Annotated in this window: 105 protein-coding genes, 2 tRNA genes and 1 riboswitch (2 of these 108 running past the window's edge); of the genes, 41 read left to right on the top strand and 66 right to left on the bottom strand. The window is 67.9% G+C overall.

What is annotated here, in order from left to right:
* On the bottom strand, positions 1–397 hold the 5' portion of the coding sequence (locus ACSQ9A_RS05200; RefSeq protein WP_436302909.1) for a c-type cytochrome. The gene continues 287 nt to the left of window position 1, outside the view; 397 of the gene's 684 nt are visible here — the first part of the coding sequence; the start codon lies at positions 395–397; its stop codon lies off the left edge, out of view.
* A 149-nt stretch (positions 398–546) separates the two neighbouring features.
* Between ACSQ9A_RS05200 and ACSQ9A_RS05195 the strand changes: the two genes are divergently transcribed.
* From ACSQ9A_RS05195 to ACSQ9A_RS05160, 8 genes are all read left to right on the top strand, one after another.
* Positions 547–1,389 carry an AAA family ATPase gene (locus ACSQ9A_RS05195; RefSeq protein ID WP_093109583.1) on the top strand — a complete coding sequence of 281 codons (843 nt, stop codon included), beginning with the start codon at positions 547–549 and terminating at the stop codon, positions 1,387–1,389.
* A complete protein-coding gene (locus ACSQ9A_RS05190; protein WP_436302908.1) occupies positions 1,386–1,631 on the top strand; it encodes a hypothetical protein in 246 nt (81 codons plus the stop codon). Before ACSQ9A_RS05195 ends, ACSQ9A_RS05190 begins: the two co-directional genes overlap by 4 nt.
* A 2-nt stretch (positions 1,632–1,633) precedes the next feature.
* On the top strand, positions 1,634–2,242 hold the full coding sequence (locus ACSQ9A_RS05185) for a GNAT family N-acetyltransferase (protein WP_093109581.1): 609 nt from the start codon (positions 1,634–1,636) through the stop codon (positions 2,240–2,242).
* A gap of 6 nt (positions 2,243–2,248) precedes the next feature.
* Positions 2,249–3,436 (top strand): vWA domain-containing protein, encoded by a 1,188-nt coding sequence (locus ACSQ9A_RS05180; RefSeq protein WP_436302907.1) that lies wholly within the window; start codon positions 2,249–2,251, stop codon positions 3,434–3,436.
* Between the two features lie 155 nt (positions 3,437–3,591).
* Positions 3,592–4,512 (top strand): 2OG-Fe(II) oxygenase, encoded by a 921-nt coding sequence (locus ACSQ9A_RS05175; RefSeq protein WP_436302906.1) that lies wholly within the window; start codon positions 3,592–3,594, stop codon positions 4,510–4,512.
* A gap of 63 nt (positions 4,513–4,575) precedes the next feature.
* Positions 4,576–6,468, top strand: a complete 1,893-nt coding sequence (locus tag ACSQ9A_RS05170) for an autotransporter assembly complex protein TamA (RefSeq protein WP_436302905.1) — start codon at positions 4,576–4,578, stop codon at positions 6,466–6,468.
* Between the two features lies 1 nt (position 6,469).
* Complete coding sequence (locus ACSQ9A_RS05165; RefSeq protein ID WP_436302904.1) at positions 6,470–10,519, top strand: translocation/assembly module TamB domain-containing protein; 4,050 nt, start codon at positions 6,470–6,472, stop codon at positions 10,517–10,519.
* A gap of 24 nt (positions 10,520–10,543) precedes the next feature.
* A tRNA-Arg gene (locus tag ACSQ9A_RS05160) sits at positions 10,544–10,618 on the top strand.
* Between the two features lie 1,026 nt (positions 10,619–11,644).
* On the opposite strand, the gene ACSQ9A_RS05155 is transcribed toward ACSQ9A_RS05160, so the two are convergent.
* Positions 11,645–11,935 (bottom strand): hypothetical protein, encoded by a 291-nt coding sequence (locus ACSQ9A_RS05155; RefSeq protein ID WP_436302903.1) that lies wholly within the window; start codon positions 11,933–11,935, stop codon positions 11,645–11,647.
* 184 nt (positions 11,936–12,119) lie between these two features.
* Between ACSQ9A_RS05155 and ACSQ9A_RS05150 the strand changes: the two genes are divergently transcribed.
* On the top strand, positions 12,120–13,190 hold the full coding sequence (locus ACSQ9A_RS05150; protein WP_436302902.1) for an NUDIX domain-containing protein: 1,071 nt from the start codon (positions 12,120–12,122) through the stop codon (positions 13,188–13,190).
* A gap of 12 nt (positions 13,191–13,202) precedes the next feature.
* Here the strand turns inward: ACSQ9A_RS05150 and ACSQ9A_RS05145 are convergent, their stop codons facing one another.
* Genes ACSQ9A_RS05145 through ACSQ9A_RS05110 form a run of 8 tightly spaced genes read right to left on the bottom strand, consistent with a single transcriptional unit; the run spans position 13,203 to position 20,128 of the window.
* Positions 13,203–14,486, bottom strand: coding sequence for an MSMEG_0569 family flavin-dependent oxidoreductase (locus ACSQ9A_RS05145; protein ID WP_436302901.1), 1,284 nt, complete (start codon positions 14,484–14,486; stop codon positions 13,203–13,205).
* A 32-nt stretch (positions 14,487–14,518) separates the two neighbouring features.
* A complete protein-coding gene (locus ACSQ9A_RS05140; protein WP_436302900.1) occupies positions 14,519–14,803 on the bottom strand; it encodes an MSMEG_0570 family nitrogen starvation response protein in 285 nt (94 codons plus the stop codon).
* Positions 14,804–14,816: 13 nt separating this feature from the next.
* Positions 14,817–15,989 carry an MSMEG_0565 family glycosyltransferase gene (locus ACSQ9A_RS05135; protein ID WP_436302899.1) on the bottom strand — a complete coding sequence of 391 codons (1,173 nt, stop codon included), beginning with the start codon at positions 15,987–15,989 and terminating at the stop codon, positions 14,817–14,819.
* Positions 15,982–16,983 (bottom strand): sll0787 family AIR synthase-like protein, encoded by a 1,002-nt coding sequence (locus ACSQ9A_RS05130; RefSeq protein WP_436302898.1) that lies wholly within the window; start codon positions 16,981–16,983, stop codon positions 15,982–15,984. The genes ACSQ9A_RS05135 and ACSQ9A_RS05130 overlap by 8 nt, the downstream gene beginning before the upstream one ends.
* Positions 16,980–17,540 (bottom strand): MSMEG_0567/Sll0786 family nitrogen starvation N-acetyltransferase, encoded by a 561-nt coding sequence (locus ACSQ9A_RS05125; protein WP_093109569.1) that lies wholly within the window; start codon positions 17,538–17,540, stop codon positions 16,980–16,982. The genes ACSQ9A_RS05130 and ACSQ9A_RS05125 overlap by 4 nt, the downstream gene beginning before the upstream one ends.
* Before the next feature lie 2 nt (positions 17,541–17,542).
* Complete coding sequence (locus ACSQ9A_RS05120; RefSeq protein ID WP_436306256.1) at positions 17,543–18,613, bottom strand: MSMEG_0568 family radical SAM protein; 1,071 nt, start codon at positions 18,611–18,613, stop codon at positions 17,543–17,545.
* On the bottom strand, positions 18,576–19,631 hold the full coding sequence (locus tag ACSQ9A_RS05115) for a Nit6803 family nitrilase (protein ID WP_436302897.1): 1,056 nt from the start codon (positions 19,629–19,631) through the stop codon (positions 18,576–18,578). The genes ACSQ9A_RS05120 and ACSQ9A_RS05115 overlap by 38 nt, the downstream gene beginning before the upstream one ends.
* A 14-nt stretch (positions 19,632–19,645) precedes the next feature.
* A complete protein-coding gene (locus tag ACSQ9A_RS05110) occupies positions 19,646–20,128 on the bottom strand; it encodes an MSMEG_0572/Sll0783 family nitrogen starvation response protein (RefSeq protein ID WP_436293751.1) in 483 nt (160 codons plus the stop codon).
* Between the two features lie 346 nt (positions 20,129–20,474).
* Between ACSQ9A_RS05110 and ACSQ9A_RS05105 the strand changes: the two genes are divergently transcribed.
* Positions 20,475–21,866: a PLP-dependent aminotransferase family protein gene (locus tag ACSQ9A_RS05105; RefSeq protein ID WP_093109565.1), complete on the top strand. Its 1,392-nt coding sequence runs from the start codon at positions 20,475–20,477 to the stop codon at positions 21,864–21,866.
* A 155-nt stretch (positions 21,867–22,021) separates the two neighbouring features.
* Here the strand turns inward: ACSQ9A_RS05105 and ACSQ9A_RS05100 are convergent, their stop codons facing one another.
* From ACSQ9A_RS05100 to ACSQ9A_RS05075, 6 genes are read right to left on the bottom strand one after another with little or no spacing between them, the layout of a single operon-like run.
* A complete protein-coding gene (locus tag ACSQ9A_RS05100) occupies positions 22,022–22,765 on the bottom strand; it encodes a lysophospholipid acyltransferase family protein (RefSeq protein WP_436302896.1) in 744 nt (247 codons plus the stop codon).
* An 18-nt stretch (positions 22,766–22,783) separates the two neighbouring features.
* The gene (locus ACSQ9A_RS05095; protein WP_436302895.1) at positions 22,784–24,055 is read right to left on the bottom strand and encodes a dihydroorotase; all 1,272 of its coding nucleotides are present in this window, start codon (positions 24,053–24,055) and stop codon (positions 22,784–22,786) included.
* Positions 24,052–25,014, bottom strand: a complete 963-nt coding sequence (locus ACSQ9A_RS05090; RefSeq protein WP_093109562.1) for an aspartate carbamoyltransferase catalytic subunit — start codon at positions 25,012–25,014, stop codon at positions 24,052–24,054. Before ACSQ9A_RS05090 ends, ACSQ9A_RS05095 begins: the two co-directional genes overlap by 4 nt.
* Positions 25,014–25,508, bottom strand: a complete 495-nt coding sequence (pyrR, locus tag ACSQ9A_RS05085; RefSeq protein ID WP_093109561.1) for a bifunctional pyr operon transcriptional regulator/uracil phosphoribosyltransferase PyrR — start codon at positions 25,506–25,508, stop codon at positions 25,014–25,016. The genes ACSQ9A_RS05090 and pyrR overlap by 1 nt, the downstream gene beginning before the upstream one ends.
* The gene (gene ruvX / locus ACSQ9A_RS05080; RefSeq protein ID WP_093109607.1) at positions 25,505–25,927 is read right to left on the bottom strand and encodes a Holliday junction resolvase RuvX; all 423 of its coding nucleotides are present in this window, start codon (positions 25,925–25,927) and stop codon (positions 25,505–25,507) included. The genes pyrR and ruvX overlap by 4 nt, the downstream gene beginning before the upstream one ends.
* An 11-nt stretch (positions 25,928–25,938) precedes the next feature.
* Positions 25,939–26,538: a YqgE/AlgH family protein gene (locus tag ACSQ9A_RS05075; RefSeq protein WP_093109560.1), complete on the bottom strand. Its 600-nt coding sequence runs from the start codon at positions 26,536–26,538 to the stop codon at positions 25,939–25,941.
* On the opposite strand from ACSQ9A_RS05075, the gene ACSQ9A_RS05070 reads away from it, so the two are divergent.
* Positions 26,537–28,048 (top strand): cryptochrome/photolyase family protein, encoded by a 1,512-nt coding sequence (locus tag ACSQ9A_RS05070; protein ID WP_436302894.1) that lies wholly within the window; start codon positions 26,537–26,539, stop codon positions 28,046–28,048. The genes ACSQ9A_RS05075 and ACSQ9A_RS05070 overlap by 2 nt on opposite strands.
* A gap of 19 nt (positions 28,049–28,067) precedes the next feature.
* Here the strand turns inward: ACSQ9A_RS05070 and ACSQ9A_RS05065 are convergent, their stop codons facing one another.
* The 6 genes from ACSQ9A_RS05065 to ACSQ9A_RS05040 all read right to left on the bottom strand — a co-directional run bounded on the left by ACSQ9A_RS05065 (position 28,068) and on the right by ACSQ9A_RS05040 (position 37,925).
* Positions 28,068–33,974 carry an Hpt domain-containing protein gene (locus tag ACSQ9A_RS05065; RefSeq protein WP_436302893.1) on the bottom strand — a complete coding sequence of 1,969 codons (5,907 nt, stop codon included), beginning with the start codon at positions 33,972–33,974 and terminating at the stop codon, positions 28,068–28,070.
* A gap of 16 nt (positions 33,975–33,990) precedes the next feature.
* On the bottom strand, positions 33,991–36,138 hold the full coding sequence (locus ACSQ9A_RS05060; protein WP_436306255.1) for a methyl-accepting chemotaxis protein: 2,148 nt from the start codon (positions 36,136–36,138) through the stop codon (positions 33,991–33,993).
* 223 nt (positions 36,139–36,361) lie between these two features.
* Positions 36,362–36,895 (bottom strand): chemotaxis protein CheW, encoded by a 534-nt coding sequence (locus ACSQ9A_RS05055; protein WP_093109557.1) that lies wholly within the window; start codon positions 36,893–36,895, stop codon positions 36,362–36,364.
* Positions 36,896–36,913: 18 nt separating this feature from the next.
* Positions 36,914–37,279, bottom strand: a complete 366-nt coding sequence (locus ACSQ9A_RS05050) for a response regulator (protein ID WP_093109556.1) — start codon at positions 37,277–37,279, stop codon at positions 36,914–36,916.
* Positions 37,279–37,677 (bottom strand): response regulator, encoded by a 399-nt coding sequence (locus ACSQ9A_RS05045; protein ID WP_093109555.1) that lies wholly within the window; start codon positions 37,675–37,677, stop codon positions 37,279–37,281. Before ACSQ9A_RS05045 ends, ACSQ9A_RS05050 begins: the two co-directional genes overlap by 1 nt.
* Positions 37,678–37,754: 77 nt before the next feature.
* Positions 37,755–37,925: a rubredoxin gene (locus tag ACSQ9A_RS05040; protein WP_093109554.1), complete on the bottom strand. Its 171-nt coding sequence runs from the start codon at positions 37,923–37,925 to the stop codon at positions 37,755–37,757.
* A 109-nt stretch (positions 37,926–38,034) separates the two neighbouring features.
* On the opposite strand from ACSQ9A_RS05040, the gene thiD reads away from it, so the two are divergent.
* The 3 genes from thiD (at position 38,035) to ACSQ9A_RS05025 (ending at position 40,746) form a co-directional block, all read left to right on the top strand.
* Positions 38,035–38,994 carry a bifunctional hydroxymethylpyrimidine kinase/phosphomethylpyrimidine kinase gene (thiD, locus tag ACSQ9A_RS05035; protein ID WP_093109553.1) on the top strand — a complete coding sequence of 320 codons (960 nt, stop codon included), beginning with the start codon at positions 38,035–38,037 and terminating at the stop codon, positions 38,992–38,994.
* The gene (gene hemL / locus ACSQ9A_RS05030) at positions 38,994–40,289 is read left to right on the top strand and encodes a glutamate-1-semialdehyde 2,1-aminomutase (protein ID WP_436302892.1); all 1,296 of its coding nucleotides are present in this window, start codon (positions 38,994–38,996) and stop codon (positions 40,287–40,289) included. Before thiD ends, hemL begins: the two co-directional genes overlap by 1 nt.
* Before the next feature lie 241 nt (positions 40,290–40,530).
* Complete coding sequence (locus ACSQ9A_RS05025) at positions 40,531–40,746, top strand: hypothetical protein (protein WP_436302890.1); 216 nt, start codon at positions 40,531–40,533, stop codon at positions 40,744–40,746.
* Between the two features lie 18 nt (positions 40,747–40,764).
* Here the strand turns inward: ACSQ9A_RS05025 and purH are convergent, their stop codons facing one another.
* From purH to dusB, 3 genes are read right to left on the bottom strand one after another with little or no spacing between them, the layout of a single operon-like run.
* Entirely contained in the window at positions 40,765–42,336 is a 1,572-nt protein-coding gene (purH, locus tag ACSQ9A_RS05020; RefSeq protein ID WP_436302889.1) for a bifunctional phosphoribosylaminoimidazolecarboxamide formyltransferase/IMP cyclohydrolase, read from the bottom strand.
* 6 nt (positions 42,337–42,342) lie between these two features.
* Positions 42,343–42,579, bottom strand: coding sequence for a Fis family transcriptional regulator (locus ACSQ9A_RS05015; protein ID WP_028259705.1), 237 nt, complete (start codon positions 42,577–42,579; stop codon positions 42,343–42,345).
* Between the two features lie 29 nt (positions 42,580–42,608).
* Positions 42,609–43,664, bottom strand: a complete 1,056-nt coding sequence (gene dusB, locus ACSQ9A_RS05010; RefSeq protein ID WP_436293759.1) for a tRNA dihydrouridine synthase DusB — start codon at positions 43,662–43,664, stop codon at positions 42,609–42,611.
* Positions 43,665–43,832: 168 nt separating this feature from the next.
* On the opposite strand from dusB, the gene ACSQ9A_RS05005 reads away from it, so the two are divergent.
* On the top strand, positions 43,833–44,303 hold the full coding sequence (locus ACSQ9A_RS05005) for a YqaA family protein (protein WP_093109550.1): 471 nt from the start codon (positions 43,833–43,835) through the stop codon (positions 44,301–44,303).
* Positions 44,304–44,316: 13 nt separating this feature from the next.
* Here ACSQ9A_RS05005 and ACSQ9A_RS05000 read toward each other — a convergent pair whose 3' ends face one another.
* The 3 genes from ACSQ9A_RS05000 to ACSQ9A_RS04990 are packed head-to-tail and all read right to left on the bottom strand — an operon-like array spanning position 44,317 to position 47,043.
* A complete protein-coding gene (locus ACSQ9A_RS05000; RefSeq protein ID WP_436302888.1) occupies positions 44,317–44,991 on the bottom strand; it encodes a glutathione S-transferase in 675 nt (224 codons plus the stop codon).
* Positions 44,992–45,013: 22 nt separating this feature from the next.
* Positions 45,014–46,105 (bottom strand): redox-regulated ATPase YchF, encoded by a 1,092-nt coding sequence (gene ychF, locus ACSQ9A_RS04995; protein WP_093109548.1) that lies wholly within the window; start codon positions 46,103–46,105, stop codon positions 45,014–45,016.
* A 56-nt stretch (positions 46,106–46,161) separates the two neighbouring features.
* The gene (locus tag ACSQ9A_RS04990; protein WP_093109547.1) at positions 46,162–47,043 is read right to left on the bottom strand and encodes an MOSC domain-containing protein; all 882 of its coding nucleotides are present in this window, start codon (positions 47,041–47,043) and stop codon (positions 46,162–46,164) included.
* 77 nt (positions 47,044–47,120) lie between these two features.
* Here ACSQ9A_RS04990 and ACSQ9A_RS04985 point away from each other — a divergent pair, with 77 nt between their 5' ends.
* The 4 genes from ACSQ9A_RS04985 to ACSQ9A_RS04970 are packed head-to-tail and all read left to right on the top strand — an operon-like array spanning position 47,121 to position 51,571.
* Positions 47,121–48,230, top strand: a complete 1,110-nt coding sequence (locus ACSQ9A_RS04985) for an FAD-dependent monooxygenase (RefSeq protein ID WP_436302887.1) — start codon at positions 47,121–47,123, stop codon at positions 48,228–48,230.
* Positions 48,231–48,253: 23 nt separating this feature from the next.
* Positions 48,254–48,964: a DsbC family protein gene (locus tag ACSQ9A_RS04980; RefSeq protein ID WP_436302886.1), complete on the top strand. Its 711-nt coding sequence runs from the start codon at positions 48,254–48,256 to the stop codon at positions 48,962–48,964.
* Positions 48,964–50,757 (top strand): M61 family metallopeptidase, encoded by a 1,794-nt coding sequence (locus ACSQ9A_RS04975; protein ID WP_436302885.1) that lies wholly within the window; start codon positions 48,964–48,966, stop codon positions 50,755–50,757. The genes ACSQ9A_RS04980 and ACSQ9A_RS04975 overlap by 1 nt, the downstream gene beginning before the upstream one ends.
* 34 nt (positions 50,758–50,791) lie before the next feature.
* Positions 50,792–51,571 carry an enoyl-CoA hydratase gene (locus ACSQ9A_RS04970; protein ID WP_436302884.1) on the top strand — a complete coding sequence of 260 codons (780 nt, stop codon included), beginning with the start codon at positions 50,792–50,794 and terminating at the stop codon, positions 51,569–51,571.
* A gap of 7 nt (positions 51,572–51,578) precedes the next feature.
* On the opposite strand, the gene ACSQ9A_RS04965 is transcribed toward ACSQ9A_RS04970, so the two are convergent.
* Both ACSQ9A_RS04965 and ACSQ9A_RS04960 read right to left on the bottom strand, forming a co-directional pair.
* Positions 51,579–52,751, bottom strand: a complete 1,173-nt coding sequence (locus ACSQ9A_RS04965; protein ID WP_436302883.1) for a hypothetical protein — start codon at positions 52,749–52,751, stop codon at positions 51,579–51,581.
* A complete protein-coding gene (locus tag ACSQ9A_RS04960; RefSeq protein WP_436302882.1) occupies positions 52,748–53,416 on the bottom strand; it encodes a sigma-70 family RNA polymerase sigma factor in 669 nt (222 codons plus the stop codon). Before ACSQ9A_RS04960 ends, ACSQ9A_RS04965 begins: the two co-directional genes overlap by 4 nt.
* Positions 53,417–53,552: 136 nt before the next feature.
* Here ACSQ9A_RS04960 and ACSQ9A_RS04955 point away from each other — a divergent pair, with 136 nt between their 5' ends.
* The 3 genes from ACSQ9A_RS04955 (at position 53,553) to ACSQ9A_RS04945 (ending at position 55,499) form a co-directional block, all read left to right on the top strand.
* The gene (locus ACSQ9A_RS04955) at positions 53,553–55,094 is read left to right on the top strand and encodes a VWA domain-containing protein (RefSeq protein ID WP_436302881.1); all 1,542 of its coding nucleotides are present in this window, start codon (positions 53,553–53,555) and stop codon (positions 55,092–55,094) included.
* Between the two features lie 31 nt (positions 55,095–55,125).
* Positions 55,126–55,202, top strand: a tRNA-Met gene (locus tag ACSQ9A_RS04950).
* 114 nt (positions 55,203–55,316) lie between these two features.
* Positions 55,317–55,499, top strand: a complete 183-nt coding sequence (locus ACSQ9A_RS04945; RefSeq protein WP_093109539.1) for a DUF3606 domain-containing protein — start codon at positions 55,317–55,319, stop codon at positions 55,497–55,499.
* A gap of 8 nt (positions 55,500–55,507) precedes the next feature.
* On the opposite strand, the gene ACSQ9A_RS04940 is transcribed toward ACSQ9A_RS04945, so the two are convergent.
* Positions 55,508–55,723: a hypothetical protein gene (locus ACSQ9A_RS04940; RefSeq protein WP_436302880.1), complete on the bottom strand. Its 216-nt coding sequence runs from the start codon at positions 55,721–55,723 to the stop codon at positions 55,508–55,510.
* 162 nt (positions 55,724–55,885) lie between these two features.
* Between ACSQ9A_RS04940 and ACSQ9A_RS04935 the strand changes: the two genes are divergently transcribed.
* Positions 55,886–56,077 (top strand): hypothetical protein, encoded by a 192-nt coding sequence (locus ACSQ9A_RS04935; RefSeq protein WP_436302879.1) that lies wholly within the window; start codon positions 55,886–55,888, stop codon positions 56,075–56,077.
* Here ACSQ9A_RS04935 and ACSQ9A_RS04930 read toward each other — a convergent pair.
* From ACSQ9A_RS04930 to ruvB, 4 genes are all read right to left on the bottom strand, one after another.
* Entirely contained in the window at positions 56,071–57,282 is a 1,212-nt protein-coding gene (locus ACSQ9A_RS04930; RefSeq protein ID WP_436302877.1) for a glycosyltransferase, read from the bottom strand. The two genes, ACSQ9A_RS04935 and ACSQ9A_RS04930, sit on opposite strands and share 7 nt — an antisense overlap.
* The gene (locus tag ACSQ9A_RS04925; RefSeq protein WP_436293769.1) at positions 57,279–58,157 is read right to left on the bottom strand and encodes a UDP-2,3-diacylglucosamine diphosphatase; all 879 of its coding nucleotides are present in this window, start codon (positions 58,155–58,157) and stop codon (positions 57,279–57,281) included. The genes ACSQ9A_RS04930 and ACSQ9A_RS04925 overlap by 4 nt, the downstream gene beginning before the upstream one ends.
* Before the next feature lie 88 nt (positions 58,158–58,245).
* Positions 58,246–59,187 (bottom strand): CDF family Co(II)/Ni(II) efflux transporter DmeF, encoded by a 942-nt coding sequence (dmeF, locus tag ACSQ9A_RS04920; protein ID WP_436302876.1) that lies wholly within the window; start codon positions 59,185–59,187, stop codon positions 58,246–58,248.
* 12 nt (positions 59,188–59,199) lie between these two features.
* Entirely contained in the window at positions 59,200–60,255 is a 1,056-nt protein-coding gene (ruvB, locus tag ACSQ9A_RS04915) for a Holliday junction branch migration DNA helicase RuvB (RefSeq protein ID WP_093109533.1), read from the bottom strand.
* Between the two features lie 115 nt (positions 60,256–60,370).
* Here ruvB and ACSQ9A_RS04910 point away from each other — a divergent pair, with 115 nt between their 5' ends.
* Genes ACSQ9A_RS04910 through ACSQ9A_RS04880 form a run of 7 tightly spaced genes read left to right on the top strand, consistent with a single transcriptional unit; the run spans position 60,371 to position 66,767 of the window.
* Complete coding sequence (locus tag ACSQ9A_RS04910) at positions 60,371–60,988, top strand: CDP-alcohol phosphatidyltransferase family protein (protein ID WP_436302875.1); 618 nt, start codon at positions 60,371–60,373, stop codon at positions 60,986–60,988.
* 14 nt (positions 60,989–61,002) lie between these two features.
* Complete coding sequence (locus tag ACSQ9A_RS04905; protein WP_436302874.1) at positions 61,003–62,763, top strand: bifunctional alpha/beta hydrolase/class I SAM-dependent methyltransferase; 1,761 nt, start codon at positions 61,003–61,005, stop codon at positions 62,761–62,763.
* A complete protein-coding gene (locus tag ACSQ9A_RS04900; RefSeq protein WP_436293772.1) occupies positions 62,760–64,094 on the top strand; it encodes a phosphatase PAP2/dual specificity phosphatase family protein in 1,335 nt (444 codons plus the stop codon). The genes ACSQ9A_RS04905 and ACSQ9A_RS04900 overlap by 4 nt, the downstream gene beginning before the upstream one ends.
* Positions 64,087–64,524 (top strand): hypothetical protein, encoded by a 438-nt coding sequence (locus ACSQ9A_RS04895; protein WP_093109529.1) that lies wholly within the window; start codon positions 64,087–64,089, stop codon positions 64,522–64,524. The genes ACSQ9A_RS04900 and ACSQ9A_RS04895 overlap by 8 nt, the downstream gene beginning before the upstream one ends.
* Positions 64,525–64,552: 28 nt before the next feature.
* The gene (locus ACSQ9A_RS04890; RefSeq protein ID WP_436302873.1) at positions 64,553–65,242 is read left to right on the top strand and encodes a lysophospholipid acyltransferase family protein; all 690 of its coding nucleotides are present in this window, start codon (positions 64,553–64,555) and stop codon (positions 65,240–65,242) included.
* Entirely contained in the window at positions 65,239–66,192 is a 954-nt protein-coding gene (locus ACSQ9A_RS04885) for a phosphatidate cytidylyltransferase (protein WP_436302872.1), read from the top strand. The genes ACSQ9A_RS04890 and ACSQ9A_RS04885 overlap by 4 nt, the downstream gene beginning before the upstream one ends.
* Positions 66,189–66,767, top strand: coding sequence for a YdeI/OmpD-associated family protein (locus tag ACSQ9A_RS04880; protein WP_093109526.1), 579 nt, complete (start codon positions 66,189–66,191; stop codon positions 66,765–66,767). Before ACSQ9A_RS04885 ends, ACSQ9A_RS04880 begins: the two co-directional genes overlap by 4 nt.
* 3 nt (positions 66,768–66,770) lie before the next feature.
* Here the strand turns inward: ACSQ9A_RS04880 and ruvA are convergent, their stop codons facing one another.
* The gene (gene ruvA / locus ACSQ9A_RS04875; RefSeq protein WP_436302871.1) at positions 66,771–67,346 is read right to left on the bottom strand and encodes a Holliday junction branch migration protein RuvA; all 576 of its coding nucleotides are present in this window, start codon (positions 67,344–67,346) and stop codon (positions 66,771–66,773) included.
* Positions 67,347–67,378: 32 nt separating this feature from the next.
* Between ruvA and ACSQ9A_RS04870 the strand changes: the two genes are divergently transcribed.
* Entirely contained in the window at positions 67,379–68,326 is a 948-nt protein-coding gene (locus tag ACSQ9A_RS04870) for a PhoH family protein (RefSeq protein WP_436302870.1), read from the top strand.
* A 1-nt stretch (position 68,327) separates the two neighbouring features.
* Positions 68,328–68,780 (top strand): rRNA maturation RNase YbeY, encoded by a 453-nt coding sequence (ybeY, locus tag ACSQ9A_RS04865; RefSeq protein WP_093109523.1) that lies wholly within the window; start codon positions 68,328–68,330, stop codon positions 68,778–68,780.
* 3 nt (positions 68,781–68,783) lie between these two features.
* Here ybeY and dtd read toward each other — a convergent pair whose 3' ends face one another.
* Both dtd and ACSQ9A_RS04855 read right to left on the bottom strand, forming a co-directional pair.
* Complete coding sequence (gene dtd, locus ACSQ9A_RS04860) at positions 68,784–69,227, bottom strand: D-aminoacyl-tRNA deacylase (protein WP_093109522.1); 444 nt, start codon at positions 69,225–69,227, stop codon at positions 68,784–68,786.
* Positions 69,224–70,180, bottom strand: coding sequence for a cation diffusion facilitator family transporter (locus tag ACSQ9A_RS04855; protein WP_093109521.1), 957 nt, complete (start codon positions 70,178–70,180; stop codon positions 69,224–69,226). The genes dtd and ACSQ9A_RS04855 overlap by 4 nt, the downstream gene beginning before the upstream one ends.
* A 93-nt stretch (positions 70,181–70,273) precedes the next feature.
* Between ACSQ9A_RS04855 and ACSQ9A_RS04850 the strand changes: the two genes are divergently transcribed.
* Positions 70,274–70,738, top strand: a complete 465-nt coding sequence (locus ACSQ9A_RS04850) for a FecR family protein (RefSeq protein WP_436293776.1) — start codon at positions 70,274–70,276, stop codon at positions 70,736–70,738.
* A complete protein-coding gene (locus ACSQ9A_RS04845; RefSeq protein ID WP_212733689.1) occupies positions 70,735–71,043 on the top strand; it encodes a hypothetical protein in 309 nt (102 codons plus the stop codon). The genes ACSQ9A_RS04850 and ACSQ9A_RS04845 overlap by 4 nt, the downstream gene beginning before the upstream one ends.
* 45 nt (positions 71,044–71,088) lie before the next feature.
* Here the strand turns inward: ACSQ9A_RS04845 and tyrS are convergent, their stop codons facing one another.
* Positions 71,089–72,321, bottom strand: a complete 1,233-nt coding sequence (tyrS, locus tag ACSQ9A_RS04840) for a tyrosine--tRNA ligase (protein ID WP_436302869.1) — start codon at positions 72,319–72,321, stop codon at positions 71,089–71,091.
* Between the two features lie 159 nt (positions 72,322–72,480).
* On the opposite strand from tyrS, the gene ACSQ9A_RS04835 reads away from it, so the two are divergent.
* Both ACSQ9A_RS04835 and ACSQ9A_RS04830 read left to right on the top strand, forming a co-directional pair.
* Positions 72,481–73,830 carry a peptidoglycan DD-metalloendopeptidase family protein gene (locus tag ACSQ9A_RS04835; RefSeq protein WP_436302868.1) on the top strand — a complete coding sequence of 450 codons (1,350 nt, stop codon included), beginning with the start codon at positions 72,481–72,483 and terminating at the stop codon, positions 73,828–73,830.
* Between the two features lie 19 nt (positions 73,831–73,849).
* Positions 73,850–74,965, top strand: coding sequence for an anhydro-N-acetylmuramic acid kinase (locus ACSQ9A_RS04830; protein ID WP_436302867.1), 1,116 nt, complete (start codon positions 73,850–73,852; stop codon positions 74,963–74,965).
* Positions 74,966–75,072: 107 nt separating this feature from the next.
* Here the strand turns inward: ACSQ9A_RS04830 and ltrA are convergent, their stop codons facing one another.
* The 6 genes from ltrA to ACSQ9A_RS04800 form a co-directional block, all read right to left on the bottom strand.
* Complete coding sequence (gene ltrA / locus ACSQ9A_RS04825; RefSeq protein WP_436302866.1) at positions 75,073–76,443, bottom strand: group II intron reverse transcriptase/maturase; 1,371 nt, start codon at positions 76,441–76,443, stop codon at positions 75,073–75,075.
* A 426-nt stretch (positions 76,444–76,869) separates the two neighbouring features.
* Positions 76,870–77,235, bottom strand: coding sequence for an iron-sulfur cluster insertion protein ErpA (erpA, locus tag ACSQ9A_RS04820; protein WP_019656358.1), 366 nt, complete (start codon positions 77,233–77,235; stop codon positions 76,870–76,872).
* A 118-nt stretch (positions 77,236–77,353) separates the two neighbouring features.
* Complete coding sequence (gene rpsI / locus ACSQ9A_RS04815) at positions 77,354–77,746, bottom strand: 30S ribosomal protein S9 (RefSeq protein ID WP_093109516.1); 393 nt, start codon at positions 77,744–77,746, stop codon at positions 77,354–77,356.
* Positions 77,747–77,758: 12 nt separating this feature from the next.
* Entirely contained in the window at positions 77,759–78,190 is a 432-nt protein-coding gene (gene rplM / locus ACSQ9A_RS04810; protein WP_028249522.1) for a 50S ribosomal protein L13, read from the bottom strand.
* Positions 78,191–78,362: 172 nt separating this feature from the next.
* A complete protein-coding gene (locus ACSQ9A_RS04805) occupies positions 78,363–79,601 on the bottom strand; it encodes a S1C family serine protease (RefSeq protein WP_436302865.1) in 1,239 nt (412 codons plus the stop codon).
* Between the two features lie 2 nt (positions 79,602–79,603).
* Complete coding sequence (locus tag ACSQ9A_RS04800) at positions 79,604–80,158, bottom strand: hypothetical protein (protein WP_436302864.1); 555 nt, start codon at positions 80,156–80,158, stop codon at positions 79,604–79,606.
* A 180-nt stretch (positions 80,159–80,338) separates the two neighbouring features.
* Between ACSQ9A_RS04800 and ACSQ9A_RS04795 the strand changes: the two genes are divergently transcribed.
* Positions 80,339–81,238, top strand: coding sequence for a 23S rRNA (adenine(2030)-N(6))-methyltransferase RlmJ (locus ACSQ9A_RS04795; RefSeq protein WP_436293781.1), 900 nt, complete (start codon positions 80,339–80,341; stop codon positions 81,236–81,238).
* Positions 81,239–81,258: 20 nt separating this feature from the next.
* On the opposite strand, the gene ACSQ9A_RS04790 is transcribed toward ACSQ9A_RS04795, so the two are convergent.
* From ACSQ9A_RS04790 to ahcY, 4 genes are read right to left on the bottom strand one after another with little or no spacing between them, the layout of a single operon-like run.
* The gene (locus tag ACSQ9A_RS04790) at positions 81,259–81,936 is read right to left on the bottom strand and encodes a septal ring lytic transglycosylase RlpA family protein (RefSeq protein ID WP_436302863.1); all 678 of its coding nucleotides are present in this window, start codon (positions 81,934–81,936) and stop codon (positions 81,259–81,261) included.
* Positions 81,933–82,766, bottom strand: a complete 834-nt coding sequence (gene metF / locus ACSQ9A_RS04785; RefSeq protein WP_093109604.1) for a methylenetetrahydrofolate reductase [NAD(P)H] — start codon at positions 82,764–82,766, stop codon at positions 81,933–81,935. Before metF ends, ACSQ9A_RS04790 begins: the two co-directional genes overlap by 4 nt.
* Positions 82,744–83,541, bottom strand: a complete 798-nt coding sequence (locus tag ACSQ9A_RS04780) for a TlyA family RNA methyltransferase (RefSeq protein WP_436302862.1) — start codon at positions 83,539–83,541, stop codon at positions 82,744–82,746. The genes metF and ACSQ9A_RS04780 overlap by 23 nt, the downstream gene beginning before the upstream one ends.
* A gap of 9 nt (positions 83,542–83,550) precedes the next feature.
* On the bottom strand, positions 83,551–84,978 hold the full coding sequence (gene ahcY / locus ACSQ9A_RS04775) for an adenosylhomocysteinase (RefSeq protein WP_093109511.1): 1,428 nt from the start codon (positions 84,976–84,978) through the stop codon (positions 83,551–83,553).
* 64 nt (positions 84,979–85,042) lie between these two features.
* Positions 85,043–85,110: riboswitch (S-adenosyl-L-homocysteine riboswitch) on the bottom strand.
* 100 nt (positions 85,111–85,210) lie between these two features.
* On the opposite strand from ahcY, the gene ACSQ9A_RS04770 reads away from it, so the two are divergent.
* From ACSQ9A_RS04770 to ACSQ9A_RS04760, 3 genes are all read left to right on the top strand, one after another.
* Positions 85,211–85,828, top strand: a complete 618-nt coding sequence (locus tag ACSQ9A_RS04770; RefSeq protein WP_093109510.1) for a hypothetical protein — start codon at positions 85,211–85,213, stop codon at positions 85,826–85,828.
* Between the two features lie 69 nt (positions 85,829–85,897).
* Entirely contained in the window at positions 85,898–87,526 is a 1,629-nt protein-coding gene (locus ACSQ9A_RS04765) for a peptide chain release factor 3 (protein ID WP_436302861.1), read from the top strand.
* Complete coding sequence (locus tag ACSQ9A_RS04760) at positions 87,526–88,314, top strand: HAD-IIB family hydrolase (RefSeq protein ID WP_436293785.1); 789 nt, start codon at positions 87,526–87,528, stop codon at positions 88,312–88,314. The genes ACSQ9A_RS04765 and ACSQ9A_RS04760 overlap by 1 nt, the downstream gene beginning before the upstream one ends.
* A 6-nt stretch (positions 88,315–88,320) precedes the next feature.
* Here ACSQ9A_RS04760 and trxC read toward each other — a convergent pair whose 3' ends face one another.
* The 4 genes from trxC to uvrA all read right to left on the bottom strand — a co-directional run bounded on the left by trxC (position 88,321) and on the right by uvrA (position 96,779).
* Entirely contained in the window at positions 88,321–88,758 is a 438-nt protein-coding gene (trxC, locus tag ACSQ9A_RS04755; protein ID WP_436302860.1) for a thioredoxin TrxC, read from the bottom strand.
* A 7-nt stretch (positions 88,759–88,765) separates the two neighbouring features.
* Positions 88,766–89,722: a tripartite tricarboxylate transporter substrate binding protein gene (locus ACSQ9A_RS04750; RefSeq protein WP_436302859.1), complete on the bottom strand. Its 957-nt coding sequence runs from the start codon at positions 89,720–89,722 to the stop codon at positions 88,766–88,768.
* A 104-nt stretch (positions 89,723–89,826) separates the two neighbouring features.
* Positions 89,827–90,873, bottom strand: coding sequence for a histone deacetylase family protein (locus tag ACSQ9A_RS04745; RefSeq protein ID WP_436293787.1), 1,047 nt, complete (start codon positions 90,871–90,873; stop codon positions 89,827–89,829).
* Entirely contained in the window at positions 90,873–96,779 is a 5,907-nt protein-coding gene (gene uvrA / locus ACSQ9A_RS04740) for an excinuclease ABC subunit UvrA (RefSeq protein ID WP_436302858.1), read from the bottom strand. The genes ACSQ9A_RS04745 and uvrA overlap by 1 nt, the downstream gene beginning before the upstream one ends.
* Positions 96,780–96,949: 170 nt before the next feature.
* On the opposite strand from uvrA, the gene ACSQ9A_RS04735 reads away from it, so the two are divergent.
* Positions 96,950–98,062: an ABC transporter substrate-binding protein gene (locus ACSQ9A_RS04735; RefSeq protein WP_436302857.1), complete on the top strand. Its 1,113-nt coding sequence runs from the start codon at positions 96,950–96,952 to the stop codon at positions 98,060–98,062.
* A gap of 6 nt (positions 98,063–98,068) precedes the next feature.
* On the opposite strand, the gene ACSQ9A_RS04730 is transcribed toward ACSQ9A_RS04735, so the two are convergent.
* The 13 genes from ACSQ9A_RS04730 to ACSQ9A_RS04670 form a co-directional block, all read right to left on the bottom strand.
* Positions 98,069–98,227 (bottom strand): hypothetical protein, encoded by a 159-nt coding sequence (locus tag ACSQ9A_RS04730; RefSeq protein ID WP_170855687.1) that lies wholly within the window; start codon positions 98,225–98,227, stop codon positions 98,069–98,071.
* Positions 98,228–98,318: 91 nt separating this feature from the next.
* Positions 98,319–100,013, bottom strand: a complete 1,695-nt coding sequence (locus tag ACSQ9A_RS04725; protein ID WP_093109503.1) for an MFS transporter — start codon at positions 100,011–100,013, stop codon at positions 98,319–98,321.
* A gap of 145 nt (positions 100,014–100,158) precedes the next feature.
* Positions 100,159–100,800: a 2-hydroxychromene-2-carboxylate isomerase gene (locus ACSQ9A_RS04720; protein ID WP_436302856.1), complete on the bottom strand. Its 642-nt coding sequence runs from the start codon at positions 100,798–100,800 to the stop codon at positions 100,159–100,161.
* Positions 100,797–100,994, bottom strand: a complete 198-nt coding sequence (locus ACSQ9A_RS04715; RefSeq protein ID WP_436302855.1) for a DUF1289 domain-containing protein — start codon at positions 100,992–100,994, stop codon at positions 100,797–100,799. Before ACSQ9A_RS04715 ends, ACSQ9A_RS04720 begins: the two co-directional genes overlap by 4 nt.
* 5 nt (positions 100,995–100,999) lie before the next feature.
* Positions 101,000–101,488 (bottom strand): YbaK/EbsC family protein, encoded by a 489-nt coding sequence (locus tag ACSQ9A_RS04710; RefSeq protein WP_093109502.1) that lies wholly within the window; start codon positions 101,486–101,488, stop codon positions 101,000–101,002.
* On the bottom strand, positions 101,488–102,408 hold the full coding sequence (locus tag ACSQ9A_RS04705) for a hydroxymethylglutaryl-CoA lyase (RefSeq protein WP_436293793.1): 921 nt from the start codon (positions 102,406–102,408) through the stop codon (positions 101,488–101,490). The genes ACSQ9A_RS04710 and ACSQ9A_RS04705 overlap by 1 nt, the downstream gene beginning before the upstream one ends.
* 21 nt (positions 102,409–102,429) lie before the next feature.
* Complete coding sequence (locus ACSQ9A_RS04700; protein WP_093109500.1) at positions 102,430–103,359, bottom strand: 2-hydroxyacid dehydrogenase; 930 nt, start codon at positions 103,357–103,359, stop codon at positions 102,430–102,432.
* 128 nt (positions 103,360–103,487) lie between these two features.
* A complete protein-coding gene (locus tag ACSQ9A_RS04695; protein WP_436302854.1) occupies positions 103,488–105,482 on the bottom strand; it encodes an acetyl/propionyl/methylcrotonyl-CoA carboxylase subunit alpha in 1,995 nt (664 codons plus the stop codon).
* A gap of 110 nt (positions 105,483–105,592) precedes the next feature.
* On the bottom strand, positions 105,593–106,264 hold the full coding sequence (locus ACSQ9A_RS04690) for a DUF4126 domain-containing protein (RefSeq protein ID WP_093109498.1): 672 nt from the start codon (positions 106,262–106,264) through the stop codon (positions 105,593–105,595).
* Positions 106,265–106,266: 2 nt separating this feature from the next.
* Positions 106,267–107,058, bottom strand: coding sequence for an enoyl-CoA hydratase/isomerase family protein (locus tag ACSQ9A_RS04685; protein WP_436302853.1), 792 nt, complete (start codon positions 107,056–107,058; stop codon positions 106,267–106,269).
* A 140-nt stretch (positions 107,059–107,198) separates the two neighbouring features.
* Positions 107,199–107,708 carry a DinB family protein gene (locus ACSQ9A_RS04680; RefSeq protein WP_436302852.1) on the bottom strand — a complete coding sequence of 170 codons (510 nt, stop codon included), beginning with the start codon at positions 107,706–107,708 and terminating at the stop codon, positions 107,199–107,201.
* Positions 107,709–107,721: 13 nt separating this feature from the next.
* Entirely contained in the window at positions 107,722–109,407 is a 1,686-nt protein-coding gene (locus ACSQ9A_RS04675; RefSeq protein ID WP_436302851.1) for a carboxyl transferase domain-containing protein, read from the bottom strand.
* Positions 109,404–110,567 carry the 3' portion of an AMP-binding protein gene (locus ACSQ9A_RS04670; RefSeq protein WP_436302850.1) on the bottom strand. 504 nt of this gene lie beyond the right edge of the window, so 1,164 of the gene's 1,668 nt are visible here — the last part of the coding sequence; its start codon lies beyond the right edge, outside the window — the gene reads right to left on this strand; it ends in the stop codon at positions 109,404–109,406. Before ACSQ9A_RS04670 ends, ACSQ9A_RS04675 begins: the two co-directional genes overlap by 4 nt.

The raw sequence follows: 110,567 nt of genomic DNA, 5'->3' as shown, positions 1-110,567 counted from the left end.
AGATGAGGGCCTGCACGCGTTCGCTCGGCTGCTTGACGGCGGTGGCCGGCGGCGCGTCGCCTTCCTGCACGCCGAGCTGGCTGTAATAGGCGGCGAGGTCGGCGATGTCCTGCTCGCTCAGCGTGTCGGCGATGGCGCGCATGGTCGGGTGCTTGCGGTCGCCGCCCTTGTAGGCTGTGAGCGCCGAGGCGATGTAGGTGGCGCTCTGGCCCGCGATCATCGGGACCTTGTGGATCTCAGGGAAGCTGGCCTGGTAGCCGATGATGCCGTGGCAGCCCACGCACATCGCCACTTTCTTCGAGCCGTTTTCGGCATTGCCCGTGATCTTCTGAGCTTGGGCCGAGACCGTCACGCAAGCGACAGCGAAGGCAAACATCGTGGTCAACAACTGGTTCATTTTGCGCGCACAATCTCGTGGAGATACAGATTTCAGATCAACTTTTGATTATATGCGGGGGCCCTCTGCGGTCCCATGCGTGAAGCACCGGGCGTTGCGCGTCGCAGTTGAATGATGTGTCATTTCATCCACCCTGCTCCACGCCACTCATGAAATTCAAGGGTTCCGACAACTACGTCGCCACACAGGATCTGATGCTCGCGGTCAACGCCGCCATCACGCTCAAGCGCCCGCTGCTCGTCAAGGGCGAACCCGGCACCGGCAAGACGATGCTCGCGGAAGAAGTGGCGCAGGCACTCGACCTGCCGCTGCTCCAGTGGCACATCAAGTCGACCACCAAGGCCCAGCAGGGCCTCTACGAATACGACGCGGTGAGCCGGCTGCGCGATTCGCAGCTCGGCGACGCACGCGTGAAGGACATCCACAACTACATCGTCAAGGGTGTGCTGTGGCAGGCCTTCACCTCCGACGAGCCAGTGGCGCTGCTGATAGACGAGATCGACAAGGCCGACATCGAATTCCCGAACGACCTGCTGCGCGAGATCGACCGCATGGAGTTCTACTGCTACGAGACGCGCGAGCTGATCCGCGCCAAGCACCGGCCGGTGGTCTTCATCACCTCCAACAACGAGAAGGAGCTGCCCGACGCCTTCCTGCGCCGCTGCTTCTTCCACTACATCAAGTTCCCCGATGCCGACACGATGAAGAGCATCGTCGCGGTGCATTTCCCCGGCCTCAAGCAGGAGTTGCTGGCCTCGGCCATGAAGACCTTCTACGACGTGCGCAACCTGCCGGGCCTGAAGAAGAAGCCTTCGACCTCCGAGCTGCTCGACTGGCTCAAGCTGCTGGTGGCCGAAGACATTCCGCTCGAGGCGCTGCAGAGCAAGGACGACAAGGTCGCGGTGCCGCCGTTGGTGGGCGCGCTGCTCAAGAACGAGCAGGACGTGACGCTGTTCGAGAAGCTCGTCTTCATGCAACGCCACAACCGATGAGCGAAGACCGCCAACCCACCCGCCAGTTGCTGCTGCTTGGCGTGGCACAGGCGGTCATGTTCGTCGTTGGCGCGCTCCTGGGCCGCTGGCTCGGCCTCGCGCTCGGCTTCGACGCCCTGGGCAACGGCGGCTACAGCAACAGCGCCATTGCCGGCATCCTGCTGATCGGCCTCGGCGGCGGTGGCGGCGTGCAGATCGCGCGCGCCTGGTACACGCGCAAATACGGCTCTCCGAGGAGTTGACGATGGGGTTTGTCGAGCCAGTCACGCTCAGCTCGCGCGGCATCGCGCTGGTGCCGCTCGCGCTGGCGCACGAAGAAGGCCTGCGCGCCGCAGCGGCCGACGGCGAGCTGTGGAAGATCCGCGTCACCTCGGTGCCCGAGCCGCAGGACACGCGCGGCTACATCGAGAGCGCACTGCAGATGCGCGAGGCCGGCAACCGCTTCGCCTTCGCGGTGACCGACGAAGCGAGCGGCACCGTGCTCGGCTCGACGAGCTATCACGACATCCTGCCCGCGGTGAAGCGCGTCGAGATCGGGTACACGTGGTACGCCAAGCGCTGCCAGCGCACGCACGTCAACACCACCTGCAAGCTGCTGATGATGACGCACGCCTTCGATACCCTCGGCTGCCACGTTGTCGGCTGGCGCACGGACAATTTCAATCACGCGTCGCAGCGCGCCATCGAACGCCTCGGCGCAAGGAAGGACGGCGTGATCCGCGGCCATGCCCTACGCCGCGACGGCACGATCCGCGATACGGTGATGTACAGCCTGCGATCGGGCGAGTGGCCCGAGGTGCGCGCCCAGTTGCTCTATCTGCTGGACAAGCCGCGTCCCGAACCCAAGGAGTGATGCGCCATGCTGATCGACTTCTTCTACACCCTGCGCTCGGCCAAGCTGCCGGTCTCGGTCAAGGAATACCTGACCCTGCTCGAAGCGCTGCAGGCCGACGTGGTCGGCCCGAACTCCGACGATGCCTTCGGCCTCGACGACTTCTACTACCTCTCGCGCACCGCGCTGGTGAAGGACGAGAAGCACTACGACAAGTTCGACCGCGCCTTCGCCGCCTACTTCAAGGGCGTCGACCTGGTGACCGACTTCACCAAGGAAGTGCCGCTCGACTGGCTGCGCAAGACGCTGGAGCGCGAGTTCACGGCCGAGGAGAAAGCCAAGATCGAGAAGATGGGCTGGGACGAGCTCATGGAAACGCTCAAGAAGCGCTTCGAGGAGCAGAAGGAACGCCACGAAGGCGGCAGCAAGTGGATCGGCACCGGCGGCACCTCGCCCTTCGGCCACGGCGGCTACAACCCGCAGGGCGTCCGCATCGGCGGCGCGGGCAAGAACAAGAGCGCGGTCAAGGTGTGGGACCAGCGCGCCTACAAGGACTACGACGACAGCCAGGAACTCGGCACGCGCAACATCAAGATCGCGCTCAGGCGGCTGCGCAAGTTCGCGCGCGAGGGCCACGAGGACGAACTGGACCTCGACGACACGATCCGCTCGACGGCGGCCAACGCCGGCTATCTCGACATCAAGATGCGGCCCGAGCGCCACAACAACGTCAAGGTGCTGCTCTTGATGGACGTGGGCGGCACGATGGACGAGCACATCCAGCGCGTCGAAGAGCTGTTCTCGGCCGTCAAGACCGAGTTCAAGCACCTTGAGTTCTATTACTTCCACAACTGCGTCTACGACTTCATGTGGAAGAACAACCGGCGCCGCTTCTCCGAGAAGTTCGCGACCTGGGACATCATTCGCAAGTACAACAAGGACTACAAGCTGGTCTTCGTCGGCGACGCCACCATGAGCCCCTACGAGATCCTGCAGCCGGGCGGCAGCGTCGAATACAACAACGAGGAAGCCGGCGCCGAGTGGATCCAGCGCCTGACCCACGCCTTCCCGAAGTTCGCATGGATCAACCCGGAGCCGCAGGGCGTGTGGCAATACCGGCAAAGCATTGCCGTGATGCAACAACTCGTGTCGCATCGCATGTATCCGCTTACTCTCAAGGGCCTCGAAGAGGCCATGCGGCTGCTGTCAAAATAGCCCCTCGCACGCAGCAAGCACGCGGCGGGATAGGCCATCCGCAGGGCCGAAAACGCGTAAAAAAGTTGTCACAACGTTGAGACCTCAGGTTACAGTTAACACCTAAGGATTCAAATATGGCGTTTTGTTGACGCTGCGTCCGCAGGAGGTGTGCCATGTCTGCCGTGCTTTCTTTTCCGCTGGACTCCCCGGTACTCGAGCAGCCTTTGGCCGGCGCATTGCTGGAAGCGCGATTCCAGCCACCGGCCGATTTCATCAGCATCCGCGGCGTGCGCCTGCCGCGTGCCGAGCTCGTCGACCGCTCCCTTTTTGCACCCGAGCAGCGCGAACGCCTGCACCAGAAGTTGCTGGCCGCCTCGCCGTTCCCGCACCTGGTTCTCGAGAACATCTTCCACCCGGCCCTGCTGGAGCTCGTGGCCGAAGAGTTCGACATGCTTCCCGGCGGCGGCTGGGCCGACATCAAGACCCAGTACGAATCGACGCGGCGCTCGGTGCTCGGCGTGGCGCTGGGCCCGGCCTCGCAGCTGTACTTCGACATCATCAATTCGGGCTGGTTCATCGACTGGCTCTCGTCGCTCAGCGGCGTCGACTACCTGCTGCCCGATCCCAAGCTGTTCGGCGGCGGGCTGCACGAAAGCAGGACCGGCGCAACCTTCGCCGTGCACCGCGACTTCAACCGCCACCGGCATCTGGGGCTGAAGAACGAGATGGTCTTCATCACCTACCTCAACAAGGGATGGGACCCGGCCTGGGGTTCCGGGCTCGAACTCTGGGACAAGAAGCAGGACCGCTGCGTGACCACCGTGCAGCCCGAGTTCGGCCGCACCATCGTGCTGCCGCACGGCCCCGCGAGCTACCACGGCCACACCAAGCCGCTGCAGGCGCCGGACGGCCGGCCGCGCCGTTCGGTCGCCGCCTACTACTACACCAGCCCGCTCGCCGGCAAGCAGCACGGGGACGAATCGGCCTCGGTCTTCATGAAGACGCACCGCGTCGACCGCGTCAAGGCGCTGGCCCGCATGCTGACGCCCCCTGTGGTCTGGCTGCTGGCGCGAAAGGTCAGCGGGCGCGCCTGAAAAAGGAGCCCCGCGCTCCCCCGCCCGTCGAGGGCGCCCTGCGCATGCTGTCAAAATGGCCGCATGCTCAGGGTGGTTCGCTCTCTCGCGCCGGCGTGGATGCCGGCGTTCTTTTGTGCAGGCACCCTTCTGTTGCAAGGGTGCAGCCTGCTGCCGAAGAGCGAGCCGGCGGAAACGCAAACTGCCGCGAGCCCGGTAACCAGCAGCGACAGGCCGGCATCGCAGCGCGATGCGTTCGCGGTGGAGGTGAAGGCGCCCGACACCGTGCGCGACTACCTCGTGCGCCACCTCGAAATCCAGCGCTACCGCCAGCTCGACGACCTCGGCGCGGCCGAACTCTCGCGCCTGATGGTGGCCGCCGAAGGGAACGCGCGCGAGCTGCTCGGCACCCTCGGCTACTTCACGCCCACGCTCACGCTGGAACTGCGCGAGACGCCTGAAGCCAAGGCGCCGCGCGAGGTGACGATCACGGTCGAGCCCGGCGAACTTACGCGCGTCGCCAACGTGCAGATCGGCTTCGGCGGGCCGATCGAGAGCGACGCCACGGCCGAGACCCAGCGCGACACGATCCGCACCGACTGGCCGCTGCGCGCCGGCCAACCCTTCACCCAGCTGGCCTGGGACAACGCCAAGGCCGCCACGCTGCGCAGTCTGACGGCCAAGCGTTTCCCCACCGGCAGCATCAGCGCGAGCCGCGCCGAAATCGACGCCGACCGCAGCGAGGCCAAGCTCAGCCTCAACTACCAGTCCGGCCCGGCCTACCGCTTCGGCCCGCTGGACGTGCGCGGCAGCGAGCGCTACGACGCCGACGGCACGCGCCGGATCGCGCGCATACCCACCGGCAGCGACTACGACCAGCAGAAGCTGCTCGATGCGCAGCAGCGCCTCGCGAGCAGCGGCTACTACGACTCCGTCTTCCTGACCCTCGACACCGACGGCACCAACCCGCTGTGGGCGCCGGTCATCGCCCAATTGCGCGAAGCGCCGCTGCAGAAAGTGGTGCTGGGCGTCGGCTTCACCACCGACAGCGGGCCGCGGCTGTCGATCGACCACATCCACAACCGCATGCCGCTGCTCGGCTGGCGCGCCGTCTCCAAGCTCTCGGTGGACCGCGAAACCAAGTCGCTGGGCACCGAGTGGAACGCGATCCCCGACGACAAGGGGTGGCGCTTGTTCGGCTCGGGTCTGCTGAAGAACGAAACCTCCGGCAGCTACAAGGTCGACAGCGGCCGGCTGCGCGGCGGACGCAGCAAAGCCGGCGACCACATCGACTTCAACTACTTCCTGCAGTACGACTACACGCAGAACCGCGGCATCGCCGCACCGCCGTCGGCCTCGGCGCTGAGCGTCAACTGGGGCTGGACCGGCCGCTACTTCGACAACGCGGGCGCACCGACGCGCGGCCACGGCCTGGCGCTGGAGCTCGGCCTCGGCTACACGCTGACCGGCGAGCACCTGCCCTTCACGCGCGTCTACGGGCGCTGGCTCGGCATCGTGCCGCTCGGCACCGTGAAGAGCGACGACGGGACTCAGGCCCGCAGCGGCCGCATCCAGCTGCGCGCCGAGGCCGGCGCCGTGGTGGCCCAGGATCGCGCGCAGATCCCCTCCACGCTGATGTACCTGACCGGCGGCGACACCACGGTGCGCGGCTACAGCTACCGCCAGATCGGCACCGTGCGCAGCGACGGCCAGATCGTCGCCGGCCGCTACCTCGGGGTCGCCAGCGTCGAATGGCAGCGCCCCTTCGTCTATCGCGGAAAGATGACCGAATGGGAGAGCACGGTGTTCGTCGATGCCGGTGCCGTGGCCGACAAGCCCGGCGAACTCAAGGCCAAGGTCGGCGTCGGCGTGGGCGCGCGCTGGCGCAGCCCGGTGGGACCGGTGCAGGCCGACCTGGCCTACGGCGTGGACACGAAGAGATTCAGGCTGCACCTGCGGCTGGGCTTCACCTTCTGAAATGCAGGAACAGACGCAGTCCCCCGCCCCGCCGCCGAAGCGCTCGCTCGGCCGCCGTGCGCTGCGCGCACTGGCCTGGAGCCTCCTCGGCCTGGTCGTGCTGGTGGCGGCGCTCACGGCCGGCGCCTGGTGGTGGCTGGGCTCGAACGAATCGCTGGCCTTCGCGCTCGCGCGCGCCGCGCGCTACCTGCCCGCGGGCCAGACACTGGAAAGCCGCGAAGTCACGGGCTCGCTGCGCGCGGGCGGGCGCATCGGCTGGCTGCGCTGGCAGAGCGAAGCGCTGGCGGTGGAAGTGCACGAGGCGAAGATCGGCTGGCAGTTGGCGCCGCTGCTGAAGCGCAAGGTGCAGCTCGGCGAAGTGCATGCGGCGCAGCTGCTCATCGAGCGTCGCGGCCCGGTCGACGACAAGCCGCTCGAGCCCCTGGAGCAGATCGTGCTGCCGGTCGAGGTCGAGCTGCCCTTCCGCATCGACGAACTGCGCTGGGCCGGCCCGCCCGCGCTGCAGGCCACCCAGCTGGCCGGCAGCTACCGCTATGCCGGCGCCGAGCATCAACTCGAGGTGAGCGGCGTGGACATCGCCGACGGCCACTACAGCGCGCGCGTCAAGCTGCAGGGTCCGGCGCCGATGGCAATCGATGCCGCGCTCGACGGCCGGGTGCGCGCCCCGCTGGCCGAGGACCGCGGCATCGACGTGCTGGCCCAGGCGACGGTGAAAGGCACGCTCGCCGGCGCCGATGCGCGGCTCGCGGTGGCGGCGCAACTGAAGCCGGCCGAAGACAGCACGGCGGCGCCGATGCAGGCGCAGCTCGACGCCCACATCGCGCCCTGGCTGCCGCAGCCCGTGATCGACGCCAAGGCCGATCTGCAGAACGTCGACTTGGCCCGCCTGTGGCCCGAGGCGCCGGCCACGCTGCTGAGCGGCAAGGTCGAGGCCGGCCCCGACGCAGGCAGCACAGGCGCCGCCACGGTCTGGCAGGCCAGCGCCGACATCCGCAACGCCGAGCCCGGCCCCTGGGACACCGGCAAGCTGCCCGTCGAGCGGATCGAGGCGCGCGCCAGCTTCGACGGCACGACCTGGACCCTGCCCCAGGCGACCGTGCGCGCCGGCGGCGGCCGCATCGAGGCCGAGGGCCGCTGGAGCCCCGCACCCGCGCCGTGGCAAGCGCGCGCGAAGGTGCGCAGCGTGCGTCCCGGCGCGCTGCATACCGAGCTTGCCGGCGCACCGGTGAGCGGCAGCATCAATGCCGAGCAGCGCGGCGAAGCGCTGATATTCGACGTGGCGCTGCAGGCCGAGGGCGGCGCCGGCAGCAAGGCGATGGAAGGCCTGCGCCTCGACCGCGCGCTGGCGCGCGGCCAGTGGCAGGCGCAGGTGCTGGAGCTGCGCACGCTGCGCATCGAGGCATCGAACGCCAGCGTCGAAGGCAAGCTGCAGGTGCGCGTCGCAGACCAGGCCGCGAGCGGCGACTTGAAGCTCGCGATGCCGGGCGGCGGCGCCCAGGTGCAAGGCCGCATCGCGCCGGCCAGCGGCGGCGGCGAGATCAAGGCCCAGGTCGACGATGCGGCCGCGCTGCAGGCCTGGGTCGAGCGCCTGCCCGGGCTCTCGGCCGTGTTCGCAGGCATGACGGCGCAAGGCAGCGCGCGGCTCGATGCCAGTTGGCAAGGCGGCTGGCAAGCCGTGCAGCGGCGCCTGCAGAACGCCAGCGAACCGGCGCCGCGCGGCTCGGCCGAGCCCACGCTGAAAGCCAACCTGTCCGTGCCGCGCCTGGACCTGCGTCTGGCGCAGCCCGCCAACGGGCCCGCGACCACCGTGCTGCTGCGCGAGCTGCGCGCCGAACTCGCCGGCAGCCTGGCGCAGGCCACGCTGGACTTGAAGGGCGAGGCCCGCAGCGGCACGCAGAAGTTCACGCTCGACACCCGCGCCAGCGGCGGCCTGGAGCGGGCGAAGCAGTGGCGCGTCGCGGTCGCCAGCTTGCGCGCGCAGATGCAGGACAGCGCCGCCGCCAGCACCGGCCCCTGGACCGTGGAGCTGAGCCGCGCCGTCAGCGCCACCCTGCGCAGCGGCACGGCGGACCGCCTCGACGTGGAGGCCTCCGCCGCGGCCGCCACGCTGCGCGGACCGGCGCCCGGCACCCTGCGCATCGAGTGGGAACCCCTGCGCTACAGCCACAGCGGCGGCGCCTCCAACCGCGCCTTCCGCCTGCAATCGAAGGGCCGCCTGCAGGGCCTGCCGATGGCCTGGGCCGAGGCGCTGGGCGGTGGCGCCGCGCTGGCCGAGGTCGGCATCAGCGGCGACCTGCTGTTCGACGGCGACTGGGACATCGATGCCGGCGATGCGCTGCGCGCGCGCGCCCGGCTCAGGCGCGAAAGCGGCGACATCCGCGTGCAGGCCGGCGAGGCCGCGCTGGTCACGCGCATCACGAGCCGCGGCACCGGCAGCGCGAGCGAACGCAGCATGAACGCGGCGGGCGATGGCCCGAGCACGCCGGCCGGCCTGCGCCAGGCCGAGCTGCGGCTCGATGCCGAGGGCGATACCGTGCGCGCCGGCCTGGCCTGGGACAGCGAGCGCGCCGGCCAGATCAACGCCGAAGCCAGCACGCGCGTGCAGCAGCGCGCGGGCGGCTGGCAATGGGCGGCCGATGCGCCGCTGGCCGGCCGCGTGACGGCGCGCCTGCCCAATCTCGGCGTCTGGTCAATGCTGGCGCCGCCGGGCTGGCGCGTGGCCGGCACGCTGGAGGCCGACGCCGCACTCTCTGGCAATCGCGCGCTGCCGCGCTGGAACGGCACGCTCGGCGCCGACAAGCTCGCGCTGCGCGCGCTGGTCGAGGGGCTGGACCTGCGCGACGGGCGCCTGCGCGCGAAGCTCACCGGCGAGCGCATCGAGATCACCGAGTTCACGCTCAAGGGCGGCACCGGCAGCAGCGCGCGCATCCCGGGCCAGAGCGGCAACCTCAGCACTGCGGCCAGCGAGGCCGCGAGCGATGGCGGCACGCTCTCGGCACGCGGCGAGCTCAGCTGGGGCGCGGCGCCGGCCGCCGGCACCGGCATCCGCATGGCCATGCAAGCCCAGCTGCGCGCGCTGCGCATGCTGGTGCGCAGCGACCGCCAGGTCACGCTCTCGGGCGACCTGCAAGCGCGGCTCGACGGCGGCCAGTTCAGCGTGCGCGGCAACCTCAAGACCGACCGCGCCGTCGTCATCCTGCCCGACGAGACCGCGCCCGGCCTCGGCAGCGACGTGGTGGTGCGCTCGGCCGCCAAGGACCGCGAGGCCGCCGAAGCCGCCCGGCGCCAGGCGGTGCGCGACGATGCGCAGGTGGCCAAGGCGCAGACCGCGAAGCCGCCCGACATCGCGGTCAACTTCGATCTCGGCGACGATTTCGCGGTGCAGGGGCGCGGCCTCACCACGCGGCTGGAGGGCAAGCTCGACATCCGCAGCACCGCGTTGAACGCGCCGCCGCGCATCACGGGCGAAGTCAGGACCGTCAAGGGCCAGTACCGCGCCTACGGCCAGCGGCTGGACGTGGAAACCGGCGTGGCGCGCTTCAACGGCCCCTTCGACAATCCGGCACTCGACATCCTCGCGATCCGGCCCAACATCTCGCAGCGCGCCGGCGTCCAGATCAGAGGCACCGCACAGACGCCACGCGTGCGGCTGTATTCCGAGCCCACGCTGTCGGACGCGGAGACGCTGTCGTGGGTGGTGCTGGGCCGCGCCTCGGCCACCAGCGGCGGCGAATCGGTGCTGCTGCAGCAGGCCGCGCTGGCCTTGCTGGGCGGGCTCGGCAAGGGCGGCACCGGCGGCGGGCTCGCGAGCCGCTTCGGCCTCGACGAAATCGGCTTCAAGGGCCCGGGCAGCGGCGGCGACCTGCGCGAATCGGCCGTCACGGTGGGCAAGCGCATCTCCCAGGATTTCTACGTCACCTACGAGCGCAGCCTCTCGGGCACCCTCGGCTCGCTGTTCGTCTTCTACGACCTGACCCGTCGCCTGACCCTGCGCGGCCAGGCCGGCCAGCAGAGCGGGATCGACCTGATCTACACGGTGAAGTACGACTGAACTGGTAAAGTCGCCATCGCCTTCGTCCTCGTAGTTCAATGGATAGAACGGGGTCCTCCTAAGACTCAGATACAGGTTCGATTCCTGTCGAGGGCACCAGTAAGTTGTTGATTTGATTGATATCGTTTGACGGCCGGGACAAGCGCGGGGCGACGCCCCGCGTGCAAGTGAAGCTGAGTCGCTTGGTCTGATGCCCTCGCAGTTCGGGGCCACGCAAGCCTACGAAGCGTGCGCATTCGGGTGGCCGACAGGCGGGCTTTTTTATGCCCGCGCGTTGGAATTCGCGACAGCCGCCGGCATCGAGGAACCGCCCGTAAAGGGCGGGCGCCGAAGCAACCTCTACCAGCGCCGACTGACTGTCAGTTCCAAGCGTAGGGCGGCAAACTTAAGCCGGGCTTAGGAAGCCGCCTAATTCTCCAAGGGCGCGTCGAGCCACTGGGGAGCACGTGAACTTACTTTTTAAGGTCATTCACCTGTGGAAGCCATCGCGGCTGCGACCTAATATTCGATCATGGAACCAAATCGAGACCCCTCCGAGGTTTTCGAAGAGCTGGCTGTGATGGCTGGCCTCCTGAAGGCTGGTGAACCGGTCCCGCCCGCTGTGCGGACCTTTGCTGAATGTGTAGTCACCGAGTGCGCTGCGCTCGGCGATGGCTATGGCACCGAAGATGGGACCGCAGGGGACCAGATACGGGCCAGCTTTCTTGAGTAGCGACCCTCGTCTGTAAGAGGCTGTGGGGCGCCTTCACCAAGCTTCAGGACGGCCTTGAGCGGTCCTGACGGCCGGGGGGAGACTGGCGCGCCGGATCGGCGAGGCGCTCGCCGCTGAGGTCTACTCAGTGCTGCGCCCACAGGGGCTGGGGGAGATATGCCATGTCCCTTTTCTTTGCAGCCGCCGAAGCCTTGATCGCCGACTATCTGAACGGACGCACCTTGCCGGAGGCCGTGCACAAGGCTGTAGTGCTTGCGGCCCGAACACGACTGCTCCACGGGGAGGAGCCCGTCCTTGACGAGGCGCTTTGCAGTGACATTGACCGCGAGGCGAGTGAACCGATTCCGTCATCGGCTAAGCGAATCCGAGCGGGTCTCTAACCGGCCCGAAGCCTGTCGAGGGGCACTTGCCGACTAGGCAGAGCGGTGGTGGCGAATGTCCAGCCAATCCAGCAGCGTCGTGATGGTCAGGCCGGCGAATGACGCAACTTCCACGACCAGCGCCACAACGACAGCCAGCAGCTGCGGGTCGGGCAGATCGAACTCGAGGAGATCCAAGAGTGAACGCTCTGGCGGAGGGGCTATGGGCGGAGGTGGAAAGACAATCTCAACCCCGACCAAGCTGGACAGCGAGATCGTCGCCAGCAGGAACATCCAGGCAAACAACCGTTGAAGTCTCTTGCACATCTCTGCTGGTGACCCCATGTCGCTTTGTCCTTTCCAACCCCAGTTCGGCCGTATCGCCTCATCCGACAAGGGCGCGCTGGCTATTGCATCTGAGAGTACGCCTTAAGTATTCATGACTCCATAGGCGCTTTGTCATGACACACATGGCTGCAATGCACCGGGGCACCGCGGAGGCGACAGCAGCGGCTGCCAGAATTCGCTCATGACCGCCCACCCCGCAGCACACGACCTCGCCGTCCTCATCGGCCGCTTCCAGCCCTTCCACAACGCCCACCAGGCCCTGCTGAAGAAGGCGCTCGAAGCGGCGCCGCGCGTGGCGGTGGTGATCGGCTCCGCCTTCCAGGCGCGTTCGCCGAAGAACCCCTTCAGCTGGCAGGAGCGCGCGGAGATGCTCCGCCTTGCACTGCCGGGGGCCGACCGCGAGCGCGTGCTCTTCGTGCCGATGCGTGACCACTTCGACGACGAGCGCTGGTTCGCCGAGGTGCGGCAGGAGATCGATGCGGCGCTCTCCGCGCAAGGTGCATCCCTGCCCTCGTCGACCGTGCTGATCGGCCACGTCAAGGACGCCACGCGCGACTACCTCCACGGCTTCGAAGGCTGGACGCTGCAAGCGGTGGAGCGCGTTCACACCGCGAGTGCGAACGCGGTGCGCGCCGCGATCTTCGGCAACGCGAAGGACGCGCCGCAAACGCTGGCCCGCGCCGTGCCGGCGAGCACTCTCGCCTTCCTGCACGCATGGATGGCCGCGCCGCTGTTCGGCCAGCTTGCGCAGGAGTGGGAGATCCTCCGACAGCACGACGAGTCATGGGCCGCATCGCCTTACCCGGTGGTGCTGGTCACGGTCGATTGCGTCGTGAAATGCCGCGACCACGCGCTGCTGATCCGCCGCGGCCATGCGCCGGGCAAGGGCCTGGCCGCGGTGCCGGGCGGCTTTCTCGAACAGCGCGAGACCACGCTGCAGTCCGCGCTGCGCGAACTCGAGGAAGAAACGCACCTCGATCTTCCGGCCGCCACGCTGCTCGCCTGCCTGGCCAGCACCGAGGTCTTCGACCGCCCCGATCGCAGCCAGCGCGGCCGCACCATCACCCACGGGCATTTCTTCGATCTGGGCGATCGCGAGCTGCCGGCGGTGCGCGCGGACGACGACGCCGAGGCCGTCGAGTGGGTGCCGATCGGCGAACTGTGCGCGCGCGAAGAGCAGTTCCTGGACGACCACTTCCAGATGCTCGATCACTTCCTCGGGCTGCTGCCCCGGCCGGCCGCGCTGGCCTGAGCCTTCTTCGCTTCAGGCGAGCGCTTCGGCCGCGAGCGGCGTGCTCGCGCGCCCGCGCTGCAGGGCTTCGATCTGCTCGGCCAGGTAGAGCACATCGCGCGCCACGCCGGAGAAACGACCCGAGCCCCAGGTGTGCAGCCACGGCAGTCCGAGGAAATAGAGCCCGGCCTGCTGCGTCACGCCGCGCAGGTGCATCGGCTCGCCGCGCCCGTTGAACACCGGCGCATCGACCCAGGCGAAGTCGGGCAGGAAGCCGATGCACCACAGCACGCTCGTGATGCCCGACGCGCGCAGACCCAGCGTGGTCCGTTCCTCGGCGGGCTCCCACACCGGCACGTAAGGAACGCCCGGCGGCGCATCGATGCCGTTGCCGGCGATGAACTTGTCGATCGACGCATTGATGCTGTTGAAGACCTGGTCCGCATGATCCAGGTGCTCGCGCAGGTTGGGCTGGAACTGCAGCAGGTCGCCGTCGAGCCCGGTCAACAGGCCGTAGAGCTCCATGCCCTCCAGCGCGAAGCGGCGCAGGTCGATGTCGCGCCCGCCGTCGCGGCCGGTCACGTAGTGGTTGGTGTTGTCGCGCACGCCTTCGCGCAGCGGATGCTCGGTGACCGGCATGTCGTAGTAGTTCATGTCGGCCAGCCAGTCGACCACGTCCTTGCCGCGGTAGAAGCGCGCGCAGCGCGGCGCATTGCCGGTGGCCAGGAACACCTTGCGGCCGGCGAGGTGCAGGTCTTCGGCGATCTGCGCGCCCGACTGCCCGCAACCCACCACCAGCACCGCGCCCTCGGGCAGCTGCGCCGGATTGCGGTACTGCGCCGAGTGGTACTGCACCACCGACGAGGGCACGCGCTCGGCCATGCGCGGCACCACCGGCTTGTGGTAGCCGCCGGAGGCCACCACCACCTGGTCGGCGCTGAAGCGGCCGGCGCTGGTCTCGACCGTGAAGCGATCCGCCTCGCCGGCGCGCGAGACCTTGTCGACGCTCACGCCTTCGAGCGCGGGCGCCTGCACCTGCTCGACGAAGCCGGCCAGCCAGGCATTGAGCTCGTCCTTGACCATGAAGCCGTGCGGATCGCTGCCGGTGTAGGACCAGCCGGGCAGATTGCACTGCCAGTTGGGCGTGACCAGGCAGAAGGAATCCCAGCGCTGCGTGCGCCAGGTGTGGACCAGGCTGCGCTTCTCGATCACCAGGTGTTCGATGGCGCGCTGCTGCAGGCAGTGACTCATCGCGAGGCCGGCCTGGCCGCCGCCGACGATGATGACGCTGTAGTGGGTGCTTGAAGTGGTGGGCATGTGGGGCATCTCGAAAAGGAGGCGAAGAGAAGTCAATCGAAGGCGATCACGGTGACCTGCGCATCGGGCTCGTCGCCGAAGCGCAGGGCGATGGCCTCGATCTCGGCGAGCTGGTCCATCGCCTGCGAACAGGCGAAGCCGTACTTGGCGCGCACCCGCTCGGAAGCGATGACCAGCGCCTCGCGCACGCGGGCCACGAAATCGCCGAGCGCGTAGCGCTGGCCGGGGATCAGGTAGTCCTGCACCACGAGCGAAGGCGAATAGCAGCGCGTCTCGCTCTGGTCGGGCCAGCGCACGTTGAAATGCATGACGGGCATGGTGTTTCTCCCTTCAACGGCGTCGGTAGAGCGCGACATGGCGCTCTGCGCTCGTGGCCCAACTGAAACGGCGGGCAAGACGTTCAGAGGACCGGGCAATCCGATCGGGTGATGCACTGTCCAATGCGGCCGCGATCGCGCGGGCGATGGATTCCGGGTCGAGGGGATCGGCCCAGCTGCAGTCCTCCGCGTCCAGATACTCGGTGAAGGGCGCGATGCGCGAGACCACGACCGGCACGCCGCTGGCCAGCGCCTCGAGCACGACCAGGCCGAAGCCTTCGCGCACCGAGGGCATCGCCACCGCGTCGGCCAGCCGATAGAGGCCGGGCATCCCGGCATCGGCCAGCGGGCCGGTGATCAGGAGCGGCTGAAGAGGGCCGGTCGGCAGCTCGGCGGCCCGCACCAGCGCGGCGAAGTCGTGCGCGTACTTCGCGTGGTCCAGCAGGCTCGCGCCGCCGGCCACCACGAGCTGGAGATCGGGCCGCGTGGCGCGCAGCCGGATGAAGGCCTGCAGCAGGCGCAGCGTGTTCTTGCGTTCCTCGACGCCGCCCACGGCGAGCAGCACCGGCGCATCCGTGCGAATGCCGAGCCTGCGCGCCAGCGCCGCATCGCCCGCTTCGGGCACGGGCGTGAAGCGCCGGGTGTCGATGCCGTTCCATACCTCCGATGCGTCGATGCCGTGCTGCTTCGCCAGCACCTCGTGCCACTGGCGGCTCAGGCAGAACACCTGGCTGGCTTCGGTGACCGAGCGCTGCTGCCAGCGCATCAGCTGCGCGTCAGCGAAATCGTCGAGATGGTGCACGGTGCGCACGAAGCCGTCGATCAGTCCGCGTTCGCGCAGGGTGGCCAGCGCGTTGCCGCCGATGCCGTCGTGGCAGTGCAGCACGTCGAAGCGGGTGTGCTGCAGCAAGGCCGAGAGGTGCGAGACATAGGCCTCGATGCGCTGGCCGACCATCTCCACCATGTTGCGCGACGCGCCGGCGACCGGCACCAGTTCGGTGGCGCAACGCACGGGCCGGAAGAAGTTCTGGCCCGGTGCGGCCGGCGCCATCACCGTGACCTGGTGGCCGGCATCGTGCAGGGCATGGGCGAGCTCGATCGTGTGCACCACGCCGCCGCGCGGGTTGACCGAATGCGTGAGCAGGCCGATCTTCAGCGGCGCCTGCGTGCGGCCTTCGTCACGCATGGAGCACCTGCGCATCGGCAGCCTCGCAGATGAAGGCGTCGCGGTTCAGGTCCCAGAACAGTTCGCGCTCGGCGCCCTGCTTGAGCACCAGCGTGCGCGTGTCGTTGACGTCGCCCACCACGGCACAGGCGAGGTCGCGCGCGGCAAAGCGGGCCAGCACGCCGGCAAGCTTCTCGGGGCGCACGCTGAGGATGAAGCCGTAACTGGGGAAGGAGCTCAGCCAGCGCAGCAGGGGCACGCCGGCGGGACGCGGCATAGCGTCCAGGTCGATCACTGCGCCGGCCTGCGAGCATTCGAGCAGCATCAGCGCCGTGCCCACGGCACCGGCCATGCTGATGTCCTTGGCGGCATCGCAAAGGCCCGCTTCCGCCAGCTGCGGCAGCAGCTCCAGATCGCCGCGCAGCCGCGCGGCCGGAGCGCGGGTCGATGCGTTCCAGTAGGGGAAGGGCTCCTCGTAGGCGCCGCGCAGATCGACGGCCATCACGAGCTGGTCGCCGGGGCGCGCGGAGAAGCTGGTCAGCAGCTTCCGCGCGCGGCCCAGGATCGCCACCGCCAATTGCGGGCGCGTGCTGCGATTGTTGCTGTGGCCGCCGACGATCGGCGCCGCGTATTTCGCCGAGGCCTCGGCCATGCCCTTGAGCATCTGGTCCGCCGGGTCCATGCCGGCGCTCCAAAGCGCATCGACGACAGCCGTCGGCCGGCCGCCCATCGCGTAGATGTCGCTCACGTTGACCATCACCGCGCAGTAGCCCGCGAACCAGGGCATGCGTTCGATGAAGTCCTCGACCAGGCCTTCGATGGCGAAGAGCAGATAGCCGCCCTGGCCGTCGGGAATGGCCGCGCAGTCGTCGCCCAGCGGCACCACCTGCGACAGGTCGGCAGCGCCGCCCGGCAGCGCCTGGCCGAGCGCCGACACGATATCGGAGATATCGCGCTTGTGCGCGAAGCCGCGGCTCGCGCGCAGCTCGGCAACGATCTCGGCCAGGCTTGTCATGCGGTGCCCTTGCGACGCGACACGAAACCGCTCACGGCATCGTGGCAAGGCGGATAGAAATCCAGCTCCGCCTGCATCTCGGTGTGCGGCCGACCGTGGATGGCCAGTTCGCCGAGCGAGCGCCAGTGCAGCTTGTGGAAGAGCGCCACGTTCTGCGACTGCACATGCGCAAGAAAAGTCTCGCAGCCCTGCGCATGCGCGCGCGACACGGCCAGCCGGATCAGCGTCGCGCCCAGGTGCCCCTGGCTGCGGAACGAGGGATGCACCGCCAGCCGCGAGCCCCACCAGAGGCCCGGCGCCGCTTCGTGGATGCGCACCGTGCCCACCACCTGGTCGGGCATGCCGCCGAGGCAGGACATGGCCACCAGCAGCTGGGCCTGCGCATCGATCGCATCGCGGTCGTCGCCGGCGAAGATGCCTTGCTCGATGCAGAAGACGGCGCGGCGCAAGGCATGCGCCTCGTCGCGCTCCCAGGCCTGCGCGGCCTCGCGCACGAGGAACTCGACCGGCGCGTACTGCAAGGCCGGTTCGACGACGTCATCGAGGATGCAGGGCATGTTCAGCTTTCGTAGACCGACAGCGACGAGCAGGCGCCGCACTTGCCGCAGCCGGCCTTGATGTCGCTGGACCGGAGATTGGCTTCGCCCAAGCTGCGGCCGAGCGATTGCAGGATCGATTTCATGAACTCCGGCGAGGGCGCAGGATGGTCTTCCAGCGGCGTCCCGCTGATCGGCACGAAGGGCACCACGAAGGGATAGACGCCGAGCACCAGCAGGCGGTCGCAGATCTCCAGGATCGCTTCGCGCGTGTCGCCCAGCCCGGCCAGGATGTAGGTGCTGACCTGCCCCCGGCCGAACACGCCGACCGCCGCCTCGAAGGCGCTCATGTAGCGCGCGACCGGCACGCTGGCCTTGCCAGGCATCACGCGCTCGCGCACTTCGGGCGTCACCACTTCGAGGTGCATGCCCAGCGAGTCGATGCCCGCGGCCTTCATGCGATGGAACCACTGGTCGTCGTCGGGCGGCTCGCACTGGCCCTGGATCGGAATGTCCACCGCCGCCTTGATCGCGAAGGCGCTCTCGCAGAGGATCTGCGCGCCGCGGTCGGTGGCGTTCGGCGTTCCGGTGGTCAGCACCATGTGCTTGACGCCATCGAGCAGCACCGCGGCGCGCGCGACCTCGGCCAGCTGTTCGGGCGTCTTGCGCGCGATGGTCCGACCCGCCGCGAGCGACTGGCCGATCGCACAGAACTTGCAGCTCTTCTTGCGGCTCTCGTAGCGGATGCAGGTCTGCAGCACGGTGGTGGCCAGCACGTCCGAGCCGTGCAGCGTCGCGATGTGCGAGTACGGCACGCCGTCGAAGGTCTGCATGGCATAGAAGCGCGGCTGCTTCGGAAAGCTGATGCGCGCGATCGGGATGCTGCCGCGCGTGAGGGTGCTGCGGCCTTCCGCATCCGGCGCCTGCGCCGTGAACGGCGAGTTCCACGCGCTCGAGGTGTGGACCGGCACCATGATCGTGTGGCCGTCGACTGTGACGGCCTTGTGGTCCGACGGCCCCGCGCCGCCGCGGCGGCTGGCCGCGCCGGCGCCCGGATCAGCCAGCCGCAAGCCGAAGGACTGCAGCTCGGTCATCAGTTGCCGGCTCGATGGGGTTTCGCTCGTGGTCATGGCGGGTGCTCCCGGTGTCGTTGAATGAAGTGCCCGATGCGGGCGTGCCGTGCATGGGCTGCGTGGTCGTGGCGGGGCGGTCGTTCAGCGCCAGGCTAAGGAGCTCGGGCCGCGCGTAGTGGCCGACCGAATCCATCATTCGCTTGCGCTTGGCAATCAAGGCCATGTCGAGATCGGCGATCACCATGCCCTCGCCCTCGGTGAGCGGCGGCGCCAGGTGCTTGCCTTCGGGCGAGACAATGGCCGTGTGGCAGCCGCCGCGCAGCGCCTTCTGCAGGCCTTCGTCGGGCGTGACGGCGCGGATCTGTTCGTCGGCCAACCAGCCCGTGGCATTGACCACGAAGCAGCCCGACTCCAGGGCGTGATGGCGGATCGTGACCTCCATCTGCTCCGCGAAGATCGGCCCGACCAGCGAGCCGGGGAACTGCGCGCAGTGGATCTCTTCGTGCTGCGCCATCAGGCTGTAGCGCGCCAGCGGGTTGTAGTGCTCCCAGCAGGCCAGCGCGCCGACGCGGCCGACCCGCGTGTCGACCACCTTGAGCCCGGCGCCGTCGCCCTGGCCCCAGATCATGCGTTCGTGGTATGTCGGCGTGATCTTGCGGCGCTTGAGCGCAAGGCGGCCGTCGGCGTCGAAGACGAGCTGCGTGTTGTAGAGGCTGCCGTGGTCGCGCTCGTTCACGCCCAGCACCACGACCACGCCGCGCGCCCTGGCCCGTTCGGCCACCGCGTCCGTCACCGGGCCCGGCACCACGACCGCCCGCTCCATCAGCCGCAGATGGGCCGGGCCCTGCTGTACCGGCGGCTGCACGAAGGAGAAGTACGGGTAGTAGGGCACGAAGGTCTCGGGGAAGACCGCGAGCTGCGCGCCTTTGGCCGCGGCTTCGTCGATGGCCTCGCGGACCTTATTGACTGTGCCGTCGGGGTTCTCGAAATCGGGCGCGATCTGAATCGCAGCGGCCCGGACGATGCGTGGTGTCGACATGGCAGCGCCCCGGTTCACAGCGTCCAGGTGTCCAAAATAAAGGCGTTGGCCTTGCGATGCAGCAGGATGATGTCGAGCACGTCGAGCGGATTGATCGGCGTGATGCCCGGGATCAGCGCGCCTTCGCCATGGCCGTACAGCGCCTGCAGCGCGAAGCGGCAGGCGTAGACCTTGCCGCCCTCTTCCATGAACTTGGTGATCTGCTTGTTGAAGTTCTGGTGGCCCGGAAAAGCTTCGTCGCCGAGCGTCGGAAAGCCGCGCTGCACGCCCAGCGTGACGCCGGGGCCGTACAGCAGGATGGAAGTCTCGAAGCCCTTGCGCTTGAGGCGCGTGGCCTGCAGCAGGTTGACGAAGCCGATCGAGCCTTCGAAGGCGACCGTGTGGAAGGTGACGAGCGCTTTCTCGCCCGCTTCGGCCTTCACGTCTTCGAAGACTTTTTCTTCGTAGTCGACGAGGTGTTCGCCGGCGGCGTTCGCGGGTTTGAGGACTTTGGGCATGAGGTACTCCGGTAGAGGAAAAGACGTTGATCGGTGGGTTGCGCGCCCTTCGATTTCGCACGCTCTGTGCCACTGGCCGGCGGCCTGTTTGCGATCAAGTCGCGATCAACGAGAAGCGGTGCGGCCTGGGGCCCGGCAAAAAAATTCCTAGGCCCGCCAAAGGGCCGCCGGACGAGGTTCAGGTGGCCGCTTTTGCACTCGATTGAGGCACCCGCCATGCAATCAATGCACCCGATCAATGGACCTGCATGCACGCGATCAATGCATCCGGGCCAGAGAAGCCCGGCACGCTTCATGCGTCGAATGTGCTGCGCCCATGCAATCAACCCATGCGATCAACCACCCCATGAGCAAGACCACCCAGCAATGGCAAAAGCGCCTGGAGAGCAGCAACAAGCCGGCCTACCTGCTGCTGGCCGACCTGATCGCCGACGACATCCGCACCGGCCGCCTGATCGCGCGCGACAAGCTGCCCACGCTGCGCGACCTGGCGGCCGATCTGCATCTCAACTACACGACCGTTGCACGCGGCTATGCAGAGGCGCGCAAGCGCGGGCTGATCGATTCGCGCTCGGGCACCGGCACCTTCATCCGCGGCGGCAGCCCGAGCCTTCCACTGCGCGGCGGTGGCGGCGCCGAAATGACGATGAACCTGCCGCCCGAGCCGCAGGATGCGGCGCTGCTGGAACGAATGAGCGAGAGCGCCGGCCGCGTCATGGCCGAAGCCGGCATGTACGAACTGCTGCGCTATCAGGACTTCGGCGGCACGGCGCGCGACCGCGAAGCCGGCATGCAGTGGATCCGGCCCCGCGTTCCCGATTGCCGGCTGGACCAGATCCTCGTGTGCCCCGGCATCCACAGCGTGCTCACCGCGCTGTTCTCGCAGCTCGCGCGACCGGGCGAGCTGATCTGCGTGGAAGCGCTGACCTACCCCGGCGTGAAGGCGATCGCGACCCAGCTCGGCATCCAGCTGCATGCCCTGCCGCTCGACGAGGAGGGGCCGATGGGCGAGTCCTTCGAGCATGCCTGCAAGACGCTGCGACCGAAGGCGCTGTACTGCAACCCCACGCTCAACAACCCGACCACGGCCACCATGTCGCGCGCACGCCGCGAGGCGCTGGCCGACATCGCGCTGCGCTACGCCATTCCGATCATCGAGGACGACGCCTACGCGATGCTGCCGCGGCAGGTGCCGCCCGCCATCGCCACCCTGGCGCCGGAACTGACCTACTACATCACCGGCTTCTCGAAGACCCTGGGCGCGGGCCTGCGCAGCGCCTACGTGCGCTCCCCCGGCGCGCGGCAGTCGCAGCGGCTGGCCGGCGCGATGCGCGCGACCACCGTGATGTCATCGCCCATCACGAACGCGCTGACCACGCTGTGGGTGGAAGACGGCACGGCCGACGCCATGCTGCAGGCCATCCGCGCCGAGTCCACCGTCCGGCAGGCCCTGGCCAGCCGGCACCTGGGCGCGCACGGCATCGCCGCGCAGAGCGAGGGCTTCCATCTGTGGCTGCCGCTTTCCTCCGCCTGGAGCCCTGTCGAGTTCGCTTCCTACCTGCGCACGCAGAACGTCGGCGTGGTCGCCAGCGCGGCCTTCTCCACCGACGGCACCCCGCCGGAGGCGGTGCGCATCTGCCTCGGCGGGCCGATGTCGCGGGAGGCGTGCGACCACGCGCTGCGCCTGATCGCCGACACGCTGGCCCATCCGCTGCATCCGCACGCCACGGTGATGTAGCGCCCTGTAGGCCAACGCCCACGTGCGCGCATTGCCTTCTCCGGCAGGGCGGGAGGGGGGCGACGGCTAACCTGCTTGCACATTTCAGTTCCTCCTCCCGGCGCTACGGCGCCGTTGCACAGCGCCCAACGGGGCGCTGTTTTTTTGCTGGCTGCTCAGTGCGTCTGGCGGCGCAGCGCCTGCACGTCGGCATGCAGCGAAAGCGCCCAGGCGCGGCGATCGCGGCCCCAGGCAGGCTGGGGCTCGCCGAAGCGCACGATCGCCAGCAGCGGCGGCGCCTTCAGCACCTGCCACAGCGAGCTGGCCAGGTTGTCGTCGTCGATGTAGCGCGGCGCCTGGCTGGTTTCGCCGGTGGTGGCATCGGCAAAACGCAGCGCGATGGGCTGCACCGGCGCGCCCGAGGAGATGGCGGCCTGCAGCAGGTTGGCGTGGAAGGGCAGCACGCTGCTGCCGTCGCTGGTGGTGCCCTCGGGGAACACCGCGATCAGGTCGCCGTTCTTCAGCGCCTCGGTCATGTGGTGCACCACGCGCAGCGCATCGCGGCGGCGTTCGCGCTCGATATACAGAGAGCCGGCACCGTTCGACAGCGTGCCGATCAGCGGCCAGTACTGCACGTTCGCCTTGGAGACGAAACGCACGTGGCGCGCCGCGTGGATGGCGAGGATGTCGAGCCACGAGAGGTGGTTGCTCACCATCAGCACCGGCCCGTGGGTCGGCGGCGTGCCCTGCACCACGAGGCGGATGCCCATCAGGGTCAGCATGCGCTCGGCCCACTGCTGCACGCGCTGCTCGCGCTCCGCGGGCGAGAGCTTGTGGAATTGGCTGCGGATGGTCCACCAGCCGACATGCGCGTGAGCCAGGGCGCGCACCAGCTTCAGGAAGGCGGACAGGGCCTGCATCGCGCGGTGTTCCCCCGGTCAGCCGTGGACCAGCCGTCCGCCCACCAGCGTGAAGCGCGCCTGCCCGCGCAGCGCGTAGCCGCCGAAGGGCGTGTGCTTGCCCTGGCTGCGCAGCGCCTCGGGCCGTACCTGCCATTCGAGCGCGGGATCGACGACGCAGAGGTCGGCGGCCAGGCCCGGCGACAGCCGGCCCGCTTCCTCGACGCCGATCAGCTTTGCCGGCGCCGCGCTCACGACCTCGATCGCGCGCGCCAGTCCGGCGCCGCTCTGCTCGCCCCATTGCAAGGCCAGCGGCAGCAGCAGTTCGAGCCCCGTCGCGCCCGGCTCGCTTTCGGCGAAAGGCAGGGTCTTGGCATCGGCCTCCACCGGCGTGTGGTCGGACACCAGCGCGTCGATGGTGCCGTCGGCCAGCCCGGCGGAAAGCGCATCGCGGTCGCGCTGCTGGCGCAGCGGCGGGTTGAGCCGCGCGCGGCTGTCGAAGTAGCCGATGTCGGTGTCGGCCAGGTGCAGCGAGTTGATGCTGACGTCGCAGCTGAGCGGCAGGCCTTCGGCCTTGGCGGTGCGCACCAGGGCCACGCCGGCCGCGCTCGACAGGCGGCACAGGTGCACACGCGCGCCGGTGCTGCGCATGAGTTCGACGATGGTGAAGATCGCGATCGTTTCGGCCGCGACCGGCACGCCGGCCAAGCCGAGCCGCGTGGCGAGCGGGCCGCTGGCGGCCACGCCCTTGCCCAGGTCGCGGTCCTGCGGGCGCAGCCACACGGTGTAGCCGAAGGTGCTGGCGTAGAGCAACGCGCGCTGCAGCACCTGCGTGTTGCCCAGCGGGATGTCGGCCTGGCCGAAGCCGATGCAACCGGCCTCGGTGAGCTCGGCCATTTCGGTGAGCACTTCACCGGCGAGGCCGCGCGTGAGCGCGCCGAGCGGGAACAGGCGCGCGCTCTGCATCTTCTCGGCGCGGAACTTGAGCATCTCGACCAGGCCGGGCTCGTCGAGCACGGGGTCGGTGTCGGGCGGGCAGACCAGGCTGGTGACGCCGCCGGCCACCGCCGCGGCCATCTCGCTTTCGAGCATGCCTTCGTGCTCGTAGCCGGGTTCGCGCAGCCGCGCGGCCAGGTCGACCAGGCCGGGCACGACGAGGCAGCCCTGGGCATCGAGCGTGCGGTCGGCGCGGAAGTCGGCGGGTGTGCTGCCGATGGCGAGCACCTTGCCGTCGGCGATGGCCACGTCGGCCTGGCGGTCGATGCCCGACGCAGGATCGATGACGCGCCCATTGGTGATCAGGATTTTCATGCTTCGTTTCCGGCGACGATGCTCATCACGGCCATGCGCACCGCGATGCCGAATGTGACCTGCGGCAGGATCACGCTCTGCCGGCCGTCGACCACGGCCGAGTCGATCTCGACGCCGCGGTTGATCGGCCCCGGATGCATCACGATCGCATCGGGCTTGGCGAGCTGCAGCTTCTCGGGCGTGAGGCCGTAGGTCTTGAAGAATTCCTGCGACGAAGGCAGCAGCGCGCCGCTCATGCGCTCGTTCTGCAGCCGCAGCATGATGATCACGTCGCAGTCCTTGATGCCTTCCTCGAGCGTGTGGCACACGCGCACGCCCATCTGCGCCATATCGCCCGGCACCAGCGTCTTGGGGCCGACCACGCGCACCTCGGCGCAGCCCAGCGTGGTGAGGCCGTGGATGTCGGAGCGCGCCACGCGCGAGTGCAACACGTCGCCGACGATCGCCACCGTGAGGTTGGAAAAGTCCTTCTTGTAATGGCGGATCGTGTACATGTCGAGCAGCCCCTGCGTCGGGTGCGCGTGGCGGCCGTCGCCGGCATTCACCACGTGCACGTGCGGGGCGACATGTTGCGCGATCAGGTAGGGCGCACCCGATTCGCTGTGGCGCACCACGAACAGGTCGGCCGCCATCGCGCTCAGGTTGGCGATGGTGTCGAGCAGCGATTCGCCCTTGGTCGCCGACGAGCGCGCGATGTCGAGGTTGATGACGTCGGCCGACAGCCGCTTGGCCGCGATCTCGAAGGTAGTGCGGGTGCGCGTCGAGTTCTCGAAGAAGAGGTTGAACACGCTCTTGCCGCGCAGTAGCGGCACCTTCTTCACCTCGCGGTCGCTCACGCTGGTGAAGTTGGCGGCGGTGTCGAGGATGTGGGTGACGATGTCCTTCGGCAGACCCTCGATCGAGAGCAGGTGGATCAGCTCGCCGTTCTTGTTGAGTTGGGGGTTGCGTTTATAGAGCATCAGGCTTTTTCCACTTTGAAGCTGAATACGCCTTTGTCGTCATGCGCGAGGGCGAGCGATTGCTCGGCGGGTAGCTCGAGCTTGGCCGCGGCGAAGTCGGCCGCCACCGGCAGCTCGCGCCCGCCGCGGTCGACCAGCACCGCCAGCCGCACGCAGGCTGGCCGGCCGAAGTCGAACAGCTCGTTGAGCACCGCGCGCAGGGTGCGGCCGGTGTAGAGCACGTCGTCGAGCAGCAGCACGTCGGCGCCATTGACGTCGAAGGGCAGATGTGTCTGCGCGCTCGCGGCCAGGCCCCGGCGCGCGAAGTCGTCGCGGTGCATGGCCGAGGAGATGGTGCCGGGCGCGCCCGGCAGCCCCAAGTCCTTCTGCAGCCGCTCGACCAGCCAGGCACCGCCGGAGGTGATGCCGACCGGTCGGGTGTCGGGCCGCATCAGGGATTTCACGCCGCGCAGCAGCTCGAGGTAGAGCGCTTCGGCGTCGGGAATGGAGTTCACGGAAGGCTCCTCAGGAACTGTTCAAGAATGATGCAGGCCGACGCGGCATCGGCATCGCGCGCACCCGAGGCCAGCGCCTCGGTTGTGCTGTAGCGCTCGTCGACCTCGTAGACGGGCAGCCCGAAGCGGCCTCTCAGCTGGCGGGCGAAGCGCTGGGCGGCCCGGGTGTTGTCGTGCGGCGCGCCGTCGGGGTGGTAGGGAACGCCGACCACCAGAGCGTCGGGCTGCCACTCGCGGATGCGGGCTTCGACCTGGGCAAAGCGTGCGTCGCCCTCGGCCTTGATGGTGGCTTGCGGCGTGGCGCTCTTCAACAGCCGGTTGCCGCTCGCAACACCGGTGCGCTTCTGCCCGAAGTCGAAGGCCAGGAAGCTTTGGAAATGGGAGGGAACGGAAGCAGGAGGGGCAGCGCTGTCAGGCATCGCCAAAACCCTCACGCATGCCCCGCGTCGGGCGACAGCGTCCAGGCCTCGAGGCCCAGCAGCGACAGGGCCCGGTCGTAGCGCTGCTCGATCGGCGTGTCGAAGATCACCGCCGGGTCGGCAACCACCGTGAGCCAGCTGTTCTCGGCCAGTTCGGATTCGAGCTGGCCCTCGCCCCAGGCCGCGTAGCCGAGCGAGACCAGCACCTTGCGCGGGCCGGCGCCGGTGGCCAGGGCCTCCAGCACGTCCTTGGAAGTGGTCATCTCCAGCCCGCCGGGAATGGTCATGGTCGAGGCGTAGACGGATTCGTTGGGCCTCTCGGCATCGGAGAACACCGGCTCATGCAGCACGAAGCCGCGCTCGGTCTGCACCGGGCCGCCCTGGAACACGGGCGCGCTGCCGAGCTCGGGGCGCGAGAGGTGAAGCTCGATCTTCTCGAACAGCACCTTGAGATTGATGTCGCTGGGCTTGTTGATCACCAGGCCGAGCGCGCCGCGCTCGCTGTGTTCGCAGAGGTAGACCACGCTGCGGCTGAAGGCCTTGTCTTCCAGCCCCGGCATCGCAATCAGGAAGTGATGCGTGAGGTTCATCGGGGCAGAATCGGAGGCCATGCCGCCGATTTTACTGGCCGTCGACAAAAGCTATCCCAAGGGCCTGATGTGGTTCCGCCGCGACCTCCGGGTGGACGACAACGCGGCGCTCTACCACGCGCTGCGCAATTGCCGGCAAGTGGTCTGCGCGTTTGTCTTCGACCGCGCGATCCTCGATGCGCTGCCGCGCGTGGACCGGCGCGTGGAATTCATCCGCGAATCGCTGGTCGAGCTCGATGCCGAGCTGCGCGCGCTGGGCGGCGGGCTGATCGTGCGCCACGCGGTGGCCGAGGACGAAATCGCGCCGCTGGCGCGCGCGCTGGATGTGCAGGCCGTGTTCGCGAACCGCGACGACCAGCCCGACGCCCTCGCGCGCGACGCCAAGGTTTTCGGCGCGCTCGCCAATGCCGGCATCGCCTTCCACACCCACAAGGACCAGGCCGTCTTCGAACGCGACGAGCTGCTGACCCAGACCGGCCAGCCTTACACGGTATTCACGCCCTACAGGCGCGCCTGGCTGGCCAAGGTCGATGCCTTCTATCTGAAGCCCTACCCCGCGCGCGGCTACGCCGATGCGCTCGCGCCCGCGCCGGAGAAATTCGGCGCGCCGGTGCCGACACTGGCGGAGATCGGCTTCGAGCCCAGCAATCTGGCCGAGCTCGACATCCCGACCGGCAGCCAGGGCGCCGCCGCACTGGTGGGCGACTTCTTCCAGCGCATCGACCGCTACGACACGGCGCGCGACTACCCCGCGGTGCGCGGCCCCAGCTACCTGGGCGTCCACCTGCGCTTCGGCACGGTCTCGATCCGGCAGCTCGCGGGCATGGCGCACCAGCTCTCGCAGCAGGGCGGCGCGGGCGCCGCGACCTGGCTCGGCGAGCTGATCTGGCGCGACTTCTATTTCCAGATCCTGGCCCACCATCCGCATGTGGCCGAGGGCGGCGAGTCGCGCAGCTTCAGGCCGGAATACGACAAGATCCAGTGGCATCACGGCAAGCACGCCGACCTGCTGTTCGACGCCTGGTGCCAGGGCCAGACCGGCTACCCGCTGGTCGACGCCGCGATGGCGCAGATCAACCAGAGCGGCTACATGCACAACCGGCTGCGCATGGTGGCGGCCAGCTTTCTGTGCAAGGACCTCGGGCTGGACTGGCGGCGCGGCGAGCGCTACTTCGCGCTGCACCTCAACGACTTCGAGCTGTCGTCGAACAACGGCGGCTGGCAGTGGGCGAGCTCCAGCGGCTGCGATGCGCAGCCCTACTTCCGGATCTTCAATCCCGTGACGCAAAGCGAGCGCTTCGACCCCGAAGGCAAGTTCATCCGCCGCTACCTGCCGCAGCTCGCGAAGCTGCCCAACGCGGCGATCCACGCGCCATGGACCGCCAAGCCGCTGGAGCTGGAAGCGGCCGGGGTGAAGCTGGGCGAGAACTATCCGAAGCCGATCGTCGACCACGCCGAAGCGCGGGAGCGGACGCTGCAGCGCTATGGGGTGGTGCGCCAGGCGCTCGACAAGAGAAAGGGCAGCGCCTGAGGGCCCTGCCCCATCCGGCTCAAGCCGCCATCGCCACCGGCACCTCGGCGCTGGTGTAGCTGCGCACCAGCCGCAGCAGCTCTTCTTCGGAGTAGGGCTTGCCGAGGTAGTGGTTGACGCCCAGCGCACGCGCGTGATCGCGGTGCTTCTCGGCGATGCGCGAGGTGATCATGATGATCGGCAGGCCGGCCAGCGACTCGTCGGCGCGGATGTTGCGCGCGAGGTCGAAGCCGTCCATGCGCGGCATCTCGATGTCGGACAGCACCACGGCCGGCCGTTCCTGCTGCAGGCGTTCGAGCGCCTGCAGGCCGTCGGCCGCCAGCGACACGCGGTAGCCTTCGCGCTGCAGCAAGCGCTGCGTGACGCGCCGCACCGTGATCGAGTCGTCGACCACCAGCACCAGCGGAATCTGCGGCGCCGGCTGGGGCAGCGCGGGTTCTGCGCTGCGCACGCCCTGCGACGACGACGCCGCCGCTGCGCCCTTGGCCTGAAGCTGGCGCGCTTTCTCGCCATGCACCGCGGCCAGCGCGACGGGGTTGTAGATCATCGCCACCGCACCGGAAGCCAGCACCGAGATGCCAGCCATGCCCGGCAGCCGCGAGAGCTGCGGCCCGAGGTTCTTGACCACGACTTCCTGGTTGCCCAGCACTTCGTCCACGTGCAGCGCCACGCGCTGCTGCGCGCTGCGCACCATGACGATGGTGTTGGTCTTGCCGATTGCGCGGTCGCTGCGCGCCGAGGACTGCAGCAATGCGCCGGCCCAGAAGAAAGGCACCTGCTCGCCGGCGAAGGCATAGCGCTGGTTGAGGTACGCGGTTTCGAGTTCGGAGCCGCTGGCGCGCTGAACCAGTTCCACCAGGTTGGACGGCACGCCGATCGAGGTGGCGCCGGTGCGCAGCATGACCACGTGGGTCACGGCGGTGGTCAGCGGCAGCACGAGCTTGAAGCTGGTGCCCTCGCCCGGCTTGCTCTGGGTTTCGATGCGGCCGCCGAGCGCCGCGATCTGCGCGCGCACCACGTCCATGCCGATACCACGGCCGGCCAGCTCCGACACCTGCTCGGCTGTCGAGAAGCCGGGCTGGAAGATCAGTTCGGCGGCCTCGTCTTCGCTGAGCTTCTGGCCTTGGGCGATCAGACCCAGGGACTGCGCGCGCTCGACGATGCGCTTGTGGTTGAGGCCCGCGCCGTCGTCGCGGAAGCTCACCGAGACGTCGTTGCCCTCGTGGTGCAGGTCGATGACGATCAGGCCGCTGGCATCCTTGCCGGCCTTCTCGCGCGCCGCCACGTCCTCGATGCCGTGCGCGACGCAGTTGCGCAGCAGATGCTCGAAGGCGGGCGTCATGCGGTCCAGCACGCCCCGGTCCATCTCGATCGAGCCGCCGACGATGTCCAGGCGCACCTGCTTGCCGGTGTCCTTGGAGGCCTGCCGCACCACGCGATAGAGACGCTCGGAAATGCCTTCGAACTCGACCATGCGCGTGCGCAGCAGCCCGCGCTGGAGTTCGCGCGTCTGGCGCGCCTGCGCGCTGAGGTCGTCTTCGGTCGCCTGCACGGTCTTCTGGAGCGTGCGCTGGACGGTCGCCACGTCGTTGACCGACTCGGCCATCATGCGCGTGAGTTCCTGCACGCGCGTGAAGCGGTCGAACTCGAGCGGGTCGAAGCCCTGCTGCGAGTCCTTGGCCTGCGCCAGGCGCGATTGCATCTGGCTTTCGGCCTGGACCTCGATGTCGCGCAGCTGCTGGCGCAGGCGGTCCAGGTTGCCGGTGAGGTCGCCCAGCGAGCTGCGCAACTGGCCCAGTTCGGCCTCGAGCCGCGAGCGCGTGATGATGACCTCGCCGGCCTGTGCCACCAGGCGGTCGAGCAGGTGGGTGCGAATGCGCACTGCCTGGCTCGAGATGGTGCGCAGCGGCGTGAGCGCGGACGGCGAGGGCAGCGCCACCGCGCGGCGCGCTGTATCGGCCTCGGCGACGGGTGCCGGCTCGGGCGTGCCTGCCTTCGGCTCGGCCGTGTCGGCTCGCGCTTCTGCTGCGGCCGATACGGCGGGCGCTGCCGGAGCGGCAGCGACCACCCGCTGCACCAGCTCGGTCTGGATGGCGTCGTCGGCGGCACGCAGCCCGTCGAAGGTGACCTGCAGCGTGTCGAAGCGGGTCAGCAAGTGCTCGATCGCCTGGCGGTCCGCACCCTCGGCGCTGATCGCCTCGATCTCGGATTCCATGCGGTGGGCACGTTCGCCCAGTCGCATGGCGCCGGCCAGCCGGGCACTGCCCTTGAGCGTGTGCAAGGTGCGCAGCGTGGAGGCGCGGGGCGCCGGATCGTCGAGATGCTGCGACCACTCGCGCAATGCCGTGCCGAGCTGAGGCAGCAGTTCGGCCGCCTCTTCCTCGAAGATCGGGAACAGGTCGACGTCGATCACGTCGGTGACGTCGATCGCGTCCTCGGAATCGTCGAGCGCCACATCGGCCACGGCGAAGCGCAACGAGGCTGCGGACCCGATCGCCGCTTCGCCCATGTCGAGCGGCATCGGCGAGGCGGCGACATCGCGCAGCGCGCGCATGGTTTCTTGGGCGGGCTCGTGCAGGAAGCCGGCGGCGAACTGGTGCAGCAGGCGCCGCAACTCTTCGGCCGCCGTCACCAGCACGGCGCCCTGCGCCGGCGTGCCGCGGCCCTGCATGTGCAGATGCTGCAGCGCCGCCTCGATCGAGCGCGCCATGTCCGACAGGCCCTGGAAGCCCACGGTCGCGGAACTGCCGGCGAGCGAATGGGCGAGCCCGATGGTCGAGTCCGACACGCGTTCGTGCGATTCGAGCGCCCACTCGCCGACCTCGATGGCCAGCTGGCGCGACCATTCGTCGGCTTCGTTGAGATAGACGTTGTAGAGCGCGATGCCGATGCGAAGCGGGCCGATCACCTTGACCTGGTCGTCGGCGCTCGGTGCGGCCGGACGCTCGGGCTCGGCTTCGGGCTCCGCGCTTGCCGCAACCGCCTCGGGTTCTGCTTGCAGCGCTTGCGGCAGTTCTTCCAGCGCCTCCTCGGCGACCGCCGGGGCTTCGGGCTCCGGCATGGCTTCAGGCTCGACGTGCAGCGCCTGTGCCGGCTCCGGCGTCGGCTCGGATTCCGCCACTGGGGCCGGGATCGAGGCAGGAGCCTCGAAGACGGGCTCGGCCGGCAGCGCCAGCGCCGGCTCGATCGAGACGTGCGCGGTTTCGAGGAAGTCGATTTCTTCGAGCTCGGCCGGCGGCACGGGCTCTTCCAGCGCAGGGGCCGGCTTGACTTCGAAATCGAGGAAATCGGTCGAGGCGAAGTCGTCGGCGGAGGTGGTGGCGGAAGGAGGCACCGGCTCCGGCACGGCCTCGCTCGGCGCCTCGAAAGCCATCGGCGCCATGTCGAGTTCGAGCTCGGGCAGTTCCGGCAGGGGCAGCGGTTCGGGCTGCGCGTCGGGCGCAGCCTTGGCCTCGGCCATCGTTTCTTCGGCCGCGATGTGGCGCGCCGCTGCCACCAGGGCTTCGGCATCGGCCACGCGCGCCGGCGGCGCGATCGGCTCACCCGTGCGCAAGGCTTCCGCCACGCCGCGGAAGGGTGCGGATTGCCAGCCGTGCGGCTCGTTGGCAGCGATGGCTTCGACCCACTTGGCGAAGTCCGTCAGTGCGCGCTTGGTGCCGGCAAGCAATTCGGGCGTAGCCGGACGCTGGTCGGCCAGCCAGGTGTTGAGCACCTGCTCGAAGGACCAGGCAGCCTCGCCGAAATCCATCAGCCCGACCATGCGCGAGCTGCCCTTGAGGGTGTGGAAGGCGCGCCGCAGCACGGTCAGCTCGCCGTTGTCGTCCGGCTGCGCGCCGAGCGCCGACACGGCAGCCAGGCCGTTGTGCAACACCTCGCGGGCCTCGTCGAGGAAGATGTTCTGGAGATCGTCTTCCTCGAGCTCCGTCACTTCGGTGTCGGGCAGGGCCTCCAGCGGTGCGGGGCCGGTGATCTTGGCGGTCCAGCTCGCGGTGGCCTTGCTGAATTCCTCGATCGGCGAAGGCGCCTTGCGGGTCGGGCCGGCCAGCGCGGCGAGCTTGGCAGCGATCTGCGCATCGACTTCCTCGACGCTCAGCACGGTGTCGGTGACCGAGACGGGTCCCGATGCGGAGGCAAAGGAAACCGGCGCCGTCGCTTCGGGCTCGGCGGTGTCGTTGGCCTGGCGGCCCATCAGCGGCTTGAGTTCGCCGGCTTCGCTGTCGAACACGAACAGGCGCTTGGCCAGCGCCGGCTGGTAGCCGAGCATGTCGATCAGGAAGCCCAGCGCGCCGAGGTTGTTGCCGAGCGCATCGAAATCGCTGGCTTCGGTGGCGGCGGCTTCCTCGGCCAGCAGTTGGTCGACGTTCTCGCGCATACGCTGCACGGTCTGCGCGGCCTGGTCGAGGCCGAGCACCGAGAACACGCCGCGCATCTGCAGCAGCTGGGTCGGTACCGCACGCAGCACGCTCTTGTCGGCCGGGCGGCGGAAGAACTGGTCGAGCGACTTCTCGAGTTCGCTCAGGTGGGCGCGCAGTTCGCCGACCACCGTGCCCATGGTCTGGCGGTCGCTCACGCGGCGATAGAGCTCCTCCATCCACGGCTCGAGCGGTTCCGAACGGCCGCCTTCGCGTACGCGTTCGATGCGGCCGGCCAGTTGCACCGTGCGGGCCGTCAATTGCCGGTCGTGCGGATCGAGATCTTCGAAGGCGGCTTCGAGATAGAGGACCGAGGTCGCGACTTCCATCGCCAGCTCGGTGGCCGGCGGCTTGCCCGAACGCAGCGAGGCGTCGACTGCATTGTTCAGGGCCTGCACCATCGGCAGGCTCGGCGGATGCAGCTTCTGCAGCGATTCGCCGAGTTGGGCGAAGGTGTCGGCCACCTGCCGCGTGCGCGAAACGTCGCCGCCCGAGAGCGCCGACCACATTTCCTTGGCGGCCTCGATGCGCTTGCGTGCCTGCGCGAGTACCAGCGGGTCGAAGCGGCCGAATTGTTCGATCGCGTAGTCGACCTTCTGCTCGTTGGCCACGCCCCAGGCGACGCGCACCGCGCGCAGCGTGGCGGCTTCGTCGCGCGGGCCGGGCACCGCTTGCGCGCAGAAGAACAGCAGGTCCTGGCCGAGGCGGTCCGACACCGTGTTGTCGCCGCGCGCCAGGGTGGCGTACTGCAGCAGCACGCGCGAGGCCGCGCGCTTCACATGGGCATCGGTCGGAATCAGCGACAGCGCCAGGGCTTCGAAGAAGCCGGCCGCGAGGGTCCAGAAACTGGCGACGCGCGGCACCGAGGCGCCGCGCCCCAGGCCCAGGCACAAGGCCTGAAGGCGCCGCGCGGCATGGTCGTCGCCGCTCTTGACGATCTTGAGCACTTCACGGTCGAGCTTGGAGCGGACCGCCGGGTCGTACACCAGCGCGGTCTGCGTCGGCGCCGGCTTGATCTCGACCCAGCGCCAGCTCATGCTCCACAGGTCGGCCGGGTGGACGCGTTCGTTGCCGACCAGTTCCAGCACGTCGCGGTACTGGGGGAACAGCGCGACCGAGGACACGGTCTTGCCCGCCAGCAGCGCATTGAGGAAATCGGTGGCGGCGAAGCCCGCGCGGTCGATCTTGTGGACGGCGGCTTCGGTGCAGCGCGCCGGCTCCGTGATGAAGCTCTGGACCGCGAACTCCATCGCGCCCAGCACCAGCGCCGGCGCCGTATGGCCCACCATCTGCAGCGCACCGACGGCTTGGTGCAGCTGCTGCCGCGCCAAGCGCAGCGGCGTGGTGTCGGTCTCCGGGGCGCTGCCGGCCTCGCGGGCAAAGCGCCGCAGCGTCTTGCTGACGTTGTCGAGCGACTTCTGGATTTCTCCGAGCACCCAGGCCAGCGGCCCGAGATCTTCGGTGGCTGGCGCGTTGCCAGCTACTGGGGCGGTGGCAGGGCTTTGAATCGACACGTTCTGCGCTCGGCGTTCAGACAATCTTGAAACGTGACACCGACTGGCGCAGTTCCTCGGCCATGTGCGAGAGCTCGCGGACCTGCTGCGCGGTGGTGCGCGTACCTTCGCCGGTCTGCTCCGTCACGGCGAAAATGTGCTGGATGTTGGCTGCCACGACGTTGGCCGAATCGGCCTCGCGGGACGCGGACTGCGAGATCTGCTCGATCAGCTCGGCGAGGCGGCGCGACACGCGGTCGATCTCGGACAGCGCGGTACCGGCGTTGTCGGAGAGCTTGGCCCCTTCCACCACACCCTGCGTGGAGCGCTCCATGGCGCCGACCGCATCCTGCGTGTCGGTCTGAATGGCCTTCACCAGCGCCGAGATCTGACGCGTGGCGTCCGCCGAGCGTTCGGCCAGTCGCTGCACTTCTTCCGCCACCACCGAGAAGCCGCGGCCGGCCTCGCCGGCCGACGCGGCCTGGATGGCGGCGTTGAGCGCCAGCACGTTGGTCTGTTCGGTAATGTCCGAGATCAGCTCGGTGATTTCACCAATCTCCTGCGAGGATTCGCCGAGGCGCTTGATGCGCTTGGAGGTTTCCTGGATCTGGTCGCGGATCGAGTTCATGCCGCCGATCGCGTTCTGCACGGCCTGCAGGCCGGAGGAAGCGGCTTCCAGCGACTGGCGCGCCACCGTGGCCGACTCTTGCGCTTGCGAGGACACGCCGTTGATTCGCTCGGCCATCGTCAGCACCGACTGGCCGGTTTCGCGAATCTCGCGCAGCTGTTCGGTCGAGGCAGCGAGCAGCTCGGTCGAGGTGCTTTCCACCTGCGACGTCGTCTGCGCCACACGCGTGGCCGTGTTCTGCACGTTGCCCACCAGCAGGCGAAGTTCTTCCACCGTGTAGTTCACCGAGTCGGCGATGGCGCCCGTGATGTCTTCGGTCACCGTGGCTTCCTGCGTCAGATCGCCTTCGGCCACCGTTTGCAGTTCGTTCATGAGCCGCAAAATGGCCGCCTGGTTGGCGGCATTGACGCGGCCCGCGTCTTCGCTCGCGCGCTCGGCAGCGAGGCGTTCGCGCTCGGCAGCCAGCGCACGTTCGCGGCCTTCGCGCACCTGCACGAAACCGATCGCACCGGCCAGCGCCAGCGCGGCCAGCGACAGCACGAACAGCATCACCACCGTGCCGGCGCCGAGGCCGGTGCGGGCAGAGAGCTTGTCCTGCAGGTCGCCGAGCGAGGTGCGCAGCGGTTCGCTGTCGGCCAGGATGGCGGCCTGCGCTTCGCGCGCGGCGACCAGGCCCTGGAGGTTGCCCAGAATGGCGCCGGCTTGCGTGCGCGTCTGTTCGTAGGTCTTGAGGATGGCCTCGAGCTGCTGGCGCGTCTGCGGATCGCGCGAGCCGGGCAGGCGCTGCTGGGCATTGCCCTCGAGCAGGCCGCGCGTGACTTCCTGGAAGGTATTCAGGTCCTTGCCGAGCAGGAACACGGCGTCGGGGCTCACGCCTTCGACCGTGAGGAACTCGTTGGCCGACTTGCCGATGCGCTGTGTCAGCATCACCAGCTGGCCGGCGGCCGAGATCTCCGGCAGGCTGGCGTTCTGCTGCATCTTGAGCGAGGCCACGGTCTCGGTCATTTCGAGCAGATCCGAAGACTGGCGATTGATGTCGCGCAGCGCGTTACCGACCTGCGTCAGGATCTGCTGCTGGGCCAGCACGGCCTTGGCGCTTTTGTCCGCGCGCTCGACCAGCGGCGTGATCTTGCCGAGCTCGGCGTCGTACTGGCCGCCCACGCGCTCCAGCTTGAGCGAATCGTCGCCGTTCGCCAGGCCCTGCACGCGCCGCGTGAGGTCATCCGAGCTGTCCTTGACTTCCGCGAAGGCGGGAACGTTGCCCACCAGCGCCTGCGAGACCGACTTGGCGAGACGCTGCGACTGCATCAGCGACTGGCCGGTGGCCGCGACCTGTTGCGCCAGCCGTTCGGCGCGCAGGATGGCGGAGCCGGCGACGAGCAGCAGCAACAGCACCACGGTCGCGAGCACGATCGCGAGCACGCGCTGCTGGCGCGCCGGGTTCGAGCGCAGAGAGCGCACCGCGCCCGCGGGTCCCGGCGGAACCGCACCCTGTGTTTCGGCCTGCACCGGTTCATCGAGGCTGCCGGCCGGCGCCTGGTCGTTGGCGGCGTCCATGGCGAGGACCGCGTCCGGCTTCGGCTCGGGCGCCGAATCGCGTCGGATGCGCACCGTCTTTTCTTCGGGCGGCTGCAGCGTTTCGACGCTGTCGAGCGACAGTGTCGAAGCGCTGTCGACGCGCAGCGTGCCGTTGTCGCCCGCAGGCAGGAATTTCTTGAACTTGTCGGCGATCGAGCTCACGGTCGGTCCTTCAGGTAGTGATCGGTGCCAAGCGTTCCGCTCAGGCGCCGATGCTCAAAAATTGAGGTTGCTGGGATAGCGCCTGCAGGTTGATTTCCTGCCAGCGCCCGCCGGCGGCGTCGGTGTACGAATGTCCCAGCCAGGCCGGGGCGTCGCCATCCGGGGCCTGCGATTCGGTGAAGGCTTCGACGCCGCGCAGACCGACCAGCCGGTCGATCAGCAAGGCGCAATTGACTTCAAGCATCTCGTTGAGTGCAACGAGGCGTGATTGGGCGCGCGCCGCTTCGCTCTGCACGGGTGCAGCGGCCGAGCCCGAGGCGAAAGTGGAAAGCTGCACGATGCCGTACAGCCCGCCGCGCAGGTTGGCAACGCCCAGGAACCAAGGCTCGGTGTACGGCACGGCCTGCGGGGGCGTCCACGGAAAAATCTCGCCGGCGTGGCCGAGAGGAAACAGGTACTTCGACTCGCCCGCCTCCACGGCGAGCCACGAAGCGGAAACGCCCGAGGTGCGCGCCGCCTGCAGGCGGCTGGCAAGCCGGGACTGGAATGCGCGGAGAGCGTCGCGGTTGGCCATGTACGGAGAACTGTCGGATCAGGCGAGCGCGCTGATCTTTGCCATCAGCTCGGCGGCATTGACCGGCTTCACGATGTAGTCGCGGGCACCCTGGCGCATGCCCCAGAGGCGATCGGTTTCCTGGTTCTTGCTCGTGCACATGATGATCGGCACCGATGCGTATTGCGGATTGCGGGCGATCGCGCGCGTGAGCTGGAAGCCGTTCTGGCCCGGCATCACAATGTCCATGAGGATCAGGTCGGGCTGCTCTTCCTCGAGCCGGCGCATCGCGTCCTCGGCATTCTCGGCGGTTTTCACCGAAAAGCCGTTCTTTTGAAGAAGTTCGGTGAGAAAGATCAATTCCGTCTTGGAATCGTCGACCACGAGTACCTTGCGAATAGCCATTACTGCACTTCCTGCGAAACGATGCCGAACTGCTGCACAGCCTGGAGCAGTTGGTCTTTGGTGAAGGGTTTGGTGAGATAGTCCTGCGAGCCGACCATGCGGCCGCGCGCCTTGTCGAACACGCCATCCTTGGAGGAGAGCATCACGACCGGGACATTGGAAAAATGGGCGTTGCGCTTGATGATGGCGCAGGTCTGATAACCGTCGAGGCGCGGCATGAGGATGTCGCAGAAGATGAGGTGCGGCTTGTGATCATTGACTTTCGACAATGCGTCGAACCCGTCTTCGGCCAGCAGGACCTCGTGGCCTCCCTGCTTGAGGAAGATCTCGGCGCTGCGCCGAATGGTGTTGCTGTCGTCGATGACGAGCACCTTGTAACCCGATCCGTTCGCGCTCATTCGCACGCTCCTTTAATACCCCGATGACCGCAACGCCCTCGACGAGGGACGCAAAGAAGCACGCCCTATGCCATGCTTCAGATTTCAACCATTTCGAAGTCTTCCTTGCGCGCCCCGCATTCGGGACAGGTCCAGTTCATCGGAACATCTGCCCATGCCGTGCCGGGCGCAATACCATCTTCTGGCACTCCCACCGCTTCGTCGTAGATCCACCCGCAAATCAGGCACATCCAGGTTTTCGTATTCATCGCAGCTTAAAGTCCCTGTTCATAGAATGCAACGATCGTATCTAAACGTATCACCAAAACCCGTGACAAGCGTCTCAGATATGCCACCATCTGGTGAGCCCTGTGGCGTATGACAACTTTCCTACTACCACCAGAGCACGACCGCAAAGTGAGCGATCTTACCGACCCCCCGAACGATGAAACCGCCGAAAGCGAGTTGAATCCGCCGTGCGTGCTGGTCTTCAACGCGAGCGATCCGAGCGGAGCCGGCGGCCTGGGCTGCGATGCCCTGGCCATGGCATCAGTCGGCGCCCACATGCTGCCGGTCGTGACCGGCGCCTACGCGCGCGACACCGCTGAAATTTTCGATCACTTCACCTTCGATGAGGAGGCCGTCGCCGAACAGGCGCGTGCCATTCTCGAAGACGTGGAGGTCCAGCTCATCAAGGTGGGCTTCGTCGGCTCGCCCGAGAACCTCAGCACCGTGGCCGAGACCGCGACCGACTATCCCGAAGTGCCGGTGGTCGCCTACATGCCCAACCTCTCCTGGTGGGAAGACACGCAGATCGAGGCCTATCTCGATGCGTTTCGCGAGCTCGTGCTGCCGCAGACGACCGTGCTGGTCGGCAACCACAGCACGTTGTGGCGATGGCTGCTGCCGGACTGGGCCGGCGAGCGCCCGCCCACCGCGCGCGACATCGCCAAGGCGGCCGGCGAAGTCGGCGTGCCCTACACGCTGGTGACCGGGCTGGTCCTACCCGATCAGTTCATCGACAACGTGCTGGCATCGCCGCAGTCGGTGCTAGCGAGCGAGAAGTACGAGCGCCTCGATGCCGTGTTCGCCGGCGCGGGCGACACGCTCTCCGCCGCGCTGGCCGCGCTGCTCGCCAGCGGCACCGACCTGGTCGCGGCCACCACCGAAGCGCTGAGCTACATGGACCGCTGTCTCGATGCCGGCTTCCGCCCCGGCATGGGCCACGTGCTGCCCGACCGCCTGTTCTGGGCCCAGCCCGAGGACGACGAAGACAACGACGACGATCCCGCCTCTCCCACTGACTTTGCCCTGCCTCCACACGACACTCGCCACTGATGCCACACGCCACCGACAAGAACGACATCCTCTTCGAGCGCGCCCGCGCCGTGATTCCAGGCGGGGTCAACTCGCCCGTGCGCGCCTTCAGGGCCGTCGGCGGTACGCCGCGCTTTGTCAAGCGCGCGCAGGGCGCCTACTTCTGGGATGCCGCGGACCAGCGCTACATCGACTACATCGGCTCCTGGGGACCGATGATCCTGGGCCACGGCCATCCCGCAGTGGTCGATGCGGTACAGCGCGCCGTGACAGAGGGCTTCTCCTTCGGCGCACCGACCGAGCGCGAGATCGAACTCGCCGAAGCCATCCTGGCACTCGTGCCGTCGATGGAGATGGTGCGCCTCGTGAGCTCCGGCACCGAAGCCGCGATGAGCGCGCTGCGCCTGGCGCGCGGCGCGACCGGGCGCAAGTACATCATCAAGTTCGAAGGCTGCTACCACGGTCACGCCGATGCGCTGCTGGTCAAGGCCGGCTCGGGCCTCGCGACCTTCGGCAACCCGACCTCGGCCGGCGTGCCGCCCGAGGTGGTGCAGCACACGCTGGTCCTCGAATACAACAACCTCGCGCAGCTCGAGGAAGCCTTCACGCTGCATGGCCACGAGATCGCCTGCCTGATGATCGAGGCGATCGCCGGCAACATGAACTTCGTGCGCGCGAGCGCCGCCTTCGCCCAGCGCTGCCGCGAGCTCTGCACGAAGCACGGCGCGCTGCTGGTGTTCGACGAGGTCATGACCGGCTTCCGCGTCGGCCTGCAGGGCGCCCAGGGCGTGCTGGGCATCACGCCCGACCTCACGGTGCTGGGCAAGGTGATCGGCGGCGGCATGCCGCTCGCGGCCTTCGGCGGGCCGCGCGCGATCATGGAGCAGCTCGCGCCGCTCGGGCCCGTGTACCAGGCCGGCACGCTCTCCGGCAACCCGGTGGCCACGGCCTGCGGCCTCGCGACATTGAAGGAAGTGGCCAGGCCCGGCTTCTTCGACGCGCTGTCACACAAGACCCGTACGCTGGTCGACGGGCTGAAGTCGGCCGCCGCGGCGGAAGGCATCGCCTTCAGCGCCGACAGCGAAGGCGGCATGTTCGGCTTCTTCCTGCTTGATGCGCTGCCGCAGAACTACGGCACGGTCATGACCACCGACAACACGAAATTCAATGCCCTGTTCCACGGCCTGCTCGAACGCGGCGTCTACATAGCGCCGGCGCTGTACGAGGCCGGCTTCGTGAGCGCGGCCCACAGCGACGAAGACATTGCCGCAACCGTCGAGGCGGCGCGCCAAATCTTCAAGACGCTGCGCGCATGAGACTCCGCAGCTTGCTGCCCTGGCTGGTCCTCGCGCCCGGCCTGGCCTTCGCGCAGGCCGATATCGGCAAGGCCTGATTCAACGCCGGCTTCTACTCCCATCACTTCGACCGCGACAAGGGGCCGGCGGACGGCAACCCGGCCTCGGCATCGAATGGCCGCTCGACGAGACCTACTCGCTCACCGCCGGCCTGTTCCGCAACAGCGACCGCGAGCGCTCGCGTTACGTCGGGCTATACGTCATGCCCTTCGAGTTCCATGGCGTGAAGTTCGGCGCCGTGGTCGGCGCCTTCGACGGCTACCCGCGGTCCAACAACGGCGGTTGGTTTCCGGCGCTGATCCCGCCCGCGGCCATCGAAGGCAAGAACTGGGGGCTCAACATCGCCATCGTTCCCAACATCAGGAACCGCCTCTACGGCGCGATGAGCTTCCAGCTCAAGTACCGCTTCGGAGCCTAGGGCCTGCTAACAGGCCCTCTAGTGCCTGAAATGGCGCACGCCTGACAGCACCATGACCACGCCGCGTTCGTCCGCGGCATCGATCACCTCCTGATCGCGCATCGAGCCGCCGGGCTGGATCACGCAACTCGCGCCGGCATCGACCACCACGTCGAGCCCGTCGCGGAACGGAAAGAAGGCGTCGCTCGCGACCGCCGTGCCTTGCAGCGACAAGCCCGCGTGCTGCGCCTTGATGCTCGCGATGCGCGCCGAATCGAGCCGGCTCATCTGGCCGGCGCCGACACCCATGGTCATGCCGTCGGCGCAGAACACGATCGCGTTGCTCTTGACGAACTTCGCGACCTTCCATGCGAACAGAAGATCCTGCAGCTGCTGCGGCGTGGGTTGCTTCTTGCTCACCACCTTGAGCTCGTCGATCGAGAGCTCGCGGTTGTCGGCGGTCTGCATCAGGAGGCCAGAACCGATGCGCTTCACGTCCACCGCGTTGCGGCCGTTGTCCCAGTCGCTGGTGCCGCCCGGCGGCAGCGCGATCTCCAGGATGCGCACATTGACCTTGCTCTTGAACACCTCGAGCGCCTCCGGCGCATAGCCCGGCGCCATCAGCACTTCGACGAACTGCTTGCTCACAGCTTCGGCCGCGGCACGGTCCACCGGCCGGTTGAAGGCGATGATGCCGCCGAAGGCCGAGGTCGGATCCGTCTTGAAGGCCTTGGCGTAAGCCTCGTGTGCATCCTTGCCCACGGCAACGCCGCACGGGTTGGCATGCTTGACGATCACGCATGCCGGCGTGTCGAAGCTCTTCACGCACTCCCAGGCGGCATCGGCATCGGCGATGTTGTTGTAGCTGAGCTCCTTGCCCTGCAGCTGCTTGGCCGTGACCAGCGAACCGGGCGCGGGGTACAGGTCGCGGTAGAACGCGGCCTGCTGGTGCGGGTTCTCGCCGTAGCGCAGGTCCTGCAGCTTGATGAAGCGGCCGTTGCTCTGCGCCGGGAAGAGCGCATGGCTGCCGTCGCCCTGAATGCCCGAGAGGTAGTCGCTGATCGCGCCGTCGTACTGACTGATGCGGTTGAAGGCGGCGACGGAGAAGGCGAACCTGGTCTTGTCGCTGAGCTTGCCGTCGGCCTTGAGCTCGGCCAGTGCCTGCGGGTATTGCGCCGCGTCGGTCAGCACGCCGACGTCCTTCCAGTTCTTCGCCGCGCTGCGCACCATGGCCGGGCCGCCGATGTCGATGTTCTCGATCGCGTCCTCCAAGGTGCAGCCGGGCTTGGCCACCGTGGATTCGAAGGGATAGAGGTTGACCACCAGCAGGTCGATGGTGTCGATGCCGTGCGCCTTCAGCGCCGCCATGTGCGCCGGCACGTCGCGCCGCGCCAGCAGGCCGCCATGCACCTTGGGATGCAGCGTCTTCACGCGGCCGTCGAGCATCTCGGGAAAGCCGGTGAGCTCGGCCACTTCGGTCACCGGCAGGCCGGCATCGGCCAGCAGCTTGGCGGTGCCGCCGGTCGAGAACAGGCGGATGTCCAGCGCGTGGAGCGCCTGCGCGAATTCGAGGATGCCGGTCTTGTCGGAAACGGAAATCAGTGCATTCATCAAGGACTACTTCAGGAGTTTGTGTTCGACCAGCTTTTTTCGAAGCGTGTTGCGATTCAGGCCCAACCACTGCGCGGCCTTGGACTGGTTGCCTTCGGCCCGCGTCATCACGACGTCGAGCAAGGGTTTCTCCACCACGCGCACCAGCATCTCGTACATGCCGTCGGGTTCGGTGCCGCGCAGGTCACGGAAATAACTGTCCAGACTGTTGCGCACGCAGTCTTCGATATGTTTCTTGCTCATGGCCCTCTTCTCTTCTTCTGTTCTTCAATTCATGCAGGCACTTCGGCTGCCTGCTCATCCCTTTGCGCTTGCGCGTCATCGGCGACCGGAATGCGATCCATCCGTGCGGCCAGCGTGTCGAAAAAATCGGCCACCGCGGCGAGTTGCGCGTCGCAGTCCTCGATGGTGTTCATCCGGCCCCTGAATTCCTCGCCGCCGGGCAGCGTGCGGACGTACCAGCCGATGTGTTTGCGCGCGGTGCGAACACCGCTGTAGTCGCCATAGAGCGCGTAGTGCTGCTGCAGATGGTCGAGCATGAGGCGGCGCACCTCGGCCACGAGCGGCGGCGCGAGCTGCGTTCCGGTCGCGAGGAAGTGCGCGATCTCGCGAAAGATCCACGGCCGTCCCTGCGCGGCACGGCCCACCATCACGGCGTCGGCGCCAGTGAGTGCGAACACTTCACGCGCTTTCTCGGGCGAGTCGACGTCGCCGTTGGCGACCACCGGCACGCGCACGGCCGCCTTGACGGCCGCAATGGTGTCGTATTCGGCCTGGCCCTTGTAGCCCTGCTCGCGCGTGCGGCCGTGCACCGTGAGCATCTGCACGCCGGCCGCTTCGAAGCGGCGCGCCAGCGCCACCGCGTTGCGATGGTCTTCGCTCCAGCCGGTGCGCATCTTGAGCGTGACCGGGACCTTGTGCGGCATCGCAGCACGGACCACCGCCTCGACGATCTCGAGCGCCAGCGGCTCGTCGCGCATCAGCGCCGACCCGGCCCACTTGTTGCAGACCTTCTTGGCCGGGCAGCCCATATTGATGTCGATGATCTGGGCGCCGCGCTCGATGTTGTATTGCGCCGCCTCGGCCATCATGGCTGCATCGGTGCCGGCGATCTGCACCGCAATGGGGCCCGGTTCGCCATCGTGGTTCGCGCGGCGCGAGGTCTTGAGCGAACCCCACAGCTCCTTGCGCGAAGTGACCATCTCGCTCACCGCGTAGCCCGCACCGAGTTCGCGGCACAGCATGCGGAAGGGCCGGTCGGTGACGCCCGCCATGGGCGCAACGAACAGCCGGTTTTCCAGCGCGATGTTGCCGATCTGCAGGGTCATGGAGGGAAAGTTGGCACGCGCCTGGCTGCTGAAAAATGAGGCACGATTGTAGCGGCGCGAAGCGAGAGGCGCTGAAACGATTTGCGATTTCATCGAGTTTCATCGCGCACGCGGACAGCGTATACGCCGACGCTGCATAACACCGCGCCTTTCTATACTCCGGCGCACATGCAAGCCTGGCTCGACTCACTCTTTGCGCTTCTTGCGCTGCCGCAATTCGGGCTCAGCACCCTCTTCGTTGCTGCCTTCGTGTCGGCGACCCTGTTGCCGGTCGGCTCCGAGCCGGTGCTGTTCGGACTGCTCAAGCTCAATCCCGAAATGTTCTGGTCCGCGGTCGGCGTCGCGACGATCGGCAACACCTTGGGCGGCATCGTGGACTGGTGGATCGGCTACGGCGCACACAAGGTGGCCGACAAGTATTCGCACTCCAAGCACCATCTGCGTGTGCTCGGCTGGCTGGAACACCTGGGGCCCAAGGCTTGTCTGCTGGCCTGGCTGCCGATCGTCGGCGATCCGCTCTGCGCGGTCGCGGGCTGGCTCCGGCTCTCGTTCTGGCCTTGCGTGATCTACATGGCGATCGGCAAGTTCGCGCGCTATGTCACGATGACGATTGCCCTTCTCTACATCTGGCCAAATTGAGGCGGCCACGCCATCAGGTCAAGAGCCCGTACGGCCCGCCACGCTCGAGCGCGCGCATGTAGGCCGGCCGCGTATGGATGCGCTCCAGATAAGCCATGAGCTTGGGCCGCGACGCATCGAGCCCGCCGCGCGCCAACGCGGCTTCCACCGGAAAACTCATCTGGATGTCGGCGCCCGAAAACGCATTGCCGGCAAACCATTTGCTCTTGCCGAGTTCGCCTTCCATGAAATCCAGATGGCTCTTGATGTTCGGCATGATGAAGGCGGCCTTGGCCTTGCCCGCGATCGCCTTCGCGATCGGCTTGGCGAAGAAGGGCATCTTCGCCTTCTCGATCTGGTCGAACATCAGCTTCAGCAGGAGCGGCGGCATCGCCGAGCCTTCGGCGTAGTGCAGCCAGTAGCGGTAGCGCAGCGCTTCGGTCGTGCCCGCCGCCGGCGCGAGGCGGCCATTGCCGTAGCGCTCAATCAGCGTCTCGACGACCGCACCCGACTCCGCGAGCGTGAGGCCTTCGTCGGTCGTCACCACCGGCGACTTGCCCAGCGGATGCACCGCGCGCAAGGTGGGCGGCGCGAGCATGGTCTTGGGATCGCGCTGATAGTGAACGATCTCGTAGGGGAGCTCGAGTTCTTCGAGCAGCCAGAGTACGCGTTGCGAACGGGAGTTGTTGAGGTGGTGGACTGTGATCATGGCGAGCTGAAGTGCGAACGGGTCAGGAGCTGAACAGGAAGTTCATCACATCCCCGTCCTTGACCACGTACTCCTTGCCTTCCGCCCGCATCTTCCCGGCATCCTTCGACCCCTGCTCGCCCTTGAAGGCGATGAAGTCGTTGAAGGCGATGGTCTGGGCGCGGATGTAGCCCTTCTCGAAATCGGTGTGGATCACGCCGGCCGCCTGCGGGCCGGTGTCGCCGACGTGGATGGTCCACGCGCGCACTTCCTTCACGCCGGCGGTGAAGTAGGTCTGCAGGCCCAGCAGCGTGTAAGCCGCGCGGATCAGGCGATTGAGGCCCGGCTCTTCCTGGCCGATCTCGGCAAGGAACATCTTCTTGTCTTCCTCGTCCATGTCGGCCAGCTCGGCTTCGATCTTGGCGCAGATGGCGACCACGGGCGCGTTCTGCGCGGCGGCGTATTCGCGCAGCCGGTCGAGGAAGGGGTTGTTCTCGAAGCCGTCCTCGGCCACGTTGCCGACGAACATCGCGGGCTTGGCGGTGATCAGCGAGAACTGCTTGATCAAGGGCTTGTCTTCCTTGCTGAACTCGATCGCGCGCACCGGCTTGTTCTCGTTCAGCGCGGCCTGGCATTTCTCCAGCAGCGCGACCAGCTTGATCGCCTCCTTGTCGCCCGAGCGCGCGGTCTTGGTGTGGCGGTGCAGCGCCTTCTCGACCGTGGCCAGGTCGGCCAGGCACAGCTCGGTCTGGATCACCTCGATGTCGGAGATGGGGTCGACCTTGCCCGCAACGTGGATCACGTTGTCGTCCTCGAAGCAGCGCACCACATTGACGATGGCGTCGGTTTCGCGGATGTGCGCGAGGAACTGGTTGCCCAGGCCTTCGCCCTTGCTGGCGCCGGCCACCAGGCCCGCGATGTCGACGAACTCGACGATGGCCGGCACGATGCGCTCGGGCTTCACGATCTCGCTCAACTGGGCGAGCCGCGGATCGGGCACTTCGACCACGCCGACGTTCGGCTCGATGGTGCAGAAAGGATAGTTCTCGGCCGCGATGCCTGCCTTGGTCAGCGCGTTGAAAAGGGTGGACTTGCCGACGTTGGGCAGGCCGACGATGCCGCACTGGAGACTCATGGCGGGGCTTTCAGAATGCTTTGGGGAACCGGGGATTTTAGGCGCCCGGCCTCGCTTCAGTCGAAGCGCAGGTTTGCGACTACCGTCTGGCCGCGCTTCAGCATGTGCTCCACGCCCTGCAGCACGATCGCATTCATGCCGAAGGTGATGGCGCCGTCGACGCGGGCGTCGGCGCGGTAGGTCCGCAGCATGTCGCCCACTTCGGGGCTGCTTTCGGCCGTGGCCGGGTCGATGTCGGGGATCGAGCAGCGCGAGCAGGGCTTCACCGGCCGAAGTTGCGCCTCGCCCTCGGCGGTCGCGATGTACAGCGTGTCGACGCGGTCCTCGTCGTGCGCCTCGATGCCGGCGAGCACGACGTTGGGGCGGAAGCGCTCGATCCCGACGGCGCCGTGGCCGGCCGCGGCCAGCCGCGCGTTGAGCTCGGCCAGCGAGCCCTCGCTGACCACCAGCAGCGGATAGCCGTCGGCGAACTGGTTGGGTGCCTCGATATCGCCGGTCCATTGGAGGCTCGACAGCCGCTGGTGCTCGGGATCGAAGCGCACCAAGCGCAGCTTCTGCGGCCGGCCCGGCTGCGAGAGGAAGTCGCTGAACCATTGGGCCGCGATGTCGCCCATGTCGTAGGCCGGCACCTCGTCCTTCCACACGCGCACGCGCACCGGCGCTTCGACGCGGTCGAAGGCGATGTGCAGCGCCAGCATGCCGGGTGCGCGCAGCACCATCTCGGAATGCTTCATCTGCGGCCGGATCAGCGCCATGCGCGGCAGCTGGCGCTGGGTGACGAACTCGCCGTTCTCGTCGACCACCATCCAGGCGCGGTCGAACTCCAGGCCGGTCTCGATCAGCAGCGCCTCGGGGAGCTCGACGCCGGCGCAGGACTTGATCGGGTAGACGAACAGGCGGGCGATGGTGGCTTGGAGGTCGAAGTCGGAGGCAGTCACGTGAAGGTCCTTGGGCTGAAGCCGGTGATTGTCCCGCACGACGCCCGCCGGGAAAGGCAGGCTCCTACAATGCCCCGATGGCTCTTCCACCCGAGGTTTGCATTCGCGGCGCCGGCATCGTCGGCCGCACGCTCGCGCTGCTTTTGGCGCGCGAACGCGTTCGCGTGGCGCTGGTGGCGCCGGCCGCGGCCCCCGCGGGGCAGGATGTGCGCGCCTACGCGCTCAATGCGGCCTCGAAGGCGCTGCTCGAATCGCTGCGTGGCTGGCCCGATGCGGCGCATGCCACGCCGGTGCGCGAGATGCTGGTCTACGGCGACGAAGGCGGCCGCGTGCAGTTCCATGCCGCGCGGCAGAAGGTCGAGGCGCTGGCCTGGATCGTCGATGTCCCCGCGCTCGAGCAGCAGTTGAGCGACGCGGTGCGCTTCCAGCCGCGCATCGAGATCGTCGCCGAGCCCGTGCCGGCGCCGCTGACGGTGGTCTGCGAAGGCCGCATCAGCGCCACGCGCGAAACATTGGGCGTGCGCTACGAAGTGACGCGCTATCCGCAACACGCGATCGCGGCGCGGCTCCAGGCCGAAGAGCCGCACGACGGCGCCGCGCGCCAATGGTTCAACGACAAGGGCGAAGTGTTCGCGCTGCTGCCGCTCGGCGACAGGCAGCTCGCGCTGGTGTGGTCGGTCGACCAGCTGCGCGCGCCGGCCCTGCTGGCACAGACGGCCGACGAGTTCAACACCGCGCTGCACGACGCCAGCCACGGTGCGCTCGGTGCGCTGCGGCTCACCAGCGAGCGCGCGGCCTGGCCGCTGCAGCGCGCCATCGCCGACCGCTGGACCGGCCAGTTCGCCGACGGCAGTTCCTGGGCGCTCGCGGGCGATGCCGCGCATACGGTGCATCCGCTTGCAGGCCAGGGCTTGAACCTGGGTCTGGCCGATGCCGCAGCGTTGGCCAACGTGATCAAGGACCGCGACTACTGGCGCAGCGTGGGCGATGCCCGGCTGCTGCGCCGCTACGAGCGGGCCCGCCGCACCGACGTGCTCTCCATGAGCCTGGCCACCGACGGCCTGCAGCAACTCTTCGCGCACAGCGCCGATCCGTTGCCGGCGCTTCGCAACTGGGGCATGCGCGGCTTCGACCGCACGCGGCTCGTCAAGAACTGGATCGCGAAGCAGGCCATGGGCCTGCACTGAATTCCGCCGGAAGAAACAACACCATGAAATTCGCTCCTGCCCTTTTTGCCGCGCTGACTCTGGTCAGCACCCTGAGCGCCAGCGCCGGCGAGGCCGAGATCCGCCAGAACCTCGCTGCGCGCATTCCGCAGTTCGCGAAGATCGACGAGATCACCAAGTCGCCGATGCCCGGCCTCTACGAGGTGCGCATCAACGGCTTCGAGATCTACTACACCGACGAGCAGGGCAACTACCTGTTGCAGGGCAACCTGATCGACGTGAAGGCGCGCCGCAACCTCACCGAAGAGCGGGTCGAGAAACTCAGCGAGGTCGCTTTCGACAAACTGCCCGTGAAGGATGCCTTCAAGATCGTGCGCGGCAACGGCAAGCGCAAGCTGGCGGTGTTCGAGGATCCGAACTGCGGCTACTGCAAGCAGTTCGAGCGCGACCTGACCAAGGTCGACAACGTGACCATCCATCTCTTTCTCTATCCGGTGCTGGGGCCGGACTCGGTCGTGAAGTCGCGCAACATCTGGTGCGCCAAGGACAAGGCCCGTGCCTGGACCGACTGGATGGTGCGCGGCGTCGCGCCCGAGACCGCCGAATGCGACACCAGCGCGCTCAACCGCAACCGCGAGTTCGGCCAGAAATACAACATCACCGGCACGCCCACGCTGATCTTTAGCAACGGCACGCGCGCGCCGGGCGCGATCCCGGCCGAACAGGTCGAAAAACAACTCGCCGCTGCCAACTGATGGCGGCGCCGGCCATCCACTACCGCGTCGAATGCGTGGACCGCAACGCGCACCTGTTCGCCGTCACGCTGACCATCGAGCGGCCTGCCGCGCAGCAGCGCGTCGCATTGCCGGTCTGGATTCCGGGCAGCTACCTGGTGCGCGAATTCGCGAAGAACCTGCAGCAGTTGCAGGCATCGCAGGGTCGGCGCAAGCGGGCCCCGCAGCAACTCGACAAGCACAGCTGGCAGATCGATTGCGCGCCGGGCAAGCCCCTGGTGCTGCGCTACCAGGTCTGCGCCTACGACAACTCGGTGCGCACCGCGTGGCTCGATCGCGACCGCGGCTTCTTCAACGGAACCAGCCTGTGCCTTCGCGTCGAAGGCCAGACCGATGGGCCGCACGCGATCGAGGTGCTGGCGCCGCAGCTCTTGGCGCCGGGCGAGCGCTGGTCGTGCGCGACGGCGCTGAAGCCCGCCAAGGTCGACCGCCGGGGCTTCGGCAGCTACCTCGCCGCCGACTATGACGAGCTGGCCGACAGCCCGGTCGAGATGGGCATGTTCTGGAGCGCCGAGTTCGAGGCCTGCGGCGTGCCGCATCGCTTCGTGATCGCAGGCGCGCCCGCTTCTTTCGACGGCGAACGGCTGATCGCCGACACGCGTGCCATCTGCGAGACGCAGATGCGCTTCTGGCACGGCGACAAGGTCGGCAAGCGCGGCGGGTCCAAGCCGCCGCATGACCGCTACGTCTTCATGCTCAACGCGGTGGATGACGGCTACGGCGGCCTCGAGCACCGGCACTCGACGGCGCTGATCTGCACCCGCCGCGACCTGCCCCAGCTCGCCGTCAAGAAACAGCCCGAGGGCTACACCACGCTGCTCGGGCTGATCAGCCACGAGTACTTCCACACCTGGAACGTGAAGCGCCTGCGACCCGCCGAGTTCGCGCGCTACGACTACGGACAGGAGAACTACACCCACCTGCTGTGGCTGTTCGAGGGCTTCACCAGCTACTACGACGACCTGCTGCTGCGCCGCGCCGGCCGCATCGACGACACCGGCTACCTGCGCCTCGTCAACAAGACCATCAACCAAGTGCTGCAGGCGCCGGGCCGGCTGGTGCAGTCGGTGGCCGACGCGAGCTTCGATGCCTGGATCAAGTACTACCGGCAAGACGAGCAGACGGCCAACACCACGATCAGCTACTACACCAAGGGCGCGCTGGTGGCGCTGTGCTTCGACCTCACGCTGCGCGCCGAAGGCAAGGGCTCGCTCGACGAGGTGATGCGGCTCTTGTGGAAGAAAAGCAGCGGCGGACCGATCGACGAAGCCGCCTTCGCCGCCGCGCTCGAAGCCGTTGGTGGGCGCTCCTTCGTCGAGGAGATCGCGAGCTGGGTCCACTCGACCGAGGAACTGCCCCTGGCCGATCTGCTGCGCAGCCACGGCGTCGTCGCGCTCGAAGACCCTGCGCAGCGGGCGCAGGAACTCGGCCTGCGCGTGGCCGAGGCGAACGGCAGCGTGCAAGTCAAGATGGTGCTGCGCGGCGGCGCGGCCGAGCAGGCCGGCTTCTCGGCCAACGACGAATGGATCGGCATCGAGCTCGGCGCCTCCAAGGGCCACAAGGCGCAGGGCTGGCGGCTCGGCAAGCTCGATGACTTGGCGCTTTATCTCGGGCCGCTGAAGAAGATCACGGCACTCGTCGCGCGCGACCGGCGGCTGCTGCGCCTGCCGCTCACGCTGCCTGGCGACGTGACGACCTGGCGCCTCGCCGCGCAGGACCCGGCCAAATTGACGCGCTGGCTCGATCCGCAGTAAGACCTTCCCCTCTGTTCGTTTCAAGGAGACCCGCATGAGCTACGAGAACATCGAAGTCCGCACCGAGGCCGGCAAGGTCGGCATCGTGACGCTGAACCGCCCCAAGGCGCTGAACGCGCTCAACGATGCGCTGATGACCGAGCTCGGCAATGCGCTCAAGGCCTTCGACGCCGACGAGGCGATCGGCTGCATCATCGTCACCGGCAGCGAGCGTGCCTTCGCCGCGGGCGCCGACATCGGCGCCATGGCCACTTACAGCTTCACCGACGTCTACAAGGGCGACTACATCACGCGCAACTGGGAAACCATCCGCAGCGTGCGCAAGCCGGTGATCGCGGCCGTGAGCGGCTTCGCGCTCGGCGGCGGCTGCGAGCTCGCGATGATGTGCGACTTCATCATCGCGGCCGACAACGCGAAGTTCGGCCAGCCCGAGATCAAGCTCGGCGTGATCCCGGGCGCCGGCGGCACGCAGCGCCTGCCGCGCGCTGTGGGCAAGGCCAAGGCGATGGACATGGCCCTGACCGGCCGCATGATGGACGCCGCCGAGGCCGAGCGCTCCGGGCTGGTGAGCCGCGTCGTGCCCTACGACAAGCTCATGGACGAGGCGCTGGGCGCCGCGCTGGTGATCGCCGACTTCTCGCAGGTCGCGGTGATGGCGGCCAAGGAGTCGGTCAACCGCGCCTTCGAGAGCAGCCTCGCGGACGGCGTGATGTTCGAGCGCCGCCTGTTCCACGCGCTCTTCGCCACTGCCGACCAGAAGGAAGGCATGGACGCCTTCGTGAACAAGCGCAAGGCCGCGTTCAAGCACCAGTAAGGCGGCCTTAGCGCGGCGCTGCCGGCGGCGGCCCGGCCTCGGGTTGCGCTGCGGCCTCCGGCGCCTGCACCGCGTTGCGCAGGGCCTCGTTCAAGGCGGCCAGCGCCGGCGCCGACGGCGCGCCGGTGGCCGGCAGCGCACGGCCTTCGCGCCAGCGCACCTGGCCGCGCGCGACTTCGAACACCGCCAGCACCTCGCCGTTGCGTTCGAGCGAGATGCGCCATTCAGGCGTGGACACCAACGGCTGTCCGCCGACCGCCGTGATGGCGGCCGATCCCAGCAGCGCATTGAGATCGAGCGCTTCGGCGCGCGACAGGCTGCGGCTTGCGCCGCCGCGCTGTGCGATCGTGATGCGATTCCATTGCGAAAGCGCCGCGAAGGTGGGCGGCTCCGTCGCCTCGGTTCGCACAGTCGGAGACGCAGGGCGTGCCGCGCGTGCGGCACCGGCCGCATCGCCCGGTGCGACGAGCCCGGCCGGCGGGCTCGCCGGAGGCGCAAAGGCCTGTTTGGCCGCGGCTTCTTCTTCGCGACGGGCTCGGGCGGCGAGGGAATCCCGCGGCGCGGGACGTGCCGCCGCGTCAGCCGAAGGTTCGGCCGGCACGACGGGCGCGGCCGGGGCAGGCGGTGCGGACTGCGCAGCAGGTGCTTGGGGTGTTTCCTTCTTCTTGGACTCGGCTTCATCGGCCTGAGGGCGCGCCAGTGCCGGCGGCGGCGCGGGTGCTGCCGGTGCCTCCAGCACAGGTGCAGGCGGTGCCGATGACGGAACGGAAGCCGATTCGGTCGGCGGCGCAGGCTCGGTCGAAGCCGGCGGAGCGGGCACAGCAGGCGCGGCAGGTGCCTCGACGCGCGGCGCCTGCGCAGCGACCCTCGCCTCCCCGTCGGGCCGCGCGCCCGGCACCGGCTCGCGCTGCCAGAGCACGGTCACCAGCGTCGCGACCAGCACGGTGGCGAAAGCCGCGTTCCATGGCATGCGCGAGCCGCCGCCCAAGCCCACCAGGCGTTGCCACCACGGCCGCGCCTGCGGCTCCCGCGCGTGCGTGATGGAAGCCGGCGCTACGGCGTCGTGCGCCCGCTCCAGGATCGCCTTGCGCAGCCGCCAATGGGGCACCGAAGTGTGGTCCGGTGCATGCGCCAACGCGCGCCGCAGGGCGTCGTCTTGAAGATCGTTGTCCGTGCTCATGCCCGAAGCTCCAGCACCGACAGATAGCGCTCCATGCACCCGCGCAGCTTCTTCAAGCCATAGCGCAGCCGGCTGCGAACGGTCTCGAAGCCGACGCCGAGCGTGTCGGCCAGCGCTTCCACCGTGAAGCCGTCTTCGTGGTGCAGCAGGAAGGCGGCGCGCTGGTCGTCCGGCAACTCGTCGAGGCAGGCCAGCAGGCGGCGGCCAGCGGCGCGCCAGAACGCGAGCTCTTCGGCCGATGGGTGCGCGGCAGCGGAAGCCGTGCCGCCATCGCTCAGCAGGCCGCGGCTGAACAGCTGCGCGGCCTCGAGCCCGTCGCCGTCTTCGTCGTGGGCATAGAAGGACACCTCGCGGCCGCTCAGGCGCAGCCGGTCCATCGCCAGGTTGTGCGCGATCGTGAAGGCCCAGGTGCGCCAAGTCGCGCCCTGCGGCGAGAAGCTCTCACGCGCCGCGATGATGCGCATCCAGGTGTCCTGGAACACCTCGTCGACTTCGGCCGCGAGCCGCACGCCGAGCAGGCGCCGGACGAAGCGGAACAGCGCGCTTTCGTGGCGGGCATAGAGCGTGTCGAAGGCGCTTGCGTCGCCGCCTGCGTAGGCGAGCATCAGCTGATCGTCCGGCATGGCGTCGTGGAGGGCGGCGTTCGCAACAGAGGGGGCAAGCATCGGCAGATTTTCACCTCACGTTCTACGGACTGCGCCGCCGTTCGGGGTTAGCACCCCCTCAAAAAATATCGTCGGGACTTAACCCGACCGACGCCGCCCCGCCGTATCAGCCTGCATCCACAACCCGGAGCTGCTGATGACCACCCGCCTTTCCCTCCTTCGACGCCCGCTCGTCGCACTGCTGTGCGCCCAGCTTCTCTTGAGCGCCTGCAGCGCCACCGAACTCGCACCCGGCGCCGCGCGCTGGCCCACGCCGGCGCCGCAGCCCGAACCCGCGAACTTCCCTTCGCCGCAGTGGCCGGGGAACGTGGTCACGCGCACGGTGCCGAATTTCGAGGCGCCCTCGGCCACCCATTGCGCGAGGCCGGTGCAGACCTACGAGACGCCGGGCCGCACGGGGCAGGACGCACGGCGCGATGAGGCGCCCGCCGTTTACGGCGAGGCCCGCCCATCTCTGAGTCGCGAAGCCAAGTCGAAGCGTAGCGCGCCGGGCGAGGCGGCATCCGATGCCGCGGTCGCCATGCCGGCGCCTGCGGCTCCCGCTGCCGGCGCAGCCAGGGAGGCACTGGTCGCCGAAGCCGAGGCGCCGCGCTTTGCACCGCCGGCGCCCAGCGCGCAACCCATTCAACGCCCCCGGCCGCAACAGCAGGTGGTCAGCGCCGGCATGGTCGACGACAACGCCGACTTCTCGGCCTACCTTCAGTTCCGCCGGCGCACCCAGGTGGCGCATCGCGAGCGCGATGTGAGCGAGCGCTACCTGCTACAGGTGCGCAACGCACGCGGCATGGCCGTGCCCGATGCCGAGGTCGCGGTGCAGGCCGCGAACGGCGCCGCCATGTGGGCCCGCACCGACGCGGCCGGCCGCGCCTGGCTGCATCCCAACGCCTTCGATCCCTCGGGCAGCCAGGTGTACGAAGTGGCTGTGCGCAAGTACGGCCAGCAGGGCACGACCTTCCTGCGTCGCGGGCAGAAAAGCGCGGTCGAGCTGGTGCTGAATACGGCCGCTGTCCCGCAGCGCGCGCGCCTGGACCTGGTCTTCCTGATCGATGCCACCGGTTCGATGGGCGACGAGATCGGCAAGCTCAAGAGCACGCTGCGCACCATCGCCAACGAGGTGGCGCAACTGCCGAGCCGGCCCGACACCTGCTTCGGGCTGGTGGCCTACCGCGACCGCGGCGACGCCTTCCTCGTGCGCCGGCACGACTTCACCAACGACCTGGGCGCTTTCCAGACGGTGCTCGATGCGCTGCAGGCCGCCGCCGGGGGCGACTACCCCGAGGCGATGAACGAGGCGCTGCACGAGACCGTGCACCGGCTGAGCTGGCGCGGCACCGGCGCGACCCGCCTGGTGGTGCTGCTGGCCGACGCGCCGCCGCACCTCGACTACGGCGGTCCGCAATACGACGACGACATGATGGCCGCGCTCGGCAAGGGCATCAAGGTGTTCAGCGTGGGCGCGAGCGGGCTCGACAAGCAGGGGGAGTACGTGCAGCGCCAGATCGCGCAGTACACCGGTGGCCGCTTCGTATTCCTGACCTACAGGGAGGCAAGCAACCCCGCCAGCGGGCCCGGCCGCGAGACGGTGCACGACGTGAGCAACTATTCAGTGCAGACGCTGGACCGGCTGATCGTGCGGCTGGTGACGGAGGAACTGGCGAAACTCCCGAAGGCCGGCTGAAGGCCGTAGAGCCGGCTATAATCTTGGGCTCGGCTCTTTAGCTCAGTCGGTTAGAGCGATGGAATCATAATCCACAGGTCCGCGGTTCGAGTCCGTGAAGAGCCACCAAACCCGCCAAGAAAAGCCCGCTATCGCATCGGTAGCGGGCTTTTTTCATTGCCTTGCCAAGCGCCGCGCGCGAGCCTAAAAAGTCAGGCCGCACATCGCCTACGAGGAGTCGCCATGCCCGACGATCTGAGTCATTTCAAGCCGCTGGACCCCGGCCGGGTCAATGCCCTCGACCCCGTCGAGCTGCAGTACTGGTGCCAGCAGCTTCGCTGCAGCGAGACCGAGCTGCAGGACGCGCTGTCCAAGGTGGGCGACCACGTGACCGCGGTGCGCGATCGGCTGGCATCGCGCGAGTAGAGGCGCCCCTAGTTCTTGGGGCGCCAAGCGCTGAGGAATTCGGAGGTCTTGTCGTTCTGCCGCCGCGTCGCGCCAGCATCAGCCGAGGCGGACGAGGACGGCGAGGCGGAAGCATTGCCATTGCTGTCCTGAGGCTGCGCAGCGGGCGCACCGCTGCCCTTGCAGCCCGTCATGCACAGCACCAGCGTCGCCAGGCCGGCGACCGCAACCCACGATGTCTTCACAGCCAATTCCCCCGGTTTCGCCGTCCAGCCTGATGGCTGGCTTCGATGACCGTGAGCCTAACTGTTTTTGAAAACCAAAGCTCTAGTTTTCAGCACAAAAGTCAGCAACAAGTACTACTTTTCTCACGTACATCGCACTCGACTGTAGCCATAATGTGCTACATGAAACTCCGTGGCAATGAGGCTCCAGACGAGCCAGAGGACGAGTCCGACTACTCCTCCCTTGCGCCGCTCAACCGGGCGCATCTGACGCACGAGCCGGTTCGCCGCGTGCCGACGTGGGCCGGCTTCGCGTGCGCCGTGGCATTGGGTGCGGCGGTGGTCGAGGCGCTCCGGCGCCTGCTCGGTCACTGAGCGCCGAGCGCCAGCCCCGAGATCGATTCTTCACCGCCGGCGGGTGCTTCGGCGCGTGTCAGGATGCCCTGCAGGATTCCCGGCAGCTCGAACACTGCGCGGTTGTGCATCTTGTGGGTCGCGGTGCGGTAGTTCTCCAGATCGGGGACCAGTTCGTCCACCGCGCCGGGCACCTTGGCATAGCTCGCGCATACCAGGCCTACCCCATGCTCGCGCACCCATTGGGCGTTGTAGCGCTCCTGCGGCAAGGTCCAGCTGTTGCACACCACGATCACCGGCAGATGCAGTTGCACCGCCTCGCTGACACTGCCCGGGCCGGGCTTGCCGATGAAGAAGTCGGCCAGTTGCATGTAGCGGGCGACGTCGGGCGTGAAACCCAGCACCAGCCGCGGCGCGCGCGCCGGTTGTGCGCGCAAGGCTTTGGCGAGCGCTTCGTTGTGGCCGCAGGCCAGGATGAGCTGGGTATCGGGCAGGCGCTTCGCGATGCCGAGCATGGCCTTGGAGCCTTGCCCGCCGAAGAGCACCAGGCCGGTTGGGCGATCGGGGTCCAGCCCCAGGCGGCGGCGCTCGGCAGCCCGATCGACGGACTCTGTCTCGTAGAAGGCCGAACGGATCATCATTCCCGAGGTCGCATGGATGCGATCATCCGGGTAGCCCGCTTCACGTGCCTGCTGCACGGCGCGTTCCGAGCCGCAGACGAAATGCTGGTCCTGCCCTTTCTCGATCCAGAAGTGCGGCGGGTGATCGGCCAGATCGGTCAGCACCGTCACGTAGGGCACGCCCGGCAGCGCCGAGGCGACCGACTCGTAGAGCGGCCGGTTGAAGTTCGGAATCAACGACACCACCATGTCCGGCTCGGTCGCCAGCCAGTGCTGCTGCAGCGGGCGCACCAGCTTCGGCTTGGCCCAGCGAATCACGGCCTGCAGCACCTTGAGCTCGTGCGCCAGCCCGATCGTCCAGCCGCGCGCGAGCCGCTTGTTGTAGACGTCCTCCGGGTCCATGCCGGTTAGCTTGCGAAAGCTGTCCTTCGGATCCAGCACTTCGCGCAGATTGACCAGGCGCACGGTCCAGGGCAAGCCCTCGCGCTGGATGGCCGCCTCGAGCGCCAACGCGGAGGCACGGTGCCCGCCGCCGGCGTCGAAGTAGACGAGGTCGACGGTTCGCTGGGCCGGGTGGCGCGAGGAAGTCGATGGCGCGCGCGTCATGCGTGCGCCGGCTCGCGCCGGGAAGCGGCCCGCCCGGCCCGGGTCGCGACCGGCATGTGCTCTGCCCAGTGCAGGATTTCGAGCCTGCCGTCGGCATGCTCGGCCAGCGCCGTGAGGCTCTCGACCCAGTCGCCGTCGTTGGCGTAGAGGATGCCATCGATGTCGCGCAGCTCGGCATGGTGGATGTGCCCGCAGACCACGCCCTGCACGCCGCGCTTGCGGGCCTCGCGCGCCACCGCGTTCTCGAAGTCGCCGACATAGCTGACCGCGCGCTTGACCTTCTGCTTCAGGTACTTGGACAGCGACCAGTAAGGCAACCCCAGGCGCGCACGCAGCGAGTTGAGATACCGGTTCAGCTTGAGCGTGAACTCGTAGAGCGAGTCTCCCACGTGGGCCAGCCACTTCGCGCACTGGATCACGCCATCGAACAGGTCGCCGTGCATGATCCAGAGCTTGCGGCCGTCAGCCGTCTCGTGGATCCATTCGTCGGCCACGTCGATGCCGCCGAAGTTGTGATGCAGGTACTTGCGCGCGAACTCGTCGTGGTTGCCCGGAATGAAGATCACGCGCGTGCCCTTGCGCGCCTTGCGCAGCAGCTTCTGGATCACATCGTTGTGCGGCTGCGGCCAGTACCAGTGGCGGCGCAGCTGCCAGCCGTCGATGATGTCGCCGACCAGGAACAGGGTCTCGCACTCGGTGTGCTTCAGGAAGTCGAGCAGCGCCTTCGCCTGGCAGCCGGGCGTGCCCAGGTGCAGGTCGGAAATCCAGAGGGTGCGATAGCGTTGGGGAGGACGCGTGACTTCCTCGTCTTCCGCGGAGGAGGACAGGTCGGCCGTGTTGCGCCATGCACTAAGAAAAGCGTCATCGCGTTGCATGGGTCGTCATCGTCGCCAGCGCGGATGACGGCGCCGTGGCGGCGCGGTGAAGCTTCAATGACAGTGCAAATGCGCCACGGCGGCGCTGTCATCCGGCCGCGCAGCGGTGAATCTCGATGGTCGAGTGCCTGATTTCTTCGTGCATCGAAAAGGTCGCACGAACGTCATCGGGCGTCAGCGTTGACGAATGCGTGACAACGCTCAATGCGCACGCATAGGCGCCCTGGCCGACGCGCCACACGTGCAGATCGGCCACGCGCGTTTCCGAATCCGCCAAGCCCTGCTCCACGCCCTCGCGGATCTCATCGACCACCGGATGGTCCATCTCGCGGTCGAGCAGCACCTTGCCGGTTTCGACAAGCAATCCCCGCGCCCAGCTCGCGACCAGCACGGCACCGACGATGCCCATCAGCGGATCGAGCCAGGCCCAGCCGTAGAGCCAGCCGCCGGCGAGCGCGACGATGGCGAGCACCGAGGTCGCGGCGTCGGCCACGACGTGCAGGTAGGCGGAGCGCAGGTTCAGGTCATGGCCGTGATCGTGCGCGTGGTCGTGATGGGCGTGGTCGTGGTGGTGATGCGCACCACCGAGCAGCCGCGCGCAAAGCAGGTTGACCAGCAGCCCCAGCACGGCCACGACGATCGCTTCCTTGTAGTGGATCGCAACGGGCGACCACAGCCGCTCGAGCGAACCCACCACCATCAGCACCGCGACGCCGAGCAGGAACAGCGCGCTCGCAAAGCCACCCAGCACTTCGATCTTCCAGGTACCGAAGGCGAAGCGCCGGTCGCCGGCATAGCGCCGCGCCGCCGCATAGGCGAAGGCGCTGAGCCCGATGGCCACGGCGTGCGAACTCATGTGCCAGCCGTCGGCCAAGAGCGCCATCGAGTTGAACCACCAGCCGGCGCCGATTTCCAGCAGCATGGCGGCGGCCGTGATCCACATCACGAGCCGCGTGCTGCGTTCGGCGGCATGGCTGTCGCCCTGGAATCGGTGTTCGTGCTGCCACCCGCTGAGATCGTGCGTATGCATGAAAAAAGACCCTCAGTTGCCGAACATGTCGCCGTCGCGCTGCGGCGCCGCGACGCCCAGATGCCGGTACGCGGCCAGCGTGGCGATGCGCCCGCGCGGCGTGCGCTGCAGGTAGCCCTGCTGGATCAGGTAGGGCTCGATCACGTCCTCGATGGTGCCGGCCTCCTCGCCGATGCTGGCCGCGATGTTGTCCAGCCCGACCGGGCCGCCGTCGAAGCGGTGGATGACCGCCTCCAGCAGCTTGCGGTCCATCAGGTCGAAGCCCTGCGGGTCGACATCGAGCATGGCCAGCGCCTTGTGGGCCAGGTCTTCGGTGATGCGCCCGTCGCCCTTGACCTGCGCATAATCGCGCACGCGGCGCAGCAGGCGGTTGGCGATGCGCGGCGTGCCGCGCGAGCGGCGTGCGATCTCGAGGCCGCCGGCCTCGTCCATCGGCACGGCCAGCAAACCGGCGCTGCGGCGCACGATGCGCGCCAGTTCCTCGGCCGTGTAGAACTCCAGCCGCGCGACGATGCCGAAGCGATCGCGCAGCGGATTGGTCAGCATGCCGGCGCGCGTGGTGGCGCCGACCAGAGTGAAGGGCTGCAGGTCGAGCTTGATGCTGCGCGCCGCCGGGCCCTCGCCGATCATGATGTCGATCTGGTAGTCCTCCAGCGCCGGGTAGAGGATTTCCTCGACCACCGGCGAGAGGCGGTGAATCTCGTCGATGAAGAGCACGTCGTTGCGCTCGAGGTTGGTGAGGAGCGCCGCCAGATCCTTGGGCTTCTCGAGCACCGGGCCCGAGGTCTGGCGCAGGTTCACGCCGAGCTCGGCCGCGATGATGTGAGAGAGCGTGGTCTTGCCGAGGCCCGGCGGGCCGAAGAGCAGCACGTGGTCGAGCGCCTCGGCGCGGTGGCGGGCGGCGCCGATGAAGATCTCGAGCTGCTCGCGCACCTTGGCCTGGCCGACGTACTCGTCGAGCAACTTGGGCCGCAGGGCGCGCTCGATCGCCTCTTCGTTGGGCGAGGCGGGCGCGGCGGAGACCACGCGTTGCGGGGCCGGAGCGAAATCGTCGGTCTGGATGGTCATGGGCGGTAGGCTGAAGGAACAGTTTAGTCGGCCGAACGGCCATCCGAGTGCAGCACCGGGGCCTCCGAGACGGATGCCTCGTGCAGAATGCGCGACCGAGGAGGGTACGAGAAGCGTGTCGATCTACGAACTGAAGCCGCGATTCCAGGCCCTGCTGCGGCCGCTGGTCGTGCGCCTGCACGCCATGGGCGTCACGGCCAACCAGGTCACCGTGGCGGCCTGCGCGATCTCGGTCGCGCTCGGCCTCTGGCTCTTCTTCGCCGCGCCCTCTCCGGCCTCTTTCGCGCTGATCCCGCTCTGGATGTTCCTGCGCATGGCCTTCAACGCGATCGACGGCATGCTGGCGCGCGAGCACAACCAGCAGAGCGCGCTCGGCGCCTTTCTCAACGAGCTGACCGACGTGCTCTCCGATGCGGCGCTCTACCTGCCCTTCGCGCTGGTCGCACCGTTCAGCCCCTTCTGGGTCGGCGTCGTGATCGTGCTGGCGGGCTTGAGCGAGTTCACCGGCGCGCTGGGCCCGACGGTGGGCGCCTCGCGCCGCTACGACGGTCCGCTCGGCAAGAGCGACCGGGCCTTCGTGTTCGGTGCGCTCGGCCTCTACATCGCGCTCGGCGGCCCGCTGCCGGTATGGAGTGCATGGCTCATGCCGATCGTCGCGGTGCTGGTGGCCTGGACCATCGTCAACCGCATCCGCCGCGCGCTGGCCGAAGCCGGCGCCGCAACCCGCACCTGAGACGAGAAATCCGAATGACCGACGCCCGCGTGCCACACGAACACCACTTCAGCACCCACGACGACGTGTCGCTGTTCTATCGGCACTGGCCGGCGACGGGCAGCGCGCGGCGCGGCGCCATCGTGCTGTTCCACCGCGGCCACGAGCACGGCGCACGCATGGCGCATTTGGTCGACGAGCTCGATCTGCCCGACTTCGATTTCTTCGCCTGGGATGCGCGCGGCCACGGCAAGTCCCCGGGCCAGCGCGGCTACAGCCCGAGCTTCGCGACCTCGGTGCGCGACGTGCAGACCTTCGTCCAGCACATCGCCAGCGCGCATGGCGTGCCGCCCGAGGACATCCACGTGATCGCGCAGAGCGTGGGCGCGGTGCTGGTCGCGACCTGGGCGCACGACTATGCGCCCCGGGTGCGCGGGCTCACGCTGGCTTCGCCGGCCTTCAAGGTCAAGCTTTACGTCCCCCTCGCGCGGGCCGGCCTCGGGCTCATGCACAAGCTGCGCGGGCTGTTCTTCGTCAACAGCTACGTGAAGGCGAAGTTCCTCACGCACGACCCCGAACGCATCGCGAGCTACGAAAGCGATCCGCTGATCTCGCGGCCGATCGCGGTCAACATCCTGCTGGGCCTTTACGAGGCGGCCGATCGCGTGGTGGCGGATGCCAATGCGATCACGCTGCCCGTGCATCTGCTGATCTCCGGCGCCGACTGGGTGGTGCATCACAAGCCGCAGCACCTGTTCTTCGATCGGCTCGGTAGCGCGATCAAGACCAAGTTGGAATTGCCCGGCTTCTTCCACGACACGCTGGGCGAGAAAGACCGCGCGCCCGCGGTGCAGGCGATCCGCGAATTCATCCTGCGCCTGTTTGACGAGGCGCCGCAACCCGTCGACCTGCGCTCGGCCCACCTGAGCGGCGAGACCGCCGATGAATCGCGCGCGCTCGCCGAGCCGCTGCCCGCCCTGTCGCCGCGCGGAGCCTACTGGGCGATCACCCGTGGAAGCCTGCGCTTCGGCGGCCTGCTGTCGCGCGGCGTGAAGCTGGGGCACGAGACGGGTTTCGATTCGGGCAGCACGCTCGACTATGTCTACCTCAACGAGCCCCGAGGCGCCGGGCCGATCGGTCGCTCCATCGACAGAACCTACTTGAATTCCATCGGCTGGCGCGGCATCCGGCAGCGCAAGGTCCATGTCGAAGAGCTGCTCCGCGAAGCGATGGAACGACTGGCCGAGCAGCACCGCGAAGTGCGCCTGATGGACATTGCCGCCGGCCACGGCCGCTACGTGCTCGACGCGGTGCAGGCCAGTCCGGTCAAGGCCGGCTCGATCCTCTTGCGCGACTACAGCGACATCAACGTGCACGACGGCCGCGCGCTGATCGCCGAGAAGGGCCTGGAAGATGTCGCGCAGTTCGTCCAGGCCGATGCCTTCGACCGCCTGAGTCTCGCGAGCGTGGTGCCGCGGCCCACGCTGGCGGTGGTCTCGGGCCTCTACGAACTCTTCCCCGACAACGAGATGGTGAGCCGCTCGCTGGCCGGCGTCGGCGACGCGGTGGAAGACGGCGGCTACCTGGTCTACACAGGCCAGCCATGGCACCCCCAACTGGAGATGATCGCGCGCGCCCTCACCAGCCACCGCCAGGGCGATGCTTGGGTCATGCGACGCCGCACGCAGGCCGAGATGGACCAGCTGGTCGAAGCGGCAGGCTTTCGCAAGATCGACCAGCGCATCGACGAATGGGGCATCTTCACGGTCTCGCTGGCCGTACGCACCGGTCCATGAAACCCTCGCGCGGACCACGGCCCTGGAAGCGCGCCGCCGCCTGGCTGGCGCTGCTCGGTCCGCTGTTCTATGCCACCTACGGCTTCGCCAACTGGTGGGCCGCAACACGCGCGCATGTGCCGGTGCTGGTGTTCGAGTGGGAGCGGGGCGTGCCCTTCTGGCCCTGGACCATCTTTCCGTACTGGACCATCAATGCCTTCTATGCGCTGTCGCTCTTTCTCGCGAGCGACCGCCATACGCTGGATCGACATGCAGCGCGGCTGCTGACAGCGCAGGTTCTTGCGGTCAGCTGCTTCATCCTCTGGCCGCTGCGCTTCAGCTTCGGCCAGCCGGCGGTCGAGGGCGCGCCGGCCTTCCTGTTCGACGCGCTGCGCGGCTTCGACCAGCCCTTCAACCAGGCGCCCTCCTTGCACATCGCGCTGGCGGTGATCCTGTGGGACTGGTACCGGCGCCTGATCCATGCGCGCTGGGCACGCGCGCTGCTGCATGTCTGGGCCTTTGCGATCTGCGCCTCGGTGCTCACCACCTGGCAGCACCACTTCATCGACATTCCGACCGGTGCGCTGCTGGGCCTGGTCTGCGTCTGGCTCTGGCCCCTCGAACGCGTGCTGGCGATGCCGCGCGCCTGGCGGCTCGCGCGCGGCCCGCAACGCTGGAAGCTGGCCGGCTTCTATGCCGCGGGTGCGCTGCTCTTCTTCGCCGCGGCGCTCGGCCTGCGCGGTGCCGCGCTCTGGCTGATGTGGCCGGCCTTGTCGCTCGCGCTGGTGGCGCTGAACTACGCAGGCCTGGACGCGCGCGGCTTCCAGATGGACCACCACGGCCGCATGCACTGGGCCGCGCGCTGGCTGTTCGCGCCCTACCGCCTGGGCGCCGTCGTCAACGCGTGGCTCTGGACACGGCGGCTGCCTGCCTCGGTCGAAGTGGCGCCGGGCCTGCGCCTCGGCCGCCTGCCGACACGCGCCGAGTGGGAGGCCGCGGGACGGCCGCGGCTTCTGAGCCTCTGTGCCGAACTGCAGACGCTGCCGGTGCCCGGCGCGCGCTGCGTGCCGATGCTCGATCTCACGGTACCGACGGCACTGCGGCTGCAACGCGCCGTCGCCGTCATCGAGGGCCAGCGCCGCAGCGGTCAGGCGGTGTGGGTCTGCTGCGCGCTCGGCTTCTCGCGCAGCGCGGCCTCGGTGATCGGCTGGCTCGGCGTTCACGGCGCCGCCGGCACCATGGCGCTCGCGCACGATGCGGTGCGCCGCGCGCGCCCGCAGATCGTGCTGCGCCCGGCCTGGCTCGCCGCGCTCGATCAACTGGCCACCTCGGGAAAGACACGCGATGAATGACGACAACGACCGCGCACTGTGCACGGCCACGGCCGGATTGCTGCGCGCCAGCGACGCGCTCGCCTTTTGGGGCCTTGCCCTTTCCTTCATCTCTGGTCTGGTGCTGGCTCTGACGGGGCGCTCGCTGGGCTCGGCCGCCTGGATCGCCTACGCGGCCGTCGCGTTGATCGGACTGCCGGAGCGCTACCTCGCGCTGCGCCTGCGGTTCGACGCAACCCTGTTCGACGGGCTCGCGACAGCGACGATCGCGTCGCTGCCCTCGATGGACCGCGCGCTCGAACAGCTCGGCCTGCGGCGCGGTGGCGACGGCTCGCGCCCGCTGACCGATCGCGTGCTCGGCACTCGCCAACTGGTGCAGCGCCACGGCATCGCGGTCATCGCGCAGACCATCGTCTTCGCGATGGCGCTCGCGATGCAGGACTGGCGCTGAGGCCACGCATGAATCCCGAGGAGTTGTCATGAGTTCTTCCGAATCGGGCGGGCTGCGCAAGGCGGCGGCCGTCGTCTCGGCCTGGCTGATCGTCGTCTTCGCCAAGCTCCTGACCGGCGTGCGCGCCATCTGGGCCGGCACCAGCCCGAAGGCCGAGCAGACGCTCTACTTCGCCAACCACACCAGCCATGGCGACTTCGTGCTGCTGTGGGCCACGCTGCCGCCGGACCTGCGCGCGCTCACACGGCCGGTGGCCGGGCAGGATTACTGGGACGCCTCGCCGCTGCGCCGCTTCATCGGCCGCGACGTGTTCAACGCACTGATGATCCGCCGCGACGGCAGCGCCGCCGGCAGCGAAGCGGCCAACCCGGTCGACCAGATGACTGAGGCGCTGCGCTCGGGCGACTCGCTGATCATGTTTCCCGAAGGCACGCGCAACATCGGCGAGGAGGTGCTGCTGCCGCTCAAGAGCGGGCTCTACCACCTGGCCCGCGCCTGTCCTCAGGTGCGGCTGGTGCCGGTTTGGATCGAAAACCTCAAGCGCGTGCTGCCCAAGGGCACGCTGGTGCCGATTCCGCTCGCCTGTAGCGTGCGCTACGGCACGCCGATCAGCCTGGCCGAAGACGAAGACAAGAACGCGTTCATCGCGCGGGCGCGCGCGGCAATGCTCGATCTGCGGCCCGAGTACGACCGCGCGGAAGAGATCTCGCCATCATGAACATCTCTGCCTCCACCGGGACCACGCTCACGCTCTTCGGCGGCGTCGCCGGCGTGCTGATCCTCGCCTCGGCCATCGGCGCGCTGCTCAAGTGGCGCGTGGCGCAGGGCCAGCCCCATTCGGTGATCGACAACCTGAACTCGCGCGTCAACGCATGGTGGGTGATGGTCGCGGTGATCGGCATCGCTTTCGCGTTCGGCAAGGGCGGCGTGATCCTGCTGTTCTACCTGATCTCGTTCTACGCGCTGCGCGAATTCATGAGCCTGGCCTATACGCGGCGCGGCGACCACCATGCGATCGCGCTCGCCTTCTTCGTCGCGCTGCCGGTGCAGTACTTCCTGATCTGGATCGAGTGGTACGGGCTCTACTCGATCTTCATCCCGGTCTACGCCTTCCTGGTGCTGCCGATCCTCGCCGCGGTCGGCGGCGACACCAAGCGCTTCCTCGAGCGCACGTCCAAGGTGCAGTGGGGGCTGATGGTCTGCGTGTTCTGCATCAGCCACGTGCCGGCGCTGCTGACCTTGCAGATCCCCGGCTTCGAAGGCCGCAACCTGCTGTTGATCGCCTTCCTCGTGATCGTGGTGCAGGGCAGCGACGTTCTGCAGTACGTCTGGGGCAAGCTTTTCGGCCGGCGCAAGGTGGCGCCTGAGCTCTCGCCCTCGAAAACCTGGGAAGGCCTGATCGGCGGCGTGGCCAGCGCCACCGCGCTCGGCGCCGCGCTCTACTGGGCCACGCCCTTCAATGCCTGGCAGGCGGCGCTGATGGCGCTGACCATCTGCGTGATGGGCTTCTTCGGCGGCCTGGTGATGTCGGCCATCAAGCGCGACCGCGGCGTGAAGGACTGGGGCACGATGATCGAAGGGCACGGCGGCATGCTCGACCGGCTCGACTCGGTGATCTTCGCGGCGCCGATCTACTTCCACGCACTGCGCTACTGGTGGGTTCCATGACGGCATCCGAAGAGGCGTCACTATTTTTCGAGACTGCGGCGCAATGGAAGAAGTGGCTCGCCACCCATCACGCCACATCGGCGGGCGTGTGGCTGCGCCTCGCGAAGAAGGACAGCAGCGAGCGCTCGGTGAGCTATGCCGAAGCGGTCGAGGAAGCGCTTTGCCAGGGTTGGATCGATGGCCGGAAGAAGGCCGATGACGACAGCTTCTGGCTGCAGCGCTTCACGCCGAGGTCGGCCAGGAGCGTCTGGTCGAAGATCAATCGCGACAAGGCCATGACGCTGGTGAAGGAGAAGCGCATGCGGCCGGCCGGCAAGGCGCAGATCGATCGGGCGAAGAAGGACGGTCGCTGGGAAGCGGCCTACGACGGCGCACGCACGTCCGCCATCCCGCCCGATCTGAAGGCCGCGCTCGACGCCGATCGCCACGCGGCCGCCTTCTTCGAGACGCTGGATGCCGCCAACCGCTATGCAATTCTGTGGCGCCTACAGACTGCCAAGAAAGCAGAGACGCGCGAACGCCGACTCGCGCAGTTCGTGGCGATGCTGGCGCGCCACGAGAAGATCCACGCCTGAACGCTACTTCGCCAGCGCCTTCAGCGCCAGCTTGATTCCTTCGCCCACCGCCACATCCTTCGGCAAGGCCTTGAGCGAGGCGGCGGCCTCCTTGTCGCTGTAGCCCAGCGCGACCAGCGCTTGCAGGATGTCGGCCTGCGCATCGGTCCTCGCCGCATGCGCAGGCGCGCCGATGTCGGCGCCCAGCTTGCCCTTGAGTTCGAGCAAGAGCCGCTCGGCGGTCTTCTTGCCGATGCCGGGAATCTTCACCAGCCGCCCCGCGTCCTGCAGGGTGATGGCCTGCGCGAGCTCGGCGACGCTGAGGCCGGACAGCACGCCCAGCGCCATGCGCGGTCCGACACCCGAGATCTTGATGAGCTGGCGAAAAGTGGCGCGCTCGTCGGCGCTGCCGAAGCCGTAGAGCACCTGCGCATCCTCGCGCACCACGAAATGCGTGAGCAGCGAAACGCGTTCGCCGGTGGAAGGCAGGTTGTAGAAGGTGCTCATCGGCACGTCGACCTCGTAGCCGACGCCGTTGCAGTCCACCACCACCTGCGGCGGATTGCGTTCGGCCAGGATGCCGGTGAGTTTGCCTATCATGGGTGCCCTTCTCGCTTTGAAATGAAATCCGCGTGATTCTGCGACACACCTTCGCCCCGCCCAACAACACGCGCCTGGGGCACCTCTGCGGGCCGCTCGACGCGCACCTGCGGCGTATCGAGGAGGCGCTCAACGTCAAGATCGCGCACCGGCACGAGCAGTTCAAGATCGAGGGGCCCAAGCTCAACGCACAGCGCGCGATGGACGTGCTGCAGGCGCTCTACGAGATCGCCCAGCGCCCGATCGATGCGGCGGTGGTGCAGCTCACGGTGGCGGGCGACAGCTCGATGACCGAGGCCGACGACGGCGCGGTGACGCTGGCCACGCGCCGCGCCGACCTGCGTGCGCGCACGCCCAACCAGAGCGTCTACCTCGACAACATCGCCAACCACGACATCACGATCGGCATCGGCCCCGCCGGCACCGGCAAGACCTACCTCGCCGTGGCTTGCGCGGTCGATGCGCTGGAGCGCAGCGCGGTGCAGCGCATCGTGCTCACGCGGCCGGCGGTGGAGGCCGGCGAACGGCTCGGCTTTTTGCCCGGCGACCTCACGCAGAAGGTCGACCCCTACCTGCGGCCCTTGTACGACGCGCTCTACGACCTGATGGGTTTCGATCGCGTGCAGAAGGCCTTCGAGCGCAACACGCTGGAGATCGCGCCGCTTGCCTTCATGCGCGGCCGCACGCTCAACAATGCCTTCGTGATCCTCGACGAGGCGCAGAACACCACGCCCGAGCAGATGAAGATGTTCCTGACGCGCATCGGCTTCGGCGCCAAGGCGGTGGTGACCGGTGACGTGAGCCAGATCGACCTGCCCAAGGAGCAACTGAGTGGCCTGATCGATGCCGAACGCGTGCTCAGGCGCGTCAACGGCATCGCCATCACGCACTTCACCAGCGCCGACGTGGTGCGGCATCCGCTGGTGGCGCGGATCGTCGATGCCTACGACGGTGCGCGCAAGCGCGCTGCGAGCCGCTGAGATGGCGCTCGCCGCCTTGTCGCTGTCGCTGCAGTTCGCGCGCTTTCGCGACGCGGCGCGCCACCGCGCCGCGCTGCCGCGCCACCAGGTCGCGCGCTGGATCCGCCATGCGCTCGATGCCGACGGCGAGATCACCGTGCGCATCGTCGATGCCGAGGAAGGCCAGCAGCTCAACCGCGAATTCCGCGGCAAGGACTACGCGACCAACGTGCTGACCTTCGACTATGCGCAAAGCCCGGTCGTGATGGCGGACCTGGTGCTCTGCGCGCCGGTGGTTGCGCGTGAAGCGAAGGAACAGCGCAAGACACTGGCCGCGCACTATGCGCACCTGCTGGTGCACGGCACGCTGCATGCGCAGGGCTGGGACCACGAGACTGGCGAGGCCGACGCCGAGGCGATGGAGGCGCGAGAGATCGAGATCCTCGCGCGGCTCGGCATCAAGAACCCCTACTGAAGCTCACGGCGATATCTGCAGCGGAATCGTGACCGGCCCGTCGTTCACCAGCCGCACCTGCATGTCGGCGCCGAACTCGCCGGTGGCCACCACCGGATGCGCGTCGCGCGCCCGAGCCACGAAGTACTCGTAGAGCCGGCGCCCCTCGTCGGGCGGCGCCGCCTGCGTGAAGCTCGGGCGGTTGCCGCCGCTCACATCGGCCGCCAGCGTGAACTGGCTCACCACCAGCAGGCCGCCGCCGATGTCCTGCACGCTGCGGTTCATCTTGCCGGCCTCGTCCGAGAAGATGCGCAGCTTCAGGATCTTCGCGAGCAGGCGATCGGCCAAGGCATCGCCGTCGCCGCGCTCCGCGCAGAGCAGCACGAGCAGGCCGGCATCGATGGCGCCGACGGTGCGGCCGCCGATGTCGACGCGCGCTTCGGCCACGCGCTGGAGCAGCGCCTTCATGCGTCGTCCTCGATCTGCGTGGCGCGCGCTTCCATGCCCAGCGGCAGCAGCTGGATGGTCACGCGCAGGCCGGGCACCGCGTCCATCAGCGCCTGCTCGAGCGCATCGCGCAAGGCCGCTGCGCGCTCGAGCGACCAGTCGCCGGGCACGTGCATGTGCAGGTCGGCAAAGCGGCGCTGGCCGGCACGGCGCGTCGCGATGTCGTCGAAGCGAAGCTGCGCGCCCTCGGGCACGCTGGCGGCAAAGCTTTCCAGCGTGGCGTGCAGCAGCGCCTGCGACGCGGGGTCGAGCGCCTCGTCCATCAGCCCCTGCGACGAACGCCACACCAGTTTCACCCCTTCGCGCGCGATGTTCAGCGCCACGCCGATCGCGAGCAGCGGATCGAGCCAGAGCCAGCCCGTGAGGCCGACCGCGGCGATGCCGATCACGACCGCGGCCGAGGTCCAGACATCGGCCAGCAGGTGCCTCCCATCGGCCTCCAGTGCGATGGAGCGGTGCACGCGCGCCGCGCGAAACAGCGCGAAAGCCAATGCGGCATTGAAGCCCGAACTGAGGATCGACAGCGCCAGGCCCCAGCCCAGCTTGTCCAGCGGCTCGGGCGAGAGCAGCCGCAGCACCGCCGCCCAGAGGATGGCGATGGCCGCGCCGATGATCAGGATGCCTTCGAAGCCCGACGAGAAATATTCGGCCTTGTGATGGCCATAGGGATGGTCTTCGTCGGCCGGCCGCGCGGCGATCGTGACCATCGCGAGCGCGAACATCGCGCTGGCCAGGTTCACGAAGGACTCCATGGCGTCCGAGATCAGGCCCATGGAGTTCGTCAGCCAGCCGGCCGCACCCTTGAGCACGATCGTGATCAGCGCGACGGCGATCGAGGCGCGCAGCAGCAACTGCGGGCTCAACGCGGCCGGAGACGAAGAACGGTCGGTGGTGGACAAGGGAAAACGAGACATCGCCGCAGAAAGGTGGCGAATTATCGTGGCACGGCCGCGGTGCTCGCCCTCGCTTACCATGTGCAGGAACAAGAAACCCGGACAGGAGTGCTCATGAAGAAACGCTTGGCCATGAGCTTGTGCGGTCTGCTTCTGCTCGCCAGCGCCGGCGCTCTGGCCCAGGCGCCGGCCGCGGAGCATGCCGGCATCCTGAAGTCGGTGCGCGGCAGCGTTCAGCTTCTCAACACCGACGGCACCGCGCGTCCGGCGCACGCCGGCGACGCTATCGCACCGATCGACCGCATCGTCACCGAGGCCGACTCGGCCGCCAGCCTGGTGCTGCGCGACGGCACGACGATGGTGGTGGGGCCCTCATCGCGGCTCGACCTCAAGCAGTTCCATTTCGATCCGGCCACGCGCGACGGCGGCTTGCTGGTTTCGCTGCTCCGCGGATCGCTGCGCATGGTGACCGGCCTGATCGGCAAGACCCAGCCCGACGCCGTGCGGATCGAGACGCAGACCGCCACCATCGGCATCCGCGGCACGGACTTCATCGTGCAGGCGGACGCGCAGCAGTGAACACGTCTCGCCTTTTCTCCGGGCTTGTCGTTGCCGTCCTGTCGGCTACGCTGCTGGCGGCCTGCTCCAGCACATCACCCTCGTCCTCGTCCACGCGGGTTGTGTTGTTGCCGCAAGCCGACGGCAGCTCGTCGGCCCTGGTCGTGCGCAGCAACAATGACTTCGAAGAGACGCTCTCGAAACCTTATCAGCGCGCCACGACCGCCACGCGTGGCGCGCCGGTGGTCGATCAGGCCGATCCGGCCCGGGTGCAAGCCGAACACAAGTTGCTCTTCGAGCTGCTGCCACCCCCGGTCCCGCACTAAACGGCGTATTTCAGGTCCCCAGTGCGCTGAAGAACAGGCTCCGGCTCAGCTCAAGCTGACGCGCGCGAATTTGCGCTTGCCGACCTGCACGACATAGCTGCCCGCCGCCAGCTTGAGCCCTTTGTCGCTCACCACGCTCGAATCGACCCGCACGCCGCCGCCATCGATGAGCCGGTTGCCTTCGGAGGTCGAGGCCGCTAGCCCCGCCTGCTTGAGCACCTGGGCGATGCCCAGCGGCGCGCCCGAGAGCGCCACCTCCGGAATCTCGTCCGGCACGCCGCCCTTGCTGCGGTTGATGAAATCCTGCTCGGCCGCCTCGGCCGCCGCCTGGCTGTGGAAGCGCGCCGTGATCTCCTTGGCGAGCGCGACCTTGGCATCCTTCGGATTGCGGCCGCCCTCGACCTCGGCCTTGAGCGCCGCGATCTCGGCCAGCGAGCGGAAGCTCAGCAAGGTGTACCAGCGCCACATCAGCGTGTCCGAGATCGACAGCACCTTGGCGAACATGGTGTTGGCGTCCTCGCTGATGCCGATGTAGTTGTTCTTGCTCTTCGACATCTTCTCGACGCCATCGAGCCCCTCCAGCAGCGGCATAGTGAGTATGCACTGCGGCTCTTGGCCGTATTCTTGTTGGAGATGTCTGCCGACCAGTAGATTGAACTTCTGGTCGGTGCCGCCCAGTTCGAGGTCGGACTTGAGCGCCACCGAGTCGTAGCCCTGCATCAGCGGATAGAGGAACTCATGCACCGAGATCGACTGGCCGGCCTTGAAGCGCTTGCTGAAGTCGTCGCGCTCCATCATCCGCGCCACGGTGTACTTGGCCGCCAGCTGGATCATCCCGCGCGCACCCAGCGGGTCGCTCCACTCGGAGTTGTAACGAATTTCGGTCTTCGAGGGGTCCAGCACCAGGCTGGCCTGCCGGTAGTAGGTCTGGGCGTTGGCCTCGATCTGCTCGCGCGTGAGCGGCGGCCGGGTGCTGTTGCGGCCGGAGGGGTCGCCGATGGTGGTGGTGAAGTCGCCGATCAGGAAGATCACGGTGTGGCCGAGGTCCTGCAGCTGGCGCATCTTGTTGAGCACCACCGTGTGGCCAATATGGATGTCGGGCGCCGTCGGGTCCAGGCCCAGCTTGATCCGCAACGGCTTGCCGGTCGCCTCGGCGCGCTGGAGCTTCTTCACCCACTCATCCTGGGGCAGCAATTCGTCGACCCCACGAAGTGAAACTTCAAGGGCGCGTCCTACACCATCGGACAGGCTTGCGGTTGTAACAAAATCGGGGTTCATGGCGCTTTTTGGCTGATTTGACTATGGCCGAAGCTATACTCAGCCCGACTTTTCAAGCGCCGGATTCTAAGCGGCGCTTTTTTTTCCGCACCGTCCTGCCGCCCGTCCGACACGGTCTTTGCAGCGCGGATTTGCTGAACCTGAGCTGGAATTCGAAGTTTGATCAACGGCATTCTTGCCGCCGAGGAGGCGCTTGCTTCCCGCGTGGCCTATACATTCCGGACGTACCCGAGGCAGATCACGGCGGCCATCGCCGCGCTGCTGCTGTCCGCCGGCGGCGGTGCCTTCGCCGTTGCCTCGCTCGGCCCCGATGCGTCCGAGCTACCCGTCAAGCAAGTGTTCGAAGCCGTCACCCCACGCTCCTTCGCCGACCAGGTGGAAGCGCTCGATACCCACGGTTTCACGCTGTTCCGTACCGAAATCACCCGTTCGAGCGACACGGCCGAAGCGCTGCTGCGCCGACTGGGCATCGACGACGCCGCAGCAGCCGCCTTCGTGCGCGGCAATGCCGAGGCTCGCATGGCCCTGTTCAGCCGCGTCGGCCGCACCGTGACCGCCGAGGCCACGCAAGAAAACACCTTGCAAAAACTCAGCGCCCGCTGGATTCCCGACGGCGACGGCGGCTTCAAGCGCCTGGTGGTCGAAAAGATCGGCGCCGGCTACCGCGTGCGCACCGAAACCGACGCCCTGACCCCAGGCAGCCGGCTGGCCAGCGGCATCGTTCGCAGCTCGCTCTTTGCGGCCACCGACGATGCACGCATCCCCGATTCCGTGGCGAGCCAGCTGGCCGACATCTTCTCGGGCGACGTCGATTTCCGCTCGCTGCGCAAGGGCGACCGCTTTGCCGTCGTCTACGAAACCTTCGATGCCGACGGGCAGACGCTGCGCAGCGGCCGTGTGCTGTCGGCCGAGTTCGAGAGCAACGGCAAGCTGCACCAGGCATTGTGGTTCCAGGAGCCCGGGCAAAAGGGCGGTTACTACCGTCCCAACGGCGAGAGCCTGCGTCGCGCGTACCTGAACTCGCCGGTCGAGTTCTCTCGCGTGTCGAGCGGCTTCGCGATGCGCATGCACCCCATCCTCAACAGCTGGCGCCAGCACAACGGCATCGACTATGCCGCGCCCACCGGGACGACCGTGCGCAGCGTGGGCGACGGCACGGTGGAATTCGCAGGCACGCAGAGCGGCTACGGCAACATCGTGATCGTGAATCACCGCAACCACCAGCAGACGGCCTATGCGCATCTGAGCCGCATCGACGTCAAGGTCGGCCAGAGCCTGAGCCAGGGCCAGACCGTTGGCGCGGTCGGCTCCACCGGCTGGGCCACCGGTCCGCACCTGCACTTCGAGTTCCGGGTGAATGGCGAATACCAGGATCCGGCCACCATCGCCCAGCAGGATGGCGGCGTGCCGATCAGCGCGGCGGCGCGGCCGGCCTTCGAGCGCCTTGCCGGCGCTACGCGCACGGAACTGGCTGCCGCCTTCTCGGTCGTCCAGGCCAGCGCAGACTAGGCGTTTTTCGCTCCCGGCGATGGCTGAAGAGCTCTTCATCGGCCTGATGTCCGGCACTTCGCTCGACGGTGTCGACGGCGTCCTGGCCGACTTTTCGGAAGGACGCATCGCAGTGCGGGCACACGCCACCGCCAGCTTTCCCGTTTCTCTGCGCGCCGAGCTGGAGGCGCTCAATGCGCTGGGCGGCGACAACGAATTGCACCGAGCCGCACTGGCCGGCAATGAGCTCGCAAGGATTTACGCGAGCGTGGTGCAGCAGCTGCTGGCCGATACCGGCACCACCGCCGAGGCCGTGACGGCCATCGGTGCGCACGGCCAGACGGTGCGCCACCGGCCGGGCGAGTTCGACGACGTCGGCTACACGTTGCAGATCAACAATCCCTCGCTGATCGCGGAGCTCACGGGCATCCGGGTGGTGGCCGATTTCCGCAGCCGCGACCTCGCAGCCGGTGGCCAGGGCGCGCCGCTGGTGCCCGCTTTTCATCGGGCGCTGTTCGCGCGCGACGACCAGGCCGTCGCCGTGCTGAACATCGGCGGAATCTCCAATCTGAGCCTGCTGCCGGCCGGCAGCGGCACGGTGCTCGGCTTCGATTGCGGGCCGGGCAACGCGCTGCTCGACCACTGGTGCCAGAGCCACAACGGCCAGCCCTTCGATCATGCCGGCCAGTGGGCTGCCAGCGGCCGGGTGCTGCCCGACCTGCTCTCGCGTCTTCGGTCCGACGCCTACTTCGCCAAGGCGCCGCCCAAGAGTACCGGGCGGGACCTGTTCAACCCGACCTGGCTGGCCTCGCATCTGGGCACCTCGGCGGCCGTGCCGGCCGACGTGCAGGCGACCCTGGCCGAGCTGACCGCTACGGTCTGCGCCGCGGATCTGCAGCGCCATGGCGCCGGCAGCGAGCTGCTGATCGTCTGCGGTGGGGGCGCGCTCAATCACCACCTCCTGGCCCGCCTGCAGGCGCTGCTGCCCACCGTGAAGGTGGTCTCCTCGGCCGACCGCGGCCTGCCGCCCCAGCAGGTCGAGGCTGCGGCCTTTGCCTGGCTGGCGCGCAGCACGATGCGCGGCGAATCGGGCAACCTCGCCAGCGTGACCGGCGCCCGCGGCGCACGCGTGCTCGGCGCCATCTACCCGGCCTGAAGGCCTGGAAAACCTCGGGATCGGGATAGGGGCCGGTCACGGAAGACCGGACCCCTCCCACACCACCCGGCGTGCGGGTCCGCACCGGGCGGTTCGAGTCGTTGAGGTCAGGAGAACTTGGGAACTCCCAGGCTGTCGAAGTAGCTCACGGACAGCACCTTGTTCAGGCCGATATGGCTGTTACGCCACCAGCTTCGTGCGTTGCCGGCAACACGCGCGGCCACCTCAACGCTCGCGCCCAGCCTGCGTAGCTCGCGGAATATCGTGACCCCGCGCCGCCACTGCTTGAGCTGTACGGAGCGCAACCGGTGCCGCAGCCATTCGTCGAGTTCGCGTATGACCCTCGGCGTCTGCGCCAGACGGAAGTACGACTTCCATCCCGGCACGTAGGCCCTGAGTTCCTCGGCGATCTGTTCGAGGCTGCGCCCTTTGAGGCGCCGCGTTATCTGCCGGATTCGTTCACGCAGCTTGCACATGGCCTGATCGGCCACCGCCCGCTTGACCTCGCCCTTGGACGTTGCGTACAGGCAGTAGCCTAGGAACTTGCGCCCCCAGACCCGTGCCACCGCCGTCTTAGACTCGTTGACTTTCAGCGCCAGCTTCGCATAGCAGCCGCGCAGTGCCTGTAGTACCCGCTCTCCTGCTCGCTGGCTCCTGACGTAGACGTTGCAGTCGTCGGCATAGCGCACGAACTTGTGTCCGCGCCGCTCCAGCTCCCGATCCACCTCGTCCAGCAGCACGTTGGCCAGCAACGGGCTCAGCGGCCCGCCTTGCGGCGTACCCTCGAACCTCTCGCTGTGCACACCATGCACCAGGATGCCTGCTTGCAGGTAGCGGCGGATCAACCGCAGCACCCGCTTGTCCGCAATGCGCTTGGCAATTCGGTCCATCAGGATGTCGTGATTCACGCGATCGAAGAATTTCTCCAGATCCACGTCCACCACGAACCCGTAGCCGGCCTGCGCGTACTGCTGGGCCTTCATCACCGCATCATGCGCGCTGCGCCCTGGCCGGAAGCCGTGACTGTGCTCGCTGAACGTCGGATCGATAAGCGGTTGCAGTACTTGCAGCAGCGCCTGTTGAATCAACCTGTCCACGACGGTCGGTATCCCCAGTTCGCGCGTCCCTCCCCCCGGCTTGGGAATGTCCACACGGCGTACCGGACTGGGCCGGTAGATGCCATCGAGCAACCCTTGTCGGATTTCGGGCCACGCGACCTTGAGGTAGTCGCCCGTCTCCTGCACCGTGCGTCCATCGACGCCGGCGCTTCCCTTGTTGGCCTTGACGCGTTTCCACGCCGCCGCCATGTTCTCTCTGGCCAGCGCCTGCCCCAGCAGGTCACCAGCCCCCCAGTCCGTTTGTGCATGTCGCGCCGACGTGGCTTCATCGCTCATGGTTGCGCGCGCGGCTTCACCGCGCCCGTTCCCCGTGCGCCCCGGTTGCCCGGGCTTCTGATGCAATGCCCCGTCGATCGACATGACTCGTCACTGTCCTTCTCGTTCGGTCCTTCGTCGGGTCGCCCCGACTACTACGACCTCTGCTGACTTCTCGCTCCGGGCAAGCCCGTCGCCGTTTCCGGCATGAGGCGAGATCTCCCCAGGTAAGAACGCGATCCTTCACCGCACAGTCGTCGCATCTACGTCACCTCGCCTTGACCACAAGAGCTTCGCAGTTTCTGGCCTGCTCGCCCTGCTCGGTGCCGCCTCATATGCGCTTCGTGTTCCTCGACTCGCGGTTTACGCTCCACGCTTCCTTCCCACGTTCGGTCACCCTCACGCAGTTGCGCTTCACTTGCCTCGCTGTGGCCAGTTCGGCCGGGGACCTCCACCCCGAAGATCGCGCCCATGCTGGGCGCACCAGCAAAAAGCCGCCCGAAGGCGGCTCTTTGGCGGAGGGTTACTGCATCAGGCCGAGAAGCTCGATCCGCAGCCGCAGGTGCTGGTGGCGTTCGGGTTCTTGATCACGAACTGGGCGCCCTGCAGATCTTCCTTGTAGTCGATCTCGGCACCGACCAGGTACTGGTAGCTCATGGCGTCGATCAGGAGCGACACGCCGTTCTTGGTCATGGTCGTGTCGTCCTCGTTGGTGATTTCATCGAAGGTGAAACCGTACTGGAAGCCGGAGCAGCCGCCGCCCTGCACGAACACGCGCAGCTTGAGGTCGGGGTTGCCCTCTTCTGCGATCAGGTCAGCCACCTTGGCGGCCGCACTGTCCGTGAAGATGATCGGCTCGGGCATCTGGGTCTGGATGTTTTCGGCAACGGCACTCATGTGGGAGAACTCCTGTGGAGGCCGAACGTGCGGCCAATGAGAGTGATGCTACTGCAATCAGCAAAAAGCCGCCCGAAGGCGGCTCTTTGACAGTGCGAGCGATAAGCCCAAAAGGCGATCAGCGCTTCGAGAACTGCTTGCGGCGGCGTGCGGAATGCAGACCGACCTTCTTGCGCTCGACTTCACGCGCATCGCGCGTCACGAAGCCGGCCTGGCTCAACACCGGCTTGAGCGTCGCGTCGTAGTCGATCAGCGCACGGGTGATGCCGTGGCGCGTCGCGCCGGCCTGGCCCGATTCGCCGCCGCCCGCCACGTTGACCATGATGTCGAAGGTTTCGACGTTGTTGGTCAAGAAGAGCGGTTGCTTGGCGATCATGATCGAGGTTTCGCGGCCAAAGAAATCCTGGATGTCTTTGCCGTTGACCGTGATCTTGCCGGTGCCTTTTTTCAGAAACACGCGGGCGACGCTCGATTTGCGACGGCCGGTGCCATTGTTCCATTCACCAATCATTCTCAAGGCTCCTTACAGTTCCAGCACTTTGGGCTGTTGGGCGGTATGCGGGTGCTCTGCGCCGCCGTACACCTTGAGTTTCTTGATCATTGCGTAGCCGAGCGGGCCCTTGGGCAGCATGCCCTTGACGGCCTTTTCCAGGGCGCGGCCCGGATGCTTGGCTTGCATGTCGCGGAAGTTGGTGGCCGTGATGCCGCCCGGGTAGCCCGAGTGGCGGTAGTACACCTTGTCAAGCGGCTTGGCGCCGGTGACGCGCAGCTGGGCTGCGTTGATGATGACAATGAAGTCACCGGTATCGACGTGAGGCGTGTAAATGGCCTTGTGTTTGCCGCGCAAACGGAGAGCAACTTCGCTGGCTACTCGTCCGAGGACCTTGTCGGTCGCGTCAATCACAAACCACTCGTGCGTCACGTCAGCGGGCTTGGCGCTGAACGTTTTGGTCATGAGTTTTCCTGCAAAGGAAGGTTTGGCGGGCCCTTTTCCACGGTCGGCGTTCCTCTGGCGGGAATCTCTTAGGTGGGGTTTTGAAGCTTCGCCGCGGGGCCACAAAAGCGCTGCGAAGCCCGCGATTATACGAAGAATCGAGCCAGCCGGGCAAATTCGGGGCCCCGGCGCCCTAGCGAATCACGCGAACGAGTTCGATCGATTCGCTCGTGCTGCTCGAATTGCCGCGCCGATGCTGAGCCTCGAAGCGCACGACGCGGCCCAGCTCGCGGGCGTACCAGGCCGTGGCCTCGAACGGCGTCCCGACCAGGGAGGCGCCGGTGCCGTACGAGGCATAGATCCATCCCGTGTACGCGATCTGGACGGCCCGGACTTCCGTTCCGTCCACGCGCATCGATCGTTCGCCGACGACGACGGCATCCAGTTCGTGCCGCCACTTCTCGCCCGTGGTCGCGACATAGTCTAGGTGCCAGCGCATGCCTGGCTTGATGTCCTTGCGACCCCATCCGCCCGGCGGCGAAGACGAATCGAAGTACCCGCCGGCCGGAGAAGCGACTGTCACAACCCGTCCGTCCGCCTTCTCGATCCGGCCGCCCATGTTGAAGAACAGTTCGTCGCCCGTGATGCGATCCAGCCGGTAGACGACCGAAGCACGGTTTCCGGTCAGTCGGTCCGTGCGTACATATTCGAGCGCATTGCCGGGACGAAGGGGATCGGTCAACCCGCGCGGGCCCATCGCGCCGTCGCCGCCCTCGGCGCGGCGCGCCATCGCAGCCTGCGCCCGGGCGGGGATTTCCGCGACGAAGTCGGCCGGCACCGCGAAGTTGAGGCTGCCGGCTTCGCGCACGCCGAAAGTCGTGACGCCGACCAGGCGCCCCTCGCTGTCGAACAACCCACCGCCGCTCGAGCCGGGAGAGACCGGCGCTGTGGTCTGCAGCAAGCGGGCGTCGGCAGCATCGCCGCCGCGCAGGCCCGACAGGATCCCCTCGCCGAGGGTGTTCTCGAAGCCGCGCGGGCTGCCGATGGCATACACCCGCTGTCCCACGCGCGCCGCGCCGGCCGGTGCGATCTGCAGCGGCGCCACGCGGAAGTTGGCCACCTTGATCTGGCACAAGTCCCGCTCGACGTCCGGATATTCGAGCGTCGCGCCGTAGGTGACGTTGTCTTGCCGAATCACGAAGCTGCTCGCCTTGGCCAGTACGTGGCAATTGGTGACCAGGCGGCCGGGCGCGACCACCACAGCGCTGCCGCCGCGCAGCGGGCGCTCCTGGGCATCGAAGGTGCGCACGGTCCAGACGCCGGGCGAGACTTTTTCGAACAGCGCGTCGGGTTCCAGCGCCTGCGCGCCGCCGGTGGCCAAGCCGCCTGCGATGAGCAGCGAGGTCCAGCGCAACGAATTCTTCATTGCCATCGTCATGGCTTGGCCGGCAGCAAGGCGTTGAGGTCGTCCATCGAGACCCGTGCAGCGGATGCGGGAACCGCACCAGCCGGCTCGGGCGCCGCCGGGCGAGCGCCTTGGGCGCTGCTGCCGCCGGGATCCTTCTTTGCCACCACAGTGCCGGTCACGGGGGGCTTGACAGCGGCAAGCGGGGTCGTCGTGCCCACGGTCACCCCCGCCACGGGCTGGTCGCCCTGCTGCGTGCTGCGGTCGAAGGTGCGCTCCTCGCCGAAGACGAGTTGCATCCAGCTCGGATAGTTGAAACCCGAGCCGGTCCCCACATCGATCGCGGCGCCGATTGCACCGCCGATGAGGACGTTGCCCACCATGCCCGCATTCACGCGTGAAACGGCCGATCCGACGGCTGGCGCCTGTCCCGCCTGCGTGCAGTGGATCGAAAGATTGCCGCCCGAGCGCCGCACGGGCACGCTCTGTCCGGACAGCCCGAGGGCCTCCCCCTTGTCGTTGGAAAGCCTGCATTCCGCGCCTTCGACCGTCTGTCCGCCCGGGGTGAGCGTCTCGATCTTCACGGTCTGCGTGGTGCCGTGCGTGACCGAGGCGCAGCCCGTCAAAATAGACAGAACGGCTGCGCCCACGCACAGGCCCCAGAATCGCCAGCTTGCTCCTCGCATCCTCGACCCCTCTTGTAATTCAATGTTACGGCGCGTGAGTCTAGCGTTCCCCCGTTCATCTTCCAGGCACTATTTCTCATGTTCAGCTACCGCCACGCCTTCCATGCCGGCAACCACGCCGACGTGCTCAAGCACACGGTGCTGATTGCCACGCTCGACCACCTGCTCGAAAAAGAGGCGGCCCTGACGGTGGTCGACACGCACGCAGGTGCCGGCCTCTACCGGCTCGACGGCGACTACGCGGGCACCAGCGGCGAGGCCGCCGAGGGCGTGCTGCGCCTCCTTTCGGAGGCGAAAGACGCGGCCGCGGCACCGCTGCCCGATGCGCTCGCGCGCTACCTCGAAGTGGTCCGCGACTTCAACCCCAAGGGCGGCGCGCGCATCTACCCCGGCTCGCCCTTCATCACGCACCACCTGCTGCGCGAGCACGACAAGCTCAAGCTCTTCGAGCTGCACCCGACCGATGCGCGCACCCTCGACGCCAACATCGCGCAGCTCGAGGCCGGGCGCCAGATCGCGGTGCTGCGCGACGACGGTTTCGGCAGCGCGACCAAGTTCCTGCCGCCGCCCTCGCGCCGCGCGCTGGTGCTGTGCGACCCGAGCTACGAGATCAAGAGCGACTATGCGCGCGTGCTCGATTTCGTGACCGCGGCGCTCAAGCGCTTCGCGACCGGCACCTATGCCGTGTGGTATCCGATCATTCCGCGGCCCGAGGCGCACGACCTGCCGCGCCGGCTCAAGACGCTGGCCACCAAGGCCGGCAAGTCCTGGCTGCATGCGACGCTGACGGTCAAGTCGAGCAAGATCGTCACCGACGCGTCGGGTGCCACGCACCGGCCGGGCCTGCCCGCGAGCGGCATGTTCCTGATCAATCCGCCCTACACGCTGAAGGCGCTGCTCGAGCCCGCGCTGCCGCAGATGGCGCAGCGCCTCGGCCAGGATCGCCACGCCGCCTCCTCGCTCGAGAGTGGCGGCTGAGCCGGCCGCCGCGGCGCGCTTCAGCGCCGCTGGCGCGGCGGCACTTCGCGGCTTCGTCTGGCCGCAGGAGGCTTCTTGGCAGGCGCTTCGGCAGCCGGCGCCACGTCCGCTGCCCCATTCGCCTCGACCACCGCGCCGGCACAGCGCGCGCCGTTCTTGTCCATGATCGACAACGCAACCTGCTTGATGCCCATCCCCAGCATGCCGATCGATTCGGCCGCGGCACGGCTCAGGTCGATGATGCGGCCCGAGGCATACGGCCCGCGGTCGTTGATGCGGACCAGCACCTCGCGCCCGTTCACCAGGCTGCGCACGCAGACGCGGGTGTTGAAGGGCAGCGTCTTGTGCGCGGCCGTCAGCTCCGTCATGTCGAAGCGCTCGCCGTTCGCGGTCTTGCGCTGGTGGAACTGGATGCCGTACCAGGAAGCGCCGCCGCGCTCGAAGATTTCGCGCGGGCCCGCGTCGCCCGGTGCGCCGTCGTCCGGCAATTCGTCGGCACCCGGCCCCGCGAGGTCATAGCGCGCCGAAGGCACCTGCGAACGCGGCGGCGCGCCGGGCGGCAGCGCGGGCTGCCGCGCCAGCGGCCGCAATCCCTGCGCGCCCTCGCCGGGCGAGGACGAGCGCGGCGTGGTGCAACCCGCCAGCCAGACGGCGGCGGCGACGAGCGCCAGCCGTCCGGCGAGGCGGCGCGACCTCATTCGTCCCAGCCCAGCCGCTCCAGCAACGCGAGCGTCGCCACCGACTGGTTCATCGTGTAGAAGTGCATCGCCGGCGCGCCGCCGCTGGCGAGGCGCGCGCAGAGCTCGGTCACCACGTCGAGACCGAAGGCCTTGATCGAGGCCATGTCGTCGCCGAAGCCCTGCAGCCGCAGCCGGATCCAGCGCGGGATCTCGGCGCCGCAGGCATCCGAGAAGCGCATCAGCTGGGTCGAGCTCGTGATCGGCATGATGCCTGGCACGATCGGCGCCGCGAGCCCCAGCTTGCGTGCCTCGTCGACGAAGCGGAAGTAGGCCTCGGGGCTGAAGAAGTACTGCGTGATCGCCGAGTCAGCGCCCGCATGCATCTTGGCCGCGAAGGCCTGCAGGTCCGCTTCGGGCGAGCGTGCCTGCGGATGCACTTCGGGATAGCAGGCGACCTCGATATGGAAATCGCGGCCGGTCTCTTCGCGGATGAAGGCGACGAGATCGCTCGCATAGTGGAACTCGCCGCCCATGCCGTAGCCGCTCGGCAGGTCGCCGCGCAGCGCGACCAGGCGCTTGACGCCCATGGCCTTGAGCTCCGCCAGCTGCTCGCGCACCGTGCTGCGGGTGGCGCCGATGCAGGAGAAATGGCAGGCGGCATCGACACCTTCGCCGAGGATCTCGCGCACCGTGCCGAAGGTGCCCTCGTGCGTCGAGCCGCCGGCGCCGTAGGTCACCGAGCAGAACTCGGGCTGCCGCACGTAGAGCTGCTGGCGCACGGTGCGCAGCTTGGCCGCGCCTTCGGGCGTCTTCGGCGGAAAGAATTCAAAGCTCAACGGAAGGCGCACGGCCGGCTCCTGGTTCGCCGTTCGCACGAACGGCATGGATGAAGAATTCGCGGTTGCCGTCGCCGCCAGTGATCGGGCTGTCGAACCACGCTGCAACGCGCAGGCCGAGCTCCGCGCACGCCGTGCGCAGGCGCTGTTCGACCACTGCAAAAAGCGCCGCATCGCGCACGATGCCGCCCTTGCCGACCTGTCCCGGCTGCAACTCGAATTGAGGCTTGACCAGCATCAGAAGTTCACCGGCCGGTGTGAGAAGCGGTATCAGCGCGGGCAGCACCAGCGTGAGCGAGATGAACGAGAGATCGCCGACGATCAGATCGAAATGCGTGTAGTCGGGCGAAGCATCGGCCCAGGCGGACGCGTCGAGCGTGCGCGCATTGACGCCTTCGACGGCGGTCACGCGCGCATCCTCGCGTATCCGTGCATGCAGCTGGCCATGGCCCACGTCCACACCCACCACATGCGCGGCGCCGCGCTGCAGCAGGCAGTCGGTGAAGCCGCCGGTCGACTGGCCGACGTCGAGGCAGCGCTTGCCCTGCACGTCGATGCCGCTCGCAGCGAGCGCGCCCTCGAGCTTGAGCCCGCCGCGCGAGACGTAGCGCGCCTCGGCCGCATCGACGAGCTCGAGTTCGGCCGTCTCCGGCACCTCGTCGCGGTTCTTGCCGACCACGCGCCAGGTCGTGCCGTCGCGCCAGCGCAGGCCGCCCGCGATCAGCCGCACGGCCTGCGAGCGCGAGGCGGCCAGGCCGCGTTCGACGAGCAACTGATCGGCGCGCACGCGCTCCGCTCAATAGCGGTAGGTGTCCGGCTTGTAAGGGCCGTTCTTGTTCACGCCGATGTAGGCGGCCTGTTCGTCGGTCAGCTCGGTCAGCATCGCGCCGACCTTCTTCAGGTGCAGGCGCGCCACCTTCTCGTCGAGGTGCTTGGGCAGCACGTAGACCTTGCCGGCCTGGTAGGCATCGGGCTTGGTGAAGAGCTCGATCTGGGCGATGGTCTGGTTGGCGAAGGACGAGGACATCACGAAGCTCGGATGGCCCGTGCCGCAGCCCAGGTTCACGAGGCGGCCCTTGGCCAGCAGAATGATCTTCTTGCCGTCCGGGAAGGTGATGTGGTCGACCTGCGGCTTGATCTCTTCCCACTCGTACTTCTCGAGCGAGGCGACGGCGATCTCGTTGTCGAAGTGGCCGATGTTGCAGACGATCGCCTGGTCCTTCATCGCGGCCATGTGCTCGTGGCGGATCACGTCGCGGTTGCCGGTGGTGGTCACGAAGATGTCGGCCTTGTCGGCGGCGTACTCCATGGTGACGACCTTGTAGCCTTCCATCGCGGCCTGCAGCGCGTTGATCGGGTCGATCTCGGTCACCCAAACCTGGGCGCTCAGCGCGCGCAGGGCCTGGGCCGAGCCCTTGCCCACGTCGCCGTAGCCGGCCACGCAGGCGACCTTGCCGGCGATCATCACGTCGGTGGCGCGCTTGATGCCGTCCACCAGCGATTCGCGGCAGCCGTAGAGGTTGTCGAACTTGCTCTTGGTCACCGAGTCGTTCACGTTGATGGCGCGGAACAGCAGCGTGCCCTTGGCGCTCATCTCGTTCAGGCGGTGCACGCCGGTGGTGGTCTCTTCGGTTACGCCGATGATCTCGGCCGACTTGCGCGTGTACCAGGTCGCGTCGACGGCCAGCTTGGCCTTGATCGCCGCGTAGAGGATGCGCTCCTCGTCGCTGGTCGGGTTGGCCAGCACGCTCTGGTCCTTCTCGGCCTTCTGGCCCAGGTGCATCAAGAGCGTGGCGTCGCCGCCGTCGTCAAGAATCATGTTCGGGCCTTCGCCGGCCGAGCCCTTGGGACCGAAGTCGAAGATGCGGTGGGTGTAGTCCCAGTAATCTTCGAGCGACTCGCCCTTGATCGCGAACACCGGCGTGTTGGTGGCCGCGATGGCGGCGGCGGCATGGTCTTGCGTCGAGAAGATGTTGCACGAGGCCCAGCGCACGGTGGCGCCCAGCGCCTGCAGGGTTTCGATCAGCACTGCGGTCTGGATCGTCATGTGCAGTGAGCCGGTGATGCGTGCGCCCTTCAGGGGCTGGCTCTTGGCGAATTCTTCGCGGATGGCCATCAGGCCGGGCATTTCGGTTTCCGCGATGCGGATTTCCTTGCGGCCCCAGGCGGCAAGGGAGATATCGGCGATGGCCTGGTCGGCGGTGGACTTGAGAACGGCGCTCATGTGGACTCCAAAACAAGTTTGAATGATGCCGCTGTGTTCGGGGGACGAGACTCACCGCGAGAACAGCGGGTGAGCGTGGTTGCGAAGGGGTCCGAGCCTCACGCCTGGCGGCGCTGCAACGCTCCTCGGAAGCGGCATTTTAGCGCGTGCCGCTTTTCCGTCGCCAGCGGCGATTTGCGGATCGGCCTAGACTGCAACGCCCCCCAACCGCCGCCCTCGCGGCCCCACCATCATGTTCAAAGTCAAGCTCTTTGCTGCATCGTTCGTGATTGCCTTGTCCGCCGCGGCGGCGGCGCAGGAAACCGTGCGCGTGCGCGGCGTCATCGCGCGTGCCGATGCGAATTCGCTGACCGTGAAGGACCGCAGCGGCGAAACCGTCACGATGGTGCGCCCTGCCGACATGAACGTCTCAGAAGTCATTCCGCTCACGCTGGCCGACATCAAGCCGGGCAGCTTCGTCGGCGCCGGCGCCGTGCCGCAACCCGACGGCACGCAGCGCGCCGTGGAAGTGCTTGTGTTTCCGGAGGCCGCGCGCGGGACCGGCGAAGGCTTTCGCCCCTGGGACCTGATGCCCCAGAGCACGATGACCAACGCCACCGTGGCGCAGCTCGAAGCGGCGCCGTCCTCAGCGCCGGGCGGCCACAAGCTGCTGCTCAAGTACAAGGACGGCGAGCAGACCGTCATCGTGCCGCGCGGCACGCCGGTCGTGACCTTCAAGCCGGGCAATGCGGACCAGGCGGCCCTGGTGGTGCCGGGCGCCAAGGTGGTGATCACCGCGCAGGTGAAGGAAGGCAAGCCCACCGCGCTGCGCATGCTGGTCGGGCGCAATGGCTTCACGCCGCCGATGTGACGGCTCGTTAAAATTGCGGGCTTTGCCGCCAGCAGCCCGCGCCCGTGAGCGCGCTCCGCGTTCACCCCCATGACCTTCGCCTCCGAAACCCGCCGCCGCCGCACCTTCGCGATCATTTCCCACCCCGACGCCGGCAAGACCACGCTGACCGAGAAGCTGCTGCTGTTCTCCGGCGCGATCCAGATCGCCGGTTCGGTGAAGGCGCGCAAGGCCTCGCGCCACGCCACCTCCGACTGGATGGAGATCGAGAAGCAGCGCGGCATCTCGGTGGCCAGCTCGGTGATGCAGATGCTCTACCGCGAGCACGTGATCAACCTGCTCGATACGCCGGGCCACAAGGACTTCTCCGAAGACACCTACCGCGTGCTGACCGCGGTCGACTCGGCCCTGATGGTGATCGACGCGGCCAACGGCGTCGAAGCGCAGACGCGCCGCCTGATCGAGGTCTGCCGCCAGCGCGACACGCCCATCATCACCTTCGTCAACAAGATGGACCGCGAGGTGCGCGAGCCGCTGGAGCTGCTCGACGAGATCGAGCGCGAACTCGGCATGCCCTGCGTGCCGATGACCTGGCCGGTGGGCCAGGGCAAGAGCTTCGGCGGCATCGTGAACCTGCGCACGCAGGCGATGACGGTGTTCGAGTCGGGCAGCGAGCGGCTGCCGCAGGACTTCGAAGCCATGCCGCTGGCCGAGCGCGAAGCGCTGCAGAAGCGCTTCGGTCACGAGTTCGACACCGCCATGGAGAGCATGGAGCTCGCCACCGGCGCCTCGCCCACCTGGGACCGCGTGGCCTTCCTCGCCGGCAAGCAGACGCCGGTGTTCTTCGGCTCCGGCGTCAACAACTTCGGCGTGATGGAAGTGCTCGACGCGCTGGTCGACCTCGCGCCGCCGCCGCAGCCGCGCACCAGCACCACGCTGGTCAACCGGCAGCCGGTGGTCAAGGAGATCCAGCCAGAAGATAAGGACTTCGCCGGCGTCGTTTTCAAGGTGCAGGCCAACATGGACGCCAATCACCGCGACCGCATCGCCTTCGTGCGCATGGCCTCGGGCAAGTACACGCCGGGCATGAAGCTCAAGGTGCAGCGCACCGCGAAGGAGCTGCGCCCCACCAGCGTCGTGACCTTCATGAGCCAGCGCCGCGAGGCGGTGGAAGAGGCCTATGCGGGCGACATCGTCGGCTTCACCACCCACGGGGGCGTGCAGTTGGGCGACACCATCACCGACGGCGCCTCGCTGCAGTTCACCGGCCTGCCCTTCTTCGCGCCCGAGCTCTTCATGACCGTGATTCTCAAGAACCCGCTGCGCACCAAGCAGCTGCAGCAGGGCCTGGCCCAGCTCGGCGAGGAAGGCGCGATCCAGGTGTTCCGGCCCGAGGTCGGCGGGCCGATGCTGCTGGGCGCCGTGGGGCAGCTGCAGTTCGAAGTGGTGCAGCATCGCCTGAAGACCGAATACGACGCCGACGTGCGGCTGGAAGGCTGCCAATACACCGGCGCGCGCTGGATCACGGCCGACACGCCGGCCGAGCTGCGAGCCTTCACCGACGCCTACCCGGCGCGCATGGCACTCGACGCAGCGAACACGCTGGCTTACCTCTGCACCTCACCCTACGACGTGCGGCTGGCGCAGGAGCGCTTCCCGAAGATCCATTTCCATCCGCTGCGCGAGCATGCGGGGCTTGCACTTCAAACGGCCGGTTGATGCTCCCACTGAGCGCATGGCCCACTGAAGATCGCCAGCAAATCGCAGGCGTCCTTACCGACATCGACGACACGCTGACCACCGAGGGCGCCATCACGTCCGATGCGCTGCAGGCGCTGCACGACCTGAAGGCGGCTGGCCTGCCGGTGATCGCGATCACCGGCCGTTCCGTGGGCTGGAGCGAGCCCTTCGCGCCGGTCTGGCCGGTCGATGCGATCGTTGCAGAGAACGGCGCGGTGGCGCTCGCGGCTTCACCGTCGGGTGCGCTCGACAAACGCTACCGCCAGGATGCCGCGACGCGCAGCGCCAACTTCGCACGCATGCAGCAGGCCCTGGCGCGCGTCGAGCGCGAAGTGTCGGGCGCCAGGCGCGCCACCGACTCGCCGGGCCGCGAGACCGACATCGCAATCGACCACAGCGAATTCGCGCACCTGGGCGAAGCGCAGATCGCGCAGGCAGTGCAGATCATGCGCGCCGAAGGCATGAACGCGACGGTGAGCTCGATCCACATCAACGGCTGGTTCGGCGACCACAACAAGTGGGTCGGCGCCTGCTGGATCGTGCGCGAGCTCTTCGGCCGCGACCTGGGGGCCGAGCTCGATCGCTGGGTCTACGTGGGCGACTCGACCAACGACGTGCTGATGTTCGAGCGCTTCCCGCACAGCGTGGGCGTGGCCAACATCCGCCGCTTCGAGCCGCAGCTGACGACGCTGCCGCGCTACATCAGCGCCGGCGAGCGCGGCGCCGGTTTCGCGCAAGTGGCGGCCGCGCTGCTCGACAGCCGCTGAAGCGGCCTAGCGACGCTGCGCCTGCGCCCAGCGGACGATGTCGGCGCTACCCATCGCGCCCGCCTGCCGCGCAATCTCGCGCCCGCCGCTGAACAGCGCCAAGGTGGGAATGCTTCGGATGCCGAAGCGCGCGCCCAGCGCCGGCACAGCTTCGGTGTCGACCTTGGCCAGGCGGAACTGCGGCTCGAGCCGGGCGGCGGCCTGCTCGAAGGCGGGTGCCATCTGGATGCAGGGGCCGCACCACGGCGCCCAGAAATCGACCAGCACCGGGATCTCGTTGCGGCCGAGATGGCGGTCGAAGGCGGCTTCGTCCAACGCCGTGGAGTGGCCAACGAACAGCGGCCGGTGGCAGTTGCCGCAGTCGGGCGCGCTCCCCAGCTGCGCACTGCGCACGCGGTTGGTCGTGTGGCAATGCGGGCAGACGACGTGCAGCGATTCGGTCACGGGGCGCTCACTGCGGCTTGGCGAGCCCCAGCTTCTCGATCAGCGCCTTCTCGCGCGTGAAGGTGGTCTGGGCGAACTTCGTGTAGTCGGCCGAGCTCATGTAGATGGGCAGCATGTCGTAGCGGCCCAGCGATGCGACGTAGCTGGGCTCTTCCATCGCCTGCTTGAAGGCGTCGTGCAGCTTCTTCACCACCTCGGGCGGCGTACTCTTGGGCGCACCGATGCCGAAGGGCGAGTTCTGCACGATGTCCAGGCCCAGCTCCTTCAGCGTCGGCGCATCGGGGAACTTGGCCAGTCGCTTTTCGCCCCAGGTGTTGAGCACGCGCAGTTTGCCTGCCTCCACCTGCGGCGCGAAGCCGGTGCTGTCGGCCGCAGCCATCAGCTGGCCGCTGAGCACGGCGAGCATCAGGTCGGCGCTGCCCTTGTAGGGCACGTGCTGCAGCTCGATGCCGGCCTTCTGCGCGATCAGCTCGGTCGTGAGGTGGGGGCTGGTCAGGTTGCCGGTCGAGCCATAGGTCAGCCTGCCGGGATTGGCCTTGGCATAGGCGACGAAGTCCTTCCATGTCTTGAACGGACTGTCGGCCGGTACGACGATGCCGAAGGCGTAGCCGGTGACGTTGATGACGTAGCTGATGTCCTTGACCGGGTCCCAGTTGATCTTGGTCGTGTAGGGCAGGCGGAACACGCCGAGCGGGATCTGGGCGATGGTGTAGCCGTCGGCAGGCGAGGTCTGCAGCGCCTGCGCGGGCAGCGTGCCGCCGGCGCCGGGCTTGTTCTCGACCACGACCTGCTGGCCGATGATCTTCGAGGCGTTCTCAGCCAGCTGCCGCATCGTGATGTCGGTCGGGCCGCCCGCGGGGAAGGCAATCACCAGCTTGATGGGCCTGCTCGGGAAGGCCTGCGCATGGGCGGCGGTGGCCGCGAAGCCGAGCAGGGCGAGGCACAAGAGAGAACGACGAAACATGAGGCGGGCTCCGGATTGCAGGGGCAGCCATTTGGCAGCGCGCGCCTCGCGAGGGCAATCGGGTTTCACCCCGGGGCGCGTCGCGCAGGCGTCAGCGCCGCCGTTCAGCCGGCGCGCTGCATGAAGCCGTCGAGCACATTGACCGCGTTGGTACCGACCTCGGCGACCGCATAGCCGCCCTCGAACACGAACACGGTCGGCAGGCCGGCGTGCGCCAAGTCTTCGCCGATGCGCAGGTAGTCGGGCGTGGCGAGCTTGAAGCCGGCGATCGGATCGCCCTCGAAGGTATCGAGCCCGAGCGACACGACCAGCGCGCCCGCCCGGAAGTCCACGATGCCGCGCAGCGCGCTCTGCAGCGCCTCGCGCCAGCGCGCGAAGCCGGTGCCGCGCGCAAGCGGCAGGTTGCGGTTGAAACCCAGCCCCGCGCCCACGCCCTCTTCGTCGGCATAGCCCAGGTAGTAGGGGTACTCGGTGTGCGGGTCGCCGTGGATGCTGGTGAACTGCACGTCGGCGCGCTCGTAGAAGATGGCTTGCGTGCCGTTGCCGTGGTGGTAGTCGATGTCCAGCACCGCGACCCGTTCGACGCCGGCGTCGCGCAGCGCCTGCGCCGCGATCGCCGCGTTGTTGAGGAAGCAGTAGCCGCCGAAGAAGTCGGCGCCCGCGTGATGGCCCGGCGGACGCGTGAGCGCGAAGGCGGCGCGCTCGCCGCGCAGCACATGCGCCGCGGCGGAGAGCGCACAGCCAGCACCGGCCCGCGCCGCCGTCCAGGTGCCTGCAGTGAGCGGCGAGCCCGAGTCGTACGAGAACAAGCCCAGGCGCGCCGGGAAGCTCGCCGGCAGCACGTCGGAGCGAAAGGTACGGATCGGCCAGTACGACGGCAGCGCATCGCGGGCCGCATTGGCAGGATCTAGCGCGACCCATTCGTCCCAGGCGCCTGCAAGGAATTCGAGATAGCGCGGCGCATGGACGCGCGCGATGGCCGCGTCATCGAACTCGGCAGGGCCTTCGATCGGGCCGAGCCCACGCTCCTTCAGTTCCCGCAGCACGTAGTCCGCACGCGCCGGCACCTCGAAGCAAGGCACCAGCTCGCCGCGGAACATCTCCACCTTGCCGTGGTGCAGCACGTGCTGGTCGTTGTAGACGGTGAGCATCAGGCTTCCTTGCGCGCCCGGACCGGCACGGCCGGCTGCACCGGCACAGGTGGCACAGGCAGCTTCAGCACTTCATGCCGGCCGGCCCCGCGCGCCAGCACCGGCGCCAGCGCCACGCCGGTGTGCGTACGCAGCTTCACCACCTCCTCGGGCGGCGCCGCGGCGACCACGCGCCCGCCACCGTTGCCGCCTTCGGGGCCGAGGTCGATCAGCCAGTCGGCCTCGGCGATCACGTCGAGGTCGTGCTCGATCACCACCACGCTGTGGCCACCGTTCACCAGCCGATGCAGCACGTGGATCAGCTTCTCGACATCGGCCATGTGCAGGCCGACGGTCGGCTCGTCGAGCACGTAGAGCGTGTGCGGCGCCTTGTTGCCGCGGCGCGTGACATCGTCGCGCACCTTGCTGAGCTCCGTCACGAGCTTGATGCGCTGGGCCTCGCCGCCGGAAAGCGTCGGCGAAGGCTGGCCCAGCGTGAGGTAGCCGAGCCCCACGTCCTTGAGCAGCTGCAGCGGATGGCTGATGTTGGGCATAGCGGCGAAGAACTCGACCGCCTCGTCGACCTCCATCTGCAGCACATCGCCGATGCTCTTGCCGCGCCAGCTCACGGCCAGTGTCTCGGGATTGAAGCGCGCGCCGTGGCAGACCTCGCAAGGCACCTTGACGTCGGGCAGGAAGCTCATCTCGATGGTGCGCACGCCGGCGCCATCGCAGCCAGGGCAGCGGCCTTCTCCGGTGTTGAAGCTGAAGCGCGCTGGCCCGTAGCCGCGCGCCTTGGCCTCCAGCGTGTCGGCGAAGAGCTTGCGGATGGTGTCCCAGAAGCCGATGTAGGTGGCCGGGCAGCTGCGCGGCGTCTTGCCGATCGGCGTCTGGTCGACCTCCAGCACGCGGTCGATGGTCTCGTAGCCCTCGACGCCCTTGCAGCCCGCCCAGGCCGGGCGCCTGCCTGCGGAGTCGGCATCGCGGCCGGCCTTGGTCATGCGCTGGACCACGACCGCGTACACGTTGGCCAGCAGCACGTCGCGCGCCAGCGTCGACTTGCCGGAGCCGCTGACGCCCGTCACCGCGACCAGCCGATGCAGCGGCAGCGAGACCGTGACTTCCTGCAGGTTGTGCAGGTCGGCGCCGCGCACGCTGAGCCAGCCGGGCGCGCCGGGCTCGGGCGCCGGCACCGGACGGCGCGGCTGCAGCGGATGCTTGATCGCATCGCGCAGATAACGCCCGGTCTGCGAATCGCCCGCGCGCTCGAGGTCGGCGACCGAGCCCTCGGCGACCAGCCGGCCGCCGCGCTTGCCGGCGCTGGGGCCGATGTCGATGATGTGGTCGGCGCGGCGGATGGTGTCTTCGTCGTGCTCCACCACCACCAGCGTGTTGCCCTTGTCGCCCAGCTTGTGCAGCGCGTCCAGCAGGATCTGGTTGTCGCGCGCGTGCAGGCCGATGGTGGGCTCGTCGAGCACGTAGCACACGCCCTGCAGATTGCTGCCGAGCTGCGCCGCGAGGCGGATGCGCTGCGCCTCGCCGCCGGAAAGCGTCGGCGCGCCGCGGTCGAGCGTGAGGTAGCCGAGGCCCACCTCTTCGAGGAATTCAAGGCGGCTCTTGATCTCCGGCACCAGGTCGCGCGCGATTTCCGCCTGGCGACCGGTCAATGCCAGTTGCTCGAACCAGATGCGGATGTCGGTGACGCTCATGCGCGCGAGCTGGGTGATGCCGATACCGCCCTCACCCCAGCCCTCTCCCGCAAGCGGGAGAGGGCGCAGTGCGGGCTTCGGCTCCCTCTCCCCGCTGGGGAGAGGGTTGGGGTGAGGGGCACGCCCGCCGCCAAACAATACCGCCCGCGCCGTCGCATTCAGCCGCGTCCCCTCGCAAGTCGGGCACACCACGTCGCCCACGTCCTCGGCCTCGGGCTCCGCAAAGGTCTGCTCGCGCCCCTTCTGGTCGTCGGCCATCACCGAGTCGTCGTAGACCTTGCGCTGTTCCTTGGTGAGCTTGACGCCGGTGCCCACGCAGTCGGGGCACCAGCCGTGCTTGCTGTTGTAGGAGAAGAGGCGTGGATCGAGCTCCGCATAGCTGGTGCTGCAGACCGGACAGGCGCGCAGCGTGGAGAACACGTGCGTGCGGCCGATGCCGCCGGTCGGCGCGTTGGCCATCATGGCGCCGCGCAGGCCGGTGAGATCGCTCAGCACCTGCACCACGCCCTTGCCGTGTTCGAGCGCCTTGGCCAGCGCCTGGCGCAGTGCGGTCTCTTCCGAAGGCAGCACATCGAGGCTGGCCACCGGCAGCTCGATGCTGTGCTCCTTGAAGCGGTCGATGCGAGGAAAACCGGTGGTGGGCAGGAACTCGCCGTCCACCCGCAGGTGCGTGTAGCCGCGCGGGCGCGCCCAGTCGGCCAGCTCGGTGTAGACGCCCTTGCGGTTGCTCACCAGCGGCGCCAGCAGGCCGATGTGCTGGCCCTTGAAGTTCTTGAGCAGTTGCGCCGCTATGCTGTCGGGCGTCTGCGGCTGGACCGCGGCGCCGTCGTGGATGCAGTGCTGGATGCCGAGCTTGACGTAGAGCAGGCGCAGGAAGTGCCAGACCTCGGTGGTGGTGCCCACGGTGCTCTTGCGGCCGCCGCGCGAGAGGCGCTGCTCGATCGCGACCGTCGGCGGAATGCCGTAGACCGCATCCACCTCCGGCCGGCCGGCCGGCTGCACGATGCTGCGCGCATAGGCGTTGAGCGATTCGAGGTACCGGCGCTGGCCCTCGTTGAAGAGGATGTCGAAAGCCAACGTGGACTTGCCCGAGCCGCTGACGCCGGTGACCACGCTGAACTTGCCGCGCGGGATGTCGACCGACAGGTTCTTGAGGTTGTGCTCGCGCGCGTTGACGATCTGGACCGCGTCGCGGCCGGACGCCGGCTTCGCGCGCGCCGCATAAGAGCGCGCCGCCCGCTCCGCCACCTTGTAGGCGCCGGGACCGACGGCCAGGTCGTAGTCGACCAGCGCGGCGCCGGTGAACGAGGCGCGGTTCTCGCGCACCTGCTCGGGCGTGCCGACTGCCACCACCTGGCCGCCGCCCTCGCCGCCCTCGGGGCCGAGGTCGATCAGCCAGTCGCTGGCGCGGATGACGTCGAGGTTGTGCTCAATCACCACCAGCGAATGGCCGGCGTCGAGCAGCTTGCGCAGCGCGCGCATCAGGCGCGCGATGTCGTCGAAGTGCAGGCCGGTGGTCGGCTCGTCGAACAGGAACAGCGTGCCCTTGCGCGCCAGCGGCTGCTTGCTGGCGCTGCCGTTCTTGGCCGCCTCGGCGAGGAAGCCGGCGAGCTTGAGGCGCTGGGCTTCGCCGCCGCTGAGCGTGGGCACGGGCTGGCCGAGCTTGACGTAGTCCAGGCCCACGTCGGCGATCGGCTGCAGCACGCGCAGCACCTCGCGGTCGTTCGTGAAGATGGCGGCGGCCTCGGCCACCGTGAGCTCGAGCACGTCGGCCACGTTGAAGCTGCGCTCCGCGCGCTCGATCCTCACCTCCAGGATCTCGGGCCGGTAGCGCTTGCCGTCGCAGTCGGGGCAGCGCAGGTAGACGTCGGAGAGGAACTGCATCTCCACGTGCTCGAAGCCCGAGCCGCCGCAGGTCGGGCAGCGCCCGTCGCCGCTGTTGAAGCTGAACTTCGATGCGGTGTAGCCGCGCTGGCGCGAGAGCGCCGCGGTGGCAAAGATCTCGCGGATCGCGTCCCAGGCGCCGACGTAGCTCGCGGGATTGGAGCGCGCCGTCTTGCCGATCGGCGACTGGTCGACGAAGACCACGTCGCTCAAATGATCGGCGCCGAGCATGCGGTCGTGCGCGCCGGGCGATTCGGTCGCCTTGCCGAAGTGGCGCATCAGCGCGGGCGCCAGCACGTCCTGGATCAGGGTCGACTTGCCCGAGCCGCTGACGCCGGTGATGCAGACCAGCCGCGAGAGCGGCAGCTCGACCGTGATGTTCTGCAGGTTGTGCTCGCGCACGCCTTCGAGGATGAGGCGCGGCGTGTTCTCGCTCACCATGCGGCGGAAGCCCATGCCGATCTGCTTGCGCCCGCCGAGGTACTGGCCGGTCAGCGTCTCGGCGTCGCGCAGGGCGTCGGTGCTGCCGTCGAACACGATCTGCCCGCCGCGCACGCCGGGGCCGGGGCCCATGTCGATCACGCGGTCGGCGGCCAGCATCACGGCCGGGTCGTGCTCCACCACCACCAGCGTGTTGCCGGCGTCGCGCAGGCGCAGCATGGCCTCGGTGATGCGGTTCATGTCGCGCGGATGCAGGCCGATGCTGGGCTCGTCGAGCACGAACAGCGTGTTGACCAGCGAGGTGCCGAGCGCGGTCGTGAGGTTGATGCGCTGCACCTCGCCGCCGCTGAGCGTGCGGCTCTGGCGGTCGAGCGTGAGGTAGCCGATGCCGACGTCGTGCAGGTAGCGCAGCCGCGTGGTGATTTCTTCGAAGAGCAGCTTGAGCGCTTGCACGTCGCCGTCGCTGACGGTGCTGCTGTTGCCATGGCTCTCGATGCCGTCGAACAGGCGCCGCAGCCGCTCGATCGGCAGCAGCATCAGGTCATGCAGGCACAACCCCGGCAGCGCCTCCAGCTGCTCGCGCGACCACTTCACGCCGACCGGCATGAAGCGCTTCGAGGGTTCGAGCACCGCGTCGGCATCTTCCTTCGTGCCGATACGCCACAACAGGCTATCGAGCTTGAGACGCGCGCCCGCGCAAGTCGGGCACGGCGTATAGCTGCGGTACTTGGACAAGAGCACGCGGATGTGCATCTTGTAGGCCTTGCTCTCCAGGTAGCCGAAGAAGCGGCGCACGCCATACCACTGCTGGTTCCACTTGCCCTTCCAGTTCGGCGAGCCCTCGATCACCCAGGCCTGCTGCTCGGGCGTGAGCTTGTTCCACGGCGTGTCGCGCGGAATGCCGGCCGCCTCGGCATGGCGCATCAGGTCGTCCTGCGCTTCCTTCCAGGCCGGCGTCTGGATGGTCTTGATGGCGCCGGCGCGCAGCGTGAGCTTGTCGTTCGGAATCACGAGGCCGAGGTCGACGCCGATCACGCGGCCGAAGCCGCGGCACATCTCGCAGGCGCCCACGGCCGAGTTGAAGGAGAACATCGACGGGATCGGGTCGCCGTAGCGGATGTCGCTTTCGGGGCAGTGCAGGCCGGTCGAGAATTTCCAGATCTCCGGCGCCGCACCTTCGTCTGCGGACAGCGCGTAGACCGTGAGCCGCCCGCTGCCGCGCTTGAGCGCGACCTCGATCGCCTCGATCACCCGCGCTCTTTCCGCGCCGGCCATGCGGAAGCGATCGGCCACCACGTCCAGCACCTTGCGCGGCCCGGTCGGCGTGGCGATCTCGCGCTCGCTCTGCACGCGCGTGAAGCCGCTGGCCGACAGCCACTGCGTGACCTCATCGGCCGTGGTGCCGGCCGGCAGTTCGACCGGGAAGGTCAGCACCACGCGCGGATCGCCGGCCGCGGCCGCGCGCGAAGCAAGCTCGGCATAGATGGTGTCAGGCGAGTCGTGGCGCACCGGCAGCGCGGTCTCGCGGTCGAACAGCTGGGCTGCGCGCGCGAACAGCAGCTTGAGGTGATCGTTGAGCTCGGTCATCGTGCCGACGGTCGAGCGCGAAGAACGCACGGGGTTCGTCTGATCGATCGCGATGGCGGGCGGCACGCCCTCCACCTTGTCGACCGCCGGCTTGTCCATGCGGTCGAGAAACTGCCGTGCATAGGCCGAGAAGGTCTCGACATAGCGGCGCTGGCCCTCGGCATAGAGCGTGTCGAACACCAGGCTCGATTTGCCCGAACCGCTCGGGCCGGTGACCACCGTCATCTCGCCGGTGCGAATGTCGAGGTCGAGGTTTTGGAGATTGTGCTGGCGTGCACCGCGAATCCGGATGGAGCCCTGTGTCATGAGTGCCTTGGGGGTGGGGCAGACATTCTAGGAAGCCGGCGCGGGCTTCGTGCAAAGCTGCACATGGCCGGTCGAGAGGCAGGGGTTTTCCCGAATAAGGGCTAAGCGACATTTGGTAACAAATAGTGCCCTTGCCTTTCTCCGCTCCCACTCCTCTCTAAGGATCCTCCATGAACAAGATGCGCGTGCTTTGCACAGCCGTCGTGCTGGCGCTCGGCACCATGAGCGCTTCGGCGCAGATCCTGATCGGCCAGACGGCCGGCATGACGGGCTCGGTCGCCGCCAGCGTCAACGAGACGATCGCCGGCGCGCAGCTGGTGATCGATGCGGCCAATGCTCAGGGCGGCATCGGCGGCGAAAAGATCGAGGTGCTGCGCATGGACGACGGCTTCGACGTCAAGCGGGCGAGCGAGAACGCACGCGTGCTGATCGAGGAAAAGAAGGTGGTGGCGCTGTTCATGAGCCGCGGCACGCCGCATTCGCAGGCCATCATCCCGTGGCTCGACAAGAACGACGTGGCACTGATCGGCCCCTCCACCGGCGCCATGGTGCTGCACAAGCCGGTGCAGAAGCACGTGTTCAACGTGCGCTCGACCTACCAGCGCGAGGCAGAGAAGGCCGTGGCGCACCTGCTCACCATCGGCGTGAGCCGGATTGCGGTGGTGCATGTGACCGACTCCTTCGGCCAGGACGCGCTCGAAGGTGCCATGAACGGCTTCAACAAGGCCAAGGCGACGCCGGCCGCGACGGTGACGGCCGACCGCGACAAGCCCGACTACGCGGCCATCGTGCCGAAGATCACGGCCGCCAATGCGCAGGCCGTGGTGTGGATCGGCTCCGGCACCGCGGTGGTCGAAGGCGTCAAGGCGCTGCGCGCGGCGGGCTCGGCGGCCCAGGTCGTCACGCTGTCCAACAACGCCTCATCGGGCTTCATCAAGCAACTTGGCGAAGCGAGCCGCGGCGTGATCGTGGCGCAGGTGTTCCCCAACGAACGCTCGATCGGCCATCCGATGGTCAAGGAAGCGCTGGCGCTGGCGCGCGCCAAGGGGCAGAACGAGCTTTCGCCGGCCGCCCTGGAAGGCTTCGCCTCGGCCAAGGTGCTGGTCGAGGCGCTGCGCCGCGCCGGCCCGAAGCCGACCCGCGCCAAGGTGCTCGCCGCGCTGGAGAGCATCCGCAACCTCGACCTGGGCGGCGGCCTCGAGGTGAGCTACTCGCCGCAGGACCACTCGGGGATCGATTTCGCCGATCTGTCCATCATCAGCGACGGAAAGTTCAAACGCTGAAGCCGCTTACTTCGGCGCGCTGGCCGCCGGCGCGGCCGGCTCCGGCGCATGCATCGTGTCGCCGCCGTGCTTCTCACCCGACATGTCGACCTTGTCCCCCGCTTGCATGATCACGAACAGGGCAATGGCGGCGAAGATGACGAAGCCGACGGCGAGTTTCCACATGGGTTGAGTCTCCTGAATGTTCAAGAAAAGGGCCTCGTGCCGTTCCGGCGCGAAGCCCCTTTGTTGAACAGAGGGCCGGAGCCCTCCGATTTCAGTCGTTGGCGTAGATGTCGACGTCTTTCGTCTCGCGGATGAAGAGCGTGCCGATGACCAGGGTCATGGCGGCAATCACGATCGGATACCACAAGCCGTTGAACATGTTGCCGGTGCTGGCCACGATCGCGAAGGAGATGGGCGGCAGCAGACCGCCGAACCAGCCGTTGCCGATGTGGTACGGCAGGCTCATCGAGGTGTAGCGAATGCGTGTCGGGAACAGTTCCACCAGCATGGCGGCGATCGGGCCGTAGACCATCGTGACCAGGATCACGAGGTAGGTCAGGATGGCGACGATCACCACCTTGTTCATCTTGGCGGGGTCGGCCTTGGACGGGTAGCCCGCGGCCTTCAGGTCATCGCCGATGCTCTTCTTGAACGCTGCGATGCTCTTGGTGGAGGCCTCGTCGAACTTCGAGCTCACCACGGTGCCGGTCGGCGCTTCGACGGTCTTGTCGCCGATCTTGACGATCGCCTTCGAGCCCGGCGCACCTGCGACGTTCTCGTAGCTCACCGAGTTCTGCGCCAGGTAGCGCTTGGCAATGTCGCACGAGCTTCTGAAGTCGATTTCGCGCGCGACCGGATTGCCCTGGAAGGAGCAGGTCGCGGGATCGGCGGTCACCGTCACGGCAGCGGTCGCCTGCGCCCTGGCCAGGTCCGGGTTGGCCGCTTCGGCCAGCATCTTGAAGACCGGGAAGTAGGTGACGACGGCCAGCAGGCAGCCGGCCATGATGATGGGCTTGCGGCCGATCTTGTCGGACAGCGTGCCGAACACCACGAAGAAGGGCGTGCCGATCAGGAGCGATGCGGCAATCATCAGGTTGGCCGTGATGCCGTCCACCTTGAGCTGCTGCGTCAGGAAGAAGAGCGCATAGAACTGGCCCGAGTACCAGACCACGGCCTGGCCGGCGGTGAGGCCGACGAGTGCCAGGATCACGATCTTGAGGTTCTTCCACTGCCCGAAGGATTCGGTCAGCGGCGCCTTCGAGGTCTTGCCCTCGGCCTTCATCTTCTGGAAGGCCGGCGACTCGGAGAGCGAGAGCCGGATCCACACCGAGATGGCCAGCAGCGCGATCGAGACCAGGAACGGAATGCGCCAGCCCCAGTCGCTGAAGGCCTGTTCGCCGATCCAGGTGCGCACACCGAGGATGACCAGCAAGCTCAGGAACAGGCCCAGCGTGGCCGTGGTCTGGATCCACGAGGTGTAGGCGCCGCGCTTGCCGTGCGGCGAGTGCTCGGCCACGTAGGTGGCAGCACCGCCGTACTCGCCGCCGAGCGCGAGGCCTTGCAGCATGCGCAGCGCAATCAGGATCACCGGCGCCGCGACGCCGATGGTCGCGTAGCTGGGCAGCAGGCCGACGATGAAGGTCGACAAGCCCATGATCAGGATGGTCACCAGGAAGGTGTACTTGCGCCCGATCATGTCGCCGAGACGGCCGAACACGATGGCGCCGAAGGGCCGCACCAGGAAGCCCGCCGCGAAGGCCAAGAGCGCGAAGATGAAGGCCGCGCCCGCATCCAGGCCGCTGAAGAACTGCTTGGCGATGATCGCCGCGAGCGAACCGTAGAGATAGAAGTCGTACCACTCGAACACGGTGCCGAGCGAAGAGGCGAAGATGACTTTCTTCTCCTCCGAGGACATGGGCCGGGGTACGGGCATCGGCCTTCCCCGTGAATCAAGTGTGGCTGCCATTTGGTCGTCTCCTAGGAATTCGGCCCACGGCGTGGGACCTAGGGCGATTCTTGGGGCGGCGACTGACCCAGGGCTTTCGCCAAACTGAATCGATGCTGACGGTTTAAGGTGAAACCCGAAGCGTACGTTTCAGCTTGTAAGAAACTCAGCGATTGCGGCGCAGCAGCGAAGGCCTTTGGTCGGCACCGTCCCACTGCGGGCCTGCGAACCAGGCATCGCCGGCGAGGTAGGCGCGCAGCATCGCGAGGCCGTCGAAGCCCCAGAACAGGCGCCCGTCGACCGCGTAAGCCGGCACGCCGAACACGCCGCTTGCCACGGCTTCGTCGGTGTTGGTCTTGAGCTGGGCCTTGACTTCGTCGCCTGCGCCGTCGCGCACCTGCTTCAAGCGCGCGGCGAGCGCGGCCAAACGCGTGGCATCGCTCGCTTCGCCGCCGCCCTGCCAGACGTCACGGAAGATGGTTTCGGCCACATGGCGGTTGATGTCGCCGTCCGGCGTGGTGGCCAGCGCGAGGCGCAGATGCGGCAGCGGGTTGTAGGGGTGCGAAGCCGGCATCTCGATCGCGATGCCGTTCGCTTGACCCAGCCACAGCACATGGCGGTAGGTCCAGGCCCGCTTGGCGGGGACCTCGGCCGGGCCGAGCTGGCCATGGTGCTTGAGCAGCGCGCCGAGCAGCACCGGCCGGTAGGCCACGCTGTAGCTCAGCCCCTCGAGCGCCCGCGGCAGATGCTCGAAGGCCAGGTAGGCGTAGGGCGAGATGAAGTCGAGATGGAAAGTGATGTGCTTCATGGGCATTCCGCTTCGTCGGGGTGGGCCGCCTTGCGCTCTTCGATGCGCAGCCAGACGGCCTCTTTGGCCGCGTCGTCCATGCGGCTCCAGCCCGCGATCTCGTCGAGCGTACGGAAGCAGCCCTCGCACAGCCCGCTCTGTGCATTCATGCGGCACACCGAGGTGCAAGGCGATGGAACGGCTTGCGCGGACATCGAGCTCACACCACGTCCGCGACCGGTGCGCCGGTCAACCCTTCGAGATCGTGCGGGCGCAGCCGCACCACCGCATGCGGATGGCCGGCCGCGGCCCAGACGTCCTCGAAGCGGAACAGCTCGCGGTCGATCAGCATGACCGGCGGCATGGCATGCGCGAAGGGCGAGACGCCGCCGATCGAGAAGCCTGTTGTGCTCTTGACGAAATCGGCGTCGGCACGGCCCAGCTTGCCGACCAGTGCCTCCACCTTCTTCTCGTCCACGCGCTTGTCGCCCGAGGTCACGACCAGCACCGCCGTGTCGTCGCTCTTGCGGCGGAACACGATGCTCTTGGCGATCTGCCCCACTGCGATGCCCAGCGCATCGGCCGCCTGCTGCGCCGTGCGGCAGGCATCGTCGAGCATCTGCGGCGCGTGGGGATGGCCCCTGTCCTGCAGCAGGCGCGCGACGCGCTGGACGCCGTCTGGAAGCGAAGTCAGTTCAGCGCCGCACATCAATTGGCCCTCTTGATGCGGATGGCCTTCGACACCCGCGAGTTCGGCTCGCGCCCCAGCGCCTCGTTGATGTAGACGCCGGCATCGATCAGCAGATCGAGTTCGATGCCGGTCGCGATATCCATGCCGTGCAGCATGTAGACCACATCCTCGGTCGCGACATTGCCGGTCGCGCCCTTGGCAAAAGGACAGCCGCCGAGCCCGCCCACCGAGGTATCGAACTGCCACACGCCCATCTCCAGGCTCGCGAGCGTGTTGGAGAGCGCCTGGCCGTAGGTGTCGTGGTAGTGGCCGGAGACATCGTCCACGCCGTAGTGCTTCAGCGTCGCCTCGAGCGCGCGCTGCACCTTCACCGGCGTGCCGACGCCGATGGTGTCGGCCACGCCGACGTGCTGCACGCCGATGTTCTTCATGAGCCCGGCCAGCATGTCGACGCGCGAGGGCGCAATCTCGCCCTCGTAGGGGCAGCCCACCGTGCACGACATCGCGCCGCGCACGTAGATGCCCTTCTCGCGCGCCGCCTCGACGACGGGCCGGAAGCGCTCGATGCTCTCGGCGATCGAGCAGTTGATGTTCTTCTGGCTGAAGGCTTCGCTGGCGGCGCCGAAGACCACGATCTCGTCGGGCCATTCCTCGCGCGGCGCCGCGATCGCGGCCTCGAAGCCCTTCATGTTCGGCGTCAGCACCGAGTAGCGCACGCCCGGCTTGCGGCGGAGGCCGTGCATGACTTCGGCGTTGTCGGCCATCTGCGGCACCCACTTGGGACTCACGAAGCTGGTGACCTCGATCTCCTTCAGGCCGGCGTCCTGAAGGCGGTGCACCAGGCCGATCTTGATCTCGGCCGATACCGGCTGCTTTTCGTTCTGCAGGCCGTCGCGCGGACCGACGTCGACGATCTTGACTTTGGATGGAAGTTTCATGCTTGCCTCTCGTGGAGCGAATCAGTATCCGCGCTCACGCCCGACCACGCCCGCAATGGGCTCTCCCTTCTCGACCGCCCGGATCTTGTCGGCGATCTGGGCGATCGAGGCCTCGCGCACGGTGCGCGCGGAACCGTGCGGCGTCACCGTGATCTTCGGATGGCGCCAGAAGGGATGCTCGGTGGGAAGCGGCTCGACCTCGAACACGTCGAGCGTGGCGCCGGCCAGCTGGCCGCTGTCGAGCAGCGGTATCAGGTCGGACTCCACCAGGTGCGCGCCGCGCGCCACGTTGATCAAGTAGCCGCCCGGCCCGCCGCCGTTCAGGCGCGACAGGTTCTCGCGGTTCAGGATGCCGCGCGTCGCCTCCGTCAGCGGCAGCAGGTTGACCAGCACGCGGCTCGCGCCCAGGAAGGCGTTGAACTCCGCCTCGCCGGCAAAACAGCGCAGGCCCTCGATGGCCTTGGGCGAACGGCTCCAGCCGTTGACCGGGAACTCGAACTGCGCAACAGCCTTCGCGACGCGCTCGCCCAGTACGCCGAGCCCCATCACGCCGACCGCGAAGTCCTCGCGCTCGCGCGGCTTGCGGAAACTCCAGCGGCCTTCGCGCGCGTCGGCCTCGTAGATGTCGAACTCGCGGAAATGCCGGATCAGCGCATGGCAGACGTACTCGGCCATCTGCACCGACATGCCGGCATCGTCGAGCCGCACCACCTGGGCTTCGGGCGGCAGCTTCAGCTTGAGCAGCGCATCGACGCCGGCGCCGATGTTGAAGATGCCGCGCAGCTTCGGCTGCTCGTCGATGAAGGCTTGCGGCGGTGCCCAGACCACGGCGTGGTCGGCTTGTGGCGTGCCCGGGCGCCAGTTCTCCACAACGGCTTCGGGCAGTGCAGCGCGCAGGCCCTCGATCCATGCATCGGGGCGGTTGTCGGTGAGGCAGACGGTGATTCGCATTTGGAGGATTTTCGCTGTTCCGCATTCCATCCCCGTTCGCACTGAGCTTGGCCTGTCCTGAGCTTGTCGAAGGGTCGAAGTGCCGGCCCCGGCTTCGACAGGCTCAACCCGAACGGAGAGGGATTGGCTCAAGCCGCGATCCGCAGCAGCTCGGCACCTTCCGTGACCTGGTCGCCCGGCGCATAGAGCAGCTCCTCCACGGTGCCGTCCGCCGGCGCCGCGATCGTGTGCTCCATCTTCATCGCCTCCATCACCGCCAGCGGCTGGCCGCGGCTGACCTTGTCGCCGGCCTTGACCGCGAAGGACACGACCTTGCCGGGCATCGGCGCGGTGAGCCGGCCACCCTCGGCCTGCACGTCGCCGGCATGGGCCAGGCGGTCGATGGCGACGATCCGCGTGGCGCCGTGCGCTGCGAAGATGTAGGCCGTGTCCTGGTCTTCGTAGACGTCCAGGGTGTGGCGCTGGCCGTTGAACTGGACCTCGAGCTCGCCCGTGGGGAAGCGGCCGATCACCAGCGGACCCGACACCTCGCCGACGCGCAGCATCAGCGCGCCATCGTGCAGGTAGCTCAGCTCGACTGTCTGCGGTTCGCCGCGGAACTCGAAGGCGAAGGGCCGCAGCGCGATGCCGTGCGATTGCCAGCCGTCGCGGCGGCTGAAAGGGTCGGTCGAGGCGCTCGCGCCCTCTTCGAGCAAGGTGTGCGCGATCGATGCCGCGGCCGCCAGCGGCAGGCCCAGCGCCTCCTGGTCGAACAGTACCGCGCGTTCGCGCTCGATCAGCGCGGTGTCGAGCTTCGCGTGGGCAAAGGAGTCGGTGCAGAGGATGCCGCGCAGGAACTGCACATTGGTCGCCACGCCGACGATGTGCGTTTGCGCCAGCGCCGCGTCCAGCCGGGCCAGCGCCTCCTCGCGCGTGGCGCCATGCACGATCAGCTTGGCGATCATCGAGTCGTAGAAAGGCGAGATCAGGCCGCCTTCGCGCACGCCGTCGTCGATGCGAACCCGGCTGCGCTGGAAGGCCGTGGCCTGCGGCTTGCGGTAGACGTGCAGCGTGCCGGTGGCGGGCAGGAAGTTGTTGTCCGGGTTCTCGGCGCAGATGCGCGCCTCGATCGCATGGCCGTGGATCTGCAATTGATCCTGCGCCAGCGGCAGCGCTTCGCCGGAGGCCACACGCAACTGCCATTCGACCAGGTCGAGCCCGGTGATCGCTTCGGTCACCGGATGCTCCACCTGCAGCCGCGTGTTCATCTCCATGAAGAAAAAGTTCATCTCACCATCGCCGCGCTGCTCGACGATGAACTCGACGGTGCCCGCGCCCACGTACTTCACCGCGCGCGCCGCCGCCACCGCCGCCTCGCCCATCTGCTTGCGCATGGCCTCCGTCATGCCCGGCGCCGGCGCCTCTTCCAGCACCTTCTGGTGCCGCCGCTGCACCGAGCAATCGCGCTCGAACAGGTAGACGTAGTTGCCCTGCGTGTCGCCGAACACCTGGATCTCGATGTGGCGCGGCCGCTGCACGTACTTCTCGATCAGCACCGCGTCGTCGCCGAAGCTGTTGATGGCCTCGCGCTGGCACGAAGCCAGTGCGGGCGCGAAGTCGACTGCCCTCTCGACCACGCGCATGCCCTTGCCGCCACCGCCGGCGCTGGCCTTGATCAGCACCGGGTAGCCGATGCGGTCGGCCTCGCGCTGCAGCAGCGCCGGATCCTGGTCGCTGCCGTGGTAGCCGGGCACCAGCGGCACGCCGGCCTTTTCCATCAGTTGCTTGGACTCGGCCTTCAGGCCCATGGCCTTGATGGCCGAGGGCGGCGGGCCGATGAAGACCAGACCGGCATCGGCGCAGGCCTGCGCGAACTCCTCGTTCTCGCTCAGAAAGCCGTAGCCCGGGTGCACCGCCTGCGCGCCGCTGGCCTTGGCGGCTTCGAGGATCTTTTCCCAGCGCAGGTAGCTGTCCTTCGGCGCGCTGCCGCCGAGATGGATGGCCTCGTCGCAGGCGCGCACGTGATTGGCATGGGCGTCGGCGTCCGAGTACACGGCGACCGTGCGGATCGCCATGCGGCGCGCCGTCGCGGCCACGCGGCAGGCGATTTCCCCGCGGTTGGCAATGAGGATCTTCTTAAACATGCTGCGTCTCCGCGGTGAATTCGCCTCCGCACGCTACGCGTGCCATGCGATTTGGCTTCGCCGCTGCGCCGCTTCGCGGCTGGTCCCCGCGGTTGGCAATGAGAATCTTCTTAAACATGAGGAGTGTCTTCCGGGGAATTTTTCTTGAACTGGAATGCGGATACGACGCCAGGATCCGGCCGTCCGCTGAAGATGCGCGCCACGCGTCCGAACAGCGCCTTGAGGAAGCGCCAGCTCTTTCGGATCAGCCACACGCTGAGCACGAGCACGGCGATGAAGAGCACCGCGAACACCAGCGGATGCGCCACGGCCAGCCAAAGGCCGGCCGGCACCATGCTGTCTTCGACCAGCGAGGCGCCGACATTGCTGAAGGGTTCGGGCGAGGTGTTGATGGCGGCGCGCGTGGTGGCCTTGGCCGCATGCGCCGTCGCCGCGAAGCCGCCGCCCAGCAGCGCGGCCACGATCGCCATCACTGCATGGTCGGTGCCGAAGACGCTGGCCGCGAGCGCCGCGCCGGCCGGAATGCGGATGGCCGTGTGCACCATGTCCCACAGCGAATCGAGGCCCGGGATCTTGTCGGCGAAGAACTCGACGAAGACCATGAAGCCGCTGGCCGCAATGACCACCGGATGCGCGAGCAGCTGCAATCCGCCCGGCAGCGGCACCCAGCCGAGGTAGCCGGCCAGTCCGGTCAACAGCACGACCAGGTAGAGCCTAATGCCGCTGGCCCAGCCGATGGCGGCGGCCAGCGCGAGCAGTTGCGGCAGGTCGAGCGAAGTCATTTTTACCCGTCGAGCCAGGAAGGCTTGCGCTTCTGCAGGAAGGCCTGCACGCCCTCGCGGCCTTCCTCGCTGGCACGGATGTCGGCGATCCCTTGCACGGTCTTCGCGATCAACGCGTCGTCGATCTCGCGGCCTGCCACGTCGGCGATCAACTGCTTGCAGGCGCGCACCGCCGCCGGACTGGCGCCGGTGAAGGCCTTCACCAGCTCGGCCACCTTGGCATCGAGCGCGTCGGCTGCCACCACCTCATGCACGAAGCCGATGCGATGCGCTTCGGCCGCGGTGAAGCGCTCCGCCGTGAGGAAGTAACGCTGCGCCGCGCGCGTGCCCATCGCGCGGAGCACATAGGGACTGATGGTCGCTGGAATCAGGCCGATCTTGACTTCGCTCAGGCAGTACCAGGCCGTGTCGACCGACACCGCGACATCGCAGGCGGCGACCAGCCCCATGCCGCCCGCGTAGACGTCGCCCTGCACGCGCGCGATCACCGGCTTCGGGCTCTCATGGATGGTGCGCAGCATCGCGGCCAGACCGCCCGCATCGGCCATGTTCTGCTCGTGCGTGAAGTCGGCCGCGCGGCGCATCCAGTTGAGGTTCGCGCCGGCGCAGAAGGCCGGGCCGTTGGCGCCGAGCACGATCACGCGCACGTCGGCCGCGGCGCTCGCCTGCGAGAAGGCTTCGCCGAGCTCGCGGATGACGACATCGTCGAAGGCATTGCGCAGCTCCGGCCGGTTGAGCCAGATGCGCGCGACGGCGCCTTCGATCTCGAGTTCGAGCGTGGTGAAGTCGGTCATGTCAGTTCCTCAGGCGCATTTGGCGAGCAGGCCGAAGCCCATTCGGGAAACACCGCGGAACCGGCTTTGCCGGGCCGCTGGTGTTGCCCTGCAAGGGGGTTGGCGTAGCGACACGAAGTGCGCGAAGCCTGGGGGTGGGTTCATCCTTTTGCTTCCTGTTGCAGCAGATAGACCCAGTCGATCTCAGGGCCCGGCTGGACCATGGCCGTAAGCGCGGCCGTCAGCTGGCCGCGGTGATGGGTCGCGTGGTTGAACACGTGGCCGAGCGCCGGCGCAAAAGGAATGTGCACCTCTTCACCGTTGTTGCGCGTGTAGACCAGCTCGCCGTCGTAGCGCTCGGGCGCGAGCGTCGCGAGCCACGGGCTCCAGCGCGTCACCGCTGCACCCAGCGCCTCGCACAGCGCGGCGCGCTCGGCGTGCAGCTCGGTGTCGAGCGGGATGCGCGGCGAACGGCCTTCGGCGAAGCGCGCGTACCAGATGTTGTCGGCCACCAGCAGGTGGTTGACCGTGCGATGGACCGAGCGGAAGAAGAGGCCGCAGTCGCGATGCCAGTCGGCATCGGACAGCCCTTTCAGATTGGCGTCGAGCAGCGTGTGCGTGGCCCACACGTGGTAGCGGCCCAGGCTCGCGAAGTAGTTCGGAAGCGACATGGGGGCCTCTGCCTCACATGCGGAAGATGCCGAACTTCGGCTCGGGAATCGGCGCGTTGCGCGCGGCCGCCAGGCCCAGCGCCAGCACGCGGCGCGTGTCGGCAGGGTCGATGATGCCGTCGTCCCACAGCCGCGCCGTCGCGTAATAGGGATGGCCCTGCGCCTCGTACTGCTGGCGGATCGGCGACTTGAAGGCCTCCTCCTCGTCCGCGCTCCACTGCCCGCCCTTGGCCTCGATGCCGTCGCGCTTGACGGTGGCCAGCACGCTCGCGGCCTGCTCGCCGCCCATCACGCTGATGCGCGCGTTGGGCCACATCCAGAGGAAGCGCGGCGAGTAGGCGCGGCCGCACATGCCGTAGTTGCCGGCGCCGAAGCTGCCGCCGATGATGATGGTGAACTTGGGCACGTTGGCGGTGGCCACCGCCGTCACCATCTTGGCGCCGTGGCGCGCGATGCCTTCGTTCTCGTACTTGCGCCCGACCATGAAGCCGGTGATGTTCTGCAGGAACACCAGCGGGATCTTGCGCTGGCAGCACAGCTCGATGAAGTGCGCGCCCTTCTGCGCCGATTCGGAGAACAGGATGCCGTTGTTGGCGACGATGCCCACCGGCATGCCCTCGATCTCGGCGAAGCCGCAGACCAGCGTTGCGCCGAAGCGCGACTTGAACTCGTGGAACTCGCTGCCGTCGACGATGCGCGCGATGATCTCGCGCACGTCGAAGGGCTTGCGGGTGTCGGTTGGGATCACACCGTAGAGCTCGTCGGGGGGGAAGGCGGGTTCTCTTGAACCCGTTCGAGCTGAGTCCCCACCCGTTCGGGCTGAGCCTGGCCTGTCCTGAGCTTGACGAAGGGTCGAAGCCTGCACCGGCACTTCGACAGGCTCAGTGCGAACGGAGCGATTCAAGTTCGCCACCGCCGAGCGAGCCAGTGCCAGCGCATGCAGGTCGTTCTGCGCCAGATGGTCGGCCACGCCCGACAGCCGCGTGTGCACGTCGCCGCCGCCCAGGTCTTCGGCCGTGACCACCTCGCCGGTGGCCGCCTTCACGAGCGGCGGGCCGCCCAGGAAGATGGTGCCCTGGTTCTTGACGATGATCGACTCATCGCTCATCGCCGGCACGTAGGCGCCGCCGGCCGTGCACGAGCCCATGACCACCGCGATCTGCGCGATGCCTTGCGCGCTCATGTTGGCCTGGTTGTAGAAGATGCGGCCGAAGTGATCGCGGTCGGGGAACACCTCGTCCTGGTTCGGCAGGTTGGCGCCGCCCGAATCGACCAGGTAGATGCAGGGCAGGCGGTTCTGCTCGGCGATCTCCTGCGCGCGCAGGTGCTTCTTGACGGTGACGGGATAGTAGGTGCCGCCCTTCACCGTCGCGTCGTTGCACACGATCATGCAGTCGACGCTGCTCACGCGGCCGATGCCGGCGATCAGCCCCGCGCCGGGCGCCGCGCCGTGGTACATCGCATGGGCCGCGAGCGGCGCGACTTCGAGAAAGGGCGTGCCGGGGTCGAGCAGCTGCGCGACGCGATCGCGCGGCAGCAGCTTGCCGCGCGCCGTGTGCTTGCTGCGCGCGGCCTCGCCGCCGCCGGCCTGGACCTTGGCGAACTGCGCGTGCAGGTCGTCGACCAGTGCGCGCATCGCGGTGGCGTTGGCCTGGAAATCGGCCGAGCGCGAGTTCAATTTCGTTTCGAGTTTGCTCATGCGGTTTTTTCTTCGTCCAGGCCGAGCTGGTGTTTCATCGCTTCGCGGATCTTGAATTTCTGAATCTTGCCCGTCACCGTCATCGGGAACTCGGTGACGAACTGGATGTACTTCGGCACCTTGTAGTGCGCGATCTGGCCCTTGCAGAAGTCGCGCACTTCATCAGCCGTCAGCGCCTGGCCCGGCTTGGGAATGATCCAGGCACAGAGCTCTTCGCCGTACTTCTTGTCGGGCAGGCCGACCACCTGCACGTCCTGCACCTTCGGATGGCGGTAGAGGAATTCCTCGATCTCGCGCGGGTAGATGTTCTCGCCGCCGCGGATCACCAGGTCCTTGATGCGGCCGACGATGTTGACGTAGCCCTCGGCATCCATGGTGGCGAGGTCGCCCGTGTGCATCCAGCCTTCGGCATCGATGGCTTCGTGCGTCTTCTCCTCGTCTTCCCAGTAGCCGTGCATGACGGAATAGCCGCGCGTGCAGAACTCGCCCGAGACGCCGGGCTTGACGATCTCGCCCGTTTCCGGGTCGATGATCTTGATCTCGATGTGCGGCTGCACCGTGCCCACGGTCGAGACGCGCTTCTCGAGCGGTGTGTCGGTCGAACTCTGGCAGCTCACCGGGCTGGTCTCGGTCATGCCGTAGGCAATGGTGATCTCGCGCAGATGCATCTGGTCGACCACGCGCTTCATCACCTCGGTCGGGCACGGCGAGCCGGCCATGATGCCGGTGCGCAGCGTGCTGAGGTCGAACTCCTTGAAGCGCGGATGGTCGAGTTCGGCGATGAACATCGTGGGCACGCCGTGCAGGCCGGTGCAGCGCTCGGCCTGCACCGTCTGCATCACGGTGAGCGGGTCGAAGCCGTCGTTCGGATAGACGATGGTCGAGCCGTGCGTCAGACAGGCGAGGTTGCCGAGCACCATGCCGAAGCAGTGGTAGAGCGGCACCGGGATGCACAGCCGGTCTTCCGGCGTGAGCTTCATGCATTCGCCGATGAAGAAGCCGTTGTTGAGGATGTTGCGGTGGGTCAGCGTCGCGCCCTTGGGGAAGCCGGTGGTGCCGCTGGTGAACTGGATGTTGACCGGATCGCTGGCCTTGAGCGTCCGGCCGATCTGCGCGATGCGCGGATCGTCGGGGTTGCCGCTCGCCAGCAGCGCGGAGAA

The sequence above is a fragment of the Variovorax sp. LjRoot290 genome (assembly GCF_964253985.1).
Lineage (GTDB): Bacteria > Pseudomonadota > Gammaproteobacteria > Burkholderiales > Burkholderiaceae_C > Variovorax.
This window is presented reverse-complemented; position numbering and strand designations above follow the sequence as displayed.

Bases quoted from the DNA above. Each gene is read 5' to 3' on its own strand.
- ACSQ9A_RS05195 (WP_093109583.1), top strand. From the start codon at position 547: ATGAAATTCAAGGGTTCCGACAACTACGTCGCCACACAGGATCTGATG.
- ACSQ9A_RS05190 (WP_436302908.1), top strand. From the start codon at position 1,386: ATGAGCGAAGACCGCCAACCCACCCGCCAGTTGCTGCTGCTTGGCGTG.
- ACSQ9A_RS05185 (WP_093109581.1), top strand. From the start codon at position 1,634: ATGGGGTTTGTCGAGCCAGTCACGCTCAGCTCGCGCGGCATCGCGCTG.
- ACSQ9A_RS05180 (WP_436302907.1), top strand. From the start codon at position 2,249: ATGCTGATCGACTTCTTCTACACCCTGCGCTCGGCCAAGCTGCCGGTC.
- ACSQ9A_RS05175 (WP_436302906.1), top strand. From the start codon at position 3,592: ATGTCTGCCGTGCTTTCTTTTCCGCTGGACTCCCCGGTACTCGAGCAG.
- ACSQ9A_RS05170 (WP_436302905.1), top strand. From the start codon at position 4,576: ATGCTCAGGGTGGTTCGCTCTCTCGCGCCGGCGTGGATGCCGGCGTTC.
- ACSQ9A_RS05165 (WP_436302904.1), top strand. From the start codon at position 6,470: ATGCAGGAACAGACGCAGTCCCCCGCCCCGCCGCCGAAGCGCTCGCTC.
- ACSQ9A_RS05155 (WP_436302903.1), bottom strand. From the start codon at position 11,935: ATGGGGTCACCAGCAGAGATGTGCAAGAGACTTCAACGGTTGTTTGCC.
- ACSQ9A_RS05150 (WP_436302902.1), top strand. From the start codon at position 12,120: ATGACCGCCCACCCCGCAGCACACGACCTCGCCGTCCTCATCGGCCGC.
- ACSQ9A_RS05145 (WP_436302901.1), bottom strand. From the start codon at position 14,486: ATGCCCACCACTTCAAGCACCCACTACAGCGTCATCATCGTCGGCGGC.
- ACSQ9A_RS05140 (WP_436302900.1), bottom strand. From the start codon at position 14,803: ATGCCCGTCATGCATTTCAACGTGCGCTGGCCCGACCAGAGCGAGACG.
- ACSQ9A_RS05135 (WP_436302899.1), bottom strand. From the start codon at position 15,989: ATGCGTGACGAAGGCCGCACGCAGGCGCCGCTGAAGATCGGCCTGCTC.
- ACSQ9A_RS05130 (WP_436302898.1), bottom strand. From the start codon at position 16,983: ATGACAAGCCTGGCCGAGATCGTTGCCGAGCTGCGCGCGAGCCGCGGC.
- ACSQ9A_RS05125 (WP_093109569.1), bottom strand. From the start codon at position 17,540: ATGCCCTGCATCCTCGATGACGTCGTCGAACCGGCCTTGCAGTACGCG.
- ACSQ9A_RS05120 (WP_436306256.1), bottom strand. From the start codon at position 18,613: ATGACCGAGCTGCAGTCCTTCGGCTTGCGGCTGGCTGATCCGGGCGCC.
- ACSQ9A_RS05115 (WP_436302897.1), bottom strand. From the start codon at position 19,631: ATGTCGACACCACGCATCGTCCGGGCCGCTGCGATTCAGATCGCGCCC.
- ACSQ9A_RS05110 (WP_436293751.1), bottom strand. From the start codon at position 20,128: ATGCCCAAAGTCCTCAAACCCGCGAACGCCGCCGGCGAACACCTCGTC.
- ACSQ9A_RS05105 (WP_093109565.1), top strand. From the start codon at position 20,475: ATGAGCAAGACCACCCAGCAATGGCAAAAGCGCCTGGAGAGCAGCAAC.
- ACSQ9A_RS05100 (WP_436302896.1), bottom strand. From the start codon at position 22,765: ATGCAGGCCCTGTCCGCCTTCCTGAAGCTGGTGCGCGCCCTGGCTCAC.
- ACSQ9A_RS05095 (WP_436302895.1), bottom strand. From the start codon at position 24,055: ATGAAAATCCTGATCACCAATGGGCGCGTCATCGATCCTGCGTCGGGC.
- ACSQ9A_RS05090 (WP_093109562.1), bottom strand. From the start codon at position 25,014: ATGCTCTATAAACGCAACCCCCAACTCAACAAGAACGGCGAGCTGATC.
- ruvX (WP_093109607.1), bottom strand. From the start codon at position 25,927: ATGCCTGACAGCGCTGCCCCTCCTGCTTCCGTTCCCTCCCATTTCCAA.
- ACSQ9A_RS05070 (WP_436302894.1), top strand. From the start codon at position 26,537: ATGCCGCCGATTTTACTGGCCGTCGACAAAAGCTATCCCAAGGGCCTG.
- ACSQ9A_RS05075 (WP_093109560.1), bottom strand. From the start codon at position 26,538: ATGGCCTCCGATTCTGCCCCGATGAACCTCACGCATCACTTCCTGATT.
- ACSQ9A_RS05060 (WP_436306255.1), bottom strand. From the start codon at position 36,138: ATGGACGCCGCCAACGACCAGGCGCCGGCCGGCAGCCTCGATGAACCG.
- ACSQ9A_RS05055 (WP_093109557.1), bottom strand. From the start codon at position 36,895: ATGGCCAACCGCGACGCTCTCCGCGCATTCCAGTCCCGGCTTGCCAGC.
- ACSQ9A_RS05050 (WP_093109556.1), bottom strand. From the start codon at position 37,279: ATGGCTATTCGCAAGGTACTCGTGGTCGACGATTCCAAGACGGAATTG.
- ACSQ9A_RS05045 (WP_093109555.1), bottom strand. From the start codon at position 37,677: ATGAGCGCGAACGGATCGGGTTACAAGGTGCTCGTCATCGACGACAGC.
- ACSQ9A_RS05040 (WP_093109554.1), bottom strand. From the start codon at position 37,925: ATGAATACGAAAACCTGGATGTGCCTGATTTGCGGGTGGATCTACGAC.
- thiD (WP_093109553.1), top strand. From the start codon at position 38,035: ATGACAACTTTCCTACTACCACCAGAGCACGACCGCAAAGTGAGCGAT.
- hemL (WP_436302892.1), top strand. From the start codon at position 38,994: ATGCCACACGCCACCGACAAGAACGACATCCTCTTCGAGCGCGCCCGC.
- ACSQ9A_RS05025 (WP_436302890.1), top strand. From the start codon at position 40,531: ATGCCCTTCGAGTTCCATGGCGTGAAGTTCGGCGCCGTGGTCGGCGCC.
- purH (WP_436302889.1), bottom strand. From the start codon at position 42,336: ATGAATGCACTGATTTCCGTTTCCGACAAGACCGGCATCCTCGAATTC.
- ACSQ9A_RS05015 (WP_028259705.1), bottom strand. From the start codon at position 42,579: ATGAGCAAGAAACATATCGAAGACTGCGTGCGCAACAGTCTGGACAGT.
- dusB (WP_436293759.1), bottom strand. From the start codon at position 43,664: ATGACCCTGCAGATCGGCAACATCGCGCTGGAAAACCGGCTGTTCGTT.
- ACSQ9A_RS05005 (WP_093109550.1), top strand. From the start codon at position 43,833: ATGCAAGCCTGGCTCGACTCACTCTTTGCGCTTCTTGCGCTGCCGCAA.
- ACSQ9A_RS05000 (WP_436302888.1), bottom strand. From the start codon at position 44,991: ATGATCACAGTCCACCACCTCAACAACTCCCGTTCGCAACGCGTACTC.
- ychF (WP_093109548.1), bottom strand. From the start codon at position 46,105: ATGAGTCTCCAGTGCGGCATCGTCGGCCTGCCCAACGTCGGCAAGTCC.
- ACSQ9A_RS04985 (WP_436302887.1), top strand. From the start codon at position 47,121: ATGGCTCTTCCACCCGAGGTTTGCATTCGCGGCGCCGGCATCGTCGGC.
- ACSQ9A_RS04980 (WP_436302886.1), top strand. From the start codon at position 48,254: ATGAAATTCGCTCCTGCCCTTTTTGCCGCGCTGACTCTGGTCAGCACC.
- ACSQ9A_RS04975 (WP_436302885.1), top strand. From the start codon at position 48,964: ATGGCGGCGCCGGCCATCCACTACCGCGTCGAATGCGTGGACCGCAAC.
- ACSQ9A_RS04970 (WP_436302884.1), top strand. From the start codon at position 50,792: ATGAGCTACGAGAACATCGAAGTCCGCACCGAGGCCGGCAAGGTCGGC.
- ACSQ9A_RS04965 (WP_436302883.1), bottom strand. From the start codon at position 52,751: ATGAGCACGGACAACGATCTTCAAGACGACGCCCTGCGGCGCGCGTTG.
- ACSQ9A_RS04960 (WP_436302882.1), bottom strand. From the start codon at position 53,416: ATGCTTGCCCCCTCTGTTGCGAACGCCGCCCTCCACGACGCCATGCCG.
- ACSQ9A_RS04955 (WP_436302881.1), top strand. From the start codon at position 53,553: ATGACCACCCGCCTTTCCCTCCTTCGACGCCCGCTCGTCGCACTGCTG.
- ACSQ9A_RS04945 (WP_093109539.1), top strand. From the start codon at position 55,317: ATGCCCGACGATCTGAGTCATTTCAAGCCGCTGGACCCCGGCCGGGTC.
- ACSQ9A_RS04935 (WP_436302879.1), top strand. From the start codon at position 55,886: ATGAAACTCCGTGGCAATGAGGCTCCAGACGAGCCAGAGGACGAGTCC.
- ACSQ9A_RS04930 (WP_436302877.1), bottom strand. From the start codon at position 57,282: ATGACGCGCGCGCCATCGACTTCCTCGCGCCACCCGGCCCAGCGAACC.
- ACSQ9A_RS04925 (WP_436293769.1), bottom strand. From the start codon at position 58,157: ATGCAACGCGATGACGCTTTTCTTAGTGCATGGCGCAACACGGCCGAC.
- dmeF (WP_436302876.1), bottom strand. From the start codon at position 59,187: ATGCATACGCACGATCTCAGCGGGTGGCAGCACGAACACCGATTCCAG.
- ruvB (WP_093109533.1), bottom strand. From the start codon at position 60,255: ATGACCATCCAGACCGACGATTTCGCTCCGGCCCCGCAACGCGTGGTC.
- ACSQ9A_RS04905 (WP_436302874.1), top strand. From the start codon at position 61,003: ATGACCGACGCCCGCGTGCCACACGAACACCACTTCAGCACCCACGAC.
- ACSQ9A_RS04900 (WP_436293772.1), top strand. From the start codon at position 62,760: ATGAAACCCTCGCGCGGACCACGGCCCTGGAAGCGCGCCGCCGCCTGG.
- ACSQ9A_RS04895 (WP_093109529.1), top strand. From the start codon at position 64,087: ATGAATGACGACAACGACCGCGCACTGTGCACGGCCACGGCCGGATTG.
- ACSQ9A_RS04890 (WP_436302873.1), top strand. From the start codon at position 64,553: ATGAGTTCTTCCGAATCGGGCGGGCTGCGCAAGGCGGCGGCCGTCGTC.
- ACSQ9A_RS04885 (WP_436302872.1), top strand. From the start codon at position 65,239: ATGAACATCTCTGCCTCCACCGGGACCACGCTCACGCTCTTCGGCGGC.
- ACSQ9A_RS04880 (WP_093109526.1), top strand. From the start codon at position 66,189: ATGACGGCATCCGAAGAGGCGTCACTATTTTTCGAGACTGCGGCGCAA.
- ruvA (WP_436302871.1), bottom strand. From the start codon at position 67,346: ATGATAGGCAAACTCACCGGCATCCTGGCCGAACGCAATCCGCCGCAG.
- ybeY (WP_093109523.1), top strand. From the start codon at position 68,328: ATGGCGCTCGCCGCCTTGTCGCTGTCGCTGCAGTTCGCGCGCTTTCGC.
- dtd (WP_093109522.1), bottom strand. From the start codon at position 69,227: ATGAAGGCGCTGCTCCAGCGCGTGGCCGAAGCGCGCGTCGACATCGGC.
- ACSQ9A_RS04855 (WP_093109521.1), bottom strand. From the start codon at position 70,180: ATGTCTCGTTTTCCCTTGTCCACCACCGACCGTTCTTCGTCTCCGGCC.
- ACSQ9A_RS04850 (WP_436293776.1), top strand. From the start codon at position 70,274: ATGAAGAAACGCTTGGCCATGAGCTTGTGCGGTCTGCTTCTGCTCGCC.
- tyrS (WP_436302869.1), bottom strand. From the start codon at position 72,321: ATGAACCCCGATTTTGTTACAACCGCAAGCCTGTCCGATGGTGTAGGA.
- ACSQ9A_RS04830 (WP_436302867.1), top strand. From the start codon at position 73,850: ATGGCTGAAGAGCTCTTCATCGGCCTGATGTCCGGCACTTCGCTCGAC.
- ltrA (WP_436302866.1), bottom strand. From the start codon at position 76,443: ATGTCGATCGACGGGGCATTGCATCAGAAGCCCGGGCAACCGGGGCGC.
- erpA (WP_019656358.1), bottom strand. From the start codon at position 77,235: ATGAGTGCCGTTGCCGAAAACATCCAGACCCAGATGCCCGAGCCGATC.
- rpsI (WP_093109516.1), bottom strand. From the start codon at position 77,746: ATGATTGGTGAATGGAACAATGGCACCGGCCGTCGCAAATCGAGCGTC.
- rplM (WP_028249522.1), bottom strand. From the start codon at position 78,190: ATGACCAAAACGTTCAGCGCCAAGCCCGCTGACGTGACGCACGAGTGG.
- ACSQ9A_RS04805 (WP_436302865.1), bottom strand. From the start codon at position 79,601: ATGGCAATGAAGAATTCGTTGCGCTGGACCTCGCTGCTCATCGCAGGC.
- ACSQ9A_RS04795 (WP_436293781.1), top strand. From the start codon at position 80,339: ATGTTCAGCTACCGCCACGCCTTCCATGCCGGCAACCACGCCGACGTG.
- ACSQ9A_RS04790 (WP_436302863.1), bottom strand. From the start codon at position 81,936: ATGAGGTCGCGCCGCCTCGCCGGACGGCTGGCGCTCGTCGCCGCCGCC.
- ahcY (WP_093109511.1), bottom strand. From the start codon at position 84,978: ATGAGCGCCGTTCTCAAGTCCACCGCCGACCAGGCCATCGCCGATATC.
- ACSQ9A_RS04770 (WP_093109510.1), top strand. From the start codon at position 85,211: ATGTTCAAAGTCAAGCTCTTTGCTGCATCGTTCGTGATTGCCTTGTCC.
- ACSQ9A_RS04765 (WP_436302861.1), top strand. From the start codon at position 85,898: ATGACCTTCGCCTCCGAAACCCGCCGCCGCCGCACCTTCGCGATCATT.
- ACSQ9A_RS04760 (WP_436293785.1), top strand. From the start codon at position 87,526: ATGCTCCCACTGAGCGCATGGCCCACTGAAGATCGCCAGCAAATCGCA.
- ACSQ9A_RS04750 (WP_436302859.1), bottom strand. From the start codon at position 89,722: ATGTTTCGTCGTTCTCTCTTGTGCCTCGCCCTGCTCGGCTTCGCGGCC.
- ACSQ9A_RS04745 (WP_436293787.1), bottom strand. From the start codon at position 90,873: ATGCTCACCGTCTACAACGACCAGCACGTGCTGCACCACGGCAAGGTG.
- uvrA (WP_436302858.1), bottom strand. From the start codon at position 96,779: ATGACACAGGGCTCCATCCGGATTCGCGGTGCACGCCAGCACAATCTC.
- ACSQ9A_RS04735 (WP_436302857.1), top strand. From the start codon at position 96,950: ATGAACAAGATGCGCGTGCTTTGCACAGCCGTCGTGCTGGCGCTCGGC.
- ACSQ9A_RS04730 (WP_170855687.1), bottom strand. From the start codon at position 98,227: ATGTGGAAACTCGCCGTCGGCTTCGTCATCTTCGCCGCCATTGCCCTG.
- ACSQ9A_RS04725 (WP_093109503.1), bottom strand. From the start codon at position 100,013: ATGGCAGCCACACTTGATTCACGGGGAAGGCCGATGCCCGTACCCCGG.
- ACSQ9A_RS04720 (WP_436302856.1), bottom strand. From the start codon at position 100,800: ATGAAGCACATCACTTTCCATCTCGACTTCATCTCGCCCTACGCCTAC.
- ACSQ9A_RS04715 (WP_436302855.1), bottom strand. From the start codon at position 100,994: ATGTCCGCGCAAGCCGTTCCATCGCCTTGCACCTCGGTGTGCCGCATG.
- ACSQ9A_RS04710 (WP_093109502.1), bottom strand. From the start codon at position 101,488: ATGTGCGGCGCTGAACTGACTTCGCTTCCAGACGGCGTCCAGCGCGTC.
- ACSQ9A_RS04705 (WP_436293793.1), bottom strand. From the start codon at position 102,408: ATGAAACTTCCATCCAAAGTCAAGATCGTCGACGTCGGTCCGCGCGAC.
- ACSQ9A_RS04700 (WP_093109500.1), bottom strand. From the start codon at position 103,359: ATGCGAATCACCGTCTGCCTCACCGACAACCGCCCCGATGCATGGATC.
- ACSQ9A_RS04695 (WP_436302854.1), bottom strand. From the start codon at position 105,482: ATGTTTAAGAAGATCCTCATTGCCAACCGCGGGGAAATCGCCTGCCGC.
- ACSQ9A_RS04690 (WP_093109498.1), bottom strand. From the start codon at position 106,264: ATGACTTCGCTCGACCTGCCGCAACTGCTCGCGCTGGCCGCCGCCATC.
- ACSQ9A_RS04685 (WP_436302853.1), bottom strand. From the start codon at position 107,058: ATGACCGACTTCACCACGCTCGAACTCGAGATCGAAGGCGCCGTCGCG.
- ACSQ9A_RS04680 (WP_436302852.1), bottom strand. From the start codon at position 107,708: ATGTCGCTTCCGAACTACTTCGCGAGCCTGGGCCGCTACCACGTGTGG.
- ACSQ9A_RS04675 (WP_436302851.1), bottom strand. From the start codon at position 109,407: ATGAGCAAACTCGAAACGAAATTGAACTCGCGCTCGGCCGATTTCCAG.